Origin of the sequence: Gluconacetobacter diazotrophicus PA1 5, from assembly GCF_000021325.1 — a bacterium.
GTDB lineage: Bacteria > Pseudomonadota > Alphaproteobacteria > Acetobacterales > Acetobacteraceae > Gluconacetobacter > Gluconacetobacter diazotrophicus.
In genome coordinates this window covers 2235445-2348139 of the sequence record NC_011365.1, presented here as the reverse complement: position 1 = coordinate 2348139, position 112695 = coordinate 2235445, and the positions used below count along the sequence as shown (strand labels likewise).

The 112695-nt window shown below is 68.0% G+C and carries 104 protein-coding genes, 1 tRNA gene and 2 pseudogenes (2 of these 107 cut by a window edge); 41 read left to right on the top strand and 66 right to left on the bottom strand.

Annotated elements, in window-relative coordinates; all coding sequences use genetic code 11:
* The 3 genes from odhB to zapE form a co-directional block, all read right to left on the bottom strand.
* Positions 1–13 carry the 5' portion of a 2-oxoglutarate dehydrogenase complex dihydrolipoyllysine-residue succinyltransferase gene (gene odhB / locus GDIA_RS10675; protein WP_012554143.1) on the bottom strand. Its footprint begins 1262 nt before the window's first position, so the window shows 13 of its 1275 coding nt (coding positions 1–13); its start codon is at positions 11–13; its stop codon lies beyond the left edge, outside the window.
* 200 nt (positions 14–213) lie between these two features.
* Positions 214–3081, bottom strand: coding sequence for a 2-oxoglutarate dehydrogenase E1 component (locus GDIA_RS10670; RefSeq protein WP_012554142.1), 2868 nt, complete (start codon positions 3079–3081; stop codon positions 214–216).
* 355 nt (positions 3082–3436) lie between these two features.
* Positions 3437–4651, bottom strand: a complete 1215-nt coding sequence (gene zapE, locus GDIA_RS10665) for a cell division protein ZapE (RefSeq protein WP_012554141.1) — start codon at positions 4649–4651, stop codon at positions 3437–3439.
* 131 nt (positions 4652–4782) lie between these two features.
* Between zapE and GDIA_RS10660 the strand changes: the two genes are divergently transcribed.
* From GDIA_RS10660 to GDIA_RS10645, 4 genes are all read left to right on the top strand, one after another.
* The gene (locus tag GDIA_RS10660) at positions 4783–5127 is read left to right on the top strand and encodes a carboxymuconolactone decarboxylase family protein (protein ID WP_012224685.1); all 345 of its coding nucleotides are present in this window, start codon (positions 4783–4785) and stop codon (positions 5125–5127) included.
* 96 nt (positions 5128–5223) lie between these two features.
* On the top strand, positions 5224–5871 hold the full coding sequence (locus GDIA_RS10655; RefSeq protein WP_012554140.1) for a 2OG-Fe(II) oxygenase family protein: 648 nt from the start codon (positions 5224–5226) through the stop codon (positions 5869–5871).
* 93 nt (positions 5872–5964) lie between these two features.
* A complete protein-coding gene (locus GDIA_RS10650) occupies positions 5965–6342 on the top strand; it encodes a hypothetical protein (protein ID WP_012224681.1) in 378 nt (125 codons plus the stop codon).
* 49 nt (positions 6343–6391) lie between these two features.
* Complete coding sequence (locus tag GDIA_RS10645; protein ID WP_012224679.1) at positions 6392–6985, top strand: Spy/CpxP family protein refolding chaperone; 594 nt, start codon at positions 6392–6394, stop codon at positions 6983–6985.
* Between the two features lie 116 nt (positions 6986–7101).
* Here the strand turns inward: GDIA_RS10645 and GDIA_RS10640 are convergent, their stop codons facing one another.
* Together GDIA_RS10640 and zwf are read right to left on the bottom strand one after the other, a co-directional pair.
* A complete protein-coding gene (locus GDIA_RS10640; protein WP_012224677.1) occupies positions 7102–8046 on the bottom strand; it encodes an IS110 family transposase in 945 nt (314 codons plus the stop codon).
* Between the two features lie 246 nt (positions 8047–8292).
* Complete coding sequence (gene zwf / locus GDIA_RS10635; protein ID WP_012224675.1) at positions 8293–9837, bottom strand: glucose-6-phosphate dehydrogenase; 1545 nt, start codon at positions 9835–9837, stop codon at positions 8293–8295.
* 283 nt (positions 9838–10120) lie between these two features.
* Here zwf and GDIA_RS10630 point away from each other — a divergent pair, with 283 nt between their 5' ends.
* The 6 genes from GDIA_RS10630 to GDIA_RS10605 all read left to right on the top strand — a co-directional run bounded on the left by GDIA_RS10630 (position 10121) and on the right by GDIA_RS10605 (position 15749).
* Positions 10121–11149 (top strand): aspartate-semialdehyde dehydrogenase, encoded by a 1029-nt coding sequence (locus GDIA_RS10630; RefSeq protein ID WP_012554138.1) that lies wholly within the window; start codon positions 10121–10123, stop codon positions 11147–11149.
* A gap of 188 nt (positions 11150–11337) precedes the next feature.
* Positions 11338–11799, top strand: coding sequence for a succinate dehydrogenase, cytochrome b556 subunit (gene sdhC, locus GDIA_RS10625; protein ID WP_012554137.1), 462 nt, complete (start codon positions 11338–11340; stop codon positions 11797–11799).
* 1 nt (position 11800) lies between these two features.
* Positions 11801–12223 carry a succinate dehydrogenase, hydrophobic membrane anchor protein gene (gene sdhD, locus GDIA_RS10620; protein WP_012224670.1) on the top strand — a complete coding sequence of 141 codons (423 nt, stop codon included), beginning with the start codon at positions 11801–11803 and terminating at the stop codon, positions 12221–12223.
* Between the two features lie 120 nt (positions 12224–12343).
* The gene (gene sdhA / locus GDIA_RS10615) at positions 12344–14155 is read left to right on the top strand and encodes a succinate dehydrogenase flavoprotein subunit (RefSeq protein ID WP_012224668.1); all 1812 of its coding nucleotides are present in this window, start codon (positions 12344–12346) and stop codon (positions 14153–14155) included.
* A 27-nt stretch (positions 14156–14182) separates the two neighbouring features.
* Positions 14183–14965 (top strand): succinate dehydrogenase iron-sulfur subunit, encoded by a 783-nt coding sequence (locus GDIA_RS10610; protein ID WP_012224665.1) that lies wholly within the window; start codon positions 14183–14185, stop codon positions 14963–14965.
* Positions 14966–15086: 121 nt separating this feature from the next.
* On the top strand, positions 15087–15749 hold the full coding sequence (locus tag GDIA_RS10605) for a protein-tyrosine phosphatase family protein (protein WP_012554136.1): 663 nt from the start codon (positions 15087–15089) through the stop codon (positions 15747–15749).
* A 48-nt stretch (positions 15750–15797) separates the two neighbouring features.
* Here GDIA_RS10605 and GDIA_RS10600 read toward each other — a convergent pair whose 3' ends face one another.
* The 5 genes from GDIA_RS10600 to GDIA_RS10580 all read right to left on the bottom strand — a co-directional run bounded on the left by GDIA_RS10600 (position 15798) and on the right by GDIA_RS10580 (position 19915).
* Positions 15798–16322: a helix-turn-helix domain-containing protein gene (locus tag GDIA_RS10600; RefSeq protein ID WP_012554135.1), complete on the bottom strand. Its 525-nt coding sequence runs from the start codon at positions 16320–16322 to the stop codon at positions 15798–15800.
* A 176-nt stretch (positions 16323–16498) separates the two neighbouring features.
* Positions 16499–18076: an apolipoprotein N-acyltransferase gene (gene lnt, locus GDIA_RS10595; RefSeq protein ID WP_012224659.1), complete on the bottom strand. Its 1578-nt coding sequence runs from the start codon at positions 18074–18076 to the stop codon at positions 16499–16501.
* 4 nt (positions 18077–18080) lie between these two features.
* Positions 18081–18926, bottom strand: coding sequence for a GNAT family N-acetyltransferase (locus tag GDIA_RS10590; protein ID WP_012224657.1), 846 nt, complete (start codon positions 18924–18926; stop codon positions 18081–18083).
* Complete coding sequence (locus GDIA_RS10585; protein ID WP_012224654.1) at positions 18923–19420, bottom strand: Fur family transcriptional regulator; 498 nt, start codon at positions 19418–19420, stop codon at positions 18923–18925. The genes GDIA_RS10590 and GDIA_RS10585 overlap by 4 nt, the downstream gene beginning before the upstream one ends.
* A 90-nt stretch (positions 19421–19510) precedes the next feature.
* On the bottom strand, positions 19511–19915 hold the full coding sequence (locus tag GDIA_RS10580; RefSeq protein WP_012224652.1) for a Ros/MucR family transcriptional regulator: 405 nt from the start codon (positions 19913–19915) through the stop codon (positions 19511–19513).
* An 89-nt stretch (positions 19916–20004) separates the two neighbouring features.
* Here GDIA_RS10580 and GDIA_RS10575 point away from each other — a divergent pair, with 89 nt between their 5' ends.
* Complete coding sequence (locus GDIA_RS10575; protein ID WP_012224650.1) at positions 20005–20247, top strand: sulfurtransferase TusA family protein; 243 nt, start codon at positions 20005–20007, stop codon at positions 20245–20247.
* A 2-nt stretch (positions 20248–20249) separates the two neighbouring features.
* Here GDIA_RS10575 and GDIA_RS10570 read toward each other — a convergent pair whose 3' ends face one another.
* From GDIA_RS10570 to GDIA_RS10555, 4 genes are read right to left on the bottom strand one after another with little or no spacing between them, the layout of a single operon-like run.
* Positions 20250–20750, bottom strand: a complete 501-nt coding sequence (locus GDIA_RS10570; RefSeq protein ID WP_012224648.1) for a GNAT family N-acetyltransferase — start codon at positions 20748–20750, stop codon at positions 20250–20252.
* Positions 20747–21445, bottom strand: coding sequence for a tRNA (adenosine(37)-N6)-threonylcarbamoyltransferase complex dimerization subunit type 1 TsaB (gene tsaB / locus GDIA_RS10565; RefSeq protein ID WP_012224646.1), 699 nt, complete (start codon positions 21443–21445; stop codon positions 20747–20749). Before tsaB ends, GDIA_RS10570 begins: the two co-directional genes overlap by 4 nt.
* 16 nt (positions 21446–21461) lie before the next feature.
* Positions 21462–22046: a malonic semialdehyde reductase gene (locus GDIA_RS10560; protein ID WP_012224644.1), complete on the bottom strand. Its 585-nt coding sequence runs from the start codon at positions 22044–22046 to the stop codon at positions 21462–21464.
* 12 nt (positions 22047–22058) lie between these two features.
* Positions 22059–22622 carry a NifU family protein gene (locus tag GDIA_RS10555; protein ID WP_012224642.1) on the bottom strand — a complete coding sequence of 188 codons (564 nt, stop codon included), beginning with the start codon at positions 22620–22622 and terminating at the stop codon, positions 22059–22061.
* A gap of 288 nt (positions 22623–22910) precedes the next feature.
* Here GDIA_RS10555 and GDIA_RS10550 point away from each other — a divergent pair, with 288 nt between their 5' ends.
* Positions 22911–23942 (top strand): YncE family protein, encoded by a 1032-nt coding sequence (locus tag GDIA_RS10550; RefSeq protein WP_012554133.1) that lies wholly within the window; start codon positions 22911–22913, stop codon positions 23940–23942.
* Here GDIA_RS10550 and GDIA_RS10545 read toward each other — a convergent pair.
* The 11 genes from GDIA_RS10545 to hrcA all read right to left on the bottom strand — a co-directional run bounded on the left by GDIA_RS10545 (position 23900) and on the right by hrcA (position 36863).
* Positions 23900–25291 (bottom strand): ATP-binding protein, encoded by a 1392-nt coding sequence (locus tag GDIA_RS10545; RefSeq protein WP_012224636.1) that lies wholly within the window; start codon positions 25289–25291, stop codon positions 23900–23902. The two genes, GDIA_RS10550 and GDIA_RS10545, sit on opposite strands and share 43 nt — an antisense overlap.
* A gap of 4 nt (positions 25292–25295) precedes the next feature.
* On the bottom strand, positions 25296–26066 hold the full coding sequence (locus tag GDIA_RS10540; protein WP_041249723.1) for a response regulator: 771 nt from the start codon (positions 26064–26066) through the stop codon (positions 25296–25298).
* A gap of 139 nt (positions 26067–26205) precedes the next feature.
* A complete protein-coding gene (locus tag GDIA_RS10535) occupies positions 26206–27453 on the bottom strand; it encodes a tetratricopeptide repeat protein (protein WP_012554132.1) in 1248 nt (415 codons plus the stop codon).
* Between the two features lie 4 nt (positions 27454–27457).
* A complete protein-coding gene (locus GDIA_RS10530; RefSeq protein ID WP_012224632.1) occupies positions 27458–27892 on the bottom strand; it encodes an ExbD/TolR family protein in 435 nt (144 codons plus the stop codon).
* Positions 27893–27986: 94 nt separating this feature from the next.
* Entirely contained in the window at positions 27987–28412 is a 426-nt protein-coding gene (locus GDIA_RS10525; RefSeq protein WP_012224631.1) for an ExbD/TolR family protein, read from the bottom strand.
* A 2-nt stretch (positions 28413–28414) separates the two neighbouring features.
* A complete protein-coding gene (locus GDIA_RS10520) occupies positions 28415–29482 on the bottom strand; it encodes a MotA/TolQ/ExbB proton channel family protein (RefSeq protein WP_012224630.1) in 1068 nt (355 codons plus the stop codon).
* A 91-nt stretch (positions 29483–29573) separates the two neighbouring features.
* Positions 29574–30233, bottom strand: a complete 660-nt coding sequence (locus tag GDIA_RS10515) for an energy transducer TonB (protein ID WP_012224629.1) — start codon at positions 30231–30233, stop codon at positions 29574–29576.
* Between the two features lie 597 nt (positions 30234–30830).
* A protein-coding gene (gene prfB, locus GDIA_RS10510) for a peptide chain release factor 2 (RefSeq protein ID WP_144879993.1) occupies positions 30831–31962 on the bottom strand; the annotation gives its coding sequence in 2 pieces (ribosomal slippage) (positions 30831–31892 and positions 31894–31962; 1131 coding nt in all).
* Between the two features lie 51 nt (positions 31963–32013).
* A complete protein-coding gene (locus GDIA_RS10505; protein WP_012554131.1) occupies positions 32014–34728 on the bottom strand; it encodes a penicillin-binding protein 1A in 2715 nt (904 codons plus the stop codon).
* A 106-nt stretch (positions 34729–34834) separates the two neighbouring features.
* Positions 34835–35722 (bottom strand): aldo/keto reductase, encoded by an 888-nt coding sequence (locus GDIA_RS10500; RefSeq protein ID WP_012554130.1) that lies wholly within the window; start codon positions 35720–35722, stop codon positions 34835–34837.
* 73 nt (positions 35723–35795) lie between these two features.
* Positions 35796–36863 carry a heat-inducible transcriptional repressor HrcA gene (gene hrcA / locus GDIA_RS10495; RefSeq protein WP_012224625.1) on the bottom strand — a complete coding sequence of 356 codons (1068 nt, stop codon included), beginning with the start codon at positions 36861–36863 and terminating at the stop codon, positions 35796–35798.
* Positions 36864–37029: 166 nt separating this feature from the next.
* On the opposite strand from hrcA, the gene rph reads away from it, so the two are divergent.
* The 3 genes from rph to GDIA_RS10480 all read left to right on the top strand — a co-directional run bounded on the left by rph (position 37030) and on the right by GDIA_RS10480 (position 39303).
* Positions 37030–37776, top strand: a complete 747-nt coding sequence (gene rph / locus GDIA_RS10490) for a ribonuclease PH (RefSeq protein WP_012554129.1) — start codon at positions 37030–37032, stop codon at positions 37774–37776.
* Entirely contained in the window at positions 37773–38390 is a 618-nt protein-coding gene (gene rdgB, locus GDIA_RS10485; RefSeq protein WP_012224623.1) for an RdgB/HAM1 family non-canonical purine NTP pyrophosphatase, read from the top strand. The genes rph and rdgB overlap by 4 nt, the downstream gene beginning before the upstream one ends.
* 97 nt (positions 38391–38487) lie before the next feature.
* A complete protein-coding gene (locus GDIA_RS10480) occupies positions 38488–39303 on the top strand; it encodes a helix-turn-helix transcriptional regulator (protein ID WP_012224622.1) in 816 nt (271 codons plus the stop codon).
* 242 nt (positions 39304–39545) lie between these two features.
* Here the strand turns inward: GDIA_RS10480 and GDIA_RS19675 are convergent, their stop codons facing one another.
* Positions 39546–39725 (bottom strand): hypothetical protein, encoded by a 180-nt coding sequence (locus tag GDIA_RS19675; RefSeq protein WP_231854234.1) that lies wholly within the window; start codon positions 39723–39725, stop codon positions 39546–39548.
* A gap of 226 nt (positions 39726–39951) precedes the next feature.
* On the opposite strand from GDIA_RS19675, the gene GDIA_RS10475 reads away from it, so the two are divergent.
* The gene (locus tag GDIA_RS10475) at positions 39952–41253 is read left to right on the top strand and encodes an aspartyl protease family protein (protein ID WP_231854233.1); all 1302 of its coding nucleotides are present in this window, start codon (positions 39952–39954) and stop codon (positions 41251–41253) included.
* On the opposite strand, the gene GDIA_RS10470 is transcribed toward GDIA_RS10475, so the two are convergent.
* Positions 41246–42172, bottom strand: a complete 927-nt coding sequence (locus GDIA_RS10470; protein WP_012554128.1) for a LysR family transcriptional regulator — start codon at positions 42170–42172, stop codon at positions 41246–41248. The two genes, GDIA_RS10475 and GDIA_RS10470, sit on opposite strands and share 8 nt — an antisense overlap.
* A gap of 146 nt (positions 42173–42318) precedes the next feature.
* Between GDIA_RS10470 and GDIA_RS10465 the strand changes: the two genes are divergently transcribed.
* Positions 42319–43248, top strand: a complete 930-nt coding sequence (locus GDIA_RS10465; protein WP_012554127.1) for a cupin domain-containing protein — start codon at positions 42319–42321, stop codon at positions 43246–43248.
* A 65-nt stretch (positions 43249–43313) separates the two neighbouring features.
* On the opposite strand, the gene GDIA_RS10460 is transcribed toward GDIA_RS10465, so the two are convergent.
* The 4 genes from GDIA_RS10460 to truB all read right to left on the bottom strand — a co-directional run bounded on the left by GDIA_RS10460 (position 43314) and on the right by truB (position 48522).
* Entirely contained in the window at positions 43314–44732 is a 1419-nt protein-coding gene (locus GDIA_RS10460; protein ID WP_012224618.1) for an NAD(P)H-dependent flavin oxidoreductase, read from the bottom strand.
* Positions 44733–44860: 128 nt separating this feature from the next.
* Positions 44861–46999 (bottom strand): polyribonucleotide nucleotidyltransferase, encoded by a 2139-nt coding sequence (pnp, locus tag GDIA_RS10455; RefSeq protein ID WP_012224617.1) that lies wholly within the window; start codon positions 46997–46999, stop codon positions 44861–44863.
* Positions 47000–47308: 309 nt separating this feature from the next.
* Entirely contained in the window at positions 47309–47578 is a 270-nt protein-coding gene (rpsO, locus tag GDIA_RS10450; protein ID WP_012224615.1) for a 30S ribosomal protein S15, read from the bottom strand.
* 23 nt (positions 47579–47601) lie between these two features.
* On the bottom strand, positions 47602–48522 hold the full coding sequence (gene truB, locus GDIA_RS10445) for a tRNA pseudouridine(55) synthase TruB (protein WP_012224614.1): 921 nt from the start codon (positions 48520–48522) through the stop codon (positions 47602–47604).
* A 125-nt stretch (positions 48523–48647) separates the two neighbouring features.
* Between truB and GDIA_RS10440 the strand changes: the two genes are divergently transcribed.
* A complete protein-coding gene (locus tag GDIA_RS10440; protein WP_012224613.1) occupies positions 48648–49622 on the top strand; it encodes an MlaD family protein in 975 nt (324 codons plus the stop codon).
* Between the two features lie 33 nt (positions 49623–49655).
* Here the strand turns inward: GDIA_RS10440 and rbfA are convergent, their stop codons facing one another.
* From rbfA to rimP, 5 genes are read right to left on the bottom strand one after another with little or no spacing between them, the layout of a single operon-like run.
* Positions 49656–50093 carry a 30S ribosome-binding factor RbfA gene (rbfA, locus tag GDIA_RS10435; protein ID WP_012554125.1) on the bottom strand — a complete coding sequence of 146 codons (438 nt, stop codon included), beginning with the start codon at positions 50091–50093 and terminating at the stop codon, positions 49656–49658.
* A complete protein-coding gene (infB, locus tag GDIA_RS10430) occupies positions 50090–52813 on the bottom strand; it encodes a translation initiation factor IF-2 (protein WP_012224611.1) in 2724 nt (907 codons plus the stop codon). Before infB ends, rbfA begins: the two co-directional genes overlap by 4 nt.
* Before the next feature lie 12 nt (positions 52814–52825).
* On the bottom strand, positions 52826–53473 hold the full coding sequence (locus tag GDIA_RS10425) for an RNA-binding protein (RefSeq protein ID WP_012224610.1): 648 nt from the start codon (positions 53471–53473) through the stop codon (positions 52826–52828).
* Between the two features lie 25 nt (positions 53474–53498).
* A complete protein-coding gene (nusA, locus tag GDIA_RS10420) occupies positions 53499–55070 on the bottom strand; it encodes a transcription termination factor NusA (RefSeq protein ID WP_012224609.1) in 1572 nt (523 codons plus the stop codon).
* Positions 55071–55088: 18 nt separating this feature from the next.
* Positions 55089–55712 carry a ribosome maturation factor RimP gene (rimP, locus tag GDIA_RS10415; protein ID WP_012554124.1) on the bottom strand — a complete coding sequence of 208 codons (624 nt, stop codon included), beginning with the start codon at positions 55710–55712 and terminating at the stop codon, positions 55089–55091.
* 210 nt (positions 55713–55922) lie between these two features.
* Between rimP and GDIA_RS10410 the strand changes: the two genes are divergently transcribed.
* Genes GDIA_RS10410 through GDIA_RS10400 form a run of 3 tightly spaced genes read left to right on the top strand, consistent with a single transcriptional unit; the run spans position 55923 to position 58830 of the window.
* Positions 55923–56522, top strand: a complete 600-nt coding sequence (locus GDIA_RS10410) for a hypothetical protein (RefSeq protein ID WP_012554123.1) — start codon at positions 55923–55925, stop codon at positions 56520–56522.
* Positions 56519–57787, top strand: a complete 1269-nt coding sequence (locus GDIA_RS10405; protein ID WP_012224606.1) for an AAA family ATPase — start codon at positions 56519–56521, stop codon at positions 57785–57787. The genes GDIA_RS10410 and GDIA_RS10405 overlap by 4 nt, the downstream gene beginning before the upstream one ends.
* Positions 57788–57819: 32 nt before the next feature.
* A complete protein-coding gene (locus GDIA_RS10400; RefSeq protein ID WP_012554122.1) occupies positions 57820–58830 on the top strand; it encodes a hypothetical protein in 1011 nt (336 codons plus the stop codon).
* A gap of 26 nt (positions 58831–58856) precedes the next feature.
* On the opposite strand, the gene GDIA_RS10395 is transcribed toward GDIA_RS10400, so the two are convergent.
* The 4 genes from GDIA_RS10395 to acnA form a co-directional block, all read right to left on the bottom strand.
* Entirely contained in the window at positions 58857–59744 is an 888-nt protein-coding gene (locus GDIA_RS10395; RefSeq protein ID WP_012224604.1) for a LysR family transcriptional regulator, read from the bottom strand.
* A gap of 132 nt (positions 59745–59876) precedes the next feature.
* A complete protein-coding gene (locus tag GDIA_RS10390; protein WP_012554121.1) occupies positions 59877–61376 on the bottom strand; it encodes an ABC transporter substrate-binding protein/permease in 1500 nt (499 codons plus the stop codon).
* Positions 61373–62170 (bottom strand): amino acid ABC transporter ATP-binding protein, encoded by a 798-nt coding sequence (locus tag GDIA_RS10385; protein ID WP_012224602.1) that lies wholly within the window; start codon positions 62168–62170, stop codon positions 61373–61375. The genes GDIA_RS10390 and GDIA_RS10385 overlap by 4 nt, the downstream gene beginning before the upstream one ends.
* 22 nt (positions 62171–62192) lie before the next feature.
* Positions 62193–64886: an aconitate hydratase AcnA gene (gene acnA / locus GDIA_RS10380; protein WP_012554120.1), complete on the bottom strand. Its 2694-nt coding sequence runs from the start codon at positions 64884–64886 to the stop codon at positions 62193–62195.
* A 289-nt stretch (positions 64887–65175) separates the two neighbouring features.
* Between acnA and ccmA the strand changes: the two are divergent.
* Positions 65176–65814 (top strand): annotated as a pseudogene (gene ccmA, locus GDIA_RS10375) (heme ABC exporter ATP-binding protein CcmA); the annotation flags it as partial.
* Entirely contained in the window at positions 65811–66491 is a 681-nt protein-coding gene (ccmB, locus tag GDIA_RS10370) for a heme exporter protein CcmB (RefSeq protein WP_012554118.1), read from the top strand. The pseudogene ccmA and the gene ccmB, both read left to right, overlap by 4 nt.
* A gap of 92 nt (positions 66492–66583) precedes the next feature.
* Here the strand turns inward: ccmB and GDIA_RS10365 are convergent, their stop codons facing one another.
* Complete coding sequence (locus GDIA_RS10365; protein ID WP_012554117.1) at positions 66584–67714, bottom strand: type III PLP-dependent enzyme; 1131 nt, start codon at positions 67712–67714, stop codon at positions 66584–66586.
* Between the two features lie 250 nt (positions 67715–67964).
* Here GDIA_RS10365 and GDIA_RS10360 point away from each other — a divergent pair, with 250 nt between their 5' ends.
* A complete protein-coding gene (locus tag GDIA_RS10360; RefSeq protein WP_012554116.1) occupies positions 67965–68930 on the top strand; it encodes a YihY/virulence factor BrkB family protein in 966 nt (321 codons plus the stop codon).
* Positions 68931–68948: 18 nt separating this feature from the next.
* Here GDIA_RS10360 and GDIA_RS10355 read toward each other — a convergent pair whose 3' ends face one another.
* A complete protein-coding gene (locus GDIA_RS10355; protein WP_390614167.1) occupies positions 68949–69605 on the bottom strand; it encodes a septal ring lytic transglycosylase RlpA family protein in 657 nt (218 codons plus the stop codon).
* A 318-nt stretch (positions 69606–69923) separates the two neighbouring features.
* Between GDIA_RS10355 and aroQ the strand changes: the two genes are divergently transcribed.
* Genes aroQ through accC form a run of 3 tightly spaced genes read left to right on the top strand, consistent with a single transcriptional unit; the run spans position 69924 to position 72162 of the window.
* Complete coding sequence (gene aroQ, locus GDIA_RS10350) at positions 69924–70379, top strand: type II 3-dehydroquinate dehydratase (RefSeq protein WP_012554114.1); 456 nt, start codon at positions 69924–69926, stop codon at positions 70377–70379.
* A complete protein-coding gene (locus GDIA_RS10345) occupies positions 70376–70819 on the top strand; it encodes an acetyl-CoA carboxylase biotin carboxyl carrier protein (protein ID WP_012554113.1) in 444 nt (147 codons plus the stop codon). Before aroQ ends, GDIA_RS10345 begins: the two co-directional genes overlap by 4 nt.
* Entirely contained in the window at positions 70819–72162 is a 1344-nt protein-coding gene (accC, locus tag GDIA_RS10340; RefSeq protein WP_012554112.1) for an acetyl-CoA carboxylase biotin carboxylase subunit, read from the top strand. The genes GDIA_RS10345 and accC overlap by 1 nt, the downstream gene beginning before the upstream one ends.
* 57 nt (positions 72163–72219) lie before the next feature.
* On the opposite strand, the gene GDIA_RS10335 is transcribed toward accC, so the two are convergent.
* From GDIA_RS10335 to GDIA_RS10320, 4 genes are all read right to left on the bottom strand, one after another.
* Positions 72220–74466, bottom strand: coding sequence for an FUSC family protein (locus GDIA_RS10335; RefSeq protein WP_043458881.1), 2247 nt, complete (start codon positions 74464–74466; stop codon positions 72220–72222).
* A gap of 177 nt (positions 74467–74643) precedes the next feature.
* Positions 74644–75174, bottom strand: coding sequence for an adenine phosphoribosyltransferase (locus tag GDIA_RS10330; RefSeq protein WP_012224590.1), 531 nt, complete (start codon positions 75172–75174; stop codon positions 74644–74646).
* Between the two features lie 148 nt (positions 75175–75322).
* Positions 75323–76630, bottom strand: a complete 1308-nt coding sequence (locus GDIA_RS10325; RefSeq protein WP_012554109.1) for a multidrug effflux MFS transporter — start codon at positions 76628–76630, stop codon at positions 75323–75325.
* A gap of 171 nt (positions 76631–76801) precedes the next feature.
* Positions 76802–77533 carry a TVP38/TMEM64 family protein gene (locus tag GDIA_RS10320; protein ID WP_012554108.1) on the bottom strand — a complete coding sequence of 244 codons (732 nt, stop codon included), beginning with the start codon at positions 77531–77533 and terminating at the stop codon, positions 76802–76804.
* 117 nt (positions 77534–77650) lie between these two features.
* Here GDIA_RS10320 and GDIA_RS18615 point away from each other — a divergent pair, with 117 nt between their 5' ends.
* Entirely contained in the window at positions 77651–78739 is a 1089-nt protein-coding gene (locus GDIA_RS18615; RefSeq protein WP_012554107.1) for a COX15/CtaA family protein, read from the top strand.
* 141 nt (positions 78740–78880) lie between these two features.
* Here GDIA_RS18615 and treF read toward each other — a convergent pair.
* The 3 genes and pseudogenes from treF to GDIA_RS10300 form a co-directional block, all read right to left on the bottom strand.
* Positions 78881–80629 (bottom strand): annotated as a pseudogene (gene treF / locus GDIA_RS10310) (alpha,alpha-trehalase TreF); the annotation flags it as partial.
* A 247-nt stretch (positions 80630–80876) separates the two neighbouring features.
* Entirely contained in the window at positions 80877–81578 is a 702-nt protein-coding gene (locus tag GDIA_RS10305; protein ID WP_012554105.1) for a tetratricopeptide repeat protein, read from the bottom strand.
* Positions 81565–83895, bottom strand: a complete 2331-nt coding sequence (locus GDIA_RS10300; RefSeq protein WP_012554104.1) for a TonB-dependent receptor — start codon at positions 83893–83895, stop codon at positions 81565–81567. Before GDIA_RS10300 ends, GDIA_RS10305 begins: the two co-directional genes overlap by 14 nt.
* Positions 83896–84144: 249 nt before the next feature.
* On the opposite strand from GDIA_RS10300, the gene tldD reads away from it, so the two are divergent.
* Both tldD and GDIA_RS10290 read left to right on the top strand, forming a co-directional pair.
* Entirely contained in the window at positions 84145–85605 is a 1461-nt protein-coding gene (gene tldD / locus GDIA_RS10295) for a metalloprotease TldD (RefSeq protein WP_012554103.1), read from the top strand.
* A gap of 167 nt (positions 85606–85772) precedes the next feature.
* Positions 85773–86924 carry a GNAT family N-acetyltransferase gene (locus GDIA_RS10290; protein ID WP_012554102.1) on the top strand — a complete coding sequence of 384 codons (1152 nt, stop codon included), beginning with the start codon at positions 85773–85775 and terminating at the stop codon, positions 86922–86924.
* Here GDIA_RS10290 and GDIA_RS10285 read toward each other — a convergent pair.
* The 4 genes from GDIA_RS10285 to GDIA_RS10270 form a co-directional block, all read right to left on the bottom strand.
* The gene (locus GDIA_RS10285; RefSeq protein WP_012224580.1) at positions 86921–87649 is read right to left on the bottom strand and encodes a pyridoxine 5'-phosphate synthase; all 729 of its coding nucleotides are present in this window, start codon (positions 87647–87649) and stop codon (positions 86921–86923) included. The two genes, GDIA_RS10290 and GDIA_RS10285, sit on opposite strands and share 4 nt — an antisense overlap.
* Positions 87646–88638 (bottom strand): 4-hydroxythreonine-4-phosphate dehydrogenase PdxA, encoded by a 993-nt coding sequence (gene pdxA, locus GDIA_RS10280; protein ID WP_012554101.1) that lies wholly within the window; start codon positions 88636–88638, stop codon positions 87646–87648. The genes GDIA_RS10285 and pdxA overlap by 4 nt, the downstream gene beginning before the upstream one ends.
* 1 nt (position 88639) lies before the next feature.
* Positions 88640–90106, bottom strand: a complete 1467-nt coding sequence (locus GDIA_RS10275; protein WP_012554100.1) for a dipeptidase — start codon at positions 90104–90106, stop codon at positions 88640–88642.
* Positions 90107–90190: 84 nt separating this feature from the next.
* Complete coding sequence (locus GDIA_RS10270) at positions 90191–90487, bottom strand: hypothetical protein (RefSeq protein ID WP_012224577.1); 297 nt, start codon at positions 90485–90487, stop codon at positions 90191–90193.
* Positions 90488–90654: 167 nt separating this feature from the next.
* Between GDIA_RS10270 and GDIA_RS10265 the strand changes: the two genes are divergently transcribed.
* From GDIA_RS10265 to GDIA_RS10255, 3 genes are read left to right on the top strand one after another with little or no spacing between them, the layout of a single operon-like run.
* On the top strand, positions 90655–91017 hold the full coding sequence (locus tag GDIA_RS10265) for a LapA family protein (RefSeq protein WP_012554098.1): 363 nt from the start codon (positions 90655–90657) through the stop codon (positions 91015–91017).
* Positions 91014–91721 (top strand): orotidine-5'-phosphate decarboxylase, encoded by a 708-nt coding sequence (pyrF, locus tag GDIA_RS10260; protein ID WP_012554097.1) that lies wholly within the window; start codon positions 91014–91016, stop codon positions 91719–91721. Before GDIA_RS10265 ends, pyrF begins: the two co-directional genes overlap by 4 nt.
* Positions 91722–91728: 7 nt before the next feature.
* Positions 91729–92403 carry a phosphoribosylanthranilate isomerase gene (locus GDIA_RS10255; RefSeq protein WP_012554096.1) on the top strand — a complete coding sequence of 225 codons (675 nt, stop codon included), beginning with the start codon at positions 91729–91731 and terminating at the stop codon, positions 92401–92403.
* On the opposite strand, the gene GDIA_RS10250 is transcribed toward GDIA_RS10255, so the two are convergent.
* Both GDIA_RS10250 and GDIA_RS10245 read right to left on the bottom strand, forming a co-directional pair.
* Positions 92388–92780, bottom strand: a complete 393-nt coding sequence (locus tag GDIA_RS10250; RefSeq protein ID WP_012554095.1) for a hypothetical protein — start codon at positions 92778–92780, stop codon at positions 92388–92390. The two genes, GDIA_RS10255 and GDIA_RS10250, sit on opposite strands and share 16 nt — an antisense overlap.
* 198 nt (positions 92781–92978) lie before the next feature.
* On the bottom strand, positions 92979–93440 hold the full coding sequence (locus GDIA_RS10245) for a DciA family protein (protein ID WP_012554094.1): 462 nt from the start codon (positions 93438–93440) through the stop codon (positions 92979–92981).
* A 9-nt stretch (positions 93441–93449) separates the two neighbouring features.
* Here GDIA_RS10245 and mutY point away from each other — a divergent pair, with 9 nt between their 5' ends.
* The 3 genes from mutY to hemH all read left to right on the top strand — a co-directional run bounded on the left by mutY (position 93450) and on the right by hemH (position 95874).
* Complete coding sequence (gene mutY / locus GDIA_RS10240; RefSeq protein ID WP_012554093.1) at positions 93450–94514, top strand: A/G-specific adenine glycosylase; 1065 nt, start codon at positions 93450–93452, stop codon at positions 94512–94514.
* A 123-nt stretch (positions 94515–94637) separates the two neighbouring features.
* Positions 94638–94781: a hypothetical protein gene (locus tag GDIA_RS19365; RefSeq protein WP_162013723.1), complete on the top strand. Its 144-nt coding sequence runs from the start codon at positions 94638–94640 to the stop codon at positions 94779–94781.
* Between the two features lie 64 nt (positions 94782–94845).
* Positions 94846–95874 carry a ferrochelatase gene (gene hemH, locus GDIA_RS10235; RefSeq protein ID WP_012554091.1) on the top strand — a complete coding sequence of 343 codons (1029 nt, stop codon included), beginning with the start codon at positions 94846–94848 and terminating at the stop codon, positions 95872–95874.
* 39 nt (positions 95875–95913) lie between these two features.
* Here the strand turns inward: hemH and GDIA_RS10230 are convergent, their stop codons facing one another.
* The 4 genes from GDIA_RS10230 to ppdK all read right to left on the bottom strand — a co-directional run bounded on the left by GDIA_RS10230 (position 95914) and on the right by ppdK (position 100609).
* Positions 95914–96273: a hypothetical protein gene (locus GDIA_RS10230; RefSeq protein ID WP_012224567.1), complete on the bottom strand. Its 360-nt coding sequence runs from the start codon at positions 96271–96273 to the stop codon at positions 95914–95916.
* 97 nt (positions 96274–96370) lie between these two features.
* Positions 96371–96838: a hypothetical protein gene (locus GDIA_RS10225; protein ID WP_012554090.1), complete on the bottom strand. Its 468-nt coding sequence runs from the start codon at positions 96836–96838 to the stop codon at positions 96371–96373.
* Between the two features lie 116 nt (positions 96839–96954).
* On the bottom strand, positions 96955–97803 hold the full coding sequence (locus GDIA_RS10220) for a pyruvate, water dikinase regulatory protein (protein ID WP_012224565.1): 849 nt from the start codon (positions 97801–97803) through the stop codon (positions 96955–96957).
* A gap of 115 nt (positions 97804–97918) precedes the next feature.
* Positions 97919–100609, bottom strand: a complete 2691-nt coding sequence (ppdK, locus tag GDIA_RS10215) for a pyruvate, phosphate dikinase (RefSeq protein WP_012554089.1) — start codon at positions 100607–100609, stop codon at positions 97919–97921.
* Positions 100610–100857: 248 nt separating this feature from the next.
* On the opposite strand from ppdK, the gene GDIA_RS18610 reads away from it, so the two are divergent.
* Together GDIA_RS18610 and GDIA_RS10205 are read left to right on the top strand one after the other, a co-directional pair.
* Entirely contained in the window at positions 100858–101034 is a 177-nt protein-coding gene (locus GDIA_RS18610) for a DUF3311 domain-containing protein (RefSeq protein ID WP_012554088.1), read from the top strand.
* On the top strand, positions 101031–102533 hold the full coding sequence (locus GDIA_RS10205; RefSeq protein WP_012554087.1) for a sodium:solute symporter family protein: 1503 nt from the start codon (positions 101031–101033) through the stop codon (positions 102531–102533). Before GDIA_RS18610 ends, GDIA_RS10205 begins: the two co-directional genes overlap by 4 nt.
* Here GDIA_RS10205 and GDIA_RS10200 read toward each other — a convergent pair.
* Entirely contained in the window at positions 102490–103614 is a 1125-nt protein-coding gene (locus tag GDIA_RS10200; protein ID WP_012554086.1) for a glycosyltransferase family 61 protein, read from the bottom strand. The genes GDIA_RS10205 and GDIA_RS10200 overlap by 44 nt on opposite strands.
* 512 nt (positions 103615–104126) lie before the next feature.
* Between GDIA_RS10200 and GDIA_RS10190 the strand changes: the two genes are divergently transcribed.
* Entirely contained in the window at positions 104127–104969 is an 843-nt protein-coding gene (locus tag GDIA_RS10190; RefSeq protein WP_012554084.1) for a helix-turn-helix transcriptional regulator, read from the top strand.
* A 92-nt stretch (positions 104970–105061) separates the two neighbouring features.
* On the opposite strand, the gene GDIA_RS10185 is transcribed toward GDIA_RS10190, so the two are convergent.
* From GDIA_RS10185 to GDIA_RS10175, 3 genes are all read right to left on the bottom strand, one after another.
* Positions 105062–105138 (bottom strand) — tRNA-Pro (locus tag GDIA_RS10185).
* Between the two features lie 93 nt (positions 105139–105231).
* Complete coding sequence (locus GDIA_RS10180; protein ID WP_012224556.1) at positions 105232–105813, bottom strand: LOG family protein; 582 nt, start codon at positions 105811–105813, stop codon at positions 105232–105234.
* Between the two features lie 33 nt (positions 105814–105846).
* Positions 105847–107061 (bottom strand): MFS transporter, encoded by a 1215-nt coding sequence (locus GDIA_RS10175; protein WP_043458872.1) that lies wholly within the window; start codon positions 107059–107061, stop codon positions 105847–105849.
* A gap of 185 nt (positions 107062–107246) precedes the next feature.
* Here GDIA_RS10175 and GDIA_RS10170 point away from each other — a divergent pair, with 185 nt between their 5' ends.
* Positions 107247–107819: an NUDIX domain-containing protein gene (locus tag GDIA_RS10170; RefSeq protein ID WP_186440550.1), complete on the top strand. Its 573-nt coding sequence runs from the start codon at positions 107247–107249 to the stop codon at positions 107817–107819.
* A gap of 69 nt (positions 107820–107888) precedes the next feature.
* Here GDIA_RS10170 and GDIA_RS10165 read toward each other — a convergent pair whose 3' ends face one another.
* From GDIA_RS10165 to folD, 3 genes are all read right to left on the bottom strand, one after another.
* Complete coding sequence (locus GDIA_RS10165; RefSeq protein ID WP_390614169.1) at positions 107889–109904, bottom strand: M1 family metallopeptidase; 2016 nt, start codon at positions 109902–109904, stop codon at positions 107889–107891.
* A gap of 194 nt (positions 109905–110098) precedes the next feature.
* Positions 110099–110842, bottom strand: a complete 744-nt coding sequence (locus GDIA_RS10160) for a methylenetetrahydrofolate reductase (protein WP_012224548.1) — start codon at positions 110840–110842, stop codon at positions 110099–110101.
* Positions 110839–111774 carry a bifunctional methylenetetrahydrofolate dehydrogenase/methenyltetrahydrofolate cyclohydrolase FolD gene (folD, locus tag GDIA_RS10155; RefSeq protein WP_012224541.1) on the bottom strand — a complete coding sequence of 312 codons (936 nt, stop codon included), beginning with the start codon at positions 111772–111774 and terminating at the stop codon, positions 110839–110841. Before folD ends, GDIA_RS10160 begins: the two co-directional genes overlap by 4 nt.
* Before the next feature lie 53 nt (positions 111775–111827).
* On the opposite strand from folD, the gene GDIA_RS10150 reads away from it, so the two are divergent.
* Positions 111828–112695, top strand: the 5' portion of a protein-coding gene (locus GDIA_RS10150; RefSeq protein WP_012554080.1) for a threonine aldolase family protein. It continues 188 nt past the right edge of the window; the window shows 868 of its 1056 coding nt (coding positions 1–868); the start codon lies at positions 111828–111830; its stop codon lies beyond the right edge, outside the window.

Genomic DNA, 112695 nt, shown 5'->3' with positions numbered 1-112695 from the left:
TCTCGGCAGACATCGTTTCTTTCCATTCCCCCTGCCGGACAGATCCGCGCGCGCTGGACCGGGACCGCATGCCCCCGACCGGGACATGGCTCGCATGCCCCTCGCCCGTCGTCTGCCGGCTTGTGCACTTTCAACATAACCGGACTGAAGCCGGAACGACACCGCCATTCCGGCCAGTTTTCAATGCCCCGGCCCCGCGGCCGGGGCGTTCCGTCAGCCGACGCCCAGCGCCTGGGCGACCAGGGCCGCCTGCTCGCTGGCATGGACGCGGGCCAGGCCGGTGGCCGGGCTGGCCGCCGCGACACGGCCGACATAGGTCGGACGGCCGCCCTTGCGACCCGCCTTGGCCATCACGCCTTCGATCAGGCGATCGACGAACGTCCATCCCCCCATGTTCTCGGGCTCTTCCTGGCACCAGATGACTTTCGCCTTCGGATACAGGGCCAGTTGCTCGGCCAGCAGCTTTTCCGGGAACGGGTAGAACTGTTCCAGCCGCAGGATCGCGACCTTGTCCAGCGCACGCTCGCGCCGTTCGGCCAGCAGGTCGTAATAGACCTTGCCCGAGCAGATCACGACCCGTTCGATCGCGTCGCCATTGGCGATCGGATCGATTTCGCCGATCACCGGACGGAACGTCGTGCCCGAGGCGAACTCCTCGAGGTTCGAGACCGCCAGCTTGTGCCGCAGAAGCGATTTCGGCGTCATGATGACCAGCGGCTTGCGGTAGTCCAGCTTGAGCTGGCGGCGCAGGGCGTGGAAATAGTTCGCCGGCGTGGTCAGGTTGCAGACCCGCATGTTGTTTTCGGCGCAGAGCTGCAGGTACCGTTCCAGGCGGGCCGAGGAATGTTCCGGACCCTGGCCCTCGTACCCGTGCGGCAGCAGCAGCACCAGGCCCGACATGCGCAGCCACTTGGTCTCGCCCGAGGCGATGAACTGGTCGATGATGACCTGCGCGCCGTTGGCGAAGTCGCCGAACTGGCCTTCCCACAGCACCAGCGCGTTCGGATCGGCCAGCGAATAGCCATATTCGAAGCCCAGCACGCCGAATTCCGAAAGCAGCGAGTTATAGACCTCGAACACGCCCTGGCCGGCGTCGATGTTGTTCAGCGGCACATAGGTGTTCTGGTTGACCTGGTCCGTCAGCACGGCATGGCGCTGGCTGAACGTGCCGCGCTGGCAGTCCTCGCCCGACAGGCGGACGCGATGCTTTTCCAGCACCAGGGAGCCGAAGCCCAGCGCCTCGCCGGTCGCCCAGTCGATGCCTTCGCCCGACTGGAACATCGCGGCCTTGGCCTTGAGCTGGCGGGCGATCTTGGGATTGATGTTGAAATCGGACGGCGCGGTGCTGAGCGCCTCGCCGATCTTGCGCAGCGCCTCGACCGCGACGCCGGTCGCAGGTTCGGCATCCACCGCGCCCACCGGCGGGGGCTTCAGCCCGGTCCAGGCACCTTCCAGCCAGTCGGCCTTGTTGGGCTTGTAGGTCTGCGCCGCCTGATAGGATTCCTCCAGCCGGTCCTGGAACGCATCCCACTGCGCGGTGGCCTCGGCCTCGGTCACCACGCTTTCGCGCACCAGGCGGTCGGCATACAGCGTGCGCACCGTCGGGCGGGCGGCGATGGCCTTGTACATCGTCGGCTGGGTGAAGGACGGCTCGTCCGACTCGTTATGGCCGTGACGGCGGTAGCCCACGATGTCCAGCACGATGTCGGTCGCGAATTTCTGGCGGAAATCGGCGGCCAGGCGGGCGCAATACACCACGGCTTCGGGCTCGTCGCCGTTGACGTGCAGGATCGGCGCCTGCACCGCCTTGGCGATGTCCGTGCAGTACAGCCCGGAATAGGCATGGGCCGACACGGTGGTGAAGCCGATCTGGTTGTTCACCACGACATGGATGGTGCCGCCGGTGCGATAGCCGATCAGCTGCGACATCGCCATGGTCTCGTACACCAGGCCCTGGCCGGCGAAGGCGGCGTCACCATGCAGCAGCAGCGCCATGTGGCGGCTGCGGGCATGCGGGTCGTCATCGTCCTGCGTCGCGCGCACCTTGCCGATCACCACCGGATCGACCGCTTCCAGGTGCGACGGGTTGGGCTGCAGCGAGATGTGGACCGGGTTGCCGTCGATATCCACGTCGGTCGAGGTGCCGAGATGGTATTTCACGTCGCCCGAGCCCTGCACGTCGTCAGGCTTGAAGGACGCGCCGGCGAATTCGCTGAAGATGGCGGTGTAGGGCTTGCGCACCACGTTTACCAGCGTGTTCAGGCGGCCGCGATGCGGCATGCCGATCGCAACGGTGCGCACGCCGTCCTTGGCCACCTGGTCGATCATCGCATGCAGCGCGGGAATGGTGACGTCCTCGCCCTCCAGCCCGAAGCGCTTCGTGCCGACATAGCGCTTCTGGCAGAAGGCCTCGAACCCCTCGGCCTCGGTCAGGTGGTGCAGGATGACCTTCTTCTCGTCCGCCGACACGCCGGCGCGCCAGTTGTCGCCCTCCAGCCGCTTCTGCAGCCAGTTGCGATGTTCGGGGTCCTGGACATGCATGAATTCGGCGCCGATCGGCCCGCAATAGACGGCGCGCAGCGCGTCCAGCACCTGGTTGATCGTCGCGGTCTGCGTGCCGATCAGGTTGGCCACGATATGGCCCAGATAGATCGGGCGATCGAGATCCTGCAGCCCGAACCCGTACGTCGCGGGGTCCAGGTCGGCATGGGGTTTGGGGATCTGCAGGCCCAACGGGTCCAGCCGGGCTTCGAGATGGCCGCGCACGCGATAGGCGCGGATCAGTTGCGTGGCGCGCAGGCTGTCGTCCGCCGCCGCATGCAGGCTCGCCACCGAAACGGGGCCGCCCTTGGATGCCGCCGGCGGGGCCTCGCCGCCATCGATCATCGACTCGCGCGGGGACCACGAGGCCCCTTCCGCGTCATGCAGGATCGCCGCCCCTTCCTCGTCCATCGCCGAGAACAGGGATGCGAAGGATGGATCGACGCTGCCGGGGTCCGAAGCCCAGCGGGCGTACAGTTCGGCCAGATAGGCCGTGTTTGCTCCGCTGAACGCGGTCGACAGGATATCTACGCCCGCCATCTTGAAGACATCTCCTCACTGGCGGCCTTCTTGGCCGCGTCATTGTCCGGTTTCGCGCCCTGGCCGCCGATCATGACGCCCTTCCCGGCCCGCACCGCTTGTCGTCCCAACCCTAGCGTCACCCCGGGCCATCCGCCGCCATCATTCACCACGGGCTGGATTGCTCTGCACGCATACTCACCTTTCCGTTTCCGCCGAACGGAACAGGCGCCCTACCCAAGCAAAGCGCGAACCACTTGCCTACCGCCCCGCCAGTCACACCCTCGCCATAACCGTCACGATGCCGTGACCGTAAGGAACATGCGCAGGAATGGCGAAACGGCGCCCCCGGGCGGTCGGGCGGCCGGCGCCCCGGTCAGGACAGGTGCGGCAGGTCCAGGTAGGCAGCGCTCTGCATTTCTTCCAGGCGCGATGCGGTACGTTCGAAAGCCTGCGCGCCGTCACCCTTCTGGTAGATGGCGTCCGGCTGGTCCTCGGCCGAGGCGAACAGCTTGACCTTCTGTTCGTAGAGCGTATCGATCAGCACGATGAAACGGCGGGCGACATCGAAATTGTCGGGGCCCAGGCGCGGCACGTCGTCCAGGACCAGCGCCGCGAAGCGGTTGGCCAGGGCCAGATAGTCGCCCGCGCCCAGCGGCCGGCCGCACAGATCGGGAAAGGTGAAGCGCGCGACCGGACCGGCCGCCACCGGCACCGCGAACGTCCGGCCCATCACCTCCAGCTTCACCGGGCGCACCGGGGCGCCGTCGGCCAGGCGCATGAACAGCGAATCCAACTCCAGCTCCGCGTCGGGGCCCGGGGGGACGATCCAGGTCGCCATGCCGCGCATGCCGCCCCTGCGGTAATCGCGCGGGGAATCCAGTTCCACCGTGTCGACCTCGCGCTGGATGATGGCGATGAAGGGGCGGAAGGCGTCCGCGCCCGGCCGGTTCTGGAACAGATCCTTGGGCTCGGTGTTCGAGGTCGCGACCACGACCACGCCCTCGGCGAACAGATATTCGAACAGGCGGCCCAGGACCATCGCGTCGGCGATGTCGTTCACCTGGAATTCGTCGAAGCACAGCAGCCAGGCCTCGTCCGCGATGGCGTGGGCCAGCGGCGGGATCGGATCGGTCAGGTCCGGATGGGCGATCTTCATGGCGTGCAGGCGCTGGTGGACGTCCTGCATGAAACGATGGAAATGCACCCGTTTCTTGTGTTCCACCGGGGCCAGCTCGAAGAACAGGTCCATCAGCATGGTCTTGCCGCGCCCGACCTGCCCCACCAGGTACACGCCGCGCGGGCGCGGCGGTTGGGCGGCACCGCCGGCCAGGCCGAGGCGGGATTTCAGGCTGCCCAGCCCCTTGCCCAGCAGCCCGTGGCTGAAAATCCCCTGCGGCGGCGGCCGGCGCACCACGGGGTGATAGCCGGGCAGTTCCCGCCACAGCCGGTCCAGACGCGCCGCGGCCTTGGCCTGTTCGGGATCGGCGGAGAGCAGGCCCGCATTCACCCGGGCCTGGTACGCGGCCAGGGGTCCCGTTCCGGGGGGAAGATGCAGGTCCGAGGCGAAGAGCGAAAGGGCGGCTTCCATAACAACGCCGATAGCGCCAGCAACCATTCTCAGCAAGAGCGTGCGGTCGCCAAACCGTGTCGTGACAGGCCTGCTCTCTATCTGGTGAACTTGAAACCGTATTCACGACCACGAAACAAGGATGTTGCGCGATGATCGACTGGTCCGCCTATCGCCGCTATCTCGGCCAGACCATGCCCAAGCTGGCTGCCCTGACACCCGGTACGGTCGAGGGCCTGACCACGCTGGAAGAGGCCGCCGTCACCACCGGCCGGCTGGACGCCAAGACGCGCGAACTGATCGCGCTGGCGGTGGCGGTCACGACCCGCTGCGACGGATGCATCGCGGTCCATTCCAGGGCGGCGGTGGACGCCGGCGCCACGAAGGAGGAAATCGCCGAGGCGCTGGGTGTCGCCGTCGCGCTGAATGCCGGGGCGGCGGCGGTCTATTCCACCCGGGTGATCGACGCGGTGCAGAAGGCCGCCGAGGCGGGCTGAGACGGGGCGGGGCGGGTGCGCGCCAATGCCTTGATTCCGGGGCACCTCCGGGCCTAGGAATTGGAATCTGGTCTCCATCAGCCCTTCGCAGGTACCATGACCATTACCGCGCCGATCCGTCCCGATTATGCCGCGCTGGAAGCCGCCCCGGTTTCCGACGATCCCTTCCCCCATGCGGTCGTCCCCCACTTCATCCGGCCGGATGACCTGCAAGCCCTGGTGGCGTCGCTGCCGGAGCTGGCCTCCGGCGGGTCGTTCCCCCCTTCCGCCCTGGCCGTGTCCCCGCTGGTGCGCGGCGTGATGGAGGAAATGGAGGGGCCGGTCCTGCGCGGGATCATCGCCCGCAAGTTCGGCCTGGACCTGCACGATGCGCCGACCATGCTGACCCTGCGGGGCCGCACCCGCGAGAAGGACGGGCGCATCCATTGCGATTCGGTGGCCAAGCGCGTGACGGTGCTGCTGTACCTGAACCCGGCCAGCGCGTCCTGGGCCCGGCAGGAAGGCTGCGTGCGCCTACTGCGCGGCCCGGACGATATCGAGGATTTCGCCGCCGAGGTCCCGCCCGTGGACGGCACGCTGCTGATCTTCCCCAACGGGCCGACCACGTGGCACGGCCACCGGCAATATGTCGGCCGGCGCTACACGATCCAGCTCAACTACATGGAAACCGGCGCCAAGGCCCGCAGCGAACTGCGCCGCCACCGCCTCTCTGCCCTGGCCAAGCGCCTGTCGCGCGCCGCCTGACCATCGCCTGCGGAAAGGGAAGCCGCGATTCCGCCAAGATTGATGCCGATAGTACGCTCCGAGGACGTTACTGATCGATAAAGGAGCCCCATCATGCGGGTTCAAACCTTGCCCCTGCTTCTGGCCGGCATCTGCCTGACCGGGACCATCGCCACCACCCTGCCGCAGGCCGCGCTGGCCCAGCGCGGTCATGGCGGCCCCGGCTGGCACGGCGGCGGCCGTCATATCGAGCATCGCGACTGGGGCCGGGGCCGCCCCGGCTGGCGCGGTGGCGGCGGCTATCATCGCGGCCCGGGAGTCGGGGCCGTCGTCGGTGCCGGCATTGCGGGCCTGGCCGTCGGCGCGCTGGTCGGCGGGGCGCTGTCGTCGCAGGCGGCGCCGCCGCCCGCCGCCTATTCCCCGCAGGCGGAACCTCCGCCCCCGCCGCCGGCTTATTACCCCCAGACGTCGTACGGACCGTCGCCCTATTGATGCGGCCGGCCCCCTTCCGTCCACCCGCCTTTACCGGAGTCATCCGTTCATGACCGTTCGCCGGTTCACGCTCCTCGCCGCCCTCACCCTGCTCCCGGCCCCGGCCCTCGCGGCCGCCGACGCGCCTCCGCCCGCCGCACCGGGCGCCGCGCCGGCCGGCCAGACGGCGGCCAGCCCCGGCACGGCAGGTCCGGGCACCGCCAGCCCCAGCACCCCTGCTTCCAGTGCTCCCGCTTCCGGCACCCCCGGCCCGTCCAGCCAGGCCCCTTCCAGCCAGGGCTCGGCCGTTCCGGTCCATACCCCCCATGACTCGGCGCCCGACCTGCTGGCGGCGCACATCGCCACCCTACACCAGCAACTGGGCATCACATCCGCGCAGGAAACCGCCTGGGGCGCGTTCGTCCAGGTGATGCGCGACAACGCCACCCGCTTCCACGACGCCATCCTGCAGCGCCGCGAGAAGCTGGCGGGCATGAGCGCGCCCGACAACATGCAGTCCTATGCCGACCTGATAACGCAGCGCGCGCAGAACCTGCAGGCGCTGAACATGGCGTTCCGCACACTGTATAACGGCCTGAGCGACGCACAGAAGAAAGAGGCCGATACCCTGTTCCGTCATTCGGACGGACGGGACCAGCATTGACCTGAAGGCCAGGGCGCTGCCCTGGACCCGCCAAAGGGCTTGGCCCTTTGGAAACCCAGTCATCCGGGGTGCAGGGCATCATGCCCTGCCGGGTCCGGGCTGAGTATCCGTCTTGATCAAGCTATTTTTGGTGCCCATGAGCGATCCTGTCGCAGGAGTGCGTTTGCGAGGACGATGAGCTTCCTCATGACGGCGGTGATGGCGAGCATGGCCGGTTTTCCGCGTGCGACGAGAGCGTCATATTGGCGCTTGAGATCGGGATTATGCCGGATGGCGACCAGTGCCGGCATGTAGAGGGCCCGGCGCAGCTGAGCGCGGCCGCCCCGGATGACGCTCTTTCCCTGCCAGGTTCCCGACTGGCGCGTAATGGGCGCGAGGCCGGCCAGCGCGCCGGCCTGCCCCTCCTCCATGCTGCCGAGTTCGGGCATGTTGGCCAGCAGGGCATGGGCTGTGGTGGCGCCCACGCCGGGAATGCTGAGCAGGATATCGCGCCGGTGCGCCATTACGGGTTCGGCGTCGATCAGGGCCGCGACCGCCTTGTCGATGGCCGCGATCTGCGCTTCGATCTGACGCAGGCGATGGCGGGTCTGACGCAGGAGCAGGCCGTTCTCCGTGGCGGCCTTGCGGTTCAGGGTTCTCGTCCGGTCACGCGAAAGCCCCTCGCGGGCGGCGACGAGTTCGGCCAGTTCCGCCTGCTTTTCACTGGGGGCCTGGCGTATCGCGGGCTCCAGCGCCACGCCGAAACGGGCCAGCATGAGCGCATCCACACGATCGGTCTTGGCCAGCGTGCCAGTCGCCTCGGCAAAGCGCCGGGCCTGGCGCGGGTTGACCTTGCAGACGGGCAGGCCCGCCTGGGTCAGGCGGCGCTCAAGGGCACGGTGATAGATCCCCGTTGCTTCGAACACGATACGGGCCACCGCCCGTTTGCCGATCCAGCGGCGCAGGGCCGTATGACCGGCGGCGTCATTATCGAACCGCCGCGTCGCGGAGCCCGGATGAAGCGCGGCATCAAGGTGATCTTTCGAGACGTCGATCCCGATCGTGATCGGGGTATCGCGCATTTCAGGCTTGGCACGGGAGGCGATCGCGATCATCTTTTCCATGTCCTATGCTTGTCATCCGGGGCTCAAGCCCCCCGGTATCCGTTCAGGGCACAAGGAAAAGAAGGGGCGGTCATACTCCGCCACGACCCGCTATGGTCCAGCCCAGGCGACCCGTCCCCTTCCCGTTCAGCCGGGGTGGCCACCCCGGCTGAACGGCCCTTTATCGCTCACCGCGACAAAAAAGTCATAAGACAAGCCCGGTTCTTAAACGCCGTCCAGCGGGTACCAGCTTCGGCCGTCGCGGGCCAGCAGGGCGTCCGCCCCGGCCGGGCCGGTGGCGCCGGCATCGTAGAATTCCAGGCTATCGGACGATTTGGCCCAGGCTTGCAGGACCGGGTCCACTGCCGCCCAGGCGGCGTCGATATTGTCCGCGCGCTGGAACAGCGTCGCATCGCCGCTGAGGCAGTCATACAGCAGCGTTTCGTAGCCGACATTGGGCTGCAGGTCGAACGCGTCCTCGTACCGGAAGCGGACCTGCACCTCGGCCAGGTCCATTGCCGGGCCCGGATGCTTGGCCGCCATCCCGATGGTCAGGCCCTGCGAGGGCTGGATGTTCAGGATCATGCGGTTGGGCGGCAGCGCGTCGGTCGCGGTGCCGCGGAAGATGGCGACCGGCGGCTTCTTGAACTGCACCACGACCTCGGTCCGGCGGCCGCCCAGCGACTTGCCGGTGCGCAGATAGAACGGCACGCCCGACCAGCGCCAGTTATCCACATGCAGCTTCAGCGCGACATAGGTTTCCGTCACGCTGTCGGGGGCGACGCCCGGGCTGTCGCGATAGGCGGCCACGGGCTTTCCGTCGACGGTCCCGGCCCGGTACTGGCCGCGCACCGCGTCCTCCGGCGCCACCGGGCGGACGGATTCGAACAGCTGCTCCTTCGCCGTGCGCACCGTGTCGGCCGAGAACGAGGCCGGCGGTTCCATCGCCACCATGGCGAAGAGCTGGAACAGGTGGTTCGGCACCATGTCGCGCAGCGCGCCCGTCGGTTCGTAGAACGCACCCCGCTGCTCGACCCCGATGGTCTCGGCGGCGGTGATTTCGACATGGTCGATATACTCGTTCCGCCACAGCGGCTCGAAGATCAGGTTGCCGAAGCGCATGGCCAGGATGTTCTGGACCGTTTCCTTGCCCAGGAAATGGTCGATCCGATAGATCTGGCGTTCGTCCAGCACCGACAGGATCTGCGCGTTCAGCGCCCGCGCGGTCGCGAGGTCCGAGCCGAACGGCTTTTCGATCACCACGCGGCGGAACCTGCCGTCCTGTTCCGCCAGCAGCCCGGCCTGGCCCAGCGTGGCCACCAGCGACCCGAAGAAACGCGATGGCACCGCCAGGTAGAACACGGCGCTGCCCGGTAGTTTCTCGCCCAGGGCCCGCACCTGCGCCAGGTCCGAGAAATCGGTCTGGACGTATTCCAGCCTGTCCGCGACCCAGCCCCAGGCTTTGGCGTCGATGCTGGGGGTGTAGAATTCGGCATCGCGGTCGCGGGTGAATTCCTGCATCGTCGCGGCCAGCCCGTCGCGCCATTCCGCCGTGCTGCCCGGCACGCGGTCGATGCCGATAATGCGGAAATCCGGGTCCAGCAATCCGCTGCCCGCCAGGTTGTACAGGGCCGGCATCAACAGCCGCTTCGTCAGGTCGCCATGGGCGCCGAACACCACCAGCGTGGAGGCCGGGGCCGGCTTGCTGCCCGAGGGGGGGATGGCATGCCGGGCGCGCGCCGGCGACGATATGTCGCGAGAGAAGGACATGACGGATAGTTCTCCTGAACAGCCAGCAGCCCGAGCATAGACGCCGGCGCGGGGGAAGACCTTGCGCCAGATCACGAACGGCTGTCATGTCCGGCCATCAGACACCCGGCGGGGCGGAGCGGCAACGCACCGTGCCAACACAAGGATGCGAGACCGCAACCCGCGAGGCCCCGCTTGTCCTGCTTGCATAGCACCCGGGACGGCACTACCTGTCAGCGTCTCCAATCAGGAGAAAACACGCAGCCCCCGGGCAGGCCGGGCGCGCAGATCAGGGAATGGATCGATGGGATACCGCGTTGCGGTCGTCGGCGCCACGGGCGCCGTCGGGCGGGAAATGCTCAAGACGCTGGCCGAACGCGCGTTTCCGATAGACGAGATCGTCGCCCTGGCCTCGGCCCGATCGGCGGGGCAGGAGGTCTCGTTCGGCGACAAGACGGTGCTGAAGGTGCAGAACCTGGAGCATTTCGACTTCACCGGCTGGGACATCGCCCTGTTCTCGCCCGGGGCGTCGGTTTCGGCGGTGCATGCGCCGCGCGCGGCCAAGGCCGGATGCATCGTCATCGACAACACGTCGCATTTCCGCATGGAACACGACGTGCCGCTGGTGGTGCCCGAGGTCAACCCGAACGCGCTGAAGCGGGCGCGGCGCGGCATCATCGCCAACCCGAACTGCTCGACCATCCAGATGGTGGTGGCGCTGAAGCCGCTGCACGACCTGTTCACCATCCGCCGCGTCGTGGTGGCCACGTACCAGGCGGTGGCCGGCGCGGGCAAGGAAGGCATGGACGAACTGTTCGCCCAGTCGCGCGCCAGCTTCGTGGGCGACCCGCTGAAGGCCGAACAGTTCACCAAGCAGATCGCCTTCAACTGCATTCCCCATATCGACCGTTTCATGGATGACGGCGCGACCAAGGAGGAATGGAAGATGACGGCCGAGACCCGCAAAATCCTTGACCCTGACATCTCGGTTTTCGCTACCTGCGTGCGCGTGCCGGTCTTCATCGGCCATTCCGAGGCCATCACGGTCGAGTTCGAGGAACCCGTGGACCTGGAGCGCGCGCGGGAGGCCCTGCGCGAGGCGCCGGGCGTCATCCTGCACGACCAGCGCGAGGATGGCGGCTACGTCACGCCGACAGAATGTGTTGGTGAGGACGCAACTTACGTGTCGCGCCTGCGGATCGACCCGACCGTACCCAACGGCCTGGCCTTCTGGTGCGTGGCGGACAATCTGCGCAAGGGGGCCGCGCTGAATGCAGTACAGATCGCGGAAACCATGATCGCGCTGGACCTGATTCACCACAAGGCAGCCTGATCGACACCACGAAAAACCGGAACGGTACGAAATCGTTCCGGTTGCGTGCCACGGCACTGCAATCACGCGTCTCGCGACCTCGTGTTCCCCCCTGCGTTGACCGCGCCCCCTCCCCGGCGTAGGACCGATACAGACACAAGGCGACGGAACAAACCGGAGCCATAATCAGGGAAATCGACGAGACGACCATGCAGGATGTCCGTGATGCGCTCTATATAGGGCACCGAAGCGACGGAACACTGACCCGGCGACCCATGTCCCCGCATCTCCAGGTCTATCGCTTCCGACTTTCAATGTTCCTTTCAATCGCGAACCGGGCAGCCGGCGTCGCGGCGGCCGCCGGTTCGGTACTCGGCGTGTGCTGGCTGAATGCAGCCGCGAAAGGCCCTGAATCCTTCAAGAGGGTTCAGAAGGTTACCCGCAATCCCATGGGCAAGCTGGCCCTTGTGGGCTGGACGCTGTCGCTGGTCTATCATTTCGTCGCGGGCCTGCGCCATCTCTCGTGGGATGCCGGCTACCGCTTCGAGAAGAAAGAGATCAACGAGGACGGGCCCATCGCGGTGGGCGTGACGGTGGGGACGACGCTGGCGCTCGTCGCCACCATCTTCGGCCTTGCGGCCTGCCGTTCCAGAAAGAAGAAGGCATCCTGACATGAACGCGTCCCATACGCCGCGCATGGATGTCATGCGCTCGCAATTGTCCCGGGCACGGGGACTGGGCTCGGCCAAGACCGGGGTGGACCACTGGTGGATGGAGCGGATGTCCGCCGTCGCCCTGGTGCCGCTGTCGGGCTGGTTCGTGCTGCAGGTCCTGCGCCTGGCGGGCTCCAGCCAGGAAGATGTCGTGGAATGGGGCGGCAAGCCCGTCAATTCCTCGATGCTGCTGGCCCTGATGGTCCTGACCTTCTACCACATGCAGCTGGGCCTGCAGGTCATCATCGATGACTATGTGCATGGCAAGGCGCATCTGCCGGTCAGCCTGCTGATGAAGGGCGCCGCCTTCCTGATCGGGCTGTTCGCCGTGATCGCCGTCCTGAAGCTGGCACTGGCCCCGTCGCGCAAGGCAATCGCCTGACATGGCGGATCGGGCCCGCGCGGTCCGTGAGTACAGAGACAGCGATACAGAGACAGTTCCGGCCCGGCGGCGACACAAGCCGTCCCGCGGGCCGGACGAGCATCGGGACACGTCCAAGAAATGAACGCGATCACTCTCCCTTCATCAAATGCCTATCGGATCGTCGATCACGCCTATGACGTGGTCGTCGTCGGCGCCGGCGGATCGGGTCTGCGCGCCACGCTGGGCATGGGCGCCGCCGGCCTGAAGACCGCCTGCGTCACCAAGGTCTTCCCCACCCGCAGCCATACCGTCGCCGCCCAGGGCGGCATCGGCGCGTCCCTGGGCAACATGGCCGAGGACAACTGGCGCTGGCACATGTACGACACCGTCAAGGGGTCGGACTGGCTGGGCGACCAGGACGCCATCGAATACATGTGCCGCGAGGCGGTTCCCGCCGTGCAGGAACTGGAACATCTGGGTGTTCCGTTCTCGCGCACCGAGGAAGGCAAGATCTACCAGCGCCCCTTCGGCGGCCACATGCGCAATTACGGCGAGGCCCCGGTGCCCCGCGCCTGCGCCGCCGCCGACCGCACCGGCCATGCCATCCTGCACACGCTGTACCAGCAGTGCCTGAAGCATAACGTCGAATTCTTCGTCGAATATTTTGCCCTGGACCTGATCATGGACGACCAGGGCGCCTGCCGCGGCGTGATCGCGTGGTGCCTGGAAGACGGTTCGATCCACCGCTTCCGCGCCCAGACGGTGGTGCTGGCGACCGGCGGCTACGGCCGTGCCTACCAGTCCTGCACGTCGGCCCACACCTGCACGGGTGACGGCGGCGGCATGGCGATGCGCGCGGGCGTGCCGACCCAGGACATGGAATTCGTCCAGTTCCACCCGACCGGCATCTATCCGGCCGGCTGCCTGCTGACCGAAGGCTGCCGTGGCGAGGGCGGATACCTGACCAATTCCGAGGGCGAGCGCTTCATGGAGCGCTACGCGCCGACCGCCAAGGACCTGGCGTCGCGCGACGTGGTGTCGCGCTCGATGACCATCGAGATCAACGAGGGTCGCGGCTGCGGCCCGAAAAAGGACTACATGCTGCTGCACCTGGAGCATCTGGGTGCGGACCTGCTGCATGAGCGCCTGCCGGGCATTTCCGAGACCGCGCGCATCTTCGCCGGCATCGACGTGACCAAGGAGCCGGTGCCCGTCCTGCCGACCGTGCATTACAACATGGGCGGCATTCCCACGAACTATCATGGCGAGGTCATCCGCCCGACGGCCGACAATGTGGACGCTGTCGTGCCCGGCCTGATGGCGGTGGGCGAGGCCGCGTGCGTGTCGGTGCATGGCGCCAACCGCCTGGGCACCAATTCGCTGCTGGACCTGGTGGTGTTCGGCCGCGCGGCCGCCAAGCGCGCCGCCGAGCTGATCAAGCCCATGGAGACCATCGCCCCGCTGCCCCCCAAGGCGGGCGAGGCCGCGCTGGACCGCCTGGACCGTCTGCGTTCGGCCAAGGGCGGCACCCACGTGTCGGTCATGCGCGACACGCTGCAGCGCACGATGCAGAAGCATGCCGCCGTCTTCCGCAACACCAAGAGCCTGGCGGAAGGCGTCGAGAAGATAAAGGACATATGGACGGGCGTGCCCGACCTGTCGATTTCCGATCGCTCGCTGATCTGGAACACCGACCTGATGGAAGCGCTGGAATTCGAGAACCTGCTGGCCAACGCCACCGTTACCATGGCGGGCGCCGAGGCCCGGCACGAAAGCCGCGGCGCGCAGGCGCACGACGACTACCCCGAGCGTGACGACAAGAACTGGATGAAGCACACCGTCGCCCATCTGGACGACAAGGGTGGCGTGGAACTGTCCTACCGCCCGGTGCACATGAAGACGCTGACCGACGAGGTCCAGGTCTTCCCCCCCAAAAAGCGCGTCTACTAAGCGAAGCGGCGGAAAAGGGACGAGACGATGGTCGAATTCAGCCTGCCAAAGAACAGCCAGATCGGGAAAGGCCGTATTTTCACGGCCGCACCCGGCGCCAAGAACGTCAAGCCGTTCCGGGTCTATCGCTGGAACCCGGACGACGGTGCCAACCCCGTCGTCGACACCTACGAGATCGATCTGGATACGATCGGCCCGATGGTGCTGGACGCGCTGATCCACATCAAGAACAACGTCGATCCGACGCTGACCTTCCGCCGGTCCTGCCGCGAGGGGATCTGCGGGTCGTGCGCCATGAACATCGACGGCGAAAACACGCTTGCGTGCCTGAAGCCGATCAAGGACGTGCATGACGCGGTGTCGATCTATCCGCTGCCGCACATGCCGGTCGTCAAGGACCTGGTGCCCGACCTGAACGGCGCCTATGCCCAGCTTCGCTCGATCGAGCCCTGGCTGAAATCCGATACGGCGCCCCCGCCGGATTCGGAGCGCCGCCAGAGCATCGAGGAACGTGCGGAACTGGACGGGATGTGGGAATGCATCCTGTGCTTCTGCTGCACCACGTCCTGCCCGTCCTACTGGTGGAACGGCGACCGGTACCTGGGCCCGGCCACCCTGCTGGCGGCCTATCGCTGGATCGCCGACAGCCGTGACGAACATGCGGGCGAGCGGCTGGATGCGCTGGAAGATCCGCTGAAGCTGTATGCCTGCCGCACGATCATGAACTGCACCCAGACCTGCCCCAAGGGCCTGAACCCGGCGAAGGCCATCGCCCGGATCAAGGAACTGCAGCTGGAACGCAAGATCTGATCCCGCGCCGCCGGGCAAGCCGGCGGATGCGACCGACTGAAATGATTGACGGACAGGGCGCCGGATGGGACACATCCGACGCCCTTTCTTTTTGCCCCCTTGCGCCAGGAAGCAGCCAGCCTTGTTCGACGGAACCCTAGCCGCGCCGGGCAGCCGACGCCGGGCCTGGATCGACAGCCTGTTCGTCGATCACGCGGTCTTTCGCCTGCCCTGGACCAATTTCGCCGCCGTGATCCCGGGCAAGGTCTATCGCTGCAACCACCCCACGCCCCGCCGCCTGGCGGCCGCCACGCGTCGCTACGGCCTGCGCACGCTGGTCAACCTGCGTGGCCATCGCCGATGCGGGTCGGACGCCCTGTCGCGCGAGGCCGCGTCGCGCATCGGCCTGACCCACCTGGACATGGCGTTCGAAAGCCGGGGCGCGCCCCATCGCGACCGCATCCTGCGCTTCGCGGCGATGTACGCCACGCTGGACTTCCCCATGCTGATGCACTGCAAATCCGGCGCCGACCGCGCGGGACTGGCATCGGGCCTGGTGATCCTGTTCGAAGGAGGCACCGCCGAGCAGGCGCTGCGCCAACTTTCCTGGCGGTTCGGTCATTTCAACCGATCGCGCACCGGTATCCTGGATGCGTTCTTCCTGCGCTACCGGCACGAAGCCGAGGGCCGCCTGCCGTTCCTGGACTGGGTGCGCGATGAATATGACGAGGCCCGCCTGCGCCGGGACTTCGTGGCCGGACGGCTGGCCTCATTCATCAACGACCAGGTGCTGCGGCGCGAGTAACCGGCGCCGGACGCCTGCGCTGCTTCTGTCCTCAGAAACGGAAGACGGTCATTCCGGCGGCGCCATCATGCGGATCAGGTCCAGCACCCGGCGCCGCATGGCGGGATCTTCGATCCGGTAATAGATACGGACAAGCTCGATCGTCTCGCGCCGGGAAAACAGCGCGATCTCGCTCGCCGGGGCCGCGCCCTCGGGCGCGCCGCCGAAGGCTTCCTGGGCCTGGGCGAAGCCCGGAATCGCGTTCGTCGCCTTCGACCCGGCCTGGCCGCTGTCCAGCCCGTCGAAGAAGAAGCTGACCGGCACGTCCAGCACTTCCGACAGTTCGTACAGCCGAGACGCGCTGACGCGATTGGTGCCGCGTTCATATTTCTGGACCTGCTGGAAGGTCAGCCCCAGGGCGTCACCCAGACGCTCCTGGGACAGACCCATCAGGGTCCGGCGCAGCCGGATACGGCCACCGACATGGACGTCCACGGGGCTGGGACCCGAAACTGGCTTGTCAGTCAAACCGTCTTTCCGCCCCTTGAAATCACGATTATCCGAAGAATGCTGCATTAATGAATAGTTTACCATTATACGGGTGGCCTGCTAACTGGGAATTTGGGAATTAAATTCCGGTAATGCAATCAGGAATGCGATGCGGTCGCATTTTCCCTGTGATCGGCACGGACAACATGGCCAGCGCGGCGGAAAAGACCGCCGAGGGCCACAAACAGACAAATCGGACAAGACGAAAACCGACCGTGGCATCAAGCCCGGCGAAATATCCGCACGGATATGTGAAGCCACAAAGTGGGCATGATTAAGGCCAGCGCCAACACAATGGGTATCCAGCGGCCGAAACGGCCGAAGGGCGTCATGGGCAGAGACCCCGTCACGGGAACGACCAGCACCCCCTGGCGGTTCCATCCCAGCCGCCCCAGTTCGCTCCCGTGGGCGTCGAACACGGCGGATATTCCGGTGTTCGCGGCCCGGGCCACCGGCAGCCCTTCCTCGACCGCGCGCATGCGCACGGCGGCCAGGTGCTGGCGCGGGCCGGCGGTGTCGCCGTACCAGCCATCGTTGGTGACGTTGACCAGCCAGTCCGGCCGGTCCGTTTCCTGGGCAACCTGGCCCGCGAAGATGACCTCGTAACAAATCAGGGGACCGGCCGCCGGCATGCCGGGCACGTGCCAGGTCCGCACGCCCGGCCCCGCCGCCATCCCGTCGCCCGGCACCACGTGGAACGGCAGGAACCGGGGCTGGTATTCGCCGAACGGCACCAGATGCGCCTTGTCATAGAGTGCGGCCACCCGTCCGTCCGGCTCGGCCACCGCCATCACGCTGTTGCGCCAATGGCCGTCTTCATCCCTGCGGATGCTGCCGATCACGCCCGCAGCCGCCCCGGCGCCGGCCCGGGCGATCATCTGCCGCGCCAGGTCGTCTTCCTGCAACAGTCCGGGAAACGCCGTTTCGGGCCAGACGAACACGGCCGGATGGTCGGCCGACCAGGCCGGATTCGCCATCGCCTGGGCCACGCCGGACCGGGTCAGCGCCAGGTAGCGGCGAAAGATCGCCGCGTCGTCCTGGGCGGCGATCTTCTGCGTCTCGGGCACGTTGCCCTGCACCAGCACGACGACCGGATTATGCCCGGCCGGAACGGGACGGGCGGCCAGCCGCGCCCAGCCTGCCGCGCCCCAGACCGCCAGCCCGGCCAGCGCCATCACGATGCCCCGCCGCCCCGCCAGCGGCAGCAGCGCCAGCAGCACCGTACACAGGGTCAGCCCGTCCACCCCGATCCAGGATGCGGGCTGGATCATCGCGTCACCCACCCGGCCATCCAGTTCCCACGTGCTGCCCAGGGGATTCCACGGAAAGCCGCTGAAGATGAAGACCCGCGCCATGTCGAACAGGGTCCACAACCCGGCGAACGCCAGCCAGCGCGGCCAGCCCGCCCGCGCCAGGCGGCACAGCGCGGCGGGCGCCGCCGCCATCGGGGCCAGGATCAGCGCGCAGCCGGGGGCGGCCAGCGGCACCAGCCACCAGAACGTGTCGGCACGGACCAGGATCGCATCGGTCAGCCAGTACAGCCCCGCCGTGTGCAGACCCAGCCCGAACATGAAGCCCCGGCGCCCCGCGCCCCGCCATGACGCGGCGCGGTCGATCGCCCGCATCAGCAGGCCGAAACATACCACCAGGATCGGGAACAGATCGACGGGCGGGAAGGCCAGCGCGCCCAGCGCACCGACCAGCAGCATCAGCAGGTCCGCCCGCCAGCCGTGGGCGCCGGACACGCGGTCCGCCGTCGCGCGCCAGGACCAGGCCGGACTTGCCGGCCCGGCAGCCATGGCCCTAGTCGAGAGCGTCACGCAGCCGTCGTTCGTAATGACGGTAATATTTGTCGGCCAGCAGCTCGCTCTTGACGATGATCGCGACGTCGGTCGTGTTGAACTGGTCGTCCACCACCGCGCCGTCGCCGACATAACCGCCCAGCCGCAGGTACCCCTTGATCAGGGGGGGCAGGCGGGCGAGGCACCGCCGGTGGTCCAGCGCGTGCGGGTCGGCACGCAGCATCTCGACCCGGCGATGCGGCAGGGCGCGCAGCCGCAGCGCCGGCGGCGCCAGATGGTTGTGATAGAGGTAGGTCAGCTCGTCGCTCAGCGGCAGGGGGTCGACACCCGGCAGGCTGGCGCAGCCGAACAACACGTCGATCCGGTGCAGGAAGATATAGGACGCGATGCCCCGCCACAGCAGCTGCATCGCGGCCCGGCCGCGATAGCGCGGATCGACGCAGGATCGCCCGACCTCCAGCAGCCGTCCGGGAAAGTCGGTCAGCGGCGACAGGTCGTACTCGCCCGAACTGTAGAACCGCCCCAGCTTCCGCGCGTTATCCCCCTGCATCAGCCGATAGGTCCCGACCACGCCCTTGGCGCCCGAGGAAATCGCGTGATCGATCACCAGCAGATGGTCCGCGACCTCGTCGAATTCATCGACATCACGACGGGTGCGCAGGGTGCGCTCGTCCGGCCTGGCCCCCATTTCCTCGTAGAAGACGCGATAGCGCAGGGCCTGGGCGGCATCACGCTCGGCGTCGTTGGCCGCGATGCGCACCCCCAGGTTGCCCCCCCGCAATTCGGGAAAGCCGTCACGGTCGAGTTCCAGGGTCGACAGGGATTGAGTCGGTTTCTCGATGCTCACCGCCGTGATTCATCCTTGCTTGCCGCGGCGCGCTGCGCGGCCGCCCCATCTGACGCGACCGGCGTCGCCGGCTTCCTGCGCGCGAACAGTTCCATGCGATGGGATACGAGCTCGAATCCCAGCCGGTCGGCTATCCGCCGCATCAGGGCAGTGTGTTCGGCGTCCTCGAATTCGACGACCTTGCCGGTGTCGACATCGATCAGGTGATAATGGTCGCCGTCCTCGGTCGCCTCGTAGCGCGCGCGGCCGCCACCGAAATCACGCCGCTCGAGAATGCCCTTCTCTTCCAGCAGGCGCACGGTGCGGTACACGGTCGCGACCGAAATCCGCGAATCCAGGGCGGCGGCGCGGCGGTAGAGTTCCTCCACGTCGGGATGGTCCTCGGCCTCGGACAGGACGCGCGCGATCACCCGCCGCTGGCCCGTCATCTTCAGGCCGCGCTCGATACACATGCGCCCGATGCGCGATTCCATAGCCTCGCCTGCCGCTACCATGTCGACGGCCCAACCCGAACATCAGACGTGTGGTCCAACGAAGCGTCGCCTCCCCTTGATCGGGCCGTGCCGCCGCGCGGCACGCCACATTCATTCCTCGCGCTTCGTTCCGAGGCCGATTTTCCGCGCGAGGGACGACCGATGGCTGGCATAATTCGGCGCCACCATCGGGTAGTCGTGCGGCAGGCCCCAGCGCTCCCGATATTCATCCGGGGTCAGGTTATAGGCCGTTTTCAGATGGCGCTTCAACATTTTCAGCTTCTTGCCGTCTTCCAGGCAGACAATATAATCCGGGAAGATCGATTTCTTGGGCGATACCGCGGGGACCGGACGCTCCGGTTCGGCCACGACGCGGCCCAGCCCGTCCAGCGTGACATAGATCTTCTGGATCAGCTCCGGCAGTGCCGCCGTCTCCACGCTGTTGCCGGAGACATAGGCCGCCGTGATCTGCGCCGTCAGATCCCTCAGATCACCCTTACCCGTTTCGTTGGCCATACCTAAATCCCGCCAGTCAAATAAACCGGGTCTCTATATAGTTGAACGAGACAGAGCCGCAACCACGTCCCGATGGAAGAAAACGTCCAATGATCGATACCGAAACCGCCCGGCTCGACATCACCGGCGAGACCTGTCCCATGACGTTCGTCCGCACGCGCCTTGCTCTTGACCGGCTGCCGGGGGGCGGACAATTACGGGTAAGGCTGCGCGGCACGGTGCCGCTGGACAATGTCAGCCGCAGCGTGCGCCAGTTGGGCCATGCCATCACCGAGCAGACGGATGAAGGCGACGGGGTCCACGAAATCCTGATCGTCAAGGCACCGGCCTGACGTCACGAAGCCGTGGGCATCGCATCGTCCAGCGCGCGCGCCAGCACGAAGGCGTCCGCCCCGTCGGCATAATAGGCCCGGCGGCGGCCGATCTCGGCGAACCCCGCCGCCCCGTACAGGGCCCGGGCCGCCTGGTTGCGGTCGGATACTTCCAGCACCAGGCGCCGCGCGCCCCGGGTCACGGCCTGCGCGCCCAGCCAGTCCAGCAGCGCCCGGCCCAGCCCCTGGCGCCGCGCCGCGCCCGATACCGCCAGGGTCAGGATCTCGGCCTCGTCCGCCGCCACACGCCCCATGACGAACCCCTGCGGCACGGAGGCACAGTCCGTCCGGCCCAGCCCGACGATGACGCCCGGCAGGCCCAGCAGCGTGTCCATCGCCGGCCGGTCCCAGCGGTCCCCGGGCGGAAAGGCATCGTGATGCAGCGCGGCCAGCAGGCCCCCCACATACGGCCCCGCCGCGTGGATCACCGGCCCGGATGACGGATTCGAGGGTGAAGGATTCAAGATGGGGCCGGCCGCAGGCCGGCGGCCGGCAGCTTCGCCTCCGGCGGATCGACATAGAGCGGCAGGACATCGCGCGCCGGCCGGCCGGCGGCACGGCGCGCCAGCGCGGCCCCGGCGATCATCACCCCGTCCGGCGCCGTCCAGCGCGACAGGGCGATATCCGTCCGCGCGCCGCCCAGGGCCGCCCGGGTTTCCGCCGCGGCATTGCCCGCCAGCAGCAGCGGCCCCGGCGGCAGGACAAACCCGTCCAGGGCCTGAGCCCGCACCGTCCCGTCCCCGTTGCCACCGGGCTGTTCGACGAAGATGCGCCCGCGCCGCGCGACCGACAGGCACAGCACGGTGGCCCCCGCCCCGGCCTCATCCTGCAGCGCGGAGGCGAGGGCCTCGCCCGCGGTCACCCCCAGCAGGTCGCAGCCCGCGCCCAGCGCCAGCCCCTGCGCCAGGGCCAGCGACGCCCGCAGGCCGGTGAACGATCCGGGTCCGACGACCGCCGCGATCAGGTCCAGGTTCCGGGGCCGCCAGCCGCATTCCGCCAGCAGGGCGGCACAGCGCGCCGGCATTGCCTCCGCCCCGCCCCGCGCGGGCAGGTCAAGCATCCGCACCGGGCGCAGCACGCCGTCCACGCGCTCCACGCAGCCCAGCAGGGCGGCGGCGTCCGCCCCCGCCGGGGCGCCGTTCAGGACCAGGATCCGCATCGCGTCCGCCGTGGGGTCAGAGCAGCAGGCAGGCATCGTCGAAGGACAGGCGCGGCGCGCGCGGCTGCTCCGGCTGTCCGTCGGCATAGCCCAGGCTGACCAGGAAATTGGCGCGCCAGCCCTGTCCGGCCAGGAACGAATCCTCGACCGCGTAGGCGTCGAAGCCCGAGATCGGCAGCACGTCCAGCCCCAGCGCCCGCGCCGCCAGGATCAGGTAGCCGCCCTGCAGCGTGCCGTTGCGCAAGGCGGTCTCGTCCGCCAGGCCGACATCGGCGGCGAACCAGGCCCGCAGCCCGGGTTCGGGATTGAGAGTCCCGAACCGGTCAAAGAACAGCGGATCATGCGCGACGATCACCGTCACCGGCGCGGACAGCACCTTGTCCACATTGCCTTCGGACAGGGCGGCACGCAGCCGTTCGCGATTGTCCGCCGTGCGCAGGAAAACGAAGCGCGCGGGCGAGCAGTTGCCCGAGGTCGGGCCCAGCCGCACAAGGTCGTACAGGCGATGCAGCAGTTCGTCCGGCACCGGCTCGTCGCGCCAGCGCCCGGGCGTGCGTGCCGTACGGAACAGCAGGTCCAGCCCGGCCTCGTCAAGAACCATGTCGTTTTCCTGTTATGCGTCCACCTGCTCGACCGAAACCACTTCCGGCACGTAATGCCGCAGCATGTTCTCGACACCATGCTTCAGCGTCGCGCGCGAGGACGGACAGCCCGAGCACGCGCCCTGCATCGTCAACCGCACGACCCCGTCGCGATAGCCGCGAAACACGATATCCCCCCCGTCGCCGGCCACGGCCGGCCGCACCCGCGTGTCCAGCAATTCCTTGATCTGGCGGACGATCTCCTCGTCCTCCGGGGCGATCAGTTCTTCCTCGACCGCCGCGTCGTCCTCGATCGCCGGCATGCCGGAGACGAAGAAATCGACCAGCACGGACAGAAGCTGCGGCTTCAGCACCGACCAGTCGGTGGCCTCGTCCTTGGTCACCGCCACGAAATCACCACCCAGGAAGACGCGCGCGACGCCCGGTTGGCCGAACAGGGCGTCGGCCAGCTTCGACCGGCCCGCCACCGCATCGGGGCTGACGAAATCCGCCGTGGCGCGACCGGGCACGATGGTACGGCCCGGAAGGAACTTCAGGGTCGCGGGATTAGGGGTATCTTCGGTTTCGATGAACATCGGGGGGCCTTTGTTCCAGGGGAGCAGCAGAAAGCGGACTCGACCAGTCCGATTACAATCCAGATGAGCCAGGATGGCCGCCGAAACAAGCCCCCGGATGGTCGGGCATGGGACATGGATGACGGAAACGCAATGCGTCCTTGCGCAAGGTCATGGCGAAAGGCGGCCGGAGCGTGTGAAATGGATTGACACGTCATGGGTGCTCTGGCCTTGCATGGGCGCAGGCCCGCCCAGAGGATGCGATCCGTGACGGGCGCTCCATCTTCGATTCCGAGGCACCGACCCAAGATGTTTTTCGTCCCGTTCCGCCACACGCCCCGCATGTCCCGCCGCGCCGGCTGGCTGGCGGCGGCCTGTGCGTCGATGATCGTCTTCTCCGCCGGGGCTGCCCGGGCCGAACGGCTGGCCTTCGTGCTGAATTCCGCCGACGCCACGATCAGCGAATTCGACATCGACACCCATCAGGAAGTGCGCCGGGTCCCGGTCCTGCGCGAACCGCACCACACGGCGCCCACGCCGGACGGCAAATACCTGCTGGTGGGCGATACCTCGGGCAACATGCTGTTCTTCCTGGACGCTGTGACGGGCGCGCGGGTGAAGGAGATCACGCTCTCCGACCCCTACCAGATGCAGTTCAGCCCGGACGGAAAATTCTTCACCATCGCCGGCCTGGCCCGCAACCAGATCGATATCTACGATGCGTCGGATTTCCACCTGCTGCATCGCCTGCATGCCGATGCGATGCCCAGCCACATGAATTACGCGCCCGATTCGTCGGTCGTCTATGTCAGCCTGCAGGACACCGGCAAGCTGATGGCGATCGAGACCGCGACGGGCAACGTGCTGTGGACCACCGATGTCGGGTCCACGCCGGCGGGCGTGCTGTGGCACAACGGCAAGATCCTGGTCGGGGTCATGGGCACCGACTATGTCGCGGTGGTGAACCCGGCCGACGGTCATATCGACCGCAGGATCGAGATGGCGCCCGGGCCGCATAACCTGTTCATCTCGCCCGATCACAAGAACCTGTATGTGACCTGCCGTGCATCGGGGATCATCGAACGGCTGGACTGGGACACGATGAACGTGGTGCAGTCCTATCACGTGGCCGGCGGGCCGGACGACATTGTCTTCGCCCCGGACGGCAAGATGTGGGCCACGCTGCGCTGGCGCCAGCATGTCGCGATCATCGACCCCAACAGCGGCGAGATCGTGGACACCATCCGCACCGGCCGCTCGCCGCACGGGATCTGGCTGAACACCAACGAACCCGCACTTCACCTGTCGATGGCCGACCTGCCGGCGCCGCCCACGCCGTGACCGGTGCGGGGCAACAGGATTTCCGCCCGCAATCCTCCGCCGGTCCGGTTGGACAGCACGAACTGCCCGCCTTCGCGCGCCACCTCGCGGTTGACGATGGCCAGCCCCAGCCCCAGCCCGCCGGTGGCGCGCGAGCGTGAGCCCTCGACCCGGTAGAACGGGGTCAGCACCCGCGTCAGTTCGGCCTCGGGCAGGCCCGGCCCGTCATCGTCGATGCGGATCCGCAACTGCCTGGGTTCCACCGACAGCCTGATCCGCGCCCGGCGGCCGTAATTGACGGCATTGTCGATCAGGTTGCCGAAGACCCGCTTCATCGCCAGCGGCCGCACCCGGGCCTGCCATTGCGGCGGCCCATCATAGCTGACGTCCCGCCCCTGGTCGGCGGCGTCGTCGGCCAGCGTCATCAGGATCGAGGCCAGGTCGACCGGACGGGCGGATTCGGGATCGTTCTCGCCGGACAGATAGGCCAGGACCCCGCCGACCATCGCCTCCATCTCGGCCACGTCGCTCTCGATCGCGCCCTGCACCTCCGGGTCGTCCAGAAAGCCGGCCCGCAGGCGCAGGCGCGCCAGCGGCGTGCGCAGGTCGTGCGACACGGCGGCCAGGGCCTCGGTCCGGTCCGCGATCAACCGCCGGATGCGGTCCTGCATGGCGTTGATCGCCCGCGCCAGGTAGCGCACTTCCCGGGGGCCCTTTTCCTCGACCGGAATCCATTGGCCCGATCCCACGCCGTCCGCCACATCCGCCAGCGCCCGCAGCGGCATGCTGAGCGTATGGACCAGCATCGCCGCCGCCATCAGCACCGCCCCGGCCAGCACCGCGGCCGAGGCGACGCCCCGGGTCGTGTGGTGCGGCTGCAGGATATCGGGGGCGACGAAGCCGATCCGGCTGCCGTCGGGCAGGCGCAGGATGCCGCGAATATCGGCCGTCCCGATCTTGGTCGGCGCCAGGTTCAGCGCCGGGCCGCGCAGAAAATCATGGTTCGCCGCCAGCCGGCCGTGCAGGTCGCGCAGGGCCGGCGGTTCCGCACGCGGCGGCGCGACGGGTTCCGGCGCACTCCAGTCCAGCGTCAGGTCGCCGGTCGACAGCATGGTGGCCAGGATGGGCCGCTGCGACACAGGCGTGGCCAGCAGCACCCGCGCGTCGATCGTCAGCCGTTCGCCGATCTGGTCCAGTTGGGCGTCGTCGACGGTATAGGTCTCGGCTTCCTCGTAGAAGACGGAACTGCCGATGAACACCAGGGCGACGGCGGCCAGCAGCACGACCGTGACCCGCCCCACCAGCCCGCGCGGCCAGAGCGTGATCCGCCGGACACCGGGCGGCGCGTTCTGGGAAGCAGGGCCCGCCATGGGTTCAGGTTCGGTCCACCGGCGCGGTGAAGATGTAACCCAGGCCCCGCACGGTGCGGATCAGGGTTTCCGATTCATTGCCCAGCTTGCGGCGCAGGCGGCTGACCAGCACGTCGACGCTGCGGTCCGACACGTCGCCCAGGCGCGTGCGCGACAGTTCCAGCAGCCGGTCGCGGCCGATCACCCGCTGCGGATTGTCCAGGAAGCTGGCCAGCAGGTCGTGCTCCGCCCCGGAAATCTCGACGATGGTGCCGGACGGATCGGTCAGTTCCCGCCGGCGCAGGTCCAGCGTCCAGCCCGCGAATTTCAGGGTTTCCCGCCGGGGCGCCCCCGCAAGCCCATTGGGCGCGCCGCCCGTCCCGCGCCGCAGCACGGCACGGACCCGGGCCAGCAGTTCCTTCTGGCCGAAGGGTTTGGCGACGTAATCGTCGGCGCCCAGTTCCAGGCCGACGACCCGGTCCAGTTCCTCACCCCGGGCCGATACCATGATGACGGGAATCTGGGGGTCGGGTACGACACCGTCGACCGGCACCCCACCCCGCCGCAGCGACCGGCACAGATCCAGCCCGTTGGTGCCGGGCAGCATCACGTCCAGCACGATCAGATCGGCCGGCGAGGTCGCCAGCGCCGACCACATTTCACGCCCATCCTGCACGCCGCGCACGCGGTAGCCATCGCCCTGCAGCACCCTGACCAGCAGGGTGCGCATGCCGGGATCATCTTCCACAACGAGGATACGGGCAGGCAGGTCGCCGTCGGAAGCGGTCTGGGACATCGTCACGGTTGTATTCATCATCCTGAAGAGAATGGGACAGGAAGAATATCATAACAACAGCAGGGCCGGGCGGAGTATTCCGCCCGGCCCTGCCGATCCGCGTCGTGGGTCTGCCGTCCGGAGCCCTGACGGCGCCCTGTCAGTGATGAGCCGCCGCAGCGGGGGTCAGTTTCAGGATCCACAATTGCGCGATGTCGCGCGCGCCATTGTCGCCGTCCACGGTCTTCAACGTCGCGATCCCGTCGGCGGTACGGCCGGCCGCCACCTGGGCCAGGCCCAGATGCAGCTTGCCGATGTTCGGGTCCAGCGGGCCCTTCGCCAGCCCCTGGCGCATCACCGCCAGTCCCTTGTCCACCTGGCCGAAGGTCACATAGTTGTAGCCTGCGGTCAGCAGGGCGTTCCCGGTCGGGGCGTTGACGGCGGCGGCTTCGTCCGCCGCGATCGTAGCCTTCTTGTCCGCAACCGCCTTCACGACCATGGCCTTCAGCCGGGCTTCGCGCGCGGCGCCCGCGTCCTTGCCCAGGGCGCCGCTGGCATAGCCGGCATTCATCAGGTCCAGCGCCAGTTGCGGCAACCCGGCCTGCATGGCCAGTTCGGTCATGTCCATGTAGTCGGCCGGCGCGGTCAGCACGCCCGCCGCCTGACGGATGCGATAGATGTCGAGTTGCAGCCCCGGCGGAACCTTGGGGTTGACCATCAGCCCATGCAGGATCAGCGCCCAGTATTCCGGCTTGGGATAATAGGACGCCAGCGTGACATAAGTGCGGTTCAGGCCCGACAGGTCCTTGAGCTGCGTCTGACAGGCCGCCAGAAGCTGAAGCTGGGATTCGGTCGGGACCTTGCCGCCCTTCACTTCCGCGTCGATCTGCGCCTGCTGCACCCGGGCGGCGTTCGCATAGTCCCGCTGCAGGTAGTAGGACTGGATCAGCAGCGTTTCCATCGCCGGATTGCTGCCCGCCGCGTGCAGGTACCGCTCGATCCCTGTCACCGCGCGCGGATAGTCCTTGGCGGTGTAGGCCATCGTGGCCTCGGCCATCATCATCTGCAGCTTGGCATCCTTGGGGGTGCGGCTGGAGGCGATCAGCTTGTCATAGGCGGCGGTGGCGGCCGCCACGTCACCCGACTGCGCCGCGACGGCGGCGCGCATCTGCGCGATGGTGTATTCTTCGTAGTCGGTCTTGCCCGGCACCGCCTCGGCGGTGTCGACGGCGCTCATCGCCGCGGCATATTTGTGCGCGGCCAGGGCGGTCTGCGCCTGCTGCAGCGGCTTGCCGACCTTCATGCTCAATGTATCCGCGGCCTGGGCAGACCCGGCGACGGACATCGAAAAGGGAAGTGCAACGATCGCACCGGCGAGAAGGCCGGCGCGGAACAGACTCGATGACATCAGCTCACTGTCCTTCCATGAACTGATCCTGACCTACGATACCCAGCTTGGTCATGCCAAGCCTCTGGGCATCCGCGAGGACATGCGCCACCGTCTTGTAATCGGCCAGGCGATTCGGGTGGATGTGCATTTCCGGCTGGTCGGGCTGCGCCGCCGCCGCGACGAAATGCGCCTGCAACGAGCCCTCGTCGGTGATCGGCTCGCCATTCCACGAAATGCTGTTATCGAAATCGATGGCAACGGTCACGACCTTCGGCACCTCGGTCGAGGGCGGCGGATTGCCCTGCGGCAGGTCCAGCGCGACCGAATGGGTCTGCAGCGGAATGGTGATGATCAGCATGATCAGCAGCACCAGCATGACGTCGATCAGCGGCGTCGTGTTGATATCGACGATGCCTTCGTCTTCGGTGGTGCTTTCAGCGCCGACATTCATGCCCATGGCGGTGTACTCTCTAAATACGCGGGCCAGTGCCCGGATGTGAATCCCCCGGTGTCCCCGGTTCCGGCAGGCCGGAACCGGGTCACGCCGTCCGTCAGTCCGAGTGCGGCTGCTCGGTAATGAAATCCACGTGGTAGATCCCGGCCTCCTGGCAGGTCGCGATCGCCCGTCCCACGGATTCGTACCGCGCCTTGGCGTCGCCGCGGATCTGGATCTGCGGCTGCGGCTTGATGACGGCCACCTTTTCCAGCCTGTCCAGAAGGTCGGCGCGGCTTTTGACCGCGACTTCGTTCCAGTAGATCTGGCCGTTTTCCGTCACCGCCAGGACCACGTTTCCGGGCCTGGTCTGGGTGGGCTGGTTGGCGTCCTTGGGCAGGGTCACCTTGATGGTATGCGTTGCGACCGGGATGGTGATCAGGAAGATGATCAGCAGCACCAGCATGACGTCGACAAGCGGAGTGGTGTTGATGGCGGACACCACCTCGTCTTCATCGCCGCCGCCTCCGACTTGCATCGCCATGTTCAGGCAACCCGGTTGGAGGTCGTCGTGGTGGTCGGCGAGTCATCGGGGCGCACCACGATGTCCGGCGTCACGCCGTGACGGAAGCCACCCAGCAGGATCGACTGCAGGTCGGCGGCGAAGTTGCGGACCTTGTCCATCGCGCCCTTGTTGCGGCGAACCAGCAGGTTGTAGCCCAGCACGGCCGGAACGGCGGTGCCCAGACCGATGGCGGTCATGATCAGCGATTCACCGACCGGGCCGGCAACCTTGTCGATCGACGCCTGGCCGGCGATGCCGATGGCGGTCAGGGCGTGATAGATACCCCAGACGGTGCCGAACAGACCGACGAACGGCGAGGTGGAACCGACGGTGCCCAGGAAGGCCAGGCCGCCCTGCAGGCGCGACTGGATGGTATCGACCGCGCGCTGGATGGACATGGACGTCCAGCTATGCAGGTCGATCGATTCCTGCATCGTGCCCTCATGATGCTCGGCCGCGACGATGCCGGTATCGGCGATGTAGCGGAACGGCGAGGTCGGCTTCAGCGCCGCGGCGCCTTCCTGGATCGAGGACTTCGTCCAGAACACGCTCGAAGCCTCCTTGGCGGCCGAGAACATGCGGGCCTGTTCGAAGAACTTCGTGACCATGATGTACCACGTGCCCAGCGACATGGCGACCATGATCAGCAGAACGCCGCGCGCGATGATGTCGCCGTTCCGCCACAGGGCATCGAGGCCGTACGGGTTGCCGGCGGGCTTGGCCGCGGCGGCGTCTTCGGCCGGCGGGGTCACCGCGGGCGCGGCCGGCGCGGACGCGTCCGGAGCGGGGGTCGCGGCCGGAGCCGAGGCATCCGGGGCGGGAGCGCCGGCGGCCGGGGCAGCCGGAGCCGAAGCGTCGGGCGCGGCCGGAGCGGCGGCAGCCGGCGCACCCGGAGCGGGGGCGGCGGGAGCGGACGCGTCAGGAGCAGGAGCGGCGGCCGGAGCGGCGGACTGTGCATCCTGCGCGACCGCAATGACGGGCGACGAGACGCTCAGAACGGCCGCCAGGGCCGACGCGGCAACGACAGGAACACGGTGCAGTCTGGTCATGTACTCCAAATCCTTTGTGGTAGATGGCCCGTTTTCCGGAACCCCGGAGCCGTCGGGTTCACCCGGCCGGCTCCGGCAACTTCGGTAACCTTCAGTCGTTGCTGAGCCTGAAGGTAATCGTATACGGATGGTGGAATTCCTTGATGGGAACACCATTCTTGACCGCAGGCTGATACCTGGCGCGGCGGACGTAATCCAGCGCGGCCTGGGCGAATTCCTGCCCGCCCTGCACGCTGGTGACGGCACAGTTGGTCGTCTCGCCGGTCGCTTCCACGTCGCACAGCACGGTCACGCGTCCCTCGCGATTTTCCTCGAGCGCCTCCTCGGGATATTCGAGCTTGACGTTGTTCACCGGGCGCGCGCCCGCCAGATGATCCGGAACCGGCGGACCGACCGGCGCGTTTGGCGCGGGCGGCGCCACGCTGGCCGCGGGCGGCATCGGCTTGGGCGGCGGCGTGTGCGTCACCTGGCGGATCACCTGCTGCGGCGGCGGCTGGATCTGGATCTTCGGCGGCGGAATGTACGGCGGCGGCGGCTGCGTCATCACCGGCGGCGGCGGCGGCGGCGGGGGCGGCGGCGGCGGCTTGGGCTCGGTGATAATCTTGGTCTGGATGGGCGGGTGCAACTCCTGGACGATCTTCGCCCCGAGGCCGTTCATCAACGCCCAGATCAGAACCACGTGCAGGAGAACAACGACAGTAATCCCGACGATATGCTTCATCGGACTGCGTTGTTGTTCCGCGTAGTTCATGTCGAAACCTCCTTAACCTCTCGTCCGCGCCGGTTTCGGCACTCAAACCCACGACAAATCAGCACCACTGAGGCAGCTTCGGCTCCCGTCCCGGAAGACCGGGACCATGCATCGCGGCGCGGACCGCTGAGGCATTCAGGACACACGAAAACAGCATCGGAGACCCAACGATCCCCTGCGTTCCGACCTGGCCGGACAGCCATCGAAATGCCGCCAAGCCATTGAATTGGGCTATTGCCCCCCCCTCATGTCAAGCAAGATATTTACTCAATCCGAAACGAGCATTTTGTCATCACTGGCCTAAAAATTGGCCATATTAACCGCCTGTCATAAATGGCCAAAAACCGGCGATTTTTAAGCACGGGCCATCAATTCTGCCATTTTTCGCGCCGTGCCGCCTGTCTGTGCAGGGGCGATACGAAAACGGTGCCGGCCCGACCCACGGGCACCGGGAGCGCAATCTCGTGTAACGTGCGCGGCACCGTCCGGTTCGAATCCGCCCGGGATGCGCGTGCGGACGTGCCATAAAAAAGGCGGGGATGGCTCCGCCATCCCCGCCCCGATCCGGCGCGACCTCGCGGCATTGCTGCGGCACCGTTACTGGGCGGAAGCGCTCGCCTCCGACCGGGTGGCGCCCACCCGGGCGGCCAGGGCCGCGGCCATGAAGTCGTCCAGGTCGCCGTCCAGCACGGCGTCGGGATTGCCGCGCTCGACACTCGTACGCAGGTCCTTGACCAGCTGATAGGGCGCCAGGACGTAGGAACGGATCTGGTGTCCCCAGCCGATATCGGTCTTCGCCGCCTCGGTCTGCGCCGCCGCGGCCTCGCGCCGCTGCAGTTCCTGCTCGTACATCCGCGCCTTCAGCATCGTCATCGCCGTGGCGCGGTTGCGATGCTGCGAACGGTCGGTCTGGCAGGCGACGATGATCCCGGTGGGGATATGAGTGATGCGGATGGCCGATTCCGTCTTGTTGACGTGCTGGCCGCCGGCACCCGAGGCACGGAACGTATCGACCTTCAGGTCGGCTTCGTTGATCTCGATCTCGATCGAATCATCCACCACCGGATAGACCCAGACCGAGGCGAACGAGGTCTGTCGCCGCGCCGCCGCGTCGAAGGGCGAAATGCGCACCAGGCGATGCACTCCGGCCTCGGTCTTCAGCCAGCCATAGGCGTTGGGGCCGGTGACCTGGATCGTCGCCGATTTCAGCCCCGCCTGCTCGCCTTCCGAACTTTCCATCAGCGCGACCTTGTAACCGTGCTGCTCGGCCCAGCGGGTGTACATGCGCAGCAGCATTTCGGCCCAGTCCTGGGCTTCGGTCCCGCCGGCGCCGGCATTGACTTCCAGATAGCAGTCGTTGCTGTCGGCCTCGCCGGACAGCAGGCTTTCGGTCTCGCGGCGCTTGGCCTCCTCGGCCAGGGCGCGCAGCATCTGCACCGCGTCCTTCAGGACAGCGTCATCGCCCTCCATTTCGGCCAGTTCGACCAGGTCCAGCGTGTCGCGGACGTCGGCTTCCAGGCGCTGCACGCCCTCGACCTGCCCGGCCAGCAGGGTGCGCTCGCGCATCAGTTTCTGGGCGGTGTCGGGATCGTTCCACAGATCCGGATCCTCCGCCCGGTTGTTCAGTTCCGCGAGACGGCCAAGTGCGACATCCCAGTCAAAGATGCCTCCTCAGCAGCGCCACCGACTGCTTGATCTGTTCGTTGAGGGAATCGGTCTCGGCAGACATGAAACAGGTCTCCGTCAGGAAAAGGGGGCCCGCCGCAGCGGGCGCACGGCGTCAATACAGGCCGCCCATGCCGATGTCACCCCCGCCGGCAGGCGCCGCGGGGGGTCCGGACGGCCCCGCCTGCGGCGCGGGACCGGTGCCGGAACCCACGCCGGGCGCGCCGCCTTCGGGCGTGCCGACCGAGGGAGAGGCCGCCATGTCGCTTTCGGAGTCGGGCATGGTCTCGGCCCCGGTATCGGCGGCGGTCAGCGCGCCCGTCGCATTGGCGAACAGGTCGGAACTGATACCCGGCACCTGGTCCGGCTTGAACGCGTCCACCGCCATGCCCATGCCGGTGTCGTAGCGTGCCAGCGTGATCCCCTCGGGCACCGGGAAATCCAGCTTCGGCCGGTCGGCCAGCACCGCCTTCATCACCCGGTTCCATATCGGTCCGGCGATGGCGGCACCCGTTTCGGCCTTGCCCAGGGTCGCCGGCGTATCGAAGCCGACCCACACGACCGTCACGATTTCAGGCGAGAAGCCCGCGAACCAGGCATCGTTGAAGTTCTGGCTGGTGCCGGTCTTGCCCACGATGGGACGGTCGATGCCCGCCCCCGCCTGCACGCCGGTGCCGCGCAGGATCACATCGCGCATCATCGTGGTGATCTGGAACGCGCTGGCGGGCGAGACGACCTGCGGCCGGGTATCGATGATCGCGGGCCCGTCGGCCGGCACGGTGGGAAGCGCCGGAAGGGAGGCGGAAGCGGTGGGCGCCTGGGCAGGCGGGGCGGCGGGCGCGGCCTGCAGATCCATGCCCGTGGGCCGCCACAGCACGTGGCCGTCGCGATCCTGCACGTCGTCGATCAGGCTGGGCGTGACCAGACGGCCGCCGGAGGCTATGGTGGCATAGGCCCCGGCCTCGCGCAGCACGGTGGTTTCCACCGCGCCCAGGGCGGCGGGCAGGACATGCGGCATGGCATCGACCAGATGCAGGTTGGCGGCCATGGCCGCCACCGACTTCATGCCGATATGGGCCGCCAGGCGGATCGTCACCAGGTTGCGCGATTCCCGCAGCGCGTCATGCAGCGTGGTGGGGCCCCAGAAATCCTTTTCGTAATTGTTCGGGTGCCAGGTTCCGTAGGACACCGGCGAATCGTCGAATTTCTGCGACGGCGAAATCCCCTGTTCCATCGCCGTCAGGTAGACGAACGGCTTGAAGGACGATCCGGGCTGGCGGAACGCCTGGGTCGCGCGGTTGAACTGCGACTGGGCGAACGACCAGCCGCCGACCATGGCCAGCACGCGGCCGGTGCGCACGTCCATCGTGACCAGCGCACCTTCGACGCGGGGGATCTGCCGCAGCGCGGCGCCGCCGCCCGTGGCCTGGGGTTCGATCATGACCAGGTCGCCCGCGCGCGGCAGGCGCCAGCGCCGCATCCACGCCATGTCACGCGCCAGCAGCCGTCCGGTGTGCGGCACGCCGTGCGAGGCCGGCCCTTCCAGCCATCCGACCTCGCCCGTCGTGGGGGACAGGACCACGCCCAGGCGCCAGGATTCCAGCATGCCGGCGGGCTTCGCCACCGCCGCCAGCGCGGGCTGCCATGCGTCGGGCACGCTCGCGGCGGCCGTAACGCCGTCCAGATGGCCGACCGGCCCGCGCCAGCCGCCATGGTCGTGGTCATAGGCCATCAGCCCGTCACGCACCGCGCCGGTCGCGATCTGCTGCAGATGGGGGTCGAGGCTGGTATGGACCAGCAGGCCGCCCTGCATGGTGGTGTCCAGCCCGTAGCGTTCGATCAGCGCGCGCCGCACGTCCTCGGCGAACCATTCGGACCCGGGGACCGGGCCGGGGCGGACGAAGGCCTGCGGCACCAGCGGCTCGGCCTGCGCCATGCGGGCCTCGTCCTCGGTGATGGCGCCCAGTTCGGCCATGCGCTGCAGCACCCAGTCGCGCCGCCCGCGCGCCGCCTCGGGAAAGCGATAGGGGTTGTAGTTGGTCGGCGATTTGGGCAGCGCGCCGAGGAACGCGGCCTCGGCATTGTCCAGCTGGTCCAGCGGCTTGTTGAAATAGGTCTGCGCGGCGGCGGCGACGCCATAGGCACCCGCGCCCAGATAGATCTCGTTCAGGTAGATTTCGAGGATCCTGTCCTTCGGCAGGGTCTGCTCGATCCGGATTGCCAGCAGGGCCTCCTTGGCCTTGCGTTGCAGCGACACGGCGTTGGTGCCCAGCAGCATGATGCGCGCCACCTGCTGGGTGATCGTCGAGGCGCCCAGCGGCCGATGGCCCTTCTGCATGGTCAGGTCGGTCAGGCCCGCGCGGATGATCGCGAACGGATCGACGCCGCCATGGGTATAGAATTTCTGGTCCTCGGCCGCGATGATGGCGTTCTTCACCCGGTCGGGAATGGCGCTGTAGGGCACGAAGACGCGCCGTTCCGCCGCCAGTTCGGCCATCACGCGGTCGTCGCCGGAATAAAGCCGGCTCATGACCGGGGGCTGGTAGGTCCGCAGGCCGTCCACCGTCGGCAGGTCGGACACCAGTTGTTCGTATTTCGTCCATGCGACCAGGCCGCCGGCGGCCGTCGCCAGTATCAGCAGCGCCATCCCGCCCCCGGCGATGCGACGCACCAGGCGAAAGCGCGGCCGGCGCGGGCCGCCCCCCGGACCGGTCAGGCCGAAGCCGCCGGTACGGCCCGGGGGCGCCCCGCCGTCCGACGGGCCGTTCCCGCCCACGCGCGAGGTGACGAGCATCCGGCCGTCGCGGTCCGATCCGTTAGGAAAAATCATCCGGGGTCCAACAGGCGAGGTCCAAGGGAGCAATGTCCAGCACAAGAGGGTCCATCACGATAGGCGGTGTCCTAGCATTGTCGCGCGCCCGCGTCTCGTCCCGCGCTCAGGAACCCGACAGCCGGTGCCATTCCTCGCGCCCTTCCCTGTCCAGTTGCGCGAACGTGGCGTCGTCCAGCACCAGCCCGGCGGCGGCGGTGTTTTCATCCACATGGTCGGGGCTGCCGGTGCCGGGGATCGGCAGCATGACCGGAGCGCGGCGCAGCAGCCAGGCCAGCGCCACCTGCCCCGGCGTGGCTTGCAGGTCGGCCGCCGTCCGGGCCAGCGCGGTATGGCCCTGCGTCAGCCCGCCCGCCGCCAGCGGCGCCCAGGGAATGAAGCCGATCCCGTGCGCGATGCAGTATTCCAGCACGTCCTCGGACGCGCGGTTCACCAGGTTGTAGCGGTTCTGCACCGTGGCGACCGGGAAGAAGCGCGCCGCGCGTTCGATCATGTCCACCGAGACCTCGGACAGGCCGACATGGCGGATCAGCCCTTCCTGGCGCATCGCGGCGATCACCTCGAACTGCGCCTCGGGCGGGCAGTCGGGCCCCACGCGATGCAACTGCCACAGGTCGATCCGCGCCACGCCCAGGCGGCGCATGCTCATCAGCACACACTGGCGCAGGTAATTGGGGTTGCCGACCGGGCGCCAGATATCGGGACCATGCCGCGTGTGGCCGCCCTTGGTCGCGATCGTCAGCCCATCATAGGGATGCAGCGCGGCGCGGATCAGGTCCTCGCTGACACAAGGGCCGTAGCTGTCGGCGGTGTCGATCAGCGTGACGCCGCACGCCGCCGCGCGCCGCAGGGTGGCCAGGGAACGATCGCGGTCCGGCGGGTCGCCCCAGATGCCGCGCCCGGTGATGCGCATGGCGCCGAAACCCATCCGGGCGACCGGGATGTCACCGCCGATGGAGAAGAGTCCCGCCTGGCGGGCGTCTGGGTGGGACATTCGGGCCTCCTGCATGAAGAAGATTTCTTCTTTCTTCAAAAAAGAACGAAACAATATGGCACTGGCGAGGCAGTCACCCCAGCATCCGGCCGATAACCCGCGCGGTGTAATCCACCACCGGGATAATGCGGCCATAATTGATGCGCGTCGGCCCGATCACGCCGATCGCACCCACGATGCGGTTGCTGTCGGTCCGCGCCGGGGCCACCACCGCCGACATGCCCGACAGGCCGAACACGCCGCTTTCGGCCCCGATGAAGATCCGCACCCCCTCGGATTCCTGCGCCAGGTCCAGCAGGCGCAGCATCGTTTCCTGCGTTTCTAGCCGTTCGAACAGCATCTGGATGGTGGACAGGCGCTCGATCTCCGTCACGTCGGCCAGCAGCCGCGCCTGGCCGCGCACGAACAGCGTGCCGCCGCGATCCAGCTCGCTCCACGTCGCCAGGCCGCTGGCCACCACTTCGGCCGTCAGATGATGCAGTTCATTGCGATTGGCGGCCATGTTGGCGCTGACATGCTCGCGCAGGCCCTCCAGCGTGCGACCGGTCAGGTGGGCATTCAGGTAGTTCCCCGCCTCGACCAGAGCCGAGGGCGGCAGGCCGATCGGGGTTTCGATCACCCGGTTTTCCACCTGCCCGTCCGCCCCCACCAGGATGACCAGCGCGCGGCGCGGCCCTAGGGCCACGAATTCGATATGCTTCACCGCACCGTCGCTCTTGGGCGCCAGGACCAGACCCGCCGCCGAGGACAGGCCCGAGAGCATAGACGAGGCCTCGGACAGCATGTCCTGCAGCGACCGGCCGCGCATTTCCAGCGAGCGGGTGATCGTCTCGCGCTCGTCCTCGGTCAGGCTGCCGAACTGCAGCAGGCCGTCGACGAACAGCCGCACGCCCTTTTCGGTGGGCAGGCGGCCGGCCGAGGCGTGGGGCGAAAACAGCAGTCCGGCCTCGGTCAGGTCCGCCATGACGTTGCGGATCGTGGCCGGGGACAGCGACAGCGGCAGGCGGCGCGAGAGCGTGCGCGAGCCGACCGGTTCGCCGGTTTCCACGTACTGTTCGACGATTTCACGCAGGATCGCCGCGGATCTTGCGTCCAGCCCGGGCGGCAGGGCAGGACGGGGGGACAGCGTGGCGGGGTCCATCGGCCTTGGTTCCTCCCTGTTCGACCGGCCAGGAAACGCCAGCCCGAAAAAACGACCAGCCTAAATCTGGAACCGGAAGCGGGCCATGACAAGCACGGGACTGGAAATCCGTTCCCCGCTCGGGCTATGCCCGGCCCCTCGGCCTGCCGATCGGAGTACCGCCTTCATGACCACCCGCCCCTCGGGCCGCGCACCTGATGCGCTGCGCGCCATTTCCATCGAACCGGGCTTCGCCCACCATGCCGAGGGTTCGGCCCTGATCCGCATGGGCGGGACCGAGGTGCTGTGCGCCGCCACCGTCGAAAGCCGGGTGCCGCCGTTCCTGCGCGGCCAGGGCAAGGGCTGGGTGACGGCCGAATACGGCATGCTGCCCCGCGCCACCCATACCCGTGGCGGCCGCGAGGCCGCGAAGGGCAAGCAGTCGGGCCGCACCCAGGAAATCCAGCGCCTGATCGGCCGCTCGCTGCGTGCCGTCGTCGATCTGGAGGCGCTGGGCGAGATGTCGATCACCGTCGATTGCGACGTGCTGAACGCCGATGGCGGTACCCGCTGCGCGTCGATCACCGGCGCCTGGGTCGCATTGCGCCTGGCGCTGGAAACCCTGGTGCGCAACCGCGTGCTGGCCCGCCTGCCGCTGACGGCGCAGGTCGCCGCCGTATCCTGCGGCCTGACCGGGGCCGGCGCGGTGCTGGACCTGGATTATGACGAGGACAGCGCCGCCGCCGCCGACGCCAACTTCGTGCTGACCGAAACCGGCGGCATCGTCGAAATCCAGGCGACCGCCGAACACGCCCCGTTCGCGCAGGACCAGTTCGACACGCTGCTGCGTCTGGCGCGAACCGGCACCGCGCAGCTTTTCATCGCCCAGCGCCAGGCCGTGGACGCCGCCCTGACCGCGCGGACCGCACCGTGAGCGGGCAGGCGACACGCCGCCTGGCGCGCGGCGACCGGCTGGTCCTGGCCAGCCACAATGCGGGAAAGCTGGTGGAATTTTCCGCCCTGCTGGACGGATACGGCATCACCGTCCTCTCGGCCGGCCAGCTCGGCCTGCCCGAACCCGAGGAAACCGCCGAGACCTTCGTCGGCAATGCGGCCCTGAAGGCCCATGCCGCGGCGCAGGCCAGCGGCCTGCCGGCGCTGGCGGATGATTCCGGCCTGTGCGTCGCGGCCCTGGGCGGCGCGCCCGGGATCTATTCCGCCCGCTGGGCCGGACCGGAGAAGGATTTTCCGGGCGCCATGGCCCGTATCCACGAGGGCATCGGCGACGATCCCGACCGGTCGGCCTGGTTCGTCTCGGTGCTGTGCCTGGCCTGGCCCGACGGCACGATCCGCAGCTTCGAGGGCCGGATCGACGGCCGGATCACCTGGCCGCCGCGGGGCACCCACGGCCACGGCTACGACCCGGTCTTCACCCCCGAGGGCCGCGACCGGACCTTCGCCGAAATGCCCGAGGCCGAGAAAAACACCATCAGCCACCGCGCCCGGGCCTTCGCCCTGTTCCGTGACGCCTGCCTGCCCGGGGACTGAATACGCATCCACCGTACCCCCGGCGGGATCGTCCCGCCGGCACGCGCGACCGCACCCGGTTCGATACGGCACGCCGAGCCTCATTGAAGGACATCCGATGGGCAGCACATCACGCGGTGCAGGCAACCTGCACGACGCACGACGCCGGCAGGTGGTCCTGTCGGATTTCGTCGTCTCGGACAGTCTTTATGCCCCCTCGCTGCGGATCGCCCGGCACGATCACGAACTGGCCAGCCTGTGTCTTGTCCTGAGTGGCGGCTATCAGGAAGTTTTCGGGCAGCGCGCCCGCACGGCGACCCCCGGCATGCTGATCGTTCACCCGCCGGGCGAGCATCACGCCGACCGGCACGCACCATCTCCCACACGGATCCTGACTATCGAAATCGCCGCACACGCGCTCGATCATTACCGGCAGGGAACAGGATTGTTCAGCGACGCCATGGATCGCCATGATCCGGGCATTGTCGGACTGGGCATGCGGCTTGCCCGTGCCATCCGCGACAAGTCCACAAAGGACGCATGCGAAACGGAAAGCATCGTATCCGACATACTGGATCACGCCTGTCTATCGGTTCAGGCCGACGCGCGCGGCGCGAAATGGCTTCTGGCCGTCAGGGATTATCTTCACGCCCATCCGGGCCGCCAGACCTCGATGCGGGAACTCGCCGCCCTGGCGAACGTGCATCCCATTCATCTGGCGCGCGCCTTTCGCACCATATTCGGCTGTAGCATCGGCCGCTACATGCGCCGGCTGCGCGTCGGAGTGGCCTTGTCCCTTCTGCACGACGGCGAGTCCGGCCTGGCGGATGTCGCCGACCTGGCCGGTTTCAGTGACCAGAGCCATATGACCCGTCTGGTCAAGGCGTCGACGGGACAATCGCCCGGTAGATTGCGCGGGGACCGAATGTTCTGACCGTCGCGCACGCGGGCCGGTGGAATGTTTGTCCTGTTCAAGACGCCTGCCCGCGGATCGCGTTATCTGCGCCCCATGATCCGATATTCCCTTCCTGCCGCCATCCTGCTGTCCGTCGCGTTTTCAACGCCGATCGCGATCGCGTCGGACCCGTTGGACACCAGCGACCCCGCCATCGGCATCCTGCGGCAGATGAAGGCCGCGTCGGGCGGCGATCGCTGGGACGGCGTCAGGACACTCGCTTACCGCACGACGACCCGTTCGGGCGGCATGGACGTGCCGGGCAGCCGCGAGGATGATGTCATGACGGGGCGCACCGTGACATTGACATCGGCCTTTCCCACGCCGCGTGGGCTGGGATTCGACGGCGTCACGCCCTGGATCATGCCCCGCAGCGGGATCGCGTACACGCTGGGGGACACAGACGCCATCCTGGATGCCGAAAGCGAGGCCTTCCGCGTCGCACAGGCATGGTGGTACCCTGATCGCCACCCCGCGACGATCGCCCGCACCGGCACCCGATCCGAGAACGGGCATGCATATGACGTCATAACCGCCACGCCCGAGGGTGGGCGGACATTCGATGCCTGGATAGACGGGACGACCCACCTGCTGTACCGCATCGACGAACAGCAGGCCGAGGACCGAGTGGTCACGACCTATGGCGACTATCGCCGCGTATCGGGCCTGACGATTCCATTTTCCATCCGGGTCGGCGACGGGTCCGATCCGACATTCGACAGCGTGACGACAATCGATCGGGTGGACATCAATCCGTCCGTTCCGGACGACTGTTATTCCATACCCCGACGCCCCCGATCGGACATCGCGATGCCGGAAGGCATGGACAGGATCGACGTTCCGTTCCGCCTGACCGCGGACAACCGGATCATCGTACCAGTGACCCTGAACGGGACGCTGAACGCGGAAGCCGAGTTCGACAGCGGAGGAAGCCTGCTTCTGCAGCCTTCCATTGTTGCGGCACTGCATGCCGACACGACAGGACATTTGAAAATGTCAGGTGGCGGAGAAGGATTTTCGACGACGAGCCTGGGCAGGCTCGCAACACTGTCGATCGGGGGTGCCGTCATGAACCGCCCCGGCTTTCATACATATGCGTTCGAAAGGAATCACCCGGACCGCATGCTCATCGGGCTGGAGACATTGCAGAGGTTCGTTGTCCATTTCGACTTCGACCGACAGGTCATGACACTTACGAAACCTGATCGTTTTGTCCATCGTGGCGGCGGGATGATCGTGCCCTTTCATTTTCAGGATAATCAACCGGAAATTTTCGGATCCATAGACGGTATAGCCGGGCGATTCGCGGTCGATACGGGTGATAACGGATCGCTGCTGCTGATCGCTCCCTTCGCCCGACGCTATCATCTTGCAGAACGCTACCAGGCGAACCTTCCCTATTCGGGATCGGCCGTCAGCACGACGCACGGGGTCTGGGCCCGCAGGCGCGTCCACACCGTGGCCTTCGACGGACCGGACGGACGCCCCGTCGCGGACGTCCACGACCCAGTCACACGAATTTCCCTTCAGCATTCAGGGTTTGATGCCAACCGCGACGTATCGGGCAATATCGGCCTGGGTATTCTCAGACAGTTCAACCTGACATTCGACTATGCACGTCAGCGCATCATCCTGGAACCCAACCATCTTTACGGCAAAAAGGATGTTTTCAACCGGGCAGGGCTGCGCCTGACGGAAGACGGACACGCATGGACGGTATCGGTCGTGTATGCTGGTGGCCCGGCCGATACCGCCGGCATCCATGTGGGAGACACCGTCGATACCCTCAATGGCCACACCGCCGCGTCGTTGCGGCCCGAAGATATCTGGTCGCTTCTGACAGGGCCGACCGGAAGCACGCTGGACTTCGCCATCAGCACGGCACATGGTGAAAAACACGTCCGGATCGTCCTGCGGAATATCATTTAAGACAGATCATCCGCGCATCGAAGGCCCGGCCGGCGGCGCCCAGCGCGGTCACGAAGGCCCGGGTCTTGGGCGGCACCACCTTCTTGCGGGGATAGAGCGCCGACAGGTCGCAGGATTCATCCGCGGCCGGCGTGATGCGCCAGTCGGCCAGAACCCGCTCCAACCCTGCCTCGCCCGGCGCGGCATGCAGGAACATCCAGTCCGGCAGCAGCGCCAGCCCGGCCCCGGCGGCCGCCAGGGCGCGCAGCATGTCCGGCGAATCCGCCGTAATCCGCCCTGTCGTGGGCAGGACGACCGTCCGGCCGCCACGATGGCAGCGCCATTCCGCCTCCTGGCCCGACGGGGCCAGGCAGGGCAAGCCGGACAGGTCATCGGGCCCGGCATCGGCAGGCACCCGCCCCGGCGGCGCCATCAGCCACCATGATCCCGTCAGCACCGGCCGGAACAGCAGGCCGGAATCCGGCGGCCGCCCGGTGACGACCGCGATATCCGCCCCGCTTTCGATCAGGATGTGCGACAGGTCCCCGCCGGCCGGCCCGCTGCGCAGGTCGAGGTCGATATCGGGATAGGCCTTCAGGAACCCCGGCAGCAGCGGCGCGATCACCGCCCGGCCGACCGATGGCGAGGCCAGCACCCGCAGGCGGCCCCGGGGGGCGGCGTTCAGCGACGCGGCCTCGGCCCGGGCATCATCCAGTTCGGCCAGGATGTCGCGCGCCCGGGCCAGGAACCGGCCGCCGATTTCCGTCAGGTGCAATCCCCGGGTCGAACGGTTGAAGACGGCGGCGCCCAGGTCCTGTTCCAGCACGGTGATCGCCCGCGACACCGAGGAGACGGTCATATGCAGCACCCCCGCCGCCCGCGACAGGCTGCCGCCGTCGGCGGTGGCGACCAGCACGCGCAGGCAGGTCACGTAGTCCACATCCCCTCCTGTCTCTGCGCCGCGTGCCGGACCGCGCAAAACTCTTTTCCCGAACCGGCCGTTCCGCCTGGCGGAGCCCGTACCCTACAGTCCGCGTCCAGTCCGGCAAATCACAGAACCGGATGGCAAAGAGAAGAGGAACGCAGATGCTCGACCGTGCCACCATGCCCGTCACGCGCGATGCCGAATGGTTTGAATACAGCCGCGCGGCGAACCCGATCCGGCCCGGGCTGACGCCCCGGCTGCCCTTCATGTCCTGGGGGCCCGAAACCTGGGCCGAGGGACCCAGCCGGGTCATCCCGCTGGACCTGTCCGAACAATTGCGCTGCCCCGGGCCGGCGACGTCGCCCGGACTGTGCGCCGCCTTCGTGCGGATTGATGCCGGCGACACGCTGCGCCCGGAGATCGCCGCAACGTCGCAGGTCTTCTACGTCGTTCGCGGGGCGGGGCGCACGGTGCCGGATGCCGGGCACCTGCCGTCGGTCGACTGGCAGCGCGGCGACATCGTCGCCCTGCCCGGCGGCACGGACTATGCGCACGCCGCCAGTGACGACGCGACGCTGTACCTGGTGCATGACGCGCCGTTGCTGGCCTACCTGGGCGTACGCCCGGACCAGGCGCGGTTCGAGCCCACGCTGTATCCGGCCGAACGGACGATGGACGAACTGCGCGCCGTCGCCGCCAGCCCCGAGGCCCGGTCGCGCAGCCGCGTATCCGTCCTGCTGGGCAATGCCCGGTTCCCCGCCACGCGCACCATCACCCATGTCATCTGGACGATGTTCGGCCTGCTGCCCGCGCAATCGGTGCAGAAGCCCCATCGGCACCAGTCGGTGGCGCTGGACTATATCGTGTCCTGCCCCGACGGCTGCTACACGCTGATCGGGGAAGCACTGGACGCGCAGGGCCAGATCATCAACCCGATCCGCCAGGACTGGCAGTCGGGCATGGCCTTCATCACCCCGCCGGGCCTGTGGCACGCCCATTACAATGAAAGCGACGAAGAGGCGTTCCTGATGCCGATCCAGGATGCCGGGCTGCAGACCTATCTGCGGTCGCTGGATATCCGGTTCGCCTGAACCGGGGGGCGAGGGCAGGGTTTTGCCCTCGCCGGGTTCGGGGAAGGCCCGACCTTCGCCTTCCCTCAGCGGCCGGTGAGAATCCGGTCCACCAGTTGCCCCACCGTCGGCACGAACCCGTTGGCATAGAACGGATCGGTTCCGAACCGCCACGCGTTCGTGCCACCGAACATCAGGTTGTTGTCCATCGCCGCATCGCCCGTGTCCCCGTGGGCATGGGCGACGGCCTGCAGCGTCTTCTGGATGCAGAAGGAACGCGGATCGGCCTTGTGGCCGTTGGTATAGTTCGGGCCCCGCTGGCTCCAGTTCGAGAAGCGGCATTCCGACAGGCAGCCCATGCAGTCCACCTGGTCGGTCAGGATTTCCTGCGCCTTGTCCTTCGTGACGAAGATCAGGGTGGAATCCGGCGTGCGCATCGCCTCGGTATAGCCTTCCAGTTCCCACAGGCGGACATGCTCGCGGTCGGCCTCGGTCATGAAGACCTGCCGGGCGCGGGCGCCCACGCCGTAGGACGCGGTATGCTCGCCCACCGGTTCGGTGGAATAGGCGACCTGGCGTTCCGACCGCCCCTGCAGTTCCCGCAGGAACGGGTTGTTCACCGCCGAGGAATAGAAGCCGGTGGGCGAGAACCGGTTCAGGAACACGTCGCCCTTCTTCAGCGTCAGCAGCTTGCGCTTCCACGCGTCGGGGATCGGGCTTTCCTGCGTCAGCAGCGGGCGGGTGCCGAACTGGAAGGCGATCGGCCCCAGTTCGGGACTGTCGATCCAGTCCTGCCATTCCTCCAGCCACCATACGCCGCCGGCCATGATGATCGGGGTGTCGTCCAGGCCGAAGGTGCGCATCAGCTTGCGCAGCGCCAGGACGCGCGGAAACGGGTCCTCGGGGCTGCCCGGGTCCTCGGTGTTCGACAGGCCGTTATGGCCGCCGGCCCGCCACGGGTCCTCGTACACCACGCCGCCCAGCAGGTCGGCGCTCTTGTGGAACGAGCGCTTCCACAGGGCATTGAAGGCCCGGGCGGACGACACGATGGGATAATAATGGATGCCGAACCGCATCGCGATGCCCGACAGGCGATAGGGCATGCCCGCCCCGCAGGTCAGGCCGTGGATCAGGCCGGGTGCTTCTTCCAGCACGCCGGTGATCACGTCCTCGGCCCCGCCCATTTCCCACAGGATGTTGGCGTGGACGCGGCCCCGGCCACCCGAAAGGTCGTGGGCGATGCGGGCCTGGGCGACGCCGCCCCGGATGGCGTAGCGGATCAGTTCCTCGTGCCGTTCCCGCCGGGTCCGGCCGTGATAGACCTGCGGAACCGGACGACCCTGTTCGTCGTACGAATCGGCGTTGACGATCGACACGGTGCCGGCGCCACCTGCCGCCGCCCAATGTCCGGACGATATGCCGGTCGAAACCGACACGCCCTTTCCACCTTCGATCAGCGGCAGGACATCCACCCCGCCCATGCGGATCGCATTGATCGCCTTCATCATCACCCTATCGTCATCGCCCCGGCCCGCTGGGCCGGGACTTTACTGCGTGTGCCCCGCCCGGACGGGCGGGAAGCGGCGGTGCGGAACCCGGGCCCCGCGCCGCCACCCGGCCTTGGCGCCCGGCCTCAGCGTGCCGGACGGCCCGGGCGCTCGCCGACGGACTCGGTGATGTCCGCGCCGGTCTGCTGGTCGACGACCCGCATCGACAGCTTGACCTTGCCGCGATCGTCGAAGCCCAGGACCTTGACCTTCACCACGTCGCCCTGGTTGACGACGTCCGTGGTCTTCGCCACCCGGCCCTGCGCCAGTTCCGAGATATGGACCAGGCCGTCGCGCGCGCCCAGGAAGTTCACGAACGCACCGAAATCGGCGGTCTTGACCACCTTGCCGGTGTAGATCGCGCCCAGCTCGGGCTCAGCCACGATGCCGCGGATCCGTTCGATCGCGCGGGTGGCCTGATCTTCGGACGAGGCCGCGATCATGATCGTGCCGTCATCGTTGATATCGATCTTGGCACCCGAATATTCAACGATCTCGCGGATCACCTTGCCGCCCTGGCCGATCACGTCACGGATCTTTTCCTTCGGCACCGAGATCGTGGTGATCTTCGGCGCGGTGGAGGACACGTCCGAACGGCCTTCGGTCAGCGCCTTGGACATCTCGCCCAGGATGTGCAGGCGGCCGTCGCGCGCCTGGCCCAGGGCGATCTTCATGATCTCGGGCGTGATGGACGTGATCTTGATGTCCATCTGCAGCGCGGTGATGCCGGATTCGGTGCCCGCGACCTTGAAGTCCATGTCGCCCAGGTGATCCTCGTCACCCAGGATGTCGGACAGCACGGCGAAGCCGCGATCTTCCTTGATCAGGCCCATGGCGATGCCCGCCACCGGACGCTTCAGCGGCACGCCCGCATCCATCAGCGCCAGCGAGGTGCCGCAGACCGTGGCCATCGAGGACGATCCGTTGCTCTCGGTGATCTCGGACACGATGCGCATCGTGTACGGGAAGGTGTCCTTGCCGGGCAGCAGCGGATGGATCGCGCGCCAGGCCAGCTTGCCATGCCCGATCTCGCGCCGGCCGGGCGAGCCCATGCGGCCGCATTCACCCACCGAATAGGGGGGGAAGTTGTAGTGCAGCATGAAGTTGGTGCGGTATTCGCCTTCCAGCGCGTCGATCACCTGCTCGTCCTGGGCGGTGCCCAGGGTGGCGACGACCAGGGCCTGGGTCTCGCCACGGGTGAACAGGGCCGAACCATGGGCGCGCGGCAGGATGCCGACCTCGGAGACGATCGGGCGGACCGTCTTCAGGTCGCGGCCGTCAATGCGGTAGCCGGTATCCAGCACCGCGCTGCGCACCACGTCGGCTTCCAGATCCTTCAGGATCGGCTTGGCCGCGGTGACGTCCAGCCCTTCGGTGGCCAGGGCCGCCAGCACGGCTTCCTTGGCGGCGCCGACCTTCTTGTAGCGCTGCTGCTTCACGCGCTCCTGATACGCCTCGGCGATCGCGGCGCGGCCCAGCGTGTCGATCCGCTGCTTCAGCGCGATTTCCTCGGCCGACGGCTCGGCCAGGTCCCACGGTGCCTTGGCCGCATGCTCGGCCAGCGAGATGATGGCGTCGATGACGGCCTGGAACGCTTCATGCCCGAAGGTCACGGCGCCCAGCATGACGTCTTCGCTCAGTTCGCTCGCCTCGGACTCGACCATCAGCACGCCTTCGGACGTACCGGCGACGACCAGGTCCAGCGCGCTTTCCTTCATTTCGGGCAGGGTCGGGTTCAGGATATAGGCCCCGTCCGCGTAACCGACGCGGCAGGCCGCCACCGGACCGAAGAACGGGATGCCCGACAGCGTCAGCGCGGCCGAGCAGCCGATCAGCGCCGCGATCGCGGGATCGTTCTCCAGGTCGTGGCTCAGCACCGTGGCGACGACCTGCACCTCGTTGCGGAAGTTCTCGGGGAACAGGGGGCGGATCGGACGGTCGATCAGGCGGGAATTCAGGACCTCGATCTCGGACGGACGGCCCTCGCGCTTGAAGAACCCACCCGGGATCTTGCCGGCCGCGAAGGCCTTTTCCTGGTAGTTGACGGTCAGCGGGAAGAAATCCTGGCCCGGCTTGACGCTGCGGGCGCCGACGGCGGTGCACAGCACGACCGTGTCGCCATAGGTCACGACCACGGCGCCGTCGGCCTGGCGGGCGATCTTGCCCGTTTCCAGCACCAGCGGACGGCCGCCCCACTCGATTTCCTTGCGGTAGTAATTGAACATTCAGACATTCCCTGTCCGGCGGCCGGCCCAGGCGGGTCGGAGGTCCCCGGACGACGGGAGGAATGACAGCGTCTCGGACGGCATGGAGCGATGACGGTTGCCCATCAATACACCATGTGGCCTGAAACGCTGCGACCCGGTCCGGATGTCTCCACCGACATGGCGGCAGCATGTTGCCCGGCCCACGATTGGGCGGCGGGTGTGGCCGTCCAGCCGGTGCGGGGCGGCCGAGCCACCCCGCCGGCGGGACGGACCGGCGCGATCACACACGGCCATGCACCGCACGGCCCCGCCCGATCGCGCGACAGATCAGCGGCGCAGGCCCAGGCGGCCGATCAGGGTCTGGTACCGGGCCTGATCCTTGCGCTTCAGGTAGTCCAGCAGGCCACGGCGCTTGCCGACCATCACCAGCAGGCCGCGACGCGAATGGAAATCCTTCGCGTGGGTCTTCAGGTGCTCGGTCAGGTTGGTGATCCGTTCGCTCAGCAGCGCGACCTGGACTTCCGGCGAGCCGGTATCCGTGGCGGCAGTCTGGTATTCGCCGATCAGCGCCGTACGGCGCTCTGCGGTAATCGACATCGTGTTCTCCATATCAGATTCGGTTAAAGCATGCGGTCCGGACGCAGCCAGCCATCTTCCAGCCGGCAGAGCCCGATCACGCGCGCCCCGTCCATTCCCCGCACGATCCCGCATGCGGGATCGACGGCGTCCGGTATCCGTCCCATCAGGTCGAGCAGGCTGACCGCCCGCCCGTGTGACAGGGCATCCGCTTCTTCATGGGTCAAGGCCAGCGCCGGGATGTCGGCCAGCGCGGTCGCGACCGGAAGCAGCAGATCCGGTGAGGCAGGCGCGTTGTCGTCGCTTGGGACAATTTTGTCCAGAAGAATTGCATCCGCCTCGGAAAACGGGCCGACCCGCAGCCGGCGCAGCGCCGCCACGTGCCCCACGGTACCGCATGCCCGCGCGATGTCGCGCGCCAGCGAGCGCATATAGACGCCCTTGCCGGATTCGACGGCGAAGATCGCGGTGTCGGCGTCCGGGCGCGCCACCAGGTCGAACCGGTCGACCCGCGCCGGGCGGGGCGGCAGGTCGGGGGCCCGGCCCTCGCGCGCCATGTCATAGGCGCGCTCGCCCGCCACCTTGATCGCGGAATAGATGGGGGGCACCTGCATGATGTCGCCGCGAAAGGCCGGCAGCGCCGCGCGGAACGCATCGTCGGTCGGGCGGACGTCGGACGTTTCGATCACCGCGCCCTCGGCGTCGTCGGTGTCGCGGGCCTCGCCCAGGCGCAGGGTGAATTCATAGCGCTTGGTGCCGTCCATGATGTAGGGCACGGTCTTGGTGGCCGCGCCGAAGGCGATGGGCAGCAGCCCCGTCGCCAGCGGGTCCAGCGTGCCGCCGTGCCCCGCCTTGCGGGCGTCGAACAGGCGCTTCACCCGGTTGACGACATCGGTCGATGTCATGCCCGACGGCTTGTCGATGACCAGCCAGCCGTCGATCGGGCGTCCGCGCTTGCGTCGCATGGGGCAGAACCTTTTTTCAGAACCTCGGAAGAGGCGTGCGTGTAGACGAGCCCTGACTAGGGAGCAATGCCGGATTGTGCCATGCCAGGTTTCCCTTGGCGGAACGGGTAATCAAAACAGACCGGATGACACGGCAACCGACAGCACTGGCCGTCCTGCTCTTTATTTTGTGCGGGATCGGAACGGGGATCGCGATCCTGGGATCGTTCGGGCGGTTCGGCCTGCTGACCCGGACCGAACGGGCGCTGGTCGTCTTCGACACCCCGGTCCCGGGACTGAGCGCCGGCGCGCCGGTCACATTCCGCGGCGTGGCGCTGGGCCGGGTCGAACAGGTGAACGTCCTGCCCGATCCCGCGCGGGGCCGGACCATCATTCCGGTCACGATCCGCGTCCGGCCCGACCTGATCCGCGTCATCCCGCCACCCGGCACGTCCCGGCCGCGCCGTATCGCCCTGGCCGACCTGGTGCGGGACGGATTGCAGGCGCACCTGCATTCCCAGAGCCTGGTTGTCGGACGCAGCGGGATCGACCTGGATTTCGCCCCCGGACCGTCCCCGCCGCCGCATCCCGGCCTGTCACATCTGATTGAAATCCCAGCCCGCGAATCCCACTGGCAGGTGCTGCGCCGCACTCTGGCCACCCTGCCGATCCACGCCATGGCGGCACAATGGCAGCAGGCACGGGCGGACGGCCGGAACATCGCCACCCGGATGGATGCCACCCTGCCACCCATGCGCGCCGGCTTTCTGGACGTGCGCGACCGGGCACACGCCACCGCTGCCGCCCTGAACCGGGCGGAGACGCAGACCGGCCGCGCCTGGGCCGTCACCCACACCGATATCGATCACCTGCAGGCAACCGCCCGGCGTCAGGTCCATGATCGGGGTGCGGACATGTCCGCCGTCGCCCGGGGAGCGCATGCCGTGATAGTGGAGGCGCGGCAGGTACAGGCCGATCTGCGCGCGCTGGACGCCGATACCGCGCGCACAGACCTGGCCACGACCGGGCGCGACATCGCGGCCGCCGGCGCGGCGCTGCATGACGCGGCCCGGACCGTGCGTCGGACGCCGGGGGTTCTGCTGGTCGGGGAGGGGAAGTAGTCGGTGCCGGGGTAAGTCGAGGCCCGCTCAGGCTCAATCCAGATCCCGCGCGACGTCCGGCTGCCGCAGCAGCGCATCGACTTCCATCGCGTAATCCAGCGCGGTGTCCGGCTGGAAATGGATTTCCGGCACCCCCCGCAGGCGCAGGCCGGTGGACAGGCGCGAGCGCAGGAACGGCGCCACGCGCTTGAGCGCCGGCAGCAGGGTTTCGACGTCGCTGCGGCCCAGCCGGGCGACGAAGGCGGTGGCGTGCTTCAGGTCGGGCGAGATCCGGACCTCGGTCACCGTGATGCGGACATCGACCAGCTCGGGATCGCGGAATTCCGTGCGGGCGAACAGGTCGGCCAGCATGCGGCGCACTTCCTCGCCCACGCGCAACTGGCGTTGCGTGGGCCCGGAAGCAGCATGGCCGGCGAGTTTCCCCGCCGGCCCCGCCGTGTTCACCTTGCCGCGTGAGGCGTTACGGCTCATGCGGGAACCAGTTCCATCTCGTAGCACTCGACCATGTCGCCTTCGCGCAGGTCGTTGTAACCCGCGAAGGACAGGCCGCACTCGTAGCCGCGCGCCACTTCCTTGACATCGTCCTTGAAGCGCTTGAGCTGGCTGAGCTCGCCTTCATGAACGACGACGTTGTCACGCAGCAGGCGCACGCCGCAGCCGCGCTTGACCACGCCCTCGGTGACGTAGCAGCCGGCGACCTTGCCGACCTTGGTGATGTCGAACACCTTGCGGATCTCGGCATAGCCGAGGAACTTCTCGCGGTGCTTCGGCGCCACCTTGCCCTTGACCAGTTGTTCGACGTCGTCCGCGACCTGATAGATGATCGAGTAGTAGCGGATATCCACGCCTTCGCGCTGGGCCAGTTCGCGGGCCTGCGTCGTGGCGCGGACGTTGAACGCGATGATGACCGCATCCGACGCCTTGGCGAGCTGCACGTCGCTTTCGGTGATCTGGCCGACGCCGGCCGTCAGCACGCGGACCTTGACCTCCTCATGCTCCAGCTTCAGCACCGTGGCCTGCAGCGCCTCGGCCGAACCCTGGACGTCGGCCTTGATCAGGACGGCGACTTCCTTCTGCGCGCCGGCCTGGATGCGGGCCAGCATCTGGTCCAGCGTGCCGCGGGCGGCGGTCTGGCCGGCCGCCGTGCGGTCGCGGATCACGCGCTGGCGGAATTCCGAGATTTCGCGGGCGCGATTCTCGTTATCCACCACCACGAACGGCTCGCCGGCACCCGGCACCCCGGCGATGCCGAGGATTTCCACCGGCATGGCGGGCGCCGCTTCCTGGATCTGCCGGCCGCGATCGTCCAGCATCGCACGGACGCGGCCCCATTCGGCGCCGGCCACCACGATGTCGCCACGCCGCAGCGTGCCCTTCTGGACCAGCACGGTCGCCACCGGACCGCGACCGCGATCCAGACGGCTTTCGATCACCGAGCCCTCGGCCACGCGGTCCGGATTGGCCCGCAGGTCGAGCATTTCCGCCTGCAGCAGGATCGCTTCTTCCAGCTTGTCCAACCCGGTGCGCTTCAGCGCCGAGACCTCGACATCCTGGGTGTCGCCGCCCATCGATTCGACCACGATCTCGTGCGACAGCAGTTCCTGGCGCACGCGCTCGGGGTTCGCACCCGGCTTGTCGCACTTGTTGATGGCGACGATGATCGGGGCGTTCGCGGCCTTGGCATGCCGGATCGCCTCGATCGTCTGCGGCATCACGCCGTCATCCGCCGCCACGACCAGCACGACCACGTCCGTCACCGAGGCGCCGCGGGCACGCATGGCGGTGAACGCCTCGTGACCCGGAGTGTCGATGAAGGTGATCTTCGACCCGGAGGGCAACGTCACCTGATAGGCGCCGATATGCTGCGTGATGCCGCCGGCTTCGGCCGCCGCGACGTCGGTCGTGCGCAGCGCGTCCAGCAGCGACGTCTTGCCGTGGTCGACATGGCCCATGACGGTGACGACCGGCGGACGCGGCAGCAGGTCTTCCGGCTGGTCCTCGATCCCCTCGATGCCGATTTCGACGTCGCTGTCGGCGACGCGGCGGACACGGTGGCCGAATTCCTGGACCACCAGTTCGGCGGTATCGGCATCCAGCGACTGGGTCACGGTCGCCATCACGCCCATCTTCATCAGGGCCTTGATGACCTCGCCCTGGCGGGCGGCCATGCGGTTCGCCAGTTCCTGCACCGTGATCGTCTCGGGCAGGATGACGTCACGCACCACGCGGACCTGGTCGGCGCGCAGGCGCTCCAGTTCCGCCTGGCGGCGTTCGCGTTCGCGCTGGCGCCGGACCGAGGCCAGCGAACGCGTCTTGTCGTCGTCACCCTCGATCGCGGCCTGCACGTCGATGCGGCCCGAACGGCGGCTGTCGCCACCCTTCTTGGGCGACGCGCCGGACGGCTTGCGCCCCGGGGCGATGCCGCCGCCGGGACGGCGCGCCGGACGGCGATCGTCCTCTGCCTCTCCAACGCGGCCGGTGCGCAGGCGCAGGGTCTCGCCCGGGGCCTGCGGGGTCGCGGCCGGCGTCGCCGGACGGCTGGGCGTGACCGGGCGGGCCGGCATGATGGCGCGTTCGGCCAGCGGGCGCAGGCGCTCCATCGGCGGGGCCAGCGTGACCGCGCCGGGAATCGGCACCGCCGACACGACCGGTCCGCTGCTTTCGGGCTCGGGCTCGGCCCGGGACGGGGTCCCCGCCTGGCCGTGGGCCTGCGCGCTGGCGCGGCGCTCGGCCTCTTCCTCACGGGCGCGGGCGGCGGCCTCTTCCTTCTCGCGGACCTCGTCCTCGGCCGCGCGGCGCGCTTCCTCGTCCCGCCGGCGCGCTTCCTCGGCCGCGGACAGGATCATGATCTTTTCCTGTTCGCGCCGTTCCTGCTCGCGCCGGACGGCCTCGGCCCGCTGTTCTTCCAGCACGCGCTGGCGGGTGGCCAGTTCGGACGCCGTCAGCGCCCGGCCACCACTGCCGCCCCGCCCGCCGGCGCGCCCGCCACCGGACGAACCGGAGCCGCTGCCCGCGGGGGCCGGACCGGGGCCGCGCTTCTTGCGCACCTCGACCTGCACCACCTTCGAACGACCATGGCTGAAACTCTGCCGCACGGAACCGGCATCAACCGTCCGTCCGACATCCTTCCGGCCCGCCGGCCGCAAGGACAAGCGTCCCTTACCCTGATCCTGATCGTTGCCTTCGCTCATGTACCCGCCTGTTCACCCAAGTTCGGTGGATCGGTCCGCCGAACCCGGGACCGCCCTGCCGGACAGCCCCGCATAACGTTCATTATCGACGCGGACACGACGTGCCAGTTCGCCACACGACATCGCCGCGTGCACGACATGGTCACGGCCGAATGCCGCCCCCAGACCCGCCGCCGTAGGAACAACCGCTATCGGAAGGTCCCGTGCGCCGGACAACAACCTCGTCCTCTCGTCCGGGCTGCCGTCCTCGGCCTGAATGATCAGACCGGCGCGACCGCCCGTTATCCATTCCCGCACCTTGGCGAAGCCGTAGGTCACCTGACCGGCCCGCCGTGCGAGTCCCACCGTTTCCAGCATCCGGCGCACCAGTCCGGCTTCCAGGATCTTGTCCAGGTCGGGCGGAACGACGACCTGCCCACGGGCGGCGCGTGCGAATGCCCCCCGTGTCCGCGCCGTTTCTAGCACATCCCGCCGCGCGCTCAACCAGATTCCCCGTCCGGGCAGACGCGCGGAAAGATCGGGCGTCACAATCCGGTCAGGTGACAGCACGAAACGCAGCATCGTCTCGGGCGCCGCCCGGTCGCGGGTGACGATGCAGCGCCGCAGCGGCCCGCGTTCGTCATCCCTGTCCTGGTCGGCATCCGTTTCCATGTCTCGCATCGCCCGGTCGGGTGCGGCTTCGTGATCAGACGTCCGACGCCTCCCGGCCTTCGGCCGTCTCCCCAGAAGCTTCTCGGGCGGCTTCCCCGGCGGCTTCCTCGCCTTCGAACCAGTGCGCGCGGGCGGCCATGATGATCTCGTTCGCCGCTTCCTCGTCGATGACCTCGCCGCCCAGGATCTCGACCAGTTCGTCGCCCGCCAGGTCGGCCAGGTCGTCCAGCGACTTCACACCCTTCTCGCCCAGCGTCACCAGCATCTGGTTCGAGAACACGCCCAGCGCCGCGACATCGTCCGACACCCCGAGGCCGCGCCGCTTCTCGTCCAGCTCGTCCTCGCGCCGGGCCAGGAAGCCCTCGGCCCGGCGGACCAGTTCGCCGGCCACGTCCTCGTCGAAGCCCTCGATCTCGGCCAGTTCGTCGGGGTCGGCATAGGCCAGTTCCTCGATCGAATGGAAGCCTTCGGTCACCAGCAGGCCGGCGATGACGTCGTCCACGTCCAGCGCCTCGACGAACAGGCCGCTGCGACGGCGGAATTCTTCCTGCCGGCGTTCCGATTCCTCGGCCTCGGTCAGGATGTCGATGTCCCAGCGGGTGAGCTGGCTGGCCAGGCGGACATTCTGCCCGCGCCGGCCGATCGCCAGGCTGAGCTGCTCGTCAGGCACCACGACCTCGACCCGGCCAGCTTCCTCGTCCATCACGACCTTGGTCACTTCCGCCGGCGCCAGCGCGTTGACCACGAAGGTCGCGGCCTGCGGGCTCCAGGGAATGATGTCGATCTTCTCGCCCTGCAGTTCCTGCACCACCGCCTGGACGCGCGATCCGCGCATGCCCACGCAGGCGCCCACCGGGTCGATCGACGCGTCGCGGGAAATCACCGCCATCTTGGCGCGCGATCCCGGGTCGCGGGCGACGGCCTTGATTTCGATGATGCCGTCGTAGATTTCCGGCACTTCCTGAGCGAACAGCTTCGCCAGGAAGGCGGGATGGGTGCGCGACAGGAAGATCTGCGGCCCGCGCGGCTCGTCACGCACATCATAGATATAGGCGCGCACGCGGTCCGAATTGCGGAAGCTTTCGCGGGGGATCAGCTCGTCCCGGCGCAGCAGCGCCTCGGAACTGCCGATCTCGACCATCAGGTTTCCGTATTCGGTGCGCTTGACCGTGCCGTTCACGATCTCGCCCACGCGGTCCTTGAATTCGTCATACTGGCGCTTGCGCTCGTATTCGCGCACGCGCTGGACGATCACCTGCTTGGCGGTCTGCGCCGCGATGCGGCCGAAATCGATCGGCGGCAGCGGATCGACCAGATGTTCGCCCAGCTGGATCTCGGGCTTGAACTTGCGGGCGATGTGGAGCGGGATCTGGGTTTCCTCGTTCTCCACCTCCTCGACGGCCTCGGTCCAGCGGGACAGGCGGACGTCGCCGGTCTTGCGGTCGATGGTCGCGCGGATATCCTTTTCGTGCCCGTACTTGGCGCGGCCGGCCTTCTGGATGGCCTGTTCCATCGCCTCCAGAACCTCCTCCCGGTCGATCGCCTTCTCACGCGCGACGGCATCGGCCACCAGCAGCAGTTCGGGACGGGAAACGGACGTATCCATCAGAGCCTCCAGGACGTCTCAGTGAGTCTTGCGCGCCGGCCGCCGGCCGGGCTTCGGGGATTTTCCGGCCCCTTCGGGGGCCGCTTCCGTAGTATCTTCCTCGCCCTCTTCCGGGGCCCCACCGGGCGCGCGCATCATATGGGCACTGGCCGCGATCAATTCATCGGTCAGGACCAGCCGCGCGCGGCGCATGTCCGACAGCGGCAGCGCCACCTCGGTCCCGTCTTCCAGGCGCAGGCGCCCGAACCCGTCCTCGGCCCCCAGCAGGATGCCGGAAAACCGCTTGCGGCCGTCGATCGGGATATTCACCTCGGCCTTCGCCAGGTGGCCCGCGAAGCGCGTCCAGTCCTTCGCCCGCGTCAGGGGACGGTCGATTCCCGCCGACGAGACCTCGAGCGTCCAGGCGCCGGGCAGCGGGTCCTCGACATCCAGCACCGCGCCCACCGCGTGGCTGATCTGCTCGCAATCCTCGATCGCGATCAGCGTGCCGTCGGCACGGTCGGCCATGATCTGCACGGTCGGGCTTTCCCGGCCCAGGATCGCCACCCGGACCAGTTCGAATCCCATGTCGGCCAGGACGGGCGCCACGATGGCGGCCACCTTGGCGTCCAGGCCGGTCAGGTAGGGAAGGTCTGCGTCCAAAACAAAAAAGGCGGCCGGTCAGGCCACCCCCCAAAAAAGCGGAAGATGAAGGAATGAGGTCGATATAGGACACAACGGAAGGTTTCGCAAGGTGCCCGTACATCCCCCCGCCGGGCGCGCGGGCGGCGTGGCGGCGCGGTACATTACATTACAATCACATCGCCGTTTCGATACTTGCACCGTGGCACGGGCCAAACGCATGATGCCGGAATGAGGCCGACGCCCGATCCCGAGCCCCGCGCAACCCCCGACGAAGCCGGCCCCGGCAAGGCCCGGCCGCTGTGGTACGGACTGGCGGCCGGCGTGATCGTCATTGCCGGCTTCAGCGCCCGCATGGCCCATGAACAGGCCCAGCCGGCCCCCGCCCCCGCGATCAGCGCCGATGGCGCGGCAGGCGCCGCCGGAAGCGCCCATGTGCTGAACAGCACGCAGCAATTCGCCATGATCTCGCCCGACAATGCGCCGCGCGCGCTGCAGCAGTCGGGGCTGACGCCCGACCAGCAGGCGCGCATCCTGGCCGGCATCCGCAAGCGCGAATACCGGCTGGTGCGCATGCCGATCTACGACCAGGGCGGGACCGGCGGGGTCGTCACCCTCAGCTCGGGCGGCATCACGCAGACCGTGCCGCTGACCGCGCAGCCGCGCACCGTCCTGCTGCCCATCCGCATTTCCGGCGAAGTCGATATCGTCCCCGTCTCCGATCCCGGCGTCGCCGGGCTGGCGCCCGGGGCCATCACCGTCCTGGGGCCGACGCCGCTGCCCATTATCCATCGGGACGAGATGCTTGTTCTGGATGTGATCGTCCAATGAAGGCTCTTCTGCCCGCCCTGAACCGGCTGATGCCGGTGATGATGGTCATTTTCCTGATCCTGGCGAGCTTGCAGGCGGCGGCGTCGCTGCATCTTTCTCTCGCCAGTCTGACACATTTCATGGAATGGTGTGCGCCGGCCTTTCCCGTGCTGACGGCCGGGAGCAGCCTGCTGGTCCTGGCGGGTCTGATGTTCGAGACCCGCGCCGAACGGCTGGCGCGCAAGGGGCTGCGACGCCGACGGGGGTGGATGATGGATGTACTGGCCAGGCTGACCAACCGCACCGCGCTGGAAGAAATGATGGCGCGCGAGCAGAAGGAAACGGTCATCGACGCCGAGGAACTGGCGGCGAGCCTGCGGGCCCGGGTGATCGGGCAGGATCAGGTGTGCGAGGATATCGCCGCCCAGTTGCGCCGCCGCATGGCGCTGCAGGTGCGCGGCAAGCCGGTGGGCATCTTCCTGCTGGCCGGGCCGCCGGGCACCGGCAAGACCTATCTGGCCAAGCAGATGGCCCGGCAACTGGACCGGCCGCTGCTGCATTTCGACATGACGCAGATGAGCTCGCCCCACGCCGCGACCCAGTTGTTCGGATCGCCCAAGGGCTATGTCGGGTCCGACACGTTCGGCAAGCTGACCGGCGGGCTGAAGGAAAAGCCCGACGCCGTCGTGCTGCTGGACGAGATCGAGAAAGCGCATCCCGACGTCTTCAAGAAGTTCCTGACCGCGTGGAACGACGGGCATGTCACCGAGGCCTCGACCGGCCAGCAGGTTTCGACCGTCCGCGCGATCTTCGTCCTGACGTCCAACATCGCGACCGATGCCCTGTCGGAAATCGCCGACCGCCTGGCCGACGAACCCGACCGCATGCGCGCCGAATCGGTCGAGGCCCTGCGCCAGGCCGGATTCGCGCCCGAGGTGCTGAACCGGCTGGACCGGATCTTCGTCTTCCGTGCGCTGACCGGGCTGGATGTCGCCCGCGTCGCCGCGCTGGAAATCGAGGCGATGATCGAGAGTTACGGGTTGAGGGTGGAAACCGGCGGCATCGATGCGTCGCTGCTGTTCGAGGTCATGCGGCGGCAGGATCGCATGGGGGCCTCGGCCAGCGCCCGCGACCTGGTCCGTTCGATCGAGGACATGATGAGCGATTCGCTGATTTCCGCGCGGCAGCAGGGGGCCAAGCTGGTCCGCGTCGTATCGGGCGAGAACGGCGTCACCGCGGAAATCGCGAACGACGCCGACGCGCAGCGGGCACGCGTGCTGCGCTGATCCGCTCCATCCCTTCGTCACGGTCCGTCTGAATGTCCGCTGCCTCCCGCCTCTGGAATCGCGCGCCGCTGTGGCGGAGCTGCGTCTTCGGTATCCCGATCTTCGTGGTGCTGGCCCTGCTGTATCCCCCGCCCTATCTGATGCGGGCGATTCCGGCGCTGCATCCGGTCATCGACCGGATCAACCGGACGCTGGGACGCGATGCCCCCGCCGCCCAGGCCGACAACGGTGCCGCCCCCGACGCGGGGGCGCCCCCCGCGCAGCAGGCCGACGGCGGGCCGCCCCAAGGGGCGGCCCAGGGCGCGGCCCAGCCGCCGGGCGGCACGCAGGTCGCGGCCCCCCCGATCACGTCCGACCTGACGGGTGCGATCCCGTTCGCCGGCCGCGTACTGCCGCTGCCGGCGGGCGTATGGCATCCGGTCCTGACGACCACGAGCGGCCCGCATGGCGAATTGCAGAGCAACGTGCTGGTGCGCGCGGAAGACGGGATGGTGACGGGGGTGGTGATCGCGCGCGGCAGCACGCAATCCCTGCCGCTTTCGACCGTCGATGCCATGAACAATGGCTGCCATGACGACCGGAACTATCTGTCGAAGCTGATCACGACCGACCCCAAGGTCATGGAATGCTGGTTCACCAGCCACGTCCAGATCGCCGGCCAGCCGCTGAGCGACAGTGTGGATATCCTGACCGCGTTCAACCGGCTGCATGTCATGGGCTTCCCGATTCCCTATGTCATGCTGGTCGCGACCTGGAATTACGCCGAGGCCTCGGCCGATCGCGGCGCGAATATCGAGAACGTGACCATCCTGCTCAGCCCCGCGCGCAAGGGCACGATGAACCTGCCCGCCCCGCCCGAGCAGTGGCTGAAGCAGACGCTGCCGCAGAGCCCGGCCGCCGAGCGCTTCGTCCGCGAAGCCAATGACTGGATGAACGGCTGGACCGGCATGCTGCGGCGCGGTTTCCATGGCGAACTGGTGGCGGGGTCGCCGGATCTGGTGCGGGCCAGCCGGGACCCGGCGTCGGTGTTGCCGGTGGAGTAAGGTCTTCTTTTTCTTCAGAAAAAGAACTACCGCAGCACATCCGAAATATCGATCAGGAAATCCAGCACCGTCCGCGTCCGCAACGGCAGGGTACGCGGCCCGGTATGCACGGCGTAGAAGGGCAGCTCCGGCACCGTCCAGTCGGGAAACAGCCGCACCAGCCGGCCGGATGCGACGTCTTCGTCCACCTGGAAGGACGGCAGCAGCCCGATGCCCATGCCGGCCAGCGTGGCCTGCAGCACGGCCTCGCTGCTGTTGGCGCGGAAGGGGCCGCTGGCGGCGACGACGCTTTCCTCGCCATTGCCTTCGAAATGCCAGTCATGACGCGTGCCGCCATAGGTATAGGCAATGCAGGGATGGTTCAGCAGGTCGCGCGGATGCTGCGGCGTGCCGCGCCGGTCCAGATAGGCCGGCGTGGCCACGGCGATGCGCTTGACCGTGCCCAGCCGCCGCGCGATCAGCGAGCCCTCGGCGATTTCACCGACACGCACCGCCAGGTCCAGCCCTTCCTCGACCAGGTCGCCGAAGCCGTCGCGCATGATCAGTTCGACCGAAAGATCGGGGTGCTGTTCCAGCAATTCCCCCAGCCGGCCGGTGGTATAGAGGCCGAACGCGGTGGTCACGCCCAGCCGCACCAGGCCGGACACCGAGGCCCGGCGGCGGCCGAGGGCGGTTTCGGCGGTTTCCAGAATTTCCAGCACTTCGTAGGCGTGGGGCAGCAGGCTGCGCCCATCCTCGGTCATCATCAGGCTGCGGGTGGTACGCGCGAACAGGGTCGCGCCGTAATGCGCCTCCAGCAGCGCGATGTGCCGCGAAATCGTCGGCTGGCTGGCACCGGTTTCGCGCGAAACAGCGGAAAACGACCCCGTCGCCGCGACGCGAACGAAGCTATGAAGGGCAGAAAGCAGATCCATGGCCACCGATGCTCGGAATTTGTTCGAACACCTTTCTATGCCTCGGACTATTTATGCACAATCTAGCATAAAACAGCGCCGTCATGTGCCTGACGCATCAAGCGCATCAACCCTTTGCGATCAGGGGCCGCTTCAAATATGGCCCCGGCGGCGCTGCCCGGCCTGGAACCGGGCTTCGGCCATGCGGGCCAAGCGCACGAAGGGCAGGCCCAGCAGCAGGTAGGCGGTACCGATCAGCAGGCCGGTGCCGAAATAATCGTAATAGGTCGAGGACAACCGCACATAGGTCTGGCTGAGTTCGGTCAGCGTGATCACGCTGACCAGCGACGAGTCCTTCAGCAGCGAGATGAAATCGTTGGTCATCACCGGGATGACCATGCGCACCGCCTGCGGCACCACCACGAAGCGCAGGGCCTGCATGTGGGTCATGTTCAGGGCCAGCGCGGCCTCGACCTGGCCGCGTGCGACGGATTGCAGGCCGGCGCGGTAATTCTCGGCCTCGTAGGCCGCGTAATTCATGCCCAGGGCCACGACGCCGGCCACGAAGGGCGACAGGCGCAGCCCGATGCCCGGCAGGGCATAGAAGATGAACAGGATCTGGATCAGCAGCGGGGTGCCGCGCACGATTTCGACATACAGCGTCGCCAGCGCCCCCAGCCAGCGCGGCCCATACCGCCGCAGCAGCGCCAGGGCCAGCCCCAGCCCGACCGCCACCACCATGGCGCAGGCCGACACCGCGAGCGTCAGTACCGCGCCATGCAGCAGCAGCGGCAGGAAGCTGACATACCGGTCCACCCGCGCGCGCCAGCCCGTGGCGGGGGCAGTGGCCGCCATGTAATGCCGCCATGCGTCCGGCGCGATATCGGGCGTGGTCGCATCCATGGTCAGGTCCGCCATGGCAGGCGTCCACAGGTTCCAGCGCGCGAGGATCCGGTGCAGTTCGCCGTCGCGGATCATGCCGTCCAGCGCCGTATTCACCTGGTCGCGCAGCGTGGTGTTCCCCTGGGCGAAGGCGACGCCGTAGGCCACCCGGCCGATCGGGTCCCCCACCAGCTTCAGCCCCGGATCGGGCGCGCCGTAATAGAGCGCGATGGTGCCGTCCAGCAGCACCGCATCCAGCCGGCCGTTCTTCAGGTCGGTGTAGGCGTTGGTTTCTTCCTCGTACGATCGGATGCGAATCGTGGGGTCGGCCTGCAGCATGCGTTCGGCCGTGGTGTCCTTCAGCGTGCCGACGACATGCCCGCGCAGCGCCGCCAGCGTATCGAGCCCCTGCTGGTCGCGGCGGACGGTGATGCGTTCCGACGTGACGTAATAGGGATGGCTGAACAGCACGCCCTGTTCATGCTCGGGCGTGATCTCGATCCCGTCGATGACCATGTCGTACAGCCCGCGCTGCAGGCCGGGAATCAGCCCGTCCCAGTCGTTCTGCACGAATTGGGTCGGACGGCCGAGACGGCGGGCGATGGCCTGGGCGATGTCGTATTCGTAACCGGTCAGGCGGGACTGGTCGGCGGGGTCGTGGAAGACGAACGGCACGTTCGCCTCGGCATCCGACGCCCAGCGCAGCGGCGCGGCATGGGCATGTCCCACCATGACCGCCGCCAGCAGCAGCAATGCGACAAACAGCCTCATAACATGGACCTGAGAAACCGGCGGGTGCGCGCATCCTTCGGGGCGACATAGAGCGTGTCGGGATCGTCGATTTCGACGATTTCGCCGCCATCCATGAACACGACGCGGTCGGACGCCGCCCGGGCGAAGCGCATGTCGTGCGTCACCACGATCTGGGTCATGCCTTCCGCGTCCAGGGCGCGCATCACCGACAGGACTTCCTCGGCCAGTTCGGGATCGAGGGCCGAGGTCGGTTCGTCATACAGCATCACGTCGGGGCGCATCGCCAGCGCGCGGGCGATGGCGGCGCGCTGCTGCTGGCCGCCCGAGAGCGTGTCCGGGTAACGGGTGGCGATCGCGGCCAGGCCGACCTTGTCCAGCAGGGCCAGGGCATCGGCCCGGGCGATGTCGGGCTTCACGTGCTTCACGCGGACGGGCGCCAGCATGACGTTGTCCAGCACGGTGCGGTGGGGAAACAGGTTGAAGGACTGGAACACCATGCCAACATGCGCCCGCAGGCGATGGGCCGCGTCCTCGTCCGCGCGGGTCCAGCGGGGGCTGGTGCGCGCGATGGTCACGTCCGCGATCGAGACCGAACCGGAATCGGGAATTTCAAGAAAATTGAGGCAGCGCAGGAAGGTCGATTTGCCGCAGCCGGACGGCCCGATGATCGACACCAGTTCGCCGCGCGTCACGCTGAGCGAAATGCCGCGCAGGACATCCTGCCCGTCGAAGACCTTGCGGATGCGCTCGGCCCGCACGACCGGGTCGGCAAAAAACGCCGGCCCGGGAGAACCCGGGCCGGCGCCAGACATTTCAGATAGAGAAAAAAGCGGCTCAGGCAGCTTTGGTCATCCCGCGCAAGACATACTGCAGGATGCCACCATGCCGGTAATACTCGACCTCGTCCAGCGTATCGACGCGGCAGAGCAGGGGCACGTCTTCCTTCGAGCCGTCGGCGCGGGTGATCGTCATCGTCAGCGTCATGCGCGGCGTGATCTTGTCCAGACCATGGATGTCGATCTTTTCGTCACCCTTCAGGCCCAGCGTCTTGCGCGTCACGCCGTCCTTGAACAGCAGGGGCAGGACGCCCATGCCGACCAGGTTGGAGCGATGGATGCGCTCGAAGCTTTCGGCCACGACGGCGCGGACGCCCAGCAGCAGGGTGCCCTTCGCCGCCCAGTCGCGCGACGAGCCCATGCCGTATTCCTTGCCGCCGAAGACGACCAGGGGTACGCCCTCCTTCTTGTATTCCATCGCGACGTCGTAGATCGAGCCTTCCTTCCCGTCGGGGAAGTGCTTGGACAGGCCCCCTTCGGTGCCCGGCAGCATCTCGTTCTTGATGCGGATGTTCGCGAAGGTGCCGCGCACCATGATCCGGTCGTTGCCGCGACGCGAGCCGTAGGAGTTGAAGTCCGCCTTGGAAACCTGATGTTCCTTCAGGTAGACGCCCGCGGGCGAGCTTTCCTTGATCGCACCGGCCGGCGAGATGTGGTCGGTGGTGATGTTGTCGCCCAGCAGTGCCAGCACGCGGGCCCCCACGATGTCACCCTTCGGCTTCGGCTCGGGGGTGATCTCCTGGAAGTACGGCGGGTCCTGCACGTAGGTCGAGCTCGGATCCCACTTGTAGGTCTCGGACCCGGTCGCGACCTTCAGGGCCTGCCATTCCTTGGTGCCCTTGCTGATCTGGCTGTAGCGCTTGATGAACTCCTCACGGGTGATGGAGGAGCCGATCAGTTCGGCGATTTCCTTGTTGGTCGGCCAGATGTCCTTCAGATAGACCGGCTTGCCGTCCTTGGAGGTGCCGAGCGGCGCGGTGGTGATGTCCTCGCGCATCGTGCCCAGCAGCGAGTACGCGACCACCAGCGGCGGGCTGGCCAGGTAGTTGGCCCGCACGTTCGGGGAAATACGGCCCTCGAAATTGCGGTTGCCCGACAGGACCGACACGGCCACCAGCTTGTTGCCTTCGATCGCATCGACGATGTGATCTTCCAGCGGGCCGGAATTGCCGATGCAGGTCGTGCAGCCATAGCCGACGGTGTTGAAACCCATCGCATCCAGCTCTTCCGTCAGGCCGGCGCGGTTCAGGTAGTCGGTGACGACCTGCGACCCGGGGGCCAGCGACGTCTTCACCCACGGCTTCGGCTTCAGGCCCAGGGCCCGCGCCTTCTTCGCCACCAGGCCGGCCGCGATCAGCACCGCCGGGTTGGAGGTGTTGGTGCAGGACGTGATGGCGGCGATCACCACGTCGCCGTGGCCGATTTCGTAGTTCGTGCCGGCGACTTTCGCCTTCTTGTGCGCGTCGGCGGCGGGAACGCCCAGGCCGCCCGTCAGCTCGGTCTCGAACGCCGAGGTCGCGCTGGTCAGCGGCACACGGTCCTGCGGGCGCTTCGGGCCGGCCAGCGACGGCACGACGGTCGACAGGTCCAGTTCCAGCGTGTCGGTGAACACCGGCTCGGGCGATTCCGCGGTACGGAACATGCCCTGGGCCTTCAGGTATTCCTCGGTCAGCTTGATGCGGTGTTCGTCACGGCCGGTCTGGCGCAGGTAATGCAGCGTCAGCTCGTCCACCGGGAAGAAGCCGCAGGTCGCGCCGTATTCCGGGGCCATGTTGGCGATCGTCGCACGGTCGGCGACCGGCAGGTGATCCAGCGCCGGGCCGAAGAATTCGACGAACTTGCCGACCACGCCCTTCTTGCGCAGCATCTGCGTGACCGTCAGCACCAGGTCGGTCGCGGTCGCGCCTTCCGGCAGCTTGCCGACCAGCTTGAAGCCGATGACATCGGGGATCAGCATCGCGATCGGCTGGCCCAGCATCGCGGCCTCGGCTTCGATCCCGCCGACGCCCCAGCCCAGCACGCCCATGCCGTTCACCATCGTGGTGTGGCTGTCGGTGCCGTACAGGGTGTCGGGGTAGGCATAATCCTTGCCGTCGACATGCGCCGTCCACACCGCCTGGGCGATGTATTCCAGGTTCACCTGGTGGCAGATGCCCGTGCCCGGCGGCACGACCGAGAAGTTCTCGAACGCTTCCTGGCCCCAGCGCAGGAAGGCATAGCGCTCGCCATTGCGTTCGAATTCGATCGTGACGTTCTTCTGCAGCGCGTCCGGCGTGCCGGCCACGTCCACCATCACCGAGTGATCGATGACCAGGTTGACGGGAACCAGCGGGTTCACCTTCTGCGGGTCGCCCTTCAGCTTCAGGATGCCGTCGCGCATCGCCGCCAGGTCGACGACGGCGGGAACGCCCGTGAAATCCTGCATCAGGATGCGCGCGGGCTTGAAGGGAACTTCCTTCGTGCTGGCGCCCTTGGGCAGCCATGCCGCGATCGCGCGGGCGTCGTCGACGCTGTAGGAGCGTCCATCCTCGAAGCGCAGGATATTTTCCAGCAGCACCTTCAGGCTGACCGGAAGACGACTGACGTCGCCGATCGTCTTCTCCGCTTCAGGAATCGAGAAATAATGGTACGTCTTGCCGTCCACATGCAGCGAACGGCCTGTCTTGATTGAATCGTGCCCAACCGACTTCATTGGTTTTTCCTCCGAGGCGTCAGCAACGGATTATCCAACTGAAGCACGACTTCCGCGCTGGCGGTGTGATCCCTCTGGACAACCGGCTTGATCTCCCAACGGTCGTAGAACATACCCGGACGCGGTTGCGACACAAGGCAGCCCCGGTAACAAGAACGCGGGAAAACACCGTGGCGGACCCGGGGCCGCCACCCCCGACCACGAGCCCAGGAGCATCGCCATCCCTGCCTTTCCCGCCTTGGCCAGCCCGCTGCTGGATGTCGAAAATATCTCGGTTTTCCGCGGGGAACGGCTGGTTCTCGACGGCGTCGGGCTGCGGCTGGACGCGGGTGACGCGCTTCTGCTGACGGGGCCGAACGGGGCTGGAAAGTCCACGTTGCTGCGCGTGCTGGCAGGGCTGCGCAAACCGGAAGGCGGCCATGTGCTGTGGGCAGGGATCGATGCGCTGTCGGACCGGACGGCCCATGCCGCGCGCATCGCGTATCTGGGCCATCAGGACGCGCTGAAACCCGGCCTGACCCTGCGCGAAAACCTGTTCCTGGCCGCGCGGGCGGGCGGGTCCGATCCCGATCGGGCCATGGCGGCGCTGGATCTTTCGGGTTTGGCCGACCTGCCCGCCCGCCTGCTGTCCGCCGGGCAGAAACGGCGGGCCGCGCTGGCGCGGGTGGTGCTGGCGCAGGCGCCGCTATGGCTGCTGGACGAACCCAGCCTGGGGCTGGACAGCATGGCGATCGGCCTGCTGGAGACGCTGTTTCAGACCCATCGGGAGGCTGGCGGAATCGTGATTGCAACCACCCATGTTCCCCTGCCGCTGCCGGACGCGAAAACCCTGATCCTGCCCGGCGCGACCGAACCGGCGCTGGATTTTGGGATGGAATCAGGATTCAATTCCCACGCGGACCACTCCCACGCGGACCACTGGGCATGAACGCGTCGATGCCCGCCCTGCTGGCCGCCGTCATCGGGCGCGACCTGCGGCTGGCGCTGCGTCACGGGGCCGACACGCTGGGTGCCGTGCTGTTCTTCATCCTGGCGGGGGCGCTGTTTCCCCTGGCGCTGGGCCCGTCGCCCGAACTGCTGCGCCGGATGGCGCCGGGCATCGTCTGGGTCTGCGCCCTGCTGGCCGCCCTGCTGCCGCTGGACCGCCTGTTCGGGTCCGAACTGGAAGACGGGTCGCTGGACCAGCTGATGCTGTCGGGCCTGCCGCCCGCCCTGGTCGCGCTGGCCAAGATGGTGGCGCACTGGCTGACCACCGGCCTGCCGCTTCTGGTCGCGGCGGGGCCGCTGGCCATCATGCTGGGACTGCCGCTGCCGGTCCTGCCGATCCTGCTGGGGGGGCTGGCGCTGGGCACGATCGTGCTGTCGCTGATCGGCGGCATGGCGGCATCCGTGGTGCTGGGCGCACGGCGCGGCGGCGTGCTGCTGCCGCTGCTGGTGCTGCCGCTGGCAACCCCCGCGCTGATCTTCGGCGCGGCGGCGCTGGACGCGGCGCAGACCGGCCTGTCCTGGACGCCGGACCTGGAATTGCTGGGTGCCTTCCTGGCCGGGGCGCTGCCGCTGTGCCCGCTGGCGGCGGGGGCCGGGTTGCGCGCGGCGGTCGAGTAGGGGGCGATCTGGAGCCAAAGGCCGGCGGCCTTTGGAAACCGATTCGTTATGATCCGATCGGGGTGCGGGGCATCACGCCCCTGCACCGTCCATCAGATATAATGTTCGGTCAGCGGGGCGAAGCCGTTGAAGCTGGTCGAGCAGTAGGTCGAGACATAGGCCCCGGTCGACAGCAATTCGATCCGGTCGCCGCAGGCCAGGTCCAGCGGCAGGGCGTAGGGCGCCTTTTCATACATGATGTCGGCGCCGTCGCAGGTCGGGCCGGCGATGGCCACCCGCCCGGCGGGCGATCCGTCATGGGGCGTGCGGATGCCGTAGCGGATGGATTCGCCCTCGGTCTCCGCCAGCCCGCCGAAGCGGCCGATATCCAGATAGACCCAGCGTGGCCCGTCCTGCTGCCCGCGCCGCGTGACCAGCACGACCTCCGACGACACCACGCCGGCATCGCCGACGATGAAGCGCCCGGGCTCGACGATCATTTCCGGCAGGTCATTGCCGAAATGCTCGGTCATCGCGTGGCTGATCGCCACCGCGAACCGGTCGATCTCGGGCACGTCCTCGCGGTAGCGGATCGGGAAGCCGCCGCCCAGATTGACCATGCGCAGGTTCAGCCCGGCCGCGGCCAGGTCGGTGAACAGCATGCCCACCCGCGCAATCGCGGCCTCGTACGCATCGGTGCTGGTCTGCTGGCTGCCGACATGGAACGACAGGCCGTACGGGTCCAGCCCCATGTCGCGGGCGCGCAGCATCAGGTCGCGCGCGCTGTCCAGCGTGGTGCCGAACTTGCGCGACAGCGGCCATTCCGCGCCCTCGTTCTCGACGATCAGGCGGCAATAGACGCGCGAACCGGGGGCGTGGCGCGCCAGCTTTTCCAGTTCCTCGATGCTGTCGAAGGCGAACATGGTCACCCCGGCCTGGTGGGCCTGGGCGATCGCGGATGCCTTCTTGACCGTGTTGCCGAACGAGATGTCCGCCCCGGCGGCCCCGGCCGCGAGGCAGAGGCGGATTTCCTCCCACGACGCGGCGTCGAACGCCGAGCCGAGGGACACCAGCCGGCGCAGGATAGCCGGCGCAGGATTGGCCTTCACGGCATAATAGATGCGCGCCAGCGGCAGCACCGCGCGCAGCGACTGATAACGGGCCTCGACGCGATCGACGTCGACGACGAGGCAAGGCGTAGCAGGGGCCTGTTCGGCCAGAAAACGGGCGATTTTGGGAGTCATCGCACCCAATTCCCTTCTGTATCGTCCGTCCGGATCGATGCCGGACAGGGAGTTGCGAAACGGTCTAACGGACCAGCGACCAAGTGGGCCCGGCGAAGGGTCCCGATTGCCAGAACGCTTGACGTCGTTGCGTAACCTCAGAGGGCCAGTGGCACGTGCGTTGTTGCGTGGAGAGCGCATATGAGGGCAAACCACTTTGGGCGCAACAGAAAAATCGACCCATGCGCATGTTTTTCGTTAGGTAGGGGTCATGCAGGCCAACAGCCACGTTTCCCCGGCCGGTGACGGCCCCACCCCGGGCCCCTTTCCCTCGCGGCCCATGTTGCGGCAGATGTGGAAGCCGGTTCTGGGCCGGATGGCGCGCAATCTGTCGTCCGACCAGATCACCCTGGCGGCGGCAGGATGCGCCTTCTATGCCACCCTGTCACTGTTTCCGGCGATCAGCACCCTGATTTCGATCTACGGCCTGATGTTCGACCCCGATACGGTCGAGCCGCAGATGGACGTGCTGCGCCATCTGCTGCCGCCCTCGGCCTTCACCCTGATCGACGAGCGCATCCATACCCTGGTGGCCGAGCCGCATTCGTCGCTGACGCTGAACCTGATCCTGTCCACCACCATCACGCTGTGGTCGGCGTCGGCGGCGACGCGGTCGATCATCTCGGCCGTCAATATCGCCTATGACACGCGCGAGACACGCGGGTTCGTGCAGTTCCACCTGATGGCGCTGGGCATGACCCTGTGCGCGATCTGCGGCGCCGTCCTGACGCTGAGCGTGCTGGTGGCGCTGCCGGTCCTGATCGATTTCGTCCCGGCGCGGCTGGGCCTGGCCCCGCCGCCCTGGTCGGTAGAACTGCTGGTGCAGACGGGCGGCCCGGCGCTGATGCTGCTGTTCGTGCTGGCCGCGTGCTCGCTGCTCTACCGTTTCAGCCCCAATCGCAGGATCGTGCACTGGATCTGCATCCTGCCGGGGTCCTGCACCGCCACGCTGATCTGGATCGTCTCGTCCATCGGGTTCTCGTACTATGTCAGCACGATCGCCAGCTACAACGCCACCTATGGCCCGCTGGGCGCGGTGGTCGCGACGATGATGTGGTTCTTCGTCACCGCCTACGTCATCCTGCTGGGCGCCGAACTGAATGCCGGGCTGGAGGCGGAGATGGAACTGCGCCCGAGCGAGGGCGATGCCGGGCAGCGCCCCAGGCCAGGCGAGTAAGAGGCTGAAGCCGGTCGGTCAGCGCCCGGCGTGATGCGCGACGCGACGGGGCGCGCCCGGCGCGGCGGCGGCGATTGCGTCGGCGCTGGTGTCCGTGGATTCGGCCTGCGCCACTTCGGTGACCGGGGCGGGCTGCAGCACGACATGGGCGGTGCCCGCATTCAGCATGCCCAGCCGCGCCGCGGCGGCGGGCGAGAGGTCGATGATGCGGCTGCCCAGGAAGGGGCCGCGATCATTCACCGTCACCACCACCGAACGACCGGTATCCTCCGAGCGGACCAGCACGCGCGTGCCCATCGGCAGGGTGGGATGCGCCGCCGTCAGCGCCCGGGGGTCGAACGCACGGCCCGACGAGGTGGGACGGACCCTGCGCAGGTGGCCGTACCAGCTGGCCACCCCCTGTTCGGACCAGGACAGGGCGGAACGGCCGACATGCATCAGGTGCTGCGACCGCCGCGCCAGCGCCGCGCGGACCGAGGCCGCCCAGGCGGTGGGCGGATGGCCGTCGTCACCCACGGCGGAGGAGATATCGGGGGACGCGGGGGCCGGCACCGTTTCCGCGCCCGCTGTCACTTCGCGGCCACAGGCGGTCGAGGCGAAGGCGAACAGGCAGGCCAGCGCCATCAGCGCCTGGCTGCCGGATCGTATCCGTCGCTCATTCCGGTCCTGTTTCAATGCGTCCCCAATCCTGCTGGGCCAATCGGCCAGTAACAACGGGCATACAACAGTCCCGTTCCCCGGAACTCAAGGCTTTTTCACCGCACGTCCCCCCGCAGGACCGGACGATGCCGCGATGTTGCCGGTGCTTTCGCCGCTGATTCAATCCTGTGGGGGAGAATGTGGCAATTTTGGGTCATCATTATTATCCCGGTGCCCCGGCGTTCCTGCCGCCCCGGTCCCCTCCTTACACCCCGCCGGACGCGTGGGTGGGTGGGCGGGCCGACGATCATTCTCTTGGAACGGATTGACGGTCGTGCTACGGCGCCTGTCACCATGGTGCGCCCCCTGATCGCCGTCCTGAACGGACCCAACCTCAACATGCTCGGACTGCGCCAGCCCGAAGTCTATGGTCGCGCGACCCTGGACGACGTGGAGCAGATCTGCATCCAGGCCGCCGAGCGCCTGGATGTCGCCATCGACTTCCGCCAGACCAACGGCGAGGGCGAACTGGTGTCGTGGGTTCAGGAATGCCGCAACCGCGCGCGGGGGATCGTGATCAATCCGGCCGCCTACGGCCACACCTCCATCGCCCTGCTCGACGCGCTGCTGGCGGTCGATCTGCCGGTGGTCGAAATCCATATTTCCAACATTCATCGACGTGAGGAATTCCGCCACCATACCTATTGCTCCCGTGCCGCCGTGGGCGTCATCTGCGGCCTGGGAGTACGCGGCTATGCTTTGGCGCTTCAGGCGATGACAGACATGATTCTGGACGAGGACGATCGATGAGCCGACTGCTCGTGGACGCGGATGCCATTCGGGCATTGGCAGAAATCCTGACCGAAACCGGCCTGACCGAGATCGAGATCGCGGAGAAGGACAATCGCATCCGCGTGGTCCGCGCCGCCGCCGGCGCGCTGCATGCCGTACCGGCCGCCCCCGTCGCGACCGCGGCCGCCCCGACCGCCGCGATGCCGGTCGATCCCGCCAAGCATCCGGGCGCGGTGACCAGCCCGATGGTGGGCGTCGCCTACCTGACGCCCGATCCGGGTTCGCCCCCCTTCGTGACCGAGGGGCAGAGCGTTACCGCCGGGCAGACCCTGATGCTGATCGAGGCGATGAAGACGTTCAACCAGATCAAGGCCCCCCGCGCGGGCACGCTGAAGACGCTGCTGGTCGCGTCGGGCGATCCGGTGGAATTCGGCGAAGCCCTGGCCATCATCGAGTAATGTTTTCCAAGATCCTCATCGCCAATCGCGGCGAAATCGCCCTGCGGGTCCTGCGCGCGTGCCGCGAGCTGGGAATCCGCACGGTCGCGATCCATTCCACCGCCGACGCCGACGCCATGCATGTGCGCCTGGCCGACGAAGCCGTGTGCGTCGGGCCGCCGGCGACGCGGGATTCGTACCTGAACGTCGCCGCCATCCTGTCGGCCGCGACCATCACCGGCGCCGACGCGATCCATCCGGGATACGGCTTCCTGTCGGAAAACGCCGATTTCGCCGAGACGGTCGAGGCCCACGGCCTGGCCTTCATCGGGCCGACCGGACACCATATCCGGATCATGGGCGACAAGATCACCGCCAAGACCACCATGCGCGCGCTGGGCGTGCCGCTGGTGCCCGGGTCGGACGGCGCGCTGGCCAGCCTGGACGAGGCCCGCGCGGTGGCGGCCCAGGTCGGCTATCCGGTGCTGATCAAGGCGACGGCCGGCGGCGGCGGGCGCGGCATGAAGGTCGCCCGCACCCCCGACGAGATCGAGGAAGCCTGGAGCGTCGCGCGGACCGAGGCCCGGGCCGCGTTCGGCAATGACGAGGTCTATCTCGAAAAATACATGGACCGGCCCCGGCATATCGAGCTGCAGATCCTGGCCGACACCCACGGCAATGTCGTGCATTTCGGCGAGCGCGACTGTTCGCTGCAGCGGCGGCACCAGAAGCTGCTGGAAGAGGCCGGATCACCCGCGCTGACCGCCGAGCAGCGCGACGGGATCGGCGCCATCGCGACCGCGGCGCTGAGCAAGCTGGGATACCGCAACGCGGGCACGCTGGAATTCCTGTACCAGGACGGACAGTTCTGCTTCATCGAGATGAACACCCGCCTGCAGGTGGAACATCCGGTGACCGAGATGGTCTGCGACGTCGACCTGGTGCGCGAGCAGATCCGCATCGCGGCGGGCGAGCCGCTGGGCTACGCCCAGTCGGACATCCGCTTCAGCGGCCATGCCATCGAATGCCGCATCAACGCCGAGGACCCGGTGACCTTCCTGCCCACCCCCGGCACGGTGACGATGTACCACCCGCCCGGCGGCCTGGGCGTGCGCATCGACAGCGCGCTGTATGCCGGCTATCGCGTGCCGCCCTATTACGACAGCATGATCGGCAAGCTGATCGTCCATGCCCCCACCCGCGCCGACGCCATCGCCCGGATGCGCCGCGCGCTGGATGAATTCGTCATCGAAGGCGTGAAGACGGTCATCCCGCTGCATCGCCAGATCCTGGACGATCCGGAATTCCAGAAGGGCGATTACACCATCCACTGGCTGGAACGCTTCGTCGCGTCGCGCAAGTAGGATGGAACGGCCAGGGGAGGGGCCGGGGTCCGGGCAGGACCCGGCCCGCCTTCCCATCTAGCCGAATACCGCGTCCAGGTAGGGGCTGGAGGCGTCGAAGAACATCTGGTTGGTGTCGAGTTCGTAGGAAATCACCGTCAGGCTGGCCAGGGCGCGGTCCATTTCCATGCGCACCGCCAGGTTGGATTCGCGCCCCGCTTCGCCCACGATGCGGTTTATCGCCAGTTTCGCCGACCGGGCGGTGCGGCCGTAATGGCCGCCATAGCGGCCGCTGAACTGGGCCATGCGGCCCATCACTTCCTCGATCACCTGGTGCGAGCAGGCCGGCAGCACGTTGCGGGCCAGGATGGCGCGCAGGCGGATGACGTTCAGCCCGATCGACATTGCCGACAATATGCCCTTCAGATACGCGTCGACCACCGGTTCGGGCGTCGCCTCCGTATTGGTCAGCAGGCGGACGAAGCGGTCCACGTTCCGTTCGACGACATAGAGCGTGGTCGGCAGGGTGCGCGAACGTGCCAGCAGCCGCAGCCCCTTCAGGATGCCGGTGCGCATCTGCCAGCGCATGGCGTTGGTGTCGAACGGCAGCACCAGCCGGAACGTCCACATCGCGTACCACAGCGCCAGGATCAGAGGCATGGCGGTGTTGAAGAACGCGATTTCGTCCAGCCGCGACTGGTTTCCCGGCCCGACGAGGATGGGCAGGAACAGGTTGTACGAGACCGCCGCCAGGACGATGGTCGGGTAGGCGAAGGCCAGCCCGCCCGCCAGCATCGGCAGGCTGAAGCACAGGGCCATGATTTCGTACGTCGTGGGCTTCGCCAGGGCCCACAGCACCAGCACGCCCGCCGCGCCGACCGCCCAGAACGCCCCGGTCAGGAAGGCCTGGGTCGCCAGGGCCGGTTTTTCCAGGGTCGAGAACAGGCTGCAGACGATGGAGACGAACATCAGGAACAGCAGCCCGTCGGACCAGCCGGTGGTGATCCAGATCACGCCGGCACCGAAGATCGTGACCGAGGCACGCAGGCTGTTGGCCACCGCCTGCTGCCAGTCGCGGAAGGTCTTGATGCGATAGTGGAAATGGTCGTGCGGCAGGGGGTGCAGGCTGGCCTCGAACTGGATGATCGCCTGTTCCAGGTCCTCCAGCATCGCGTCCAGCCCGTGATGCAGAATGCGCTGGTGCTGGTGATGCAGCGTCGCGGCGTCGTCGGTCGCGACGGGCGGAAGCGTGTCGCTGCCCATTTCCGTGCCGAGCGATTCCGCGACCGCCTGCCGGCAGTCGGCGCGCAGGGCGGCCAGCCGCTGCAGGCTCGGGCCGATGTCGCGTTCCTCGAGCCGGGCGGGGAGGTCGAGCAGGAAGGCGCGCACCCGGTCGGCCGTCGCGTGGAAGGCGTCGCCCGGCACGCAGTCGGGCATGTGCATCAGCGCCGCCATGTCCAGCCCGCGCGACAGCAGCACCGCCACGCGTGCCAGCGCCGCGCGGGCGTGATCGCCCTCGTGCCCGTGATGGCGGCCCATCTCGACCTCGGCGAACTCGATCTGGTCGCTGAGCGAGGTGATGGTGGAAAACAGGCCGCGCGCCTTCGACAGGACCTGCGCGTCACCGGCCAGCAGCGCCGCCAGCGCCCGCGCCGCGCCGTCGATGGCGGTCAGGAAATTATGCGTCAGCCGGTCGCGCGCCCGTTCCCCCAGACGGAACTGGAACAGCGACGAGACCGTGGATTCCAGCACGATGCCCAGCACGATATAGGTCGCGCGGGCCATGGCGATCTGGAAGATGTGCTCGGGGTCCGCGATGCCGTCCAGGGCGATGATGGCGTAGGTGAAGCCGCTGGCCCGCATGCCGTGGATACGGTAGTTGGTCATCGTCGCCGGGCCGGGCAGCAGCGTGCCGACGAAGCAGAACAGGCCGATCCCGACCGCCAGCGCCACGATGAACAGCACCGGCGCCTGCGGGAACGCCGCCACCAGCGCCACGGCGCAGATCGTGCCGACGACCATGCCGAACATGTGCCAGCGCGCCTTGGCCACGCTTTTGCCCCGCGTGCCCTGGGCGACCATCCAGACCGTCAGCGCCGCCCATTGCGGGCTGCCCAGTTCCCACCACAGCGCGATGCCCAGCGCGATCAGCGAGGTGATGGTGGTGCGCAGCGCGTAGCCGAACGTCACCAGGTCGGGGGCGTAGAGCCAGCGCAGATGGTCCTGCCGGCGCGGCTTGCCCGACCACAGGCACGACCACAGGTCGCGCAGGCGCGTCTGGGTCAGGGTCGTTACATGGGTCAACGCCAAGGTCAGCGCCGGCACGAGGCTTCTCATCCCGGCATCGATGCTCCTACGCTGTGACCGGCCCGCCTGGCGCGGTTCTTTCTTCCTTCTAGATCACCTCGCCGCCGGCCGACAGGGAGCGAACCGAATAGCAGAGGCCACCAAAACGTATCCCACCGCGCGGCCGGACGACCGGCCGGCGGCGGGATATCGACGTCAGTCGTCGTAGGAGATCAGGGCCTGGACCGGCACGTCCAGCCGCTGGCGGCCGCCCAGGGCGCGCAGTTCCACCAGGACCGACGCGCCGACGACATCCGCCCCGACCTTGCGCAGCAGCGCCACCGAGGCGGCGAGGGTGCCGCCGGTGGCCAGCAGGTCGTCCATCACCACCACGCGCTGGCCGGGGCGGATGGCGTCGGCCTGGATGTGCAGCGTGTCGCTGCCATATTCCAGGTCATAGGTGTGGGACACGGTTTCACCCGGCAGCTTGCCCGGCTTGCGCAGCATGACCAGCCCGCAGCCCAGGTTGCTGGCCAGCGGGGCGGCGGTCAGGAAGCCGCGCGATTCGATCGCCGCCAGCATGTCCGGTGCCCACGGGGCGACAGCGTGCGTCAGCCGGCCCATCGCCACCTGCCACGCATCCGCGTTCCGCATCAGGGTGGAGATATCGTAGAACAGGATGCCCGGCTTCGGAAAATCCGGGATGCCGCGAATATGCTGCTTCAGGTCCATCGTGGCGGTCGTCATGTCCGTGCCCAAATCCCAATCCACCCCAAACTCGTCATTCCATGACAGGAACCGGGCCGGACCTGCCGTCCGGACCGTGAAAAACGTGCCCTGCTGTAACCTGCCGCCGCCAGGGAGGCAATCGTCGAGGCAAGCGCCGAGGCAAGCGTCAGTGCATCATCGGAAGGTCGGCCGGGACGGTGGCCTCGCCCGGCCGGCGGGCGGGCCGCAGCAGCACCATCAGCAGCATGATGACGGCGCCCGTCAGCATGACGCCGGACATCGGCACCGGGGTGGTGGCGGGCAGCATGCCCACGATGGCGCCCGCGACGGCGCCCAGCACGTATTGCAGCGTGCCGACGAACGCCGAGGCGCTGCCGGCCAGGCGCGGATGGTCGGCCATGGCCCCCACCGTGGCGTTCGGCCCGATGATGCCGGTGGTGCCGAGCGCCACCATCATCGTCAGGACCAGCGGCACCAGCGCCAGGCCGTGCAGCATGACGCCCCCCTTCATCGCGAAGGCCATGACGATCGACACCACCGTCATCGCCACCGTTCCCAGCACGGCGGTCCCGACCGAAATGCCCAGGATGCGCGTGGCGTCGATCCGCCCGACCAGCACGCCGTTCAGTTGCGACGCCCCGATCATGCAGACGGCGAACACCCCGAACAGCATGCCGAACTGCGCGGGCGAGAACCCGAACAGATGGATGAAGACCGACGGCGCCGCCGACAGGTAGGTGAACGACATGAACGCCCCGAAGCCCGCCACCAGGGCATTGGTGATGAAGCCCCGGTCCCGCACCAGCGTCAGGTAGCGGCCGGCCAGCGCCACCGGGGGCATCACGCTGCGGTCGTCGGGGGCCAGGGTTTCCGGCAGGACCCGCGCGATCAGGAACGTGCAGATCAGCCCGTAGACCGCCGACGCCCAGAAGATCGACCGCCATGTGGTGAAGGACAGCACGAAGCCGCCCAGGGTCGGCGCCAGGATCGGCACCACACCCATGACCAGCACCAGCCGCGACATCAGGCGCGCGGCCTCGTTCCCGTGGGACAGGTCGCGCACGCAGGCGCTGGGGATCACCAGGCTGGCCGACGCCCCCAGCGACGCCAGCAGGCGGAAGCTGGAAAACGTCCAGATATCGGGCGCCACGGCGCAGCCGACCGAGGCCAGGGTATAGACCAGCGTGCCCACCAGCATGGGCATGCGCCGGCCGAACCGGTCCGACACCGGGCCCATCGTGATCTGCCCGACCGCCAGCCCGACGAACCAGACGGCCAGCGTCATTTCCGCCGAGCCGGCAGGCGCGTGCAGTGACGCTTCCAGCGCCGGAAAGGCGGGAAGGTAGATATCCGTCGATACCGGCCCCACGGCCGTGAGGAACCCCAGCAGGATGGCTATCCAGCTCATGGACCCGGCGGCGACGGCGGAAACAGGGGCATCGTCGGATCTCGCGGCTGTCGCGGAAGACGCCATGGCGGCACTCCGTTAGAGATCGTCAGGCCGTACTATCGCAGCGGCCTGTCCTTTTTCATCATATAATTACAGTAAGGCTGCAATTCGTCGTACGCGGTGCATCCCCGCAACAGCATGCCCGGGTCCCGCGAAGACATCGGACCGGGCAAAGCCGGCGGCAAGATGGCACTTTCACGTTCTGTCGGTGGCGGTGGCGAGGGGCACGGTGTCCCCATTCGCCAGGCGGCGCATCAGCCACAGGCCCAGCGCCGCCGACCCCGCGAACAGCACCGCCGCCAGCGCCACCTGCCAGCCATGGCCGATCCGCGCCCCGCTGCCCAGCAGCACGAAGACGACCGTCTGCGGCAGGCTGCCGGCCAGGGTGGCCAGAAGGAAGGGGCGCAGCCCCGCCCCGGACACCCCCGCCAGCAGGTTCAGCATCAGCGCCGAGCCGACCGGCAGCAGGCGCAGCGTCAGGATCGCGGTGAACGGATGGGCCGAGACGAACCCGTCCAGCCGGGCCAGCCGCCCCGACAGCCGCCGCCGCAGCGCGGCCCGCCCGACCCCGCGCGCCCAGGCAAAGCCGGTGACCGCCCCGGCCAGCGTGGCCAGCGTGGCCAGCACGATGCCGTCCAGCGGGCCGTACGCCACCCCGGCGGCAAAGCAGACAAGCTGGCGCGGCAGTCCCACGGCGCAGATCACCGACCCCGCCAGCAGGAACACCACCCGGCCCCACGCCCCGCCGCGCAGCAGCGCGGTATCGGCCATCACCCCGTGCAGCCCGGGGGCGAAACGCAGCACCAGCCCGGCGGCGACGCACGCGGCCACCATCAGGGCGGGGCGCGCCAGGGCCGCCGGGCGGGCGTCCATGGTGTGATTGCCGTCGGTCATGCCGTCCTTGTCGATCTGCCTGGTGTCCGCCAAAGGGCGAAACCCTTATTGGAAACCGGCTCGTTTATCGATTGGTGGGGGATGGCCCGCTCTAGCATCCGCTTGCCGTCCGTCGCAAGGCCGGTCTAAATCCCGATCATGTCCGCACACATGTCCCTGCGTCCGGCCGGCAGCCGCGACGATGCCTCGCCCATCGCGCTTCGCGACCGCAGGCGTATCTCGACCTGGCTGTTCGTCATCTGCTTCATGCTGATCGGCCAGATCGCGCTGGGCGGATACACCCGGCTGACCGGTTCGGGCCTGTCGATCATGGACTGGCGGCCGGTCACCGGCATCATCCCGCCCTTGTCCCACGCGGAATGGGAGCGGCAGTTCGCGCTGTACCAGACCATTCCGCAGTACAAGATCCTGCATGACGGATTCGGGCTGGCCGGGTTCCAGAAGATCTTCTGGGCGGAATGGACCCATCGGTTCTGGGCCCGGGTCATGAGCCTGGCGCTGCTGGCGCCGCTGATCTGGTTCGCCGTGACCGGCGCGCTGACGCGGGGACTGATCGCGCGGCTGCTGCTGTATTTCGTGCTGGGCGGGCTGCAGGGGGCGATCGGCTGGTTCATGGTCGCATCGGGCTTCGACCAGAACAGCACGGCGGTCGAGCCGGTGCGGCTGGTCCTGCATCTGGGCTGCGCCTTCGCGCTGTATATCGCCATCCTGTGGACCGCGCTGTCGGTCCGCACGCCCCGCGCCGCCTTCATCCCCGCCACGGCGGCGGTGGTGCGGACGAAGCGGCTGGTGTGGTGCGCCACGATCCTGATCGGCATCACCATCACCGCTGGCGGCTTTACCGCCGGGACCCACGCGGGTTTTTCCTACAACACCTTTCCGCTGATGGACGGGCGCCTGATTCCCCATGGCTACGCCCGGCTGTCGCCGTTCTGGCTGAACTGGTTCGAGAACGTGCCGGCCGTCCAGTTCGACCACCGGCTGCTGGCGACCGTGACCGCGCTGGCCATCGGGGCCTGCCTGTTCGCGGGCCTGCGCACGCCGCAACTGGGCAAGCCGGCGCAGGACGCGCTGATGCTAATGGGCTGGGCGGTCCTGATTCAGTACGCGCTGGGCATCACCACCCTGCTTCTGGTCGTTCCCGCCTGGGCCGGAACCGTGCACCAGACCTGGGCCGCCGTCCTTCTGACCATCGCCATCGTGACCCTGCACCGGCTTCGCGGCGTCGGCCGCGTCTGATCCGGCGGCCACAGGCGCCGGCGCAGGGGGGGCCGGGCCCGACACGGCTGGAACCGGCGCCCCGGACGGGACCGGCTTGTCCTGCACCGTGGCGGCCGGCGGCGGCGTGGGGTGCAGCGGAACCGGGGCCGGCGCCGTCGTCGGCCCCTGGACCCGGTAGGCATCGACCGGCGGCAGGGGCTGGGCGAAGGGCTGTTCGGCGCGTGGATTGCGGTCCAGGACCACGCGGGTGTCCTGCGGATAGCGGTTCATCAGGCCCAGCAACGTGCCGTTGGTCCAGCCGAACCCGACCTGCATCGGATATTCGCCGCCGCCCTTGCCGCCGGTGGGGCTGATGGACGGGTTCACCACGTCGTATTTTTCCAGCAACACGCCCGATTTCTCGTAGGTGCCGATCACGCGCTCCATCCAGCGCGAGGCGATCTGCTGCGCCAGGTCGTCCAGGCCGTACTGGTTCAGCCCCTTGATCGCCATCCATTGTTCCGGCGCCCAGCCGTTCGGCGAATCCCATTGCTGCCCGCTGACATGGTCGGTGGCGGTCAGGCCGCCGACTTTCAGCAGCTTCGTCCGCATGGTCTCGGCCACCGCGCGGGCCTGCTCGGGTGTCGCCATCTGCAGGAACAGCGGCATGGCGGTGGCCGCCGACAGGACGGGCGACAGGGTGCGCGTCTTCCAGTCGTAATCGAAGAACGCCCCGCGCTTCGGGTCCCACAGGACCCGGCGGATGGCATCGATCCGCGCGGTGGCCAGCGTGGCGTACCGGTCGGCCTGCGCCTTGTTCCCCCGCAGGTCATAGGCGTGGGACAGGGTCTGTTCCAGGTGCGCGATCAGGCAGTTGAGTTCGATCGTCAGCAGGTCGGTGGTGTGGATCGTGGCCATGCTGTGCCCGTCGGCCAGCCAGCGCGAGGAATAGTCCCACCCGGTTTCCGCCCCGGCGCGCAGGTCGCGGTAGGTCTGGGCCGCCGGACGCGACGACTGGGCGGCGGTGGCGATATCCTGCGGGAAGCTTTCGTCCCGGGGGGTGTCCATGTCGTCCCAGTGGCGGTTCATCAGCGTGCCGTCGGGCAGGCGCACGACATGCCGCCAGGCGGCGCCGGGGGCCACGCTATCGGCCCCGTCCATCCAGTAATCGTATTCCCGCTGCAGTTCCGGCAGGAACGTCGTGTAGGCGACCTGCCCGTCATGCATCGCCAGCAGGTCGATCATCAGCGCGAAGAACGGCGGTTCGGACCGGCTGAGGTAATAGGTGCGGCTGCCGTTGGGCATGTGCCCGTACCGGTCGATCAGCGAGGCGATGTCGCGCACCATGCCGCGCATCAGGTCGATCCGGCCGTCCTCGTACAGCCCGATCATCGTGAAATAGGTGTCCCAGTAATACAGCTCGCTGAACCGGCCGCCTGGGACGACATAGGTTTCGGGCAGCGGCAGCAGCGACGAATGCGCAACCAGCGTGTCGGGCGGACGGCTGAGGACCTCCCACATGCCGCTGATATAGTCACGCACGCTTTCGTTCGGGCGGCGGCGATAGGAAACGGTCCGGCGCGGGGCGATCGCGAAATGCTGCGCCACGAAATCCTTCAGGTCGAATCCGGGACGGACCTTCTGCCGTTCGTAATCCGCCAGCAGCGCGTCCGAGGCCTCGTCCGGGATGGCGTCGGCCGCCGTCTTGGCATCGGCGAAGACATGGGCCGCCCCCATGGCGGCGAACAGGCCGGCCAGCGCGATCGAAGGCGGCCGCAGGTCCTGCTGGTCGGCGGTGGGCACCGCGACCGTGGGGCCGGCGGGCACCGGGGACAGCGGAAGGAAGAGGACCACCGGCGGCAGGTCGGCGGCCGACAGGTCGGCCGCCCCGTCCGCCGGCATGGCCGGCGGCGGCTGCATCGCCGCCATGGCGGCGGCCAGGGAATCCGGCGCGGAAGGCGGCGTATCGGCGAAGGCGGCCAGCGGAGCGGACAGCGCCAGCGACGCCCCCAGAGCGGCCGCGAGGCACGATCCTGCGCGGAGAGAAAGACGGGCTGAAGTCACATGAACGGGGGTCACTGGGCGCGGATTCCTCGGTCGGTCAGGGACTTGCCGGGTAGCATGCCCTGCCGCGCCGGTCAGGAAAAGGAAAACGGCCCCGATGAAGCGAAGTTCATCACGCCGTCAGGCCCGCCCCGGCCGGCGCGCCCTGCCCGCCGGGACACGCCAGGAACGCGTCCATGTTCGCCACGAAGTTCGGGGTACCGGTGGCGCGGGCGATGGCGAAATACCGCATCGCGTCCTCCTGCCTGCCTTCCCGCAGCAGAAAGCGGCCCAGATTGAAGCAGCCCCGAAAATCGCCGCCGCGCGCCGCGCGGGCGTAACAGGCGCGGGCCCGGCGCGGGTCGCGCGGGACGGCCCAGCCATCCTCGTAGAAGCCGCCGATGATGTTGAAGGATTTGCAATGCCCGAGGGACGCGGCCCGCCTGAACCATTCCAGCGCCCGCGCCAGGTCGGGCGGGGCGGTCCAGCCCAGGGCGAGGCCCGTCGCGTAATTGTACATGCCCCAGTCGAGGCCGGCGCGGGCCGCCCTTTCATACCATTGCATCGCGTCGGCGGGGCTGGGCGGGACGCCCCATCCCAGTTCGCAGCATCGGCCGACCATGTTGCACGCCATGGGGACGCCCCGGGCCGCGCTGGCCAGGAACCATTGCAGCGCCGCCGCCGGGGCCGGCGCGGTGCCGATCCCGTTCAGGAGCATCTGCCCCAGCGCGAGCTGGGCGGCCGGATCGCCCGACCGCGCCAGGCCGGTAACGGTGGCGAACACCTGTTCCGGTACCTGTTCAGGCGCGGCAGCGGAGGAATCAGAAATGCGCATTCAGCGTGACGAAGGCCGTGCGGCCCGCGGCCTGCAGCGCGTAATGGGTCACGTAGGCCTGGGTGAAATACCGCTTGTTCGTCAGGTTCTGGATGTTGAGCTGAAGCGTGTAGTGCTTCAGGAAGCGGTAGCTGGCCATGATGTCGAACCGCCAGTAGCCGGGCACGTATTTCGGCGCCGTGGGCGAATCCGCGCCATAGACCTTGCCCATGTAATAGACGCCTGAACCGACCTTGAACCCCGGGGTGATGTCGTAGGTGTTCCACAATGCCAGGCTGTTTTCCGGCGTGTTCGGCGCGCGGCGTCCGTTCATCAGGCCGGCGGCGGCACCGCTGCCGCCCGCCTGCACCAGGCGCGCGTCCAGATAGCTGTAGCCCGCCGTCATGGACCAGTCGCGGGTGATGTGGCCCGAAACGCCGACCTCGCCCCCGCGCGTGCGCTTGCTGCCGCCGTTCGAGATCCCGCCCGAGGCGGTGGCGATCTTGAAATTCGTCGTATCGATCTGGAACAGCGCGCCCGTCAGGGTCACCCTGTCATGCAGGACGTTCCATTTGGTGCCGACCTCGATCGTGCGGTCGCGTTCCGGCTTCAGCACGCTGCCGATATTGCCGGTCCGGTCCGCGCCGAGGCTGATGTCGTCCGCCCCCTGTCCCACCGAGTTGCCCGGCGGAATCGCCGACGTCGCGTAGGACGCATAGATCGATCCGTTGCGGGCGGGCTTGTAGACCAGGCCGCCCTGGTAGGTGAACAGGTTGTCCCCGCGCCCGTATTCCCCCGCCTGCGCGCGGTACGTGCTTTGGACATTGTCCAGCCGGACGCCGAAATTTCCCAGAAGCTGCGGCATGAAGGTGACCGTGTCGGTCAGGTAGACCGCCTTGGTATCCATGCGCGTGCTGTTGGGGTTTCCCGTCCGGCGGATATCGCCGGTCCACATATCGTTGGGATTGGGATTGGAAAGCGTTGTACAGGTATGGGACGTGAAGGCGAGCGCCGTGGCGCAATGCGTGAAATTCGTGCCGGACGCGACGTTGACGCCGTTCACATAAGCCGTGTCGGTATCGTTCTTGCCCTGTTCGCGCGTGAATTCCATGCCGGTCGAAAACTGGTTGCGGAACCCCAGGAGGGACACCGTTCCATAGAAGTCGGTCTGGTTTATGGCCGTATCGAACGTCGAGACGCGGCTGTTGAGACGCCGGTAGACATAGCCGTAATAGATGTTGCCCTGGCTGTCGTCCGGCATGGTCCACAGGTCGTTCTGGCTGGTCTCGGAATAGCGCGTCGTGTTGCGGATATGCAGGTGGCTGTTGAAATCGTGCTCCAGCCGCAGCGTGCCCATATCGATCGAATCCTGGTCGGAATCGCGGTTGACCAGGCCGTACCAGGTGTCGAACGGGACCTTGACGGGCGCGCCGTTGCCGGCCGTCATCAGGCGCGGGGCGCCGTCGGTGCGGGCGTTGAAGGTGGGATTGTCGTAGGGAATGCCGACATCGGGCAGGTCGTCGTTCTGCATGTGGTAATACATCAGGGTGACCCGGTCGGGCGTGCCCAGCCCCAGCGAGACCGAGGGCGCCACCCCATACCGCTTGAATTCTGTGGGTCCCCGACCAGCCTTGTTTTCGTCGTCGCCCATCAGGTTCAGGCGGAAGGCGCCGGTCCGCGAAAACTGCCAGTTGCCGTCCAGCGTCCCGCGCTTGTAACCGGCATTGCCGAAGCCCAGGCTGGCATCGAGCGAGTTCTTCAGCCTGGGCATCTTGCTGTCGATCACGATGGACCCGCCGGCACCCGCCCGCCCGCTGATCGCGCCGGAATCGCCCTTGATGACCTCCACGGCCTCGACGTTGAACGTCTCGCGCGATTGCGCGCCGACGTCGCGAAGGCCGTCGACGAACGTGCTGGACTGCGCATCGAAACCGCGCAGGAACGGCCGGTCGCCGACCGGGTTCCCGCCTTCGCCCGCCCCCATCGTGATGCCCGGGACGTTGCGCAGGGCGTCGACCAGCGTGTGGGATGCGGTCTGGTCCAGCAATTCGCGTGAAATGATCTTCACGCTCTTGGGCGTGTCCAGCAGCGGGGCGGTGAATTTGGGCGACCGGTGCTGCCACTGCCCGACGACGTCGATTTCCTCGTGCGCCGGAAGCGGACGACCCTGCTGGTGGATCGCGGGGTCGTGCGTCTTCTTCTTTTTCTCGTCGCGCTTCAGCGTGTCGGCAGCATGGGCGACGGACTGGGCCCCCAGCAGCAGGGTGGTACCGCAGAGGGTAAGATTGGAAACGGTCCCCCGGATTTTTTCGACGCGATATTTCCTGTGGACAATCATTCTGGCGTGCCCCGCAAAATTTGACATAATTTGTCACGAATGATAATCATTCTCAACAAGCACGTAACGAGAGTGTAACAGCGTGTCAATCGGGGATTGCGGCTTCCCACCGCCCGATGGAAAGGACCAGGCAGACACCGCCGTGGAAGGGGCACTGGTCAATCGGGCGGTTTCGCCCCACATCGGAATCCGATTATGAAAAGATGGCGACGCCCACCCGGCCACGCCGTCATCCGGAGTTTGTGCCCCATGCCCACCACCACCCCGATCCTGAACCCGCTGACCGCGACCGACCGGCTGTTCTTCGACCGTGCGGGGGCGACCCTGGGCCGGGCCGAGGCCGAGGCGCTGGTGCGCCGCACGCTGGAGGGCATGGATGACGGCGAGCTGTTCCTGGAATACCGCGAGAGCGAGATGATCTCGCTGGATGACGGGGTCATCCGGTCGGCCACGTTCGACACGTCGTCGGGGTTCGGGCTGCGGGCGATCCTGGGCGAGGAAACCGGCTTCGCCCATGCCGACGAACTGAGCGAATCCGCCCTGAAGCGCGCGGCCGACACGGTGACGCAGGTGCGCGCCGGCCGGTCGGGCACCATGGCCGCGGCACCCCATGCCACCAACCGGCATCTGTACGGCGACACCAACCCGCTGGGCGAGACCGATTTCGCGTCGCGCGCCGCCCTGCTGTCGGCGCTGGACGCCTACGCGCGGGGGCGCGATTCCCGGGTGGTGCAGGTTTCGGCCTCGCTGGCCGCCGAATGGCAGGCGGTGCAGATCATCCGCGCCGACGGCGCGCGCGTGGCCGACCTGCGGCCCCTGGTGCGGCTGAACGTGTCGGTGGTGGTGGAAAAGGACGGGCGGCGCGAAAGCGGCGGCCACGGCCTGGGCGGCCGCTATTCCTATACCCGCCTGCTGGACGAGGCCGTCTGGAAGGGCGCGGTGGACGAGGCCCTGCGCATGGCGCTGGTCAACCTGGACGCGGTACCGGCCCCGGCGGGCGAGATGGAGGTCGTGCTGGGCGCCGGCTGGCCCGGCATCCTGCTGCACGAGGCCGTGGGCCATGGGCTGGAGGGCGATTTCAACCGCAAGGGCACGTCGGCCTTCGCCGGGCTGATGGGCCAGCGCGTGGCCGCCCCGGGCGTCACCGTGGTCGATGACGGCACCCTGCCCGACCGGCGCGGCAGCCTGACCATCGACGACGAGGGCACGCCGTCGGGCCGCACGGTGATGATCGAGGACGGCATCCTGACCGGCTACATCCAGGACCGGATGAACGCGCGGCTGATGGGCGTGCGCCCTACCGGCAACGGGCGGCGCCAGTCCTATGCCCACGCGCCGCTGCCGCGCATGACCAACACCATCATGCTGGGCGGCGACGCCTCGACCGAGGACATGATCCGCTCCACCCGGCGCGGGCTGTACGCGGTCAATTTCGGCGGCGGCCAGGTGGACATCACGTCCGGCAAATTCGTCTTCGCGGCGTCGGAAGCCTATCTGATCGAGGACGGGAAGATCACCGCCCCGGTGCGCGGCGCCACCCTGATCGGCAACGGTGCCGACGCGATGACCCGGGTGTCGATGATCGGCGGCGACATGGCGCTGGACCCCGGCATCGGCACCTGCGGCAAGAGCGGGCAGGGCGTGCCGGTCGGCGTGGGCCAGCCGACGCTGAAGATGACCGGCCTGACGGTGGGGGGAACCGGGAAATAGCCGGCGGCCCCGGCGCTCGTTCCAGGATACGAACTGAAATAAATCTTAACTTTACACCCTCTCGACCTGTGTGTTCTGAGCTGTCTTTTTATGTCCAGTGCCCGGAATAGTGGGCGATAACGGGATAGCTGCAGAACTTGTACATGCCGACTGAACGTTCTTCTGCCATGGCGGCCCCGGTCACGATCGTGCCCGTCGAGGGCAGGCGCCTGCTTTCGGTGTTCGTCGCCCTGCCGCGCCGCCTTTACGCGGGCCAGCCGGGCTATGTCCCGCCGCTGGACATGGAGCAGCGCGACCTGGTCGAACCGAAGAAGAACGCATTCTTCCGGCACGGCCGTGCCCGCCTGTTCCTGGCGATGCGCGACGGCCGGCCGGTCGGCCGCGTCTCGGCGCAGATCGACGACCTGGTGGCCCCGCGCGAGGGCCGGGCTGTCGGCTTTTTCGGCGCGCTGGACGCGATCGACGACGCCGCAGTGGTGGCCGCCCTGCTGGACGCGGCCTGCGCGTGGCTGCGCGAGCAGGGGGCGGAGGTGGCACGCGGCCCGTTCCTGCTGAACTATAACGGCGAATACGGGCTGATGGTGGAAGGCCACCAGATGCCCCCCATGATCGCCATGCCGTGGCACTCGCACTGGCTGCCGAAGCTGGTCGAGGCCTGCGGCTTCGCCAAGGCGATGGACGTGGTGGCCTACCAGATGCAGGTGGGGCCCGAGGCCGAGGCGGCGCTGCCCCTGCCGTCCGGCCTGCGCCTGGGCGAGGGCCGGCTGGGCACCGTCACCACGCGCGGCCTGCGCAAGGGCCATCTGGCCGAGGATGCCGAGATCCTGCGCCGCCTGTACAACGACGCCTGGCGCCGGAGCTGGGGCGCCGTCGACCTGACGCGCGAGGATATCAGCACCATGGTCGCGCAGATGAAGCCCCTGCTGCGGCCCGAACATTACGTGCTGATCGAGCAGAAGGGCGAGCCCGTGGCCGTGGCCCTGGTGGTGCCCAACGTCTACGACATCGTGGGCGACCTAGGCGGCGCGCCGTCGCCGCTGGGCTGGGTCCGGCTGGTCACGCGGCTGCTGCGCCACCGCTTCCATTCCGCCCGCGTCATCCTGCTGGGCGTCAGCAAGGACCTGGAAGGCACGGCGCTGGGCGCCATCCTGCCCGCGCTGATCATCGGCGAACTGATGCGCCGGGGGCGCACGCTGCCCTATCGCATGATCGAACTGGGCTGGATCCTGGAAACCAACATGCCGATGCGCCGGCTGATCGAGCGCATCGTGCCCGAGCCCTGCAAGCGGCATCGGGTGTACGAGAAGGCCCTGGGTTAGGCCCCCCTCTCCATCGCCTCCCGCATCCTGGCAATGACCGCGGGCAGCCCGTCGAAGATCGCCTGGCCGATCAGGAAATGGCCGATATTCAGTTCGACCACCTGCGGCAGCGCCGCGATCGGTCCGACATTGTCGTAGGTCAGGCCGTGGCCGGCGTGGACTTCCAGCCCGGCCTGCGCCGCCAGGATCGCCCCCTGCCGCAACCGCGCCAGTTCCCCCGCCCGGTTTTCGGCATAGGCACCGGTATGCAGTTCCACCACGGCGGCGCCGATGGCGGCCGAGGACGCGATCTGCGCCGGGTCGGGGTCGATGAACATCGACACGCGAATACCCGCCTCGCGCAGCGCACGCACGCGCGGGGCCAGCGCGTCGGCCTGCCCGGCGACATCCAGGCCGCCTTCGGTCGTGACCTCCGCCCTGCGTTCGGGGACGATGCAGCAGGCGTGCGGCTTCAGCGCCAGCGCGATGCCCACCATTTCGTCCGTCGCGGCCATTTCCATGTTCAGCGGCACCGCCAGTTCGGCGCGCAGGCGGGCCAGGTCGGCGTCGCGGATATGGCGTCGGTCCTCGCGCAGGTGGGCGGTGATGCCGTCGGCCCCGGCGGCGGCGGCGAGGTGCGCGGCGGCGACCGGGTCCGGGTGGGCGCCGCCGCGCGCGTTCCGCACGGTGGCGACGTGGTCGATATTGACGCCCAGGCGCAGGGCCTGGGTACGGGAATCCGTCATGCGGCCCTCTGGTTGCGGGTCATTTCGTCGGCCAGGCGCAGGGCGGCCAGCAGGCTGGACGGGTCGGCCAGGCCCTGTCCCGCGATGTCGAAGGCGGTGCCGTGGTCGGGCGAGGTGCGGATGATGGGCAGGCCCAGCGTGACGTTGACCCCGCCCGCCATGTCGATCGTCTTCAGCGGGATCAGCGCCTGGTCGTGATACATGCACAGCGCCACATCGTATCGGGCGCGGGCCAGGGGGGTGAACATCGTATCCGGCGGCCAGGGGCCGCTGACCGCGATCCCGTCGGCGCGCAATGCGTCCAGCGCGGGGGCGATGATCGTCCGTTCCTCGTCCCCCATCACCCCGCCCTCGCCGGCATGCGGGTTCAGGCCGGCGACGGCCACGCGCGGCGCCGCGATCCCGAAATCGCGGCGCAGGGCAGCGGCGGCGGTGCGGCCGCAGCGCACGATTTCCGCCGTCGTCAGGCTGTCCAGCGCCCGGCGCAGCGCCATGTGGATGGTCACCGGCACCACCCGCAATTCGGGGCAGGCCAGCATCATGACCTCCTGCCCCGGCACGGCGCAGAGTTCGGCCAGGTATTCGGTATGGCCCGGATGGCGGAAGCCGGCCTGCTTCAGCACCAGCTTGCTGATCGGATTGGTGACAACACCGTCCACCTGCCCGGCCAGCGCCAGCGCCACGGCGCAGTCGATGCTGCCGGTGATGGCGGGCACGTTGGCGGGGTCCGGCCGCCCCGATTGCACCGGGCCGGGCAGATCGACCGCCAGCACCGGGATCGCATCGGTGAAGGCCGCCACTGCCTGCGCCACGTCCGCCACGATCCGGACCGGGGCATGGGCCGCCAGCAGGGCGGCATCGCCGGGCACGACGAAGGCCGGCCCGCCGCCCGCGCGCAGGGCACGCCAGGCGGCAGTGGTGATTTCCGGCCCGATCCCGGCCGGATCGCCCATCGTCAGGGCCAGCAGCGTCCGCGCCCCGCCTTCCATGTCAGGCCGCGCCTGCCGTGTCGCGGGTCCCGTCAGGGGCCCCGTCATGGGCCAGCGCGTCCAGCACCCGCACCCAGGAGCGGATGCCGCGATGGAACGAGACCAGGTCATATTTCTCGTTGGGCGAATGGATGCGATCGTCCTCGCGCGCAAAGCCGATCAGCAGCGAGTCCATGCCCAGCGCCTGCCGGACCTCGGACACCACCGGGATCGACCCGCCGCTGCCGATGGTGACGGCCGGGCGGCCCCATTCCGCGCCCAGCGCCAGCAGCGCGGCCCGCAGCGCCGGGCCGTTTTCCGGCACCACGCTGGCGCGCGAGCCGCCGTGGGATTCGAACGTGGCCGTGCAGTCCGGGGGCAGCATGGCCCGCACATGGGCACGGAAGGCGTCGCGGATGCGGGCCGGGTCCTGGCCCGACACCAGCCGGAACGACACCTTGGCCGAGGCCCGGGCCGGCAGGACGGTCTTGAACCCGTCGCCGGCATAGCCGCCGGTCATGCCGTTGATCTCGAACGTCGGGCGGCACCATGTCTGCTCGACGGCGGTATAGCCAAGCTCGCCGGCCGGAACCGACAGGCCCACCGGCCCCAGCACATCGGCGTCGGACGGCGCGATGGCGCGCCACTGGGCGCGGACTTCCGGCGAAGGGTCCCGCACGCCGTCATAGAAACCCGGCAGGACGACGCGCCCGGTCCTGGGATCGCGGACCGACGCCAGGATGCCGCACAGCAGTTCCAGCGGATTGCGCGCGGCGTTGCCGTACAGGCCGGAATGCAGGTCGCGGTCGGCGCAATGGATCGTCACGTCCTCGCCCACCATGCCGCGCAGGGCTGTGGTGATGGCGGGCACCCCCCCTTCCAGCATGCCGGTGTCGCAGATCAGCGCGACATCGGCGCGCAATTCCTCGCGATTGGCCTCCAGGAACGGCAGCAGGTTGGCGCCGCCGCTTTCCTCCTCGCCCTCGATCACCATCGACACGCGCAGCGGCAGCCGCCCCTGTTCGGCCCGCAGGGCACGCAGGGCCTCGACGAAGGTCATGACCTGGCCCTTGTCGTCGGATGCGCCGCGCGCGACGATCCGCGCGCCGTCCGCGTCGCGGATCAGTTGCGGCGCGAACGGGTCGGAATGCCACAGGTCCAGCGGATCGACCGGCTGGACGTCGTAATGGCCGTAGAACAGGACGTGCGGTACGTCCCGTCCGTCACCGGCCGCATCGCCCGCCGCCACGCGGTCATGCGCCACGACCATCGGATGGCCCGGCGTTTCACGCACCGAGGCGTCGAGCCCGATCGCCTTCAGTTCCGCGCACAGCCAGTCGGCCGCGCGGCGGCAATCGGCGGCATGGGCGGGCTGGGCGGAAATGCTGGGAATGCGCAGGAATTCGAACAGGCGCTCCAGACTCCCATCCAGCGTGCGGTCCACCCTGTCCAGCACTGGGGTCAGGTCGCGTCGGTTCGTCGTCGTCATGGTCCATCCTCGATCCATCAATCGGGGGAATGTGCGAACAGGACGCGGGAAATGCAATGCGTCCGCCGACATGGACGAGCGGGCCTAGATGAACTGCCCACGCAGGAAACCCAGCGCGGGCAGGGGGCGCCAGGATCGGGGCAGGTCGGCGCGGCGGATCGGCACGACGCTGTAGCGGGGGACGGGCTGGCGCGTCTGGCGCAGGAAATGGGCGTAGGCGCGGACCTGCTGTTCGCGCCAGTCGCGATCCGCGATCGCGGCGGCACGGGCGGGATAGATATCGGCCACGCGCAGCACGCGGCCGGCCGAGGCCATGACGGCCCATACCACGTCATCCTTGCGCGCGTTGCCGCGAAACGCGATGATCTCGCTCAAGAGCATGCTCCGCCCCGACCGGAATCACGAGACCACGCCGGCCGGGCGGGATCAAGTTTCATCTGCGCCGCTTTCGTCCGGGCGCTTCAGGTGGCACGGTCGGGCGGCACGATACCGTGCGCGGCCGCCCGATGTCCTTGCCGCCCGTCATGCGAAACTGTAGGACGCAGCACATGGTCCGTCTCCTTGTCACCCTTCCCTTCCTGCTGATCCTGATCATCTTCAGCGCCTGCAACCAGGAACCGATCCAGATCTGGTTCCTCGACTGGGGCTGGAAATCGTCGGTCGGCGTGCTGACGCTGATCGTCGCCGCGTTCTTCTTCATCCTGGGGGCGGTGTCGGTCTGGTTTGCCGAACTGCGCCAGCGCGGCCGCGCCCGCCGGGCGGAACAGCAGGTCCGCACGCTGGAAGAGCAGATCGCGGAACTGCGACGCCAGCAGGCCGAGACCCTGATGCCGCCGCCGGCATCCGGCGGCCTGGTCGGGCTGGAACCCGCCGCACCGGCCCCGGTGCAGCGCGACGTGCCACTGTCATGAGCGCGCGCCGCACCCGCCTGATCGTGGCGCTGGACACCAAGGACGCCGCGCAGGCCGCCCGCTGGCGCGACCAGACCGCCGCCAGCGCCGACGCGGTGAAGCTGGGGCTGGAATTCACCTACGCATGCGGGCTGGATGCGGTACGCCAGGTCGCGGGTCCGCGCAGCCTGTTCCTGGACCTGAAGCTGCACGACATTCCCAACACCGTGGCCTCGGCCATCGGCAGCCTGGCGGCGACGCGCCCGGCGATGCTGACGATCCATGCCATGGGGGGTGCCGCGATGATCGCGGCGGCGCGCCAGGCCGTGGACCGGGCCTTCCCGCCCGAGGCGCGGCCGCTGCTGCTGGCGGTCACGGTGCTGACCAGCATGGACGCGGATGCGCTGCATGGGATCGGCATCGCCGACGATCCATGCCGGCAGGTGCTGCGGCTGGGCGCGCTGGCCATGGAATCGGGGGCGGACGGGCTGGTCTGCTCGCCGCGTGAAATCGCCCCGTTGCGCGACCGGCTGGGCGGGCGGGCGGTGCTGGTCGTGCCCGGCATCCGCCCCGAGGGCGCGGCGATGGGCGACCAGAAGCGGGTGATGACCCCGGCCGAGGCCAGCCGCGCCGGCGCCGACTGGATCGTGGTCGGCCGGCCGATCACCACCGCCGCCGACCCGGCCGCCGCCGCCGCCGCCGTGGCGGCCGAACTGGCCGGCTGACCGCGCCATGCCCCCCCCCGCCGACACGCGGATCGGCGTCAAGATCTGCGGCCTGACCGAGCCCGCCGGGCTGGAGGCCGCCGTCACGCACGGGGCCGACTGGATCGGGTTCGTCTTCTTCGCGCGCTCGCCCCGCCACGTCACCCCGGCGCAGGCCGCGTCGCTGATCGCGCGCGTGCCGCAGGCAGGGCCACGGCGGATCGGCCTGTTCGTCGAACCGACGGACGCCCAGATCACGGCCGCGCTGGACGCGGCGGCGCTGGACGGATTGCAGGTCTATGCCGCCGAGGAGCGGGCCCTGGAAATCCGCCGGCATTTCGGCCTGCCGGTCTGGCATGCGCGCGGTGTCGCCACGGCGCCCGACCTACCGTCACGCAGTCCGCTCGACGGGCTGGTGATCGAATCGCGCCCGCCTGCGGGGTCCGACCGGCCGGGGGGAAACGCCCATCCGATCGACTGGACCATCACGCGCGGCTGGACCGCCCCGGTGCCCTGGATGCTGGCCGGCGGCCTTGCGCCCGACACCGTCGCCCGGGCAATCGCACAGAGCGGCGCTCGGGCGGTGGATGTGTCATCCGGCGTCGAAAGCGCGCCGGGCCTGAAGGATCCAGGCCTGATCGCACGCTTTATCCGGGCCGCCCGGGGCGGACATAACCAGGATGGGGATTACCAGCCCCGATAGTACGGATAACCGTATGCCGGATAGGCGGGATAGGCAGGGTACGCGGGATAGACAGGATAGGCGGGATATCCGTAGGCAGGATATCTATAGGGCGGGTAGCGATAGCGATATCCCCCGTAATATGGCGCCGCGACCGCTGCCCCGGCCAAGACGCCGACGCCAAAGCCACCCCAGCCCCAGCCCCAGCCCGGCCCCCAGCCGCCACGCCAGCCGGGTCCCCATCCGCCATGCCAGCCAGGCCCCCATCCGCCGCGCCAGCCCCAGCCGCCGCCCCAGCCACGGCCGCCCCAGGCCATGGCCGGCGTCGGGGTCAGCGTGGTGGACAGCGTACTGGCCACCCCCAGCGACAGGGCCAGCAGAAAAGCCATCTTGCGCATCGGAATACTCCCTGTTCAGCAAGAACCGATCATATTTCGGCAGGACACCCGGCCAGGAAATCCCCATCCGGCATGCACAATCGCGAGATTACAGCCATCGGCGCCCCGTCGTCATGCGGCGAAAATAGAACCCCGATCCCGGCCTTTTTGTGGCATCCCTGTACCGATAAGTGAAGATATCGAACGCGAAAAGCCACTTCACGTCCGGCGGGCACGTTCGCGCACCCGCGCGCCCAGCGCCCCCAGCGCATCCTTCAGCGGGCCGTCCGGCATGTCGGGGATCGGCAGGGGCGGGGGTGGGTCGCGGCGCGCGGGCCGGGGCGGCGGCGGCGCGCCGGGCACCATGTCCTGCACCAGCTTCAGCGACCGCACCGCGTCACGGCCGCAGGCGCGGTTGATCCGCGCGATCAGTTCCGGGGCCAGATGCTGCAGTTCCATCGCCACCGGTCCGGCGCAGCCCAGCGTCAGCACCCCGGCCGACAGCCGGCGCGGCACGGTGCAGCGGGCCAGGTCCGGCCCCACGATGTCGGCCCAGTCCGCCATGATCTGCGCCGCGGCGGGCGATTGCCGGCGGAAGGCGGGGCGGGTGACGGCCGGCATCAGCGCCCCCAGGCTGCGCATCCACAGGGCGCGCTTGCCGTCGGTTCCATCCTTCGTCATAAGCGGCCCGTGCCCCCTTCATCCGCCGACCTGCTGCATTGGTACGACCGCCACCGGCGAACCCTGCCCTGGCGGGCCCTGCCCGGCCACAGCGCCGATCCCTACCATGTCTGGCTGAGCGAAATCATGCTGCAGCAGACGACGGTCACGGCGGTCATCCCCTATTATCGCCGATTCCTGGACCGGTTTCCCACTGTCGTGGACCTGGCGCAGGCCGATTCCGACACCGTCATGGCCGCCTGGGCCGGTCTGGGCTATTACGCCCGGGCGCGCAACCTGCATGACTGCGCGCGGGTGGTGGCGGCGGCCGGCCGCTTTCCCGACGACATGCCGAGGCTGCTGGCCCTGCCGGGGGTGGGGGCCTATACCGCCGCCGCCATCGCCGCCATCGCCTTCGGCCGGCCGGTGGTCCCGGTGGACGGCAATGTGGAGCGCGTGACCAGCCGGCTGTTCGCCCTGTCCGACCCGCTGCCGGGCGCCCGCAAATCCATCGCCCGCCAGGCGGCCACCCTGAACCATTCCGCCGAGGCGCAGGCGCGGCCGTCCGATTTCGCGCAGGCGCTGTTCGACCTGGGCGCCGGGGTCTGCACGCCGCGAAGCCCGGCCTGCGCCCTGTGTCCATGGCGGGAGGCCTGCGCCGGGTTCCGCCAGGGCATCGCGGCGAACCTGCCCGTCAAGGCGCCCCGCGCGACGAAGCCGGTGCGCTACGGCGCGCATTTCCACGTCACCGACGCGGCCGGCCACATCCTGCTGCGCCGCCGGGCGGCGAAGGGATTGCTGGGCGGCATGCTGGAACTGCCGGGGACCGACTGGCGCGCCGCCCCCTGGACGCCGGCCGAGGCCCTGGCCCATGCCCCCCTGGCGGCATCCTGGCAGGCGGCCGGGCGGGTGACGCATGTCTTCACCCATTTCACCCTGCATGTGGACCTGTATGACGCGGCGGTGGGGCACTTCCCCAACAGCGCGGCGCGGGCGGGCGGCCTGGCCTTCGCCGGGCAGGCCCTGGACGGGCTGGCCCTGCCGTCGCTGATGCGCAAATGCCTGGCCGCGATCCGTCCCGCCATGACGGCATGACAGGCCGGGTTCCATCATCATTCTGTCATTTTTTCGTTGACGCGGGCCGAACCGGCGCGGTTGAGTGACTGCAACGGCCTGGATGACCGACCGTAGGGTCAGGTCCCGGCCGGGATGGAGAGCATGATGACGATCATCGCCGCGTTTCTGTCGTCCCCCCTGCCGGTCGTGGGCCTGTCCATGCTGATGGTCTGTGCCGCCACGCTGCATGCGGGGTGTGGAATGCCGGCGGCGGTGCCGGTCCGGGTCCGCCGCACCCGCCGCTAGGTTCGGTTTCGGACCACGAACGGCTCTTTGCAGGATGGGCGTCATCCTGTAGCGTTCCGGGCCGATGACCTTCCTGACCATTCGCCCGGCTAAGCCGATCGCCCCGTCCCGTATCGGCGTCCTGCTGACCAATCTGGGCACGCCGGAAGGAACCGGCTATGGCGCCATCCGGCGCTATCTTTCCGAATTCCTGTCCGACCGCCGCATCATCGAGGTCAGTCCCGCCCTGTGGCAGCCGATCCTGCAGGGACCGCTGCTGGCCCTGCGCCCCAGGCGGACCGGGGCGGCCTATCGGCGCATCTGGCATACCGAGCGGGACGAGAGCCCGCTGCGCACCCATACAAGGGCCCAGGCCGAGGCCCTGGCCGCGCGCATGGAACCGGACGGCGTGGCGGTGGAATGGGCCATGCGCTACGGCACCCCGTCGATCGCATCGGGCATCGAACGGCTGCTGGCCCGGGGCTGCGCGCGGGTGCTGCTGCTGCCGCTTTATCCGCAATACAGCGCCACGACGACGGCCACGGCCAACGACCATGCCTTTCGCGCGCTGATGCGGCTGCGCAACCAGCCGGCGGTCCGCACCGCGCCGTCCTTCCCCGACCATCCGCTCTATATCGAAGCCCTGGCCCGGTCGGTGCGCGAGACGCTGGCCGGCCTGCCCTTCGTGCCGCAACGGATCGTGGCGTCGTTCCATGGCCTGCCGCGCGATTATGTCACGCGCGGCGACCCGTATCCCGAGGAATGCGAGCGCACGCTGGCGGCGCTGCGCCGGGCGCTGGACATGGACGAGGAGACGATGACGCTGACCTATCAGTCGCGCTTCGGCCCCGCCCGATGGCTGGAACCCTATACCGCGCCGCTGGTCGCCGGATTGCCCGCCCGGGGCGTCACGCGTGTCGCCGTCATCATGCCGGGCTTCATGGCCGACTGCATCGAGACGCTGGACGAGATCGGCAACGAGGTCCGGAAGGACTTCATTGCCGCCGGCGGAACCGATTTCGCGCTGGTTCCCTGCCTGAACGCGGCGCCGGCCGCCATTGACCTGCTGGAAGGCCTGACGCGCCGGGAACTGGCGGGATGGTTGAAGGATTGAAGCGGGCGGGGACAGAAAGTCCCCGCCCGCTTCACCCGGTCAGTGACCGGCGGCGGCCGGCGGATGTTCGGCGTCCCACAGGGTCGCCTTCTGTTCGTCGGTCTTGCGCTGGCGATAGCGTTCGATCGCGCTGAGATGCGGATCGACCGGATGTTCCTGGTCGTATAGAGCCGCTTTCTGCCGCAGGGTCTTGCGGTATTCGTGACGGGTATACATGCCGGCGGCGCACCCCCCGACGGCCCCGATGACCCCGTGATTGGCCATATGGCCGCCGACCGCGCCGACCGCGCCATATTTCAGACAGCCACCCGGTTCGGCCCGCGCCCCGGTGACGACGCCCGCCGCCAGAAGACCCGCCGTCAGCAGCATCGACAGGCCGCGTGTCTGGATTTTCGCCATTGTTCTTGTCCACTTCCAAATGACGGGGCGGGACGGAACCCTGCGTCCGCCGCGCCCCGATCGTCACTTTGTAACATACTCTGTCATCAGTGCGGCGTCACGGCCGATCGCAGCTTTCGGTCAGCCGGTTGAAGACCCGCCCGCCCGTGCAGGTCACCGTCGGCGACTGCATGTTGGGCGCCCCGTAGGATTGCGGTGGCGGATAGCCCTGGGTCGGGTACGGATAAGGATAGGCCGGCGCACTGTATCCGTAGCCGGCCGGATAGCCGCCATCGCCGTAATCACCATAATACCCGTCATCATACGCACCGTAGGCGCCGGCGCCGATCAGCGCGCCGTACGCCAGGGGCCAGCCCCAGCCCCAGCCCCAGCCGCCGTAATAGCCCCAGCCGGGATAGCCCCAGCCCCAGCCGCCCCAGCCACCGCGATAGCCGCCGCCGCGATATCCGCCCCCCCAGCCGCCACCGTGAAAGCCGCCACCGTGCTGGGCCCATGCCAGGTCGGGACCCGTCGCCATCCCCAGCAGGAATGTCGTCGCCGCCCCAAGCATCAGAAATCGCCGCATGACCAGATCTCCTCCATGTTCATGCCATATAAGCATGGTCCGGGGCCATTTCAGGTTCGCGAGGTATCTATATGTAACAGGATGTAAGGCGATCGGCGGCCGGGCCCTGCCAGGGGTCAGGGAGCCCTTGTCCGTTCCTGCCAGTCGGCCATCAGTTCCATCACCGCCGCCGAGGTTTCCTCGATCGAGCGGCGGCTGACATCGACCAGCGGCCAGCCGTGGCGGACGCACAGGCGCCGTGCCCAGCGGACTTCCTCCTCGACCTGCTCGGGGTCGATATAGGGATTGTCCCGCCGCATCAGCAGGTCCTTTCCCCGGTCGGCCATGATGTCCAGCCGGTGGCGACGGATGCTGATCAGCACGTCCGGGTCGATGGTCAGGCCCACGACCGGGCGCGGCAGGTGCAGCAATTCCCCCGGCAGCGGCAGGTCCGGGATCAGCGGCACGTTCGCCGCCTTCACCCCGCAATTGGCCAGGTAGAACGAGGTCGGCGTCTTCGACGCTCGCGAAATGCCCACCAGCACCACGTCCGCCTGCGCCAGGCCGGCGATTTCCTGACCGTCATCATGGGCCAGCACGAAATGCATGGCGTCGATCCGGCGGAAATAGGCGTCGTCCATCACGTACTGGCCACCCGGCCGGCCGACCGCTTTCTCGCCCAGTTCGTCCTGCAGCACGGCGGTGACGGGGTCCAGCACGTTGGTCAGCCGCACGCCGATATGCGCGCAGCCGACCGTCAGTTCATGCAAAAGGCGCGGATCGACGACCGAGGACAGGACCGGCCCCGGGTCGCGTTCGATCCCTTCCAGCACGCGGCGCAACTGCGCCCGCGTGCGGATCAGGTTCCAGCGGTGATAGGTGATTTCGGCATGGTCGAACTGCGCGACCGAGGCCCGCACGACCGAATCCAGCGTCTGGCCCGTCGCGTCCGAGACCAAGTGCAGAACGATGGAATGCGATGACATGCGGGAAGCGGCTCCGCCTGGAGCAGATCGTGATCAGGTGGAACCACCTGATCACGTGAAGCTGCTCTGAAGACAAAAACCTGGAGTCTGTGATCGGGTAACCCGATCACACGCTCTAGGACGACGCGACCCGGGAGGACGCGACAGGGTCGGCGCGGCCCGCCAGCGCGGCCTGGGCCGCCGCCAGGCGCGCGATCGGCACCCGGAAGGGCGAGCACGACACGTAATCCAGCCCCACGGATTCGAAGAAGCCGATCGAGGCCGGATCGCCGCCATGTTCGCCGCAGACCCCGAGCTTCAGCCCCGGCCGGGTGCGGCGGCCCCGTTCCGCCCCCATGGCGACGAGCTGGCCCACGCCCTCCTGGTCGATCGAGATGAACGGATCACGCGGGATCAGGTCATGTTCCAGGTAGAAGGGCATGAAGGTGCCGGAATCGTCGCGCGACAGGCCGAAGGTCGTCTGCGTCAGGTCGTTGGTGCCGAACGAGAAGAAATCGGCGTCCTGCGCGATGCGGTCGGCCGTCAGCGCGGCGCGGGGCAGTTCGATCATCGTGCCGATGCTGAAATCCAGCGACACGCCGGCCGCTTCCAGGGCTTCGGCCGCCGCCTGTTCGACGGTGGCGCGGGTGCGGCGCAGTTCGCTGTCCATCCCCACCAGCGGAATCATGATTTCCGGAACCACCGGCTGCCCGCTTTCGGCGGACACGGCGATCGCGGCCTCGATGATCGCGCGGGCCTGCATGGCGTAGAGTTCCGGATAGGTCAGGCCCAGCCGGCAGCCGCGATGGCCCAGCATCGGATTGGCTTCCGACAGCGCGGCCCGGCGCGCCGCCACGGCCTCGGGGCTTTCGCCCAGCGCGGCGGCCAGTTCGGCCAGTTCGGCCTCGCCATGCGGCAGGAATTCGTGCAGCGGCGGGTCCAGCAGGCGGATCGTCACCGGCAGGCCCGCCATGATGCGGAACAGCGCCTTGAAATCCTCGCGCTGGAACGGCAGCAGGGCGTCGATCGCCCGGATGCGCGCGGCCGCGTCGCCGGCCATGATCATCTGCCGCATGAAGCCGATGCGGTCGGGGGCGAAGAACATGTGCTCGGTCCGGCACAGGCCGATCCCCTCGGCGCCGAAATGCCGGGCGGTCCGCGCATCGTCGGGCGTTTCGGCGTTGGCGCGGACCTTCATCCGGCGCACGCTGTCCGCCCAGCCCATCAGGGTCGAGAAATCGCCCGACAGAGTCGGCTCGATGGTCGCGACCCGGCCGGCGAAGACCTCGCCCGTCGCGCCGTCCAGGGTGATCCAGTCGCCTTCATGCAGCATCGTCGCACCGACCGACAGCGTCCGCGCCCGGTAATCGACATGGATTCCGCCGGCACCGGCCACGCAGACCCGCCCCATGCCGCGCGCCACCACGGCGGCGTGCGAGGTCATGCCGCCGCGCGTGGTCAGCACGCCGCGCGCGGCGTGCATGCCGTGCACGTCCTCGGGCGACGTCTCGATACGGACCAGGATGACGTCCTCGCCCCGCGCGGCGCGGATTTCCACGTCCTCGGCGCTGAACACGATGGCGCCCGCCGCCGCCCCGGGCGAGGCCGGCAGCCCCCGGCTGAGCATGGTGCGCGGCGCGTCCGGGTCCAGCGTCGGATGCAGCAGCTGGTCGAGCGACGAGGGCGGGACGCGGCGGATCGCTTCCTCGTGCGTGATCAGGCCTTCCTCGGCCATCGCGATGGCGATGCGCAGGGCGGCGGCGGCCGTCCGCTTGCCGGTGCGGGTCTGGAGCATGTACAGGCGGTTGTTCTGAACGGTGAATTCGATGTCCTGCATGTCGCGGTAATGGCGTTCCAGGATATCGCGCACCGCCAGCAATTCGCGGTACGCCTCGGGCAGCGCGCGTTCCATCGACAGTTCGCCGTCATGCGCGCGCGCCTGGGACATCGGCTGCGGCGTGCGGATGCCCGCCACCACGTCCTCGCCCTGCGCGTTGATCAGGTATTCGCCGTAGAAGACGTTTTCGCCCGTCGAGGGATCGCGGGTGAAGCAGACGCCGGTCGCGCAGTCCGCGCCCATGTTGCCGAACACCATCGCCTGCACGTTCACCGCCGTGCCCCAGTCGGCGGGAATGTCGTGCAGCCGCCGATAGGTATGGGCGCGCGGGTTCATCCAGGACCCGAACACCGCGCCGATCGCGCCCCACAACTGGGCGTGCGGGTCCGTGGGGAACGGTGCGCCGGTTTCGCGCAGCACGATCTCCTTGTAGCCCGTCACGACCTCCTGCCAGTCCTGGTCGGTCAGCTTCGTGTCGTCCTGCACGCCGGTCGCGCGCTTGGTTTCCTCGATCAGGTCCTCGAACCGATGATGGGACACGCCCAGCACGACCGAGCCGTACATCTGGATGAACCGGCGATAGCTGTCCCAGGCGAAGCGCGCGTCACCCGACGCGGCGGCCAGGCCGGCGACCGTTTCGTCGTTCAGGCCCAGATTCAGCACGGTATCCATCATGCCCGGCATCGACACCCGCGCGCCCGAGCGGACCGAGACCAGCAGGGGCGCAGCCGGATCGCCGAAGCGCAGGCCCAGCGACGCCTCGACCCCGGCCAGCGCGGCTTCGACCTGCGCGCGCAGGTCTTCGGGATAGGCGCGTCCGTTTTCGTAGAACCGGGTGCAGACCTCGGTGGTGATGGTGAAGCCGGGCGGGACGGGCAGGCCGATCGCCGCCATTTCGGCCAGGTTGGCACCCTTGCCGCCCAGAAGGTCGCGCATGCCGGCCCCGCCCTCGTTGGCGGCACCGCCGAAACTATAGACCCATTTCGTCATCGGTATCTCCTTCGCCCCGCCCCATTCTGCGTGAAGCGTGGACTTTCCCCTGGTCCCGGACTGTTGTTTTCGATTGCTTGTCCGGACTCCGCCCCACTTTCTTAGCGAGGCCATGGCGAAATTACGATTCCTTTCCTGCGACATACCCTGTCATGACTGATGGAAGACTCGTTCCGGTTGACAGGCCGTTGGGGATGGGCAACGTCTGGCCCCGCCCCCCGCAATCAACAAGAACAAGGCATACCGGGATGAAAATGCTGCATCTGGTCCTGCTGCTGCCCTTTCTGGGACTGCTGTGGCCGCCCTTCTATGACCGGATCGATCCCGTGCTGCTGGGCTTTCCCTTTTTCTACTGGTACCAGCTTGCCTGGGTCCCGGCGACATCGCTGCTGATCTGGCTGGTCTGGAAGCGGGGCACGCGATGATGGCGGCGCATCCCTCCGGCAGCGTGGCCCCCGGCGGCTTGGCCCCCGGCGGCCTGGCCCTGGTCGTCTTCGTCCTGTTCTTTGCCGCGACCATCCTGCTGGGCAGCAGCGTGTCGTGGTGGCGGGGGCGCGGGACCGCGCCGCATGGTGGCGCGGCCGGGTCCGAGGAATGGGGGCTGGGCGGCCGCCAGTTCGGCACCTGGATCACCTGGTTCCTGGTCGGCGGCGATTTCTATACCGCCTATACCATCATCGCGGTGCCGGCGCTGGTCTACGCCACCGGGGCGTTCGGCTTCTTCGCGCTGCCCTATACCATCATCGTCTATCCGTTCGTGTTCCTGGTCATGCCCGTCCTGTGGCGGATCGCCCATGACGGGCGGCACGCCACGGCGGCGGACATCGTGCGGGCGCGCTTCGGCAGCCGGGCGCTGGAACTGGCCATCGCCGGCAGCGGGCTGGTGGCCGTCATGCCCTATATCGCGCTGCAGCTCATCGGCATCCGCACCGTCATCGCGGCGCTGGGCCTGCCGGGCGAGATCCCGCTGATCGTCGCCTTCGTCTCTCTGGCCGCCTATACGTGGCTGGGGGGCCTGCACGCGCCCGCGCTGACGGCGTTCATCAAGGACATCATGATCTATGTCGCGGTGCTGGCCGCCGTCACGGTCATCCCGCTGCACCTGGGCGGCTATGGCGCGATGTTCGCCAGTGCGGCGCGGCACCTGCCGCACCCGGCGGACGGCCGCGCGCTGGCGGCGGGGCAGGGCGTGCCGTACGCCACGCTGGCACTGTCATCCGCCCTGGCGGCGTTCCTGTATCCGCATACGCTGACCGGCGTGCTGGCCGCCCGGTCGGCCGACACCATCCGCAAGAACGCGGTGATGCTGCCGGCCTATACGCTGCTGCTGGGGCTGATCGCCATGCTGGGACTGATGGCCCATGCGGCGGGCATCGTCACCACCCAGTCGTCATCGGTGGTGCCGCTGCTGTTCCTGACGATCTTTCCCGACTGGTTCAGCGGTTTCTGCTTCGCGGCGGTCGCGGTCGGGGCGCTGGTCCCCGCCGCCGTCATGGCCATCGGCGCCGCCAACCTGGTCACCAGCAACATCGCGCCCGCGTGGCGCCACGACGTGCGCGCCGCGCGCGTCACGGCCCTGGGCGTCAAGCTGGGGGCGCTGGCCTGCGTGCTGTTCCTGAACGCGCAATTCGCCATCGACCTGCAATTGCTGGGCAGCCTGTGGATCCTGCAGACCTTTCCCGCCCTGGTGCTGGGGCTGACACGCATTCGCTTTTCCGCCGCGTCCATGCTGCTGGGCTGGGCGGCGGGCACGGCATTCGGCACCATCGTCTGTTTCCATGACGGGCTGAAACCCACCCATCTGCTGGCGCTGGGCGGGATGCATCTGGCGGTTTCGACCGGATTGCTGGCGCTGCTGGTCAATATCGGCACGGCGGCCATCACGGCAGGGGCGCAGCACCTGCGCCCGGCAAAAGCCCCCTGAGCAGTTCCTCCACCCGCCGAACCACCCTTTCGACGTCGATCCCCTGCCCCCAGGGGGCCATATGGTCCTGTCGCGCCGCCCCGGTCGGGAACAGATCCGCCCAGTATTCCAGGCCGCCGCGCATGGCCATGGCCAGGAAGCACGGGTTGGCGTGATGGTCCGGGACCAGGTCGTAGACCACGGTCCCGGGGCGGCAGAATCCGATATTGGTCATGCCGGCGCCCAGTGGCCCCACCACCATCGACGCGGCCCGGAACAGGTCGATCTGTTCGGCCACCGTCAGGGTTTCGGGCCGGACCGCCAGGAACCCCAGGCCGCGCAGCCGCGCGGCCAGCGCGCCCTCGTTCGGGATGGCACGATGGCCGGCCCCGCCGCGATCGACATACAGGCGCGCGCCATGCGGCCGGACGACGGGAACGGCCGCCGCCAGGCGTGCGAATACCCGCCCGCACAGCCGTGACACCGCGAAGTCGGCCGCCCCGGCGACGATGTTGCAATAGGCGACCCGGTCGATCCGGTATTGCCGCCCCGCCATGATCCGTTCGATCGCGCATCCTCCGGGCCGCAGCATCTGCAGCGTGCGATGCTGCCAGGGCAGAAGCGCCGGCAGCAGCAGCCGTGCCGCGCCGCCATCCGGCAGGTCCGACGCGGCGGCGATCACCGGCAGGCCATGCGCCATCCAGTGATAGTAATTGCCCGGCCAATGATCGCTGCACGGAACCATTATTCCCCGGCCTGCCAGGCGGTCCGGTCGCGCGCGGGCGGCGACGACCCGGGCCAGCGCGTCCTCCGGCTGCAGGTAGCAGGTCTCGGCGATCAGGCGCCCATCCTTGATCAGCACCCGATGATCGACATCGTAGACGACGTCGCGCAGGTCATGAACCGTCACCGTGACCGGCGTACTCGTCCAGTCCAGGAAGGGATTCGCCCCCCGCCCGCGCATCGCGCCGCCGGCGAAGCGGGCGGGCAGGGCCGGACAGGTTTCCAGGATGGTGACGCCGTCCGCGACCGCCGCGATCCCGACCCGGTCCGGGCCGGACCGCGCCACCCGGCGAGCGCGTTGCAGGAAAGAGGGAAACATGGTCGCGTTGCGCGCTCCGTGCCGTACGACGGCAGCATCGGCGGCTGTCATTGAGATTTTCTTAAGGTCCGGGACCGATACAACCACCCGGGCAACCTGTTGCCTGCAAGACGCGGCCGTCCATTCTTTTACCGTTATTGTAGATAATGAACAGATACCATAGTACAATAGTCTACCCCCATCGGACCTGTGGACAGACGGGCCGCGTTCGACAAAGAAAATTTCCGGATTCCCTGACAGGCGCGAAAATGTTGCAGAAGTCGTTAAACAAAATAGTGGAAGACATATATTCTTCCGCCATGAATCGGGAAAACTGGACGAAGACTCTTATTACGCTTGCCGAGTTTCTCGACTACAAGGGGCTGGCGATCGCCCCACTGGACAAAAAAGAGAAAAATCTGAGATTCAGTTCCAGCGTTGATAAAAAATCGGACCAGTAATATTATGATTATTATTTCAAAATAGATCCGATAGCGAATTCCGACCTGAGTTTGCGCAGGAAAAAAGCTTTTGTGCGGGATATCGACATCCTGTCACCCGATGAAATAAGAAATTCTCCCTATTACGTCGATTTTTTGAATAAGTACGGTTGTTCGTATAGCGAAAGGTACTACACCTTCGCAAAAGACATCGAATACGTCCTGGCCGGACAAAGAAGCCTGAATTACCTGCAAAAAGAACAGAAAACATCAAGCGTAGACATTGAATTCTTTTCGGGCCATATTACAAATTCCCTGCTCCTGGCAAAGAATTTTGACTCCTTTTCTTCTATCAGGGATCAGCTTTCCCTTATCTATGACAGAATGAATTTTGGGGTCTGTCTGGTATCCGATACGGGACACGTTCTTTTCGTAAATGGACATATCAGAAAAACCATTAACGACCTCTTCCGAATCGTCGACAATCGATTAGTCTTCTTTTCGTCCCACAATCAGAAATCATGGGAAAAGCTGGTCTCTCGTCCCCAACAGGACATTCTGGAGACGCAACCTACCGGCATTACGGCGTTCAATCGTTCCAACGGGCAGAAAATCCTGGCCCGTCAGATGACGTTGCCGGACATCGTGATCGATCATCTGGGGGTTGGAAACCGCTGCAAGATGACCTTTTTCTACGATCTGGTTCCGCCCGTCACGGATATCGTTGAATTACTGAAGGAATTAGGTCTTTCCCTATCCGAGGCGCGCCTGGTCCAGACGATGGGAGAGACGGGCTCGCTCAAGGAGAGCGCCCTGAAACTCGGAATTTCCTACGAAAATTCCCGCTCGTCCCTGAAGACCGTGTTTTCGAAACTGAATATCAAGAATCAGCACGAACTGGCGGCTATCGTCACCCAGCTGTCGCTTATTGCCTGACCGGCCGCCCCAGGCCGCCCATGCCGAAGGCCGCGCCCGTTCGTCATGAAAACGAACCGGCGCAGCCTTCGGGGCGAATGTCTTGAAAAAGCTGGTCGGAGTGAGAGGATTCGAACCTCCGGCCCCTGCGTCCCGAACACAGTGCTCTACCAGGCTGAGCTACACTCCGAACTTGAGTGGGGGCTATACATCCCCTCCCCGCACTCCGCAAGACCCCCCGGCCAACTATCGGCGCGGGGGCGCTGTTTTTGTCATCTGAGTGTCACAGGCGGCTGACATCCTCGGTGGCGGGGCCACGGACCGTGGTGCGCAGACGGTCCATCGTGGTCGCGACGTCGGGCACGACCTCGAACAGGTTCAGGGCGGCGTCCTCGGCGAAGCCGTTCTGCACGGCGGCGTGCAGCATCGCCAGCATCGGGTCGGCCCAGCCCGCGACATTGACGACGAAGATCGGCTTGTCGTGCAGTTTCAACTGCCGCCAGGTCAGGATCTCCATCGTCTCGTCGAACGTGCCCAGGCCGCCGGGCAGCACGACGAAGGCATCGGCCCGCGCGAACATCAGCTGCTTGCGGCTGTGCATCGAATCCGTGACCGTCAGGTCGGTCACGCCGTCATGCATGACCTCGCGCGCCTGCAGGAAGGTCGGGATCACGCCCGAGACGAGGCCCCCCGCCGCCAGCGTGGCATCCGCGACCGCGCCCATCAGCCCGACATCGCCGCCGCCATAGACCAGCCGCATGCCCGCCTGGCCCAGGCTGGTGCCCATTTCACGCGCCGTCGCCAGGAAATCGGGACGGGCCCCGAAACGCGACCCACAGAACACAGCGACGGCAGCAACGGACATGAATCCTCATCCTTCTGGGCGTGACATGCGGCGTCAGGGGGTGCCTCGGCGCGCGCCCCCCCGCAGCAGGACAGTGGCACCGACCCCCGCCCCGGTAAACAGGGCCGAGGCCAGAAACATCGGCCCATAGCCCAGGCTGTTGATCACCAGCCCCAGCATCGGGCCCGATATGCCGATGCCGATATCGAGGAAGACGCTGAACGCCCCCAGCGCGGCGCCGCGATTCTGCGGGCCGGCCCGCGTCACGGCCTCGACCCCCAGTGCGGGGAAGACCAGCGAGAAGCCGGCGCCGGTCAGCGCGGCGCCCAGGTCGGCCGCGGGCACCCCGCTGCTGCGCCACAGGATCAGCAGGCCCGCGACCTCGACCAGCAGCGAGACGATGGCTACGGTCCGGCCGCCGCGCAGGCCGATCTGGCGCGAGAAGAGCAGCCGCACCATCACGAAGACCACGCCGAACATCATCAGCGCCAGCGCCGCCCCGTCCCAGTGCCGGTCGGCGAAATACAGCGACAGGCAGGCCGAGATCGCCCCGAACCCCACCGAACCGCACGCCAGCACGATGCCGTAGGGCAGGACCCGCCAGAACACCTGGCTGAACGGCATGGTCTCGCCCTTGGTCATCGGCGGCACCGGGGCGTACCGCGTGGCCAGGACCAGCCCCGCCGCCGGCAGCACCGCCGACAGCAGCCCGACCCCTGCCAGCCCGCCCATCGGCGGGGCAAGCTGCGACAGCAGCGCCCCCACCGGCGCGCCGAAGGCGATGCCGCCATACGAGGTGATGCCGTTCCACGAAATCACCTGCGCCGTGCGTTCGGCGCCGACCCGGCCGATATTCCACAGGATGGCGCCCGTCGCGGTCCAGCTTTCGCCCACACCCATCAGGATACGGCTGGTGATCAGCAGCAGGACCGACGGTACCGCGTGGCCGGACAGCAGGCCCGCCAGCATCAGCGCCACCCCGGCCGCGACGCAGGTGGCCAGCCCGATCATCACCGCCGGCTTGGCCCCCCGCCCGTCGACGAACCGGCCGGCCTGCGCGCGCGAGGCGAAGGTGGCCAGATATTGCAGCGACACCGCCAGCCCGGCGACGACAGTGTTGTACCCCAGCGTGCCATGGACGAAGACCGGTATGACCGCCAGCGGCAGGCCGATATCGACGTAGCAGATCAGGTTGAACAGGACGACGGCCAGGATCCGCAGCGTGGGATTGGCCGCAGGGTGGGCCGGGCCGGGCCGCGAGGACGTCATGGCGAGGGGGGAACTCCGTTCTTTTTCAGGCATCATAGGGGTGCCCTTCGCCATTCGCCAAGCGGGCGAAGGGGCGGCAGGGCCGTCACGACCGCGCGAGATGCGGACGGAATGTTGACGCCGCCACCCACCCGCACGCCATGATCACCCCTGTCGCGGACACGGGGGCACGACCGAACATGAGCATGGACATTCCACCCGATGACGACGGGGGCTTCGTCACGCTGTCATCGCGCGTCGTCTATGAAAACCCGTGGACGCGCCTGCGCGAGGACATCATCCGCCGCCCCGACGGGGGCGAGGGGCTGTACGGCGTGGTCGAACGGACGGAATTCGTCGTCATCGTGCCGCTGGGCGAGGGGCCGGACGGCCCCACCGTCACCCTGGTGCGGCAATATCGCTATCCGGTGCGCGCGCGATTGTGGGAATTGCCGATGGGCATGTGGGAACACCGCCCCGACACCGACCCCGAGATCGTGGCGCGCGGCGAACTGGAAGAGGAGACCGGCCTGCGCGCCGGGCAACTGCGCCATGCCGGCACGCTGTACCAGGGCCCGGGCTATTCCACCCAGCGCGGCCATGTCTACCTGGCCACCGACCTGACGCAGGGCGAGCCCCGGCGCGAGACGACGGAAGGGGACATGACCTGCCATACGATCCCGCTGGCGGAGGTGGAGCGGATGATCGGCGCCGGCGAAATCACCTGCATGGCCACGCTGGCCGCCATGACGCTGGTCCGGGCGCGGAGGTGGCTGTAGGCCCCGCGACGGCAAGGGCCGGAGCCCTTGCCGTCGCGGCCAGTGCGACCGGGTTCAGTGCGACCGGTTTCAGTGCGCCGGGGCGGCCGGCGCGGGGGCGGGCGGGGCCAGGGTCAGCGTGTTGTCCGCCCGGTTCAGGTCGGGGATCTCATGCCCCGGGTCCAGCGTCACCGACTGGGGCGTGCGGGCGGTGGGAATCGTCAGTTCGACCTCGTTGCGCAACTGCCAGGTTTCGGTCGGGATGGTCAGGCGCGAGGTGCTGCCGTCGGTATAGGTCAGCACCAGCGTGACCGGCAGGGGCAGCCAGCCCTTGTTGTCCACGGTCACCAGCACCGCGCGCGTCGGGCCGTCGCCGGTCAGCGTCGCGGATTTCACGGCATAGTCCGGGGCCCAGTTGTTGAAGTACCAGCCGCGCCAGAACCAGGACAGGTCCTCGCCGGCCTCGCTGTCCATCAGGCGGAAGAAGTCCGACGGCGTGGGGTGGTGATAGGCCCAGAGCGCGATATAGCGGCGGAAGGCGCGGTCGAAGCGCTCCGGCCCCAGGATCTGCTCGCGCAGCAGCTTCAGCCCGTAGGCCGCCTTGAAGTAGGTGACGGGGTGGCGGTACTTCTCGGATATCGTGTCCGCGGGCGCCATCAGGCGCGGCGCGGCGGGATCGCGCAGGACCGTCAGGATGTCGTCGGCGGGCTTGCCGGTGGCGGGAGCGAATTCGGCATCGCGCTTCGGCGCGAATTCGCCGGAATTGAAATCGTCGGATGCGTAGGTGTCGATGAAGGTGTTGAAGCCTTCGTCCATGAAGGCGTTGCGGCGTTCGTTGGACCCCACGATCATCGGGAACCAGTCATGGCCCAGCTCATGCGTCGTGATCCAGAACAGTTCCGCGTCCTTGTCGTGCATCCCGTCGAAGACGATGCCGGGATATTCCATCCCCGCGCCATAACCGCCCAGATTGACCGCGTTGGGCCAGGGGTACGGGTACCAGCGGCGCGAGAAATTCTCGATCGCGAACTTCACATAGGCCGTGGAGCGGTCCCATTGATGCGCGCCGATGCCTTCGACCGGATAGGCCGACATCGCCAGGCGCGGCACGGGCGCGCGGCCCGGTTCCGCCGCCAGCGGCGGCAGGTTCAGCCGCGCCGCGTCCCACAGGAAGGCCGGCGAGGCGGCGAAGGCCACGTCGCGGGTGTTGTTCATGCGGAAATGCCAGGTCTTCGTCCCCGTCTGGGCCAGGTGGCTCTTGGGGTCGGTGACGTCGGCCTGGGTGCGGATCATCACCCGCTCGTCGCTCTTGGCGGCCTGGGCCAGGCGGTCGCGCTCGGTCTGGGTCAGGACGTCGGCCGGGTTCAGCAGCGCGCCCGATCCCACGACGGTGAAATTCCACGGCACGGTGATGCTGTAATCGATATCGCCATAGTCCAGGAAGAATTCCTGGCCCAGATAGGGCGCGGTGTCCCAGCCGCGAATATCGTCATAGACGGCCATGCGCGGATACCATTGCGCGACCTCGTAGATATCGCCGTTGCGGCTGGCGCTGACGGCGGTGCGGCCGCCCCATTCCCCGGGAATGGTATAGTGCCACGCGATCTTCAGCCGGATCTTCCCGCCCTTGCCGTCCAGCGGGGCAGGCAGCGGGACCTGCATCCGGGTGTCCGAGATCACCGGCGTGACCGGGATGCTCTTGCCGTCCTGTTCGACCGCCACGCTTTCGATCGCCGCGCCGTCCGTATGCTGCGTGGTCCTTTCGGGGTTGGCGAAGCTGCCGCGCGACCCGTCGCGATAGATGTTCTGGTCCAGTTGCAGCCACAGCACGTCCAGCGTGTCGGGGCTGTTGTTGACGTAGGTGATGGTCTCGGAGCCCGAGAGCAGCCGGTTGGCCGGGTCGATCGCCGCCTTGATGTCGTAATCCGCGCCATTCTGCCAGTACGCGGGACCGGGGGCGCCGCCGCCGGAGCGATAGACGTTGACCGGCGAGGGATAGGCCAGGGGGGCGAAGATGCGCGCCGGGTCCGGCGCGGGCAGCACCGGCGGCGGGGGCGCCGCGACACTCGCCGCCGGGGCGGCATCGGCCGCGTCGTCCGACGCCATGGCCGGCCACGCCACACCGCAGGCCAGGACCGCCCCCAGCATCATCCCGCCGGCCCGGAAGCGGGCCCCGGGGGGAACGAGACGGCGCGGGCGCGGACAATCGTGCGACAAATTCATGACCTTTCCGGGCAGACGAAACATGTGCGCCGAGGCTAACGGAATTACCCGGCCGAGGTAAGCCACCGCCCGGCCTCTCAGCCCAGTTCCTGCTGGATCGGCGCCAGATACCGCTCCAGCTTCACGCGCAGCGGCATCAGGTAGACGTGGCCGCCCGCGTCGCGCACCGTGCGGATCGCCCGGCAGGCGAAGGCGATGTTCGCCTCGATCGTCGGTTCGAAATCGCGGGGGAAGACGACATGATTGGTCGTTTCCCAGTACGAGCGCGACTTGGGGCCGATGACCGGCGACAGGCCCCAGAACACGGCCTCGCCCGCCAGCCACTCCATGCACAGGTCCAGCATGCGCGGATCGAACACCGGCTGGGTGAAGAAGCCCGTCGCGCCGGCATCCTTCTTGCGCGCCACGGCGTCCAGTTCGTGATACGGCGCGCGGCGGTAGGGGTCGAAGGCGGCATAGACCCGCAGATGCGGGGCCTCGCGCCGATAGCGGCGGATCACGCTTTCCGACGAATTGGGAAAGGTGCGATGCCCCAGATCGGCGGGCGGATCGCCCTGGACCACCAGCACTTCCTCCAGGCCCGGGACATCCACGCCCGGCAGCGGGCCGGCGGGATCGACGTCGATGGCGCGGATATGCGGCACGATTCGCGGCAGCACCGGCCGCAGCAGCGGCACCGCGTCCCAGCCCCGCAGCGGGAAGCGCATCAGGCTGGGGACGTTCAGCGTGTCGGCCAGCGGGAAATGCTGCCGGACCTCGGCCGCGTCGCGCAGCAGGGCTTCGGCGTCGCGGGGGATCAGTTCGACCGAAATCCGGGTCATGCCGCGTCCGTCGCGCCGACGATGCGACGCGCCGCCGCCAGGGTGTTGTTCAGCAGGCAGGCGATGGTCATCGGCCCGACGCCGCCCGGCACCGGGGTGATGCATCCCGCACGGGTCACGGCCTCGTCGAACGCGACGTCGCCGACCAGGCGCGTCTTGCCGCTGGGCAGCGATATGCGGGTGATGCCCACGTCGATCACGGCGGCGCCCGGCTTGATCCAGTCGCCGCGCACCAGCCCGTGGCAGCCGGTGGCCACCACCAGGATATCCCCCTGCCGCGCCAGCGCCGCGGGGTCGCGCGTGTCGATATGCCCGACCGTCACCGTGCAGCCCTCGGCCAGCAGCAGCCGGGCCATCGGCCGGCCGACCAGGTTGGACGCGCCGATGATGACCGCGTGCAGTCCGCGCAGATCGCCCAGTTCCGACTTCAGCAGCATCAGGCAGCCCAGCGGCGTGCACGGCACGATCCCCGGCTGGCCCAGCGCCAGGCGGCCGGCATTGACCTCGCCCAGCCCGTCCACATCCTTGTCCGGCAGGATGGCATTGGTCACGGCGACGGGGTCCAGACCGGCGGGCAGCGGCAACTGCACCAGGATGCCGTGGATTTCCGGATCGGCGTTCAGGCGTCCGATCAGCGCCAGAAGCTCGGCCTGCGACGTGGTGGCGGGCAGCATGTGCATGAACGAGCGCATGCCCGCGCGATGGGTCTGCAACGCCTTGTTGCGGACATAGACCTCGCTGGCGGGATCGTTACCGACCAGCACCACCGCCAGCCCGGGGGTGACGCGATAACGATCATGGAATGATTGCACGTCCCGTGCGATCGTCTGCGTCAGGTTCGCCGCGAACGCCTTGCCGTCGATCAGGCGCGCGGTGGGATGGCGAACCGGCGCGGGTTCGGCAGGCACGGGATCGGTCGTTCGATCGGTCATGGGGCGCTCCGGACAGCGGGCATGGGCCAGATGGCATAGGACAGGGGGCCAGGGTGGTAGAGCAGATACGCAAAAATTTCAGCAGCGACAACGTCGTTCCGGCCTGCCCTGCCGTGATGTCCGCCCTGATGGCGGCCAACGAGGGCGCCGCCCCCGCCTACGGCGCCGACGCCTGGACCGCGCGCCTGCAGCAGGTGGCGGCGGATGTCTTCCAGCACGCGGTCCAGGTCTTTCCCGTCACCACCGGCACGGCGGCGAACGCGCTGGCGCTGGCGGCGATAACCCCACCCTATGGCGCGGTCCTGTGCGACGAGAGCGCGCATATCGTCCAGTCCGAATGCGGGGCGCCCGATTTCTATACCGGCGGCGCGCGGCTGCTGACGATCCCGTCCGAAGACGGGCGCATGGACCCCGCTGCCCTGTCCTATGTGCTGGACCGCCACCCGGCTTCCAACGTGCAGGACAACCTGCCGACGACGCTGAGCCTGACGCAGGCCACGGAATGGGGCACCGTCTACGACCCGGCGCGGATCGCGGACCTGACGGCGCGGGCGCGCGCCCGGGGCCTGGCGGTGCATCTGGACGGCGCACGGCTGGCCAACGCCATCGTCCATCTGGGATGCACGCCCGCCGAGGCGACATGGAAGGCCGGGATCGACGTGCTGGCGCTGGGCGCGACCAAGAACGGCGCGATGGCGGCCGAAGCCGTGATCATCTTCGACCCCGCGCGGGCCGAGCAGTTCGCCCGGCGCCGCAAGCGCGGCGGCCATGGCTGGTCCAAGCAGCGCTTCCTCAGCGCACAGTTGCTGGCCTGCCTGGAAGACGATCTGTGGCTGAACAACGCGCGGCAGGCCAACGCCATGGCGCACCGGCTGGCAGGCGGCCTGTTCCGCCACCCCGGCGCCCGCCTGGTCTATGAAA

What these genes read in the sequence shown, in the direction of transcription:
- GDIA_RS10670 (WP_012554142.1), bottom strand. Translation starts at nt 3,081, where the DNA reads ATGGCGGGCGTAGATATCCTGTCGACCGCGTTCAGCGGAGCAAACACG.
- zapE (WP_012554141.1), bottom strand. Translation starts at nt 4,651, where the DNA reads ATGGAAGCCGCCCTTTCGCTCTTCGCCTCGGACCTGCATCTTCCCCCC.
- GDIA_RS10660 (WP_012224685.1), top strand. Translation starts at nt 4,783, where the DNA reads ATGATCGACTGGTCCGCCTATCGCCGCTATCTCGGCCAGACCATGCCC.
- GDIA_RS10655 (WP_012554140.1), top strand. Translation starts at nt 5,224, where the DNA reads ATGACCATTACCGCGCCGATCCGTCCCGATTATGCCGCGCTGGAAGCC.
- GDIA_RS10650 (WP_012224681.1), top strand. Translation starts at nt 5,965, where the DNA reads ATGCGGGTTCAAACCTTGCCCCTGCTTCTGGCCGGCATCTGCCTGACC.
- GDIA_RS10645 (WP_012224679.1), top strand. Translation starts at nt 6,392, where the DNA reads ATGACCGTTCGCCGGTTCACGCTCCTCGCCGCCCTCACCCTGCTCCCG.
- GDIA_RS10640 (WP_012224677.1), bottom strand. Translation starts at nt 8,046, where the DNA reads ATGCGCGATACCCCGATCACGATCGGGATCGACGTCTCGAAAGATCAC.
- zwf (WP_012224675.1), bottom strand. Translation starts at nt 9,837, where the DNA reads ATGTCCTTCTCTCGCGACATATCGTCGCCGGCGCGCGCCCGGCATGCC.
- GDIA_RS10630 (WP_012554138.1), top strand. Translation starts at nt 10,121, where the DNA reads ATGGGATACCGCGTTGCGGTCGTCGGCGCCACGGGCGCCGTCGGGCGG.
- sdhC (WP_012554137.1), top strand. Translation starts at nt 11,338, where the DNA reads ATGCAGGATGTCCGTGATGCGCTCTATATAGGGCACCGAAGCGACGGA.
- sdhD (WP_012224670.1), top strand. Translation starts at nt 11,801, where the DNA reads ATGAACGCGTCCCATACGCCGCGCATGGATGTCATGCGCTCGCAATTG.
- sdhA (WP_012224668.1), top strand. Translation starts at nt 12,344, where the DNA reads ATGAACGCGATCACTCTCCCTTCATCAAATGCCTATCGGATCGTCGAT.
- GDIA_RS10610 (WP_012224665.1), top strand. Translation starts at nt 14,183, where the DNA reads ATGGTCGAATTCAGCCTGCCAAAGAACAGCCAGATCGGGAAAGGCCGT.
- GDIA_RS10600 (WP_012554135.1), bottom strand. Translation starts at nt 16,322, where the DNA reads ATGGTAAACTATTCATTAATGCAGCATTCTTCGGATAATCGTGATTTC.
- lnt (WP_012224659.1), bottom strand. Translation starts at nt 18,076, where the DNA reads ATGGCTGCCGGGCCGGCAAGTCCGGCCTGGTCCTGGCGCGCGACGGCG.
- GDIA_RS10585 (WP_012224654.1), bottom strand. Translation starts at nt 19,420, where the DNA reads ATGGTAGCGGCAGGCGAGGCTATGGAATCGCGCATCGGGCGCATGTGT.
- GDIA_RS10580 (WP_012224652.1), bottom strand. Translation starts at nt 19,915, where the DNA reads ATGGCCAACGAAACGGGTAAGGGTGATCTGAGGGATCTGACGGCGCAG.
- GDIA_RS10575 (WP_012224650.1), top strand. Translation starts at nt 20,005, where the DNA reads ATGATCGATACCGAAACCGCCCGGCTCGACATCACCGGCGAGACCTGT.
- tsaB (WP_012224646.1), bottom strand. Translation starts at nt 21,445, where the DNA reads ATGCGGATCCTGGTCCTGAACGGCGCCCCGGCGGGGGCGGACGCCGCC.
- GDIA_RS10560 (WP_012224644.1), bottom strand. Translation starts at nt 22,046, where the DNA reads ATGGTTCTTGACGAGGCCGGGCTGGACCTGCTGTTCCGTACGGCACGC.
- GDIA_RS10555 (WP_012224642.1), bottom strand. Translation starts at nt 22,622, where the DNA reads ATGTTCATCGAAACCGAAGATACCCCTAATCCCGCGACCCTGAAGTTC.
- GDIA_RS10550 (WP_012554133.1), top strand. Translation starts at nt 22,911, where the DNA reads ATGTTTTTCGTCCCGTTCCGCCACACGCCCCGCATGTCCCGCCGCGCC.
- GDIA_RS10545 (WP_012224636.1), bottom strand. Translation starts at nt 25,291, where the DNA reads ATGGCGGGCCCTGCTTCCCAGAACGCGCCGCCCGGTGTCCGGCGGATC.
- GDIA_RS10540 (WP_041249723.1), bottom strand. Translation starts at nt 26,066, where the DNA reads ATGTCCCAGACCGCTTCCGACGGCGACCTGCCTGCCCGTATCCTCGTT.
- GDIA_RS10535 (WP_012554132.1), bottom strand. Translation starts at nt 27,453, where the DNA reads ATGTCATCGAGTCTGTTCCGCGCCGGCCTTCTCGCCGGTGCGATCGTT.
- GDIA_RS10530 (WP_012224632.1), bottom strand. Translation starts at nt 27,892, where the DNA reads ATGGGCATGAATGTCGGCGCTGAAAGCACCACCGAAGACGAAGGCATC.
- GDIA_RS10525 (WP_012224631.1), bottom strand. Translation starts at nt 28,412, where the DNA reads ATGGCGATGCAAGTCGGAGGCGGCGGCGATGAAGACGAGGTGGTGTCC.
- GDIA_RS10520 (WP_012224630.1), bottom strand. Translation starts at nt 29,482, where the DNA reads ATGACCAGACTGCACCGTGTTCCTGTCGTTGCCGCGTCGGCCCTGGCG.
- GDIA_RS10515 (WP_012224629.1), bottom strand. Translation starts at nt 30,233, where the DNA reads ATGAACTACGCGGAACAACAACGCAGTCCGATGAAGCATATCGTCGGG.
- GDIA_RS10505 (WP_012554131.1), bottom strand. Translation starts at nt 34,728, where the DNA reads ATGATTTTTCCTAACGGATCGGACCGCGACGGCCGGATGCTCGTCACC.
- GDIA_RS10500 (WP_012554130.1), bottom strand. Translation starts at nt 35,722, where the DNA reads ATGTCCCACCCAGACGCCCGCCAGGCGGGACTCTTCTCCATCGGCGGT.
- hrcA (WP_012224625.1), bottom strand. Translation starts at nt 36,863, where the DNA reads ATGGACCCCGCCACGCTGTCCCCCCGTCCTGCCCTGCCGCCCGGGCTG.
- rph (WP_012554129.1), top strand. Translation starts at nt 37,030, where the DNA reads ATGACCACCCGCCCCTCGGGCCGCGCACCTGATGCGCTGCGCGCCATT.
- GDIA_RS10480 (WP_012224622.1), top strand. Translation starts at nt 38,488, where the DNA reads ATGGGCAGCACATCACGCGGTGCAGGCAACCTGCACGACGCACGACGC.
- GDIA_RS10465 (WP_012554127.1), top strand. Translation starts at nt 42,319, where the DNA reads ATGCTCGACCGTGCCACCATGCCCGTCACGCGCGATGCCGAATGGTTT.
- GDIA_RS10460 (WP_012224618.1), bottom strand. Translation starts at nt 44,732, where the DNA reads ATGAAGGCGATCAATGCGATCCGCATGGGCGGGGTGGATGTCCTGCCG.
- pnp (WP_012224617.1), bottom strand. Translation starts at nt 46,999, where the DNA reads ATGTTCAATTACTACCGCAAGGAAATCGAGTGGGGCGGCCGTCCGCTG.
- rpsO (WP_012224615.1), bottom strand. Translation starts at nt 47,578, where the DNA reads ATGTCGATTACCGCAGAGCGCCGTACGGCGCTGATCGGCGAATACCAG.
- truB (WP_012224614.1), bottom strand. Translation starts at nt 48,522, where the DNA reads ATGCGACGCAAGCGCGGACGCCCGATCGACGGCTGGCTGGTCATCGAC.
- GDIA_RS10440 (WP_012224613.1), top strand. Translation starts at nt 48,648, where the DNA reads ATGACACGGCAACCGACAGCACTGGCCGTCCTGCTCTTTATTTTGTGC.
- rbfA (WP_012554125.1), bottom strand. Translation starts at nt 50,093, where the DNA reads ATGAGCCGTAACGCCTCACGCGGCAAGGTGAACACGGCGGGGCCGGCG.
- infB (WP_012224611.1), bottom strand. Translation starts at nt 52,813, where the DNA reads ATGAGCGAAGGCAACGATCAGGATCAGGGTAAGGGACGCTTGTCCTTG.
- GDIA_RS10425 (WP_012224610.1), bottom strand. Translation starts at nt 53,473, where the DNA reads ATGCGAGACATGGAAACGGATGCCGACCAGGACAGGGATGACGAACGC.
- nusA (WP_012224609.1), bottom strand. Translation starts at nt 55,070, where the DNA reads ATGGATACGTCCGTTTCCCGTCCCGAACTGCTGCTGGTGGCCGATGCC.
- GDIA_RS10410 (WP_012554123.1), top strand. Translation starts at nt 55,923, where the DNA reads ATGAGGCCGACGCCCGATCCCGAGCCCCGCGCAACCCCCGACGAAGCC.
- GDIA_RS10405 (WP_012224606.1), top strand. Translation starts at nt 56,519, where the DNA reads ATGAAGGCTCTTCTGCCCGCCCTGAACCGGCTGATGCCGGTGATGATG.
- GDIA_RS10400 (WP_012554122.1), top strand. Translation starts at nt 57,820, where the DNA reads ATGTCCGCTGCCTCCCGCCTCTGGAATCGCGCGCCGCTGTGGCGGAGC.
- GDIA_RS10395 (WP_012224604.1), bottom strand. Translation starts at nt 59,744, where the DNA reads ATGGATCTGCTTTCTGCCCTTCATAGCTTCGTTCGCGTCGCGGCGACG.
- GDIA_RS10390 (WP_012554121.1), bottom strand. Translation starts at nt 61,376, where the DNA reads ATGAGGCTGTTTGTCGCATTGCTGCTGCTGGCGGCGGTCATGGTGGGA.
- GDIA_RS10385 (WP_012224602.1), bottom strand. Translation starts at nt 62,170, where the DNA reads ATGTCTGGCGCCGGCCCGGGTTCTCCCGGGCCGGCGTTTTTTGCCGAC.
- acnA (WP_012554120.1), bottom strand. Translation starts at nt 64,886, where the DNA reads ATGAAGTCGGTTGGGCACGATTCAATCAAGACAGGCCGTTCGCTGCAT.
- ccmB (WP_012554118.1), top strand. Translation starts at nt 65,811, where the DNA reads ATGAACGCGTCGATGCCCGCCCTGCTGGCCGCCGTCATCGGGCGCGAC.
- GDIA_RS10365 (WP_012554117.1), bottom strand. Translation starts at nt 67,714, where the DNA reads ATGACTCCCAAAATCGCCCGTTTTCTGGCCGAACAGGCCCCTGCTACG.
- GDIA_RS10360 (WP_012554116.1), top strand. Translation starts at nt 67,965, where the DNA reads ATGCAGGCCAACAGCCACGTTTCCCCGGCCGGTGACGGCCCCACCCCG.
- aroQ (WP_012554114.1), top strand. Translation starts at nt 69,924, where the DNA reads ATGGTGCGCCCCCTGATCGCCGTCCTGAACGGACCCAACCTCAACATG.
- GDIA_RS10345 (WP_012554113.1), top strand. Translation starts at nt 70,376, where the DNA reads ATGAGCCGACTGCTCGTGGACGCGGATGCCATTCGGGCATTGGCAGAA.
- accC (WP_012554112.1), top strand. Translation starts at nt 70,819, where the DNA reads ATGTTTTCCAAGATCCTCATCGCCAATCGCGGCGAAATCGCCCTGCGG.
- GDIA_RS10330 (WP_012224590.1), bottom strand. Translation starts at nt 75,174, where the DNA reads ATGACGACCGCCACGATGGACCTGAAGCAGCATATTCGCGGCATCCCG.
- GDIA_RS10325 (WP_012554109.1), bottom strand. Translation starts at nt 76,630, where the DNA reads ATGGCGTCTTCCGCGACAGCCGCGAGATCCGACGATGCCCCTGTTTCC.
- GDIA_RS18615 (WP_012554107.1), top strand. Translation starts at nt 77,651, where the DNA reads ATGTCCCTGCGTCCGGCCGGCAGCCGCGACGATGCCTCGCCCATCGCG.
- GDIA_RS10305 (WP_012554105.1), bottom strand. Translation starts at nt 81,578, where the DNA reads ATGCGCATTTCTGATTCCTCCGCTGCCGCGCCTGAACAGGTACCGGAA.
- GDIA_RS10300 (WP_012554104.1), bottom strand. Translation starts at nt 83,895, where the DNA reads ATGATTGTCCACAGGAAATATCGCGTCGAAAAAATCCGGGGGACCGTT.
- tldD (WP_012554103.1), top strand. Translation starts at nt 84,145, where the DNA reads ATGCCCACCACCACCCCGATCCTGAACCCGCTGACCGCGACCGACCGG.
- GDIA_RS10290 (WP_012554102.1), top strand. Translation starts at nt 85,773, where the DNA reads ATGGCGGCCCCGGTCACGATCGTGCCCGTCGAGGGCAGGCGCCTGCTT.
- GDIA_RS10285 (WP_012224580.1), bottom strand. Translation starts at nt 87,649, where the DNA reads ATGACGGATTCCCGTACCCAGGCCCTGCGCCTGGGCGTCAATATCGAC.
- pdxA (WP_012554101.1), bottom strand. Translation starts at nt 88,638, where the DNA reads ATGGAAGGCGGGGCGCGGACGCTGCTGGCCCTGACGATGGGCGATCCG.
- GDIA_RS10275 (WP_012554100.1), bottom strand. Translation starts at nt 90,106, where the DNA reads ATGACGACGACGAACCGACGCGACCTGACCCCAGTGCTGGACAGGGTG.
- GDIA_RS10270 (WP_012224577.1), bottom strand. Translation starts at nt 90,487, where the DNA reads ATGCTCTTGAGCGAGATCATCGCGTTTCGCGGCAACGCGCGCAAGGAT.
- GDIA_RS10265 (WP_012554098.1), top strand. Translation starts at nt 90,655, where the DNA reads ATGGTCCGTCTCCTTGTCACCCTTCCCTTCCTGCTGATCCTGATCATC.
- pyrF (WP_012554097.1), top strand. Translation starts at nt 91,014, where the DNA reads ATGAGCGCGCGCCGCACCCGCCTGATCGTGGCGCTGGACACCAAGGAC.
- GDIA_RS10255 (WP_012554096.1), top strand. Translation starts at nt 91,729, where the DNA reads ATGCCCCCCCCCGCCGACACGCGGATCGGCGTCAAGATCTGCGGCCTG.
- GDIA_RS10250 (WP_012554095.1), bottom strand. Translation starts at nt 92,780, where the DNA reads ATGCGCAAGATGGCTTTTCTGCTGGCCCTGTCGCTGGGGGTGGCCAGT.
- GDIA_RS10245 (WP_012554094.1), bottom strand. Translation starts at nt 93,440, where the DNA reads ATGACGAAGGATGGAACCGACGGCAAGCGCGCCCTGTGGATGCGCAGC.
- GDIA_RS19365 (WP_162013723.1), top strand. Translation starts at nt 94,638, where the DNA reads ATGATGACGATCATCGCCGCGTTTCTGTCGTCCCCCCTGCCGGTCGTG.
- hemH (WP_012554091.1), top strand. Translation starts at nt 94,846, where the DNA reads ATGACCTTCCTGACCATTCGCCCGGCTAAGCCGATCGCCCCGTCCCGT.
- GDIA_RS10230 (WP_012224567.1), bottom strand. Translation starts at nt 96,273, where the DNA reads ATGGCGAAAATCCAGACACGCGGCCTGTCGATGCTGCTGACGGCGGGT.
- GDIA_RS10225 (WP_012554090.1), bottom strand. Translation starts at nt 96,838, where the DNA reads ATGCGGCGATTTCTGATGCTTGGGGCGGCGACGACATTCCTGCTGGGG.
- GDIA_RS10220 (WP_012224565.1), bottom strand. Translation starts at nt 97,803, where the DNA reads ATGTCATCGCATTCCATCGTTCTGCACTTGGTCTCGGACGCGACGGGC.
- ppdK (WP_012554089.1), bottom strand. Translation starts at nt 100,609, where the DNA reads ATGACGAAATGGGTCTATAGTTTCGGCGGTGCCGCCAACGAGGGCGGG.
- GDIA_RS18610 (WP_012554088.1), top strand. Translation starts at nt 100,858, where the DNA reads ATGAAAATGCTGCATCTGGTCCTGCTGCTGCCCTTTCTGGGACTGCTG.
- GDIA_RS10205 (WP_012554087.1), top strand. Translation starts at nt 101,031, where the DNA reads ATGATGGCGGCGCATCCCTCCGGCAGCGTGGCCCCCGGCGGCTTGGCC.
- GDIA_RS10200 (WP_012554086.1), bottom strand. Translation starts at nt 103,614, where the DNA reads ATGTTTCCCTCTTTCCTGCAACGCGCTCGCCGGGTGGCGCGGTCCGGC.
- GDIA_RS10180 (WP_012224556.1), bottom strand. Translation starts at nt 105,813, where the DNA reads ATGTCCGTTGCTGCCGTCGCTGTGTTCTGTGGGTCGCGTTTCGGGGCC.
- GDIA_RS10175 (WP_043458872.1), bottom strand. Translation starts at nt 107,061, where the DNA reads ATGACGTCCTCGCGGCCCGGCCCGGCCCACCCTGCGGCCAATCCCACG.
- GDIA_RS10170 (WP_186440550.1), top strand. Translation starts at nt 107,247, where the DNA reads ATGGACATTCCACCCGATGACGACGGGGGCTTCGTCACGCTGTCATCG.
- GDIA_RS10165 (WP_390614169.1), bottom strand. Translation starts at nt 109,904, where the DNA reads ATGGCGTCGGACGACGCGGCCGATGCCGCCCCGGCGGCGAGTGTCGCG.
- GDIA_RS10160 (WP_012224548.1), bottom strand. Translation starts at nt 110,842, where the DNA reads ATGACCCGGATTTCGGTCGAACTGATCCCCCGCGACGCCGAAGCCCTG.
- folD (WP_012224541.1), bottom strand. Translation starts at nt 111,774, where the DNA reads ATGACCGATCGAACGACCGATCCCGTGCCTGCCGAACCCGCGCCGGTT.